Source organism: Lactobacillus corticis, assembly GCF_018327645.1.
Taxonomy (GTDB): Bacteria; Bacillota; Bacilli; order Lactobacillales; family Lactobacillaceae; genus Lactobacillus; species Lactobacillus corticis.
The window spans coordinates 57,672-173,014 of record NZ_BMAY01000004.1; the positions used below are offsets into that span (position 1 = coordinate 57,672).

Below are 115,343 nucleotides of genomic sequence, written 5' to 3' on the forward strand. Positions count from 1 at the left end.
GAACATCGGTCATTCCGATAGTAATACCTGAAGTAGTTGAAGCAGTGTAACCCAATTCCTTCAAGTCATCCAAGAATTCAGAAGTTCTTTGAACCTTGTAGTACTTGTAAATAGTGGCAATTGAGTCAGACAAGAAGCTGCTCTTGAATGGCGTATCAATCAAGTCTTGGCTGACAGCGTCAATCCGATCTTGAATTGATTCGCCTGGTTGCAAGAAGTACTTTTCAGCTAAAGGATTGTTTAAGTTTTCTTCAGTTGGTTCGTTTACATAGAAGTAATCGTCAGGGAAAATTTGGTTGAAGCAAATCTTACCGTAAGTAGTGACGAAAATACCATGTTCATAACCCTTTGGCCATGACTTTTCAGGCATTGAGTCAGCTGACATCCCAATAATGGTGTGGTAGTGAATATCGCCATTAGCGTAGGCTACGGAAGCTTCGGCTGGTGAAGTGAAGATCATGCCTTCGCCTTCACGACCAGTTTCAGCTTGAGTCAACCAGTAGTTACCTAAAACGACGTCCTGTGAAGGAGTAACGATTGGCTTACCATCCTTAGGAGCTAAGATATGGTGGGCAGCTAGCATTAACAGGCGTGCTTCGGCTACGGCTTCATCTGACAATGGCACGTGGATGGCCATCTGGTCACCGTCAAAGTCGGCGTTGTAAGCTTCACAAACTAATGGGTGCAAACGAATTGACTTACCTGATACCAAAACTGGTTCAAAGGCTTGAATACTCAACCGGTGCAAAGTAGGTGCCCGGTTCAACAGAACAGGACGTTCCTTGATGACGTCTTCCAAAACATCCCAGATGTCATCGTCTTGCCGGTCAATCTTGCGCTTAGCGTTCTTAATGTTGGAAGCCAAGCCCCGCTTAACCAATTCATGCATGACGAATGGCTTAAAGAGTTCCAAAGCCATTGGACGAGGAACACCACATTGGTAAAGCTTCAGACTTGAGGAAACGTCGATAACTGAACGACCAGAGTAGTCAACCCGCTTACCAAGCAAGTTTTGACGGAACCGACCTTGCTTACCCTTAAGCATGTGTGACAAAGACTTCAATGGCCGGTTGCCTGGTCCAACAACTGGACGGCCCCGACGACCGTTATCAATCAAAGCGTCAACAGCTTCTTGCAGCATCCGCTTTTCGTTTTGCACGATAATGCTTGGAGCATGCAAATCAAGCAACCGCTTCAACCGGTTGTTCCGGTTGATTACGCGCCGGTACAAATCGTTTAAGTCAGAGGTAGCAAAACGTCCACCTTCCAATTGCACCATTGGCCGCAGGTCTGGCGGAATAACAGGAACAGCATCCATAACCATCCATGCCGGTTCATTGCCTGAATTCTTGAAAGCGTCCAAAATATCCAAACGCCGGATTGCTCTGGTCCGTTTTTGGCCAGTAGCTGATTCCAATTCCTTGCGTAAATCAGCAATTTCTTTGTCTAAGTCAACTTGTTGCAGCAAATCACGAATTGCTTCGGCACCCATCTTGGCAACGAAACGTTTGCCATACTTAGCCTTTTGTTCGCGATATTCAGCTTCAGTCAACAGTTGCTTGTATTCAAGGTCAGTGTCGCCTGGATCAATAATGATGTAGGCTGCAAAGTAGATAACTTCTTCCAATAATCTTGGCGAAATATCCAAAACCAAGCCCATTCTTGAAGGGATACCCTTGAAATACCAAATATGAGTAACTGGTGCTGCCAACTCAATGTGGCCCATCCGTTCTCTTCTTACCTTCGAGGAGGTAACTTCAACACCGCATCGGTCACAAACAATGCCGCGGTATCTTACGCCCTTGTACTTGCCACAGGCACAAGACCAGTCTTTGGTTGGCCCAAAAATCCGTTCGTCGAACAGACCATCTTTTTCAGGCTTTAACGTACGGTAGTTAATAGTTTCAGGCTTCTTAACTTCACCGTATGACCAGCTTCTGATCTTGTTAGGCGATGCAATACCGATTTGCATACTTTCAAACTTGTTTACGTCGATCAAAAGTTTAACCTCCTATTACTTAGAAACGTGGTCGCTGGAATCAGCATCTGCTGGCTTTTCATCACTGGCTGCTTCATCAACTGGAGCATCGGTGGTTTCTGCTGGTTGATCAGCAGTTTCTGCACCTTCGCCTGCAGGTTGTTCGCCATCAGCGTCCTCTGCTTCTTTGGCTAATTTCTTCTTTTCTTGTTCTTCAGCCATCCGTGACAAACTGTCAATGTTGACGCGTTCGCTAGAATCGTCATCCATATCACGGAGGTCAATTTGGTTGTGGTCAATATCCAGAACTTGAATGTCCAAACCTAAGGCTTGCAATTCCTTAACTAAAACGCGGAATGATTCTGGAACGCCTGGCTTAGGAATCCGTTCACCCTTAACGATTGCTTCGTATGCCCGTACACGACCGACAACGTCGTCAGACTTGTAGGTCAAAATTTCTTGCAGCGTGTAAGCAGCACCGTAAGCTTCAAGGGCCCAAACTTCCATTTCACCAAACCGCTGACCACCGAACTGAGCTTTACCACCCAAAGGCTGTTGCGTAACCAATGAGTAAGGCCCAATTGAACGAGCGTGGATCTTGTCGTCAACCATGTGAGTCAACTTCAGGTAGTTCATGATACCAACTGATACCCGGTTATGGAAAGGTTCACCGGTCCGACCATCGTAGATGACGGTCTTACCGTCCTTGTCAACGCCGGCTTTTCGTACCGTATCCCAAACGTCATCTTCGTTAGCACCATCAAATACTGGCGTAGCAACGTGGATACCTAAGTTGTCAGCAGCACGACCTAAGTGCAATTCCAACAGCTGTCCAATGTTCATACGTGATGGCACACCCATTGGGTTCAAGCAAATATCTACCGGACGACCATCTGGCAAGAATGGCATGTCTTCTTCTGGAGCAACAATGGCAACCGTACCCTTGTTTCCGTGACGACCTGACATCTTGTCCCCAACTTGAATCTTCCGCTTTTGGGCAATGTAAACCCGAACCAAGGTGTTTACGCCTGGTGATAACTCATCGCCGGCTTCACGCGTGTAGACCTTAACGTCTTGCACGATACCGCCACCGCCGTGAGATACCCGCAAGGAAGTATCACGCACTTCACGAGCCTTTTCACCAAAGATTGCGTGCAACAGACGTTCTTCAGCTGACAATTCCGTTACACCCTTTGGCGTAACCTTACCAACTAAGATATCGCCGTCGCGAACTTCGGCCCCCACTCTGACGATCCCGTCAGCGTCAAGGTTCTTTAAGGCATCTTCACCAACGTTTGGCAATTCGCGAGTGATTTCTTCAGGCCCAAGCTTAGTGTCACGAGCTTCTGATTCACAGTCTTGAATTGAAATTGAAGTGTAAACGTCATCCTTAACCAATCTTTCTGACAGCATGATGGCGTCTTCGTAGTTGTACATGTTCCAAGTCATAAAGGCAATGACTGGGTTTTGACCTAAGGCCAATTCACCGTCAGCCATGGTTGGACCATTGGCAATAACATCGCCCTTGTCCACCTTGTCGCCTTGCTTAACGTTTGGAGTTTGGTTGTATGACTTAGAGTTGTTTGACCGACGGTATTTTTCAAGCCGGTATGAATCTAAAGTTCCATCTTCCCGGCGAACCCGAATTTGGTCAGCGTCAACATATTCTACCGTCCCAGCTTCTGCAGCCAATACTGCTGCGCCAGAGTCGTGAGCTGCCCGGTATTCCATCCCAGTACCAACCAAGGCACCGTGTGGGTTAATCAAAGGAGCAGCCTGACGTTGCTGGTTGGCACCCATCAAGGCACGGTTGGAGTCGTCGTTTTCCAAGAATGGAATACATGCTGAAGCAACTGACACAACCTGCTTAGGAATAACGTCCATGTAGTCGATCTTGTCTGGCGTAACTTCGACATTGTCTTCCTTGTGACGACAAAGAATAATGTCATCCTTGAATGAACCATCTTCGTTCAACTTGGTGTTGGCACCGGCGATGATGTAGTTATCTTCAACGTCTGCAGTCAAGTAGTCAATCTTGTCAGTAACCTTGTGGGTCTTCCAAGATACCCGACGGTATGGCGTTTCAACAAAACCATACTTGTTGATGATAGCGTAAGAAGCCAAGGAGTTAATCAACCCAATGTTAGGACCTTCAGGCGTTTCAATTGGGCAAAGACGACCATAGTGAGTATAGTGAACGTCACGAACTTCATATCCGGCACGGTCACGCGTCAAACCACCAGGCCCTAAGGCTGACATCCGGCGTTTGTGAGTCAATTCGCCCAATGGGTTGTGTTGGTCCATGAACTGTGAAAGTTGTGATGAACCAAAGAATTCCTTGATGCTGGCAACGATTGGCCGAATGTTGATCAATTGTTGCGGAGTAACCGTTGATGGGTCTTGAATTGACATTCTTTCCCGAACAACCCGTTCCATCCGCGCCAAACCAATTCTGAATTGGTTTTGCAAAAGTTCACCGACCCGGCGAATCCGACGGTTACCTAAGTGGTCGATATCGTCAGTAGTACCGATGTTGTCTTGCAAAGCAAAGAAGTAGTTGACTGAAGCTAAAACATCAGCTGGCGTTAAGTGCTTAACGTTATCAGCAATGTGGCCGTTAGACATCAACTTAACAACTCGTTCTGGGTCGACTTTTGAGTAAACGGCAATTTCTTGAACAGTAATTGGATCTGGCAAAACGCCTTCTTTTGATGGTTCATAAGTTACCATCTTGAAGTCATCACGGTCCAAGTACTTTTCTAGCGTATCCATTACTTCATGGGTGACTACCGTTCCCTTCTTGGCAATGATTTCACCAGTATCTGGGTCAGCCAAGGTTTCAGCCAAAGTTTGGCCGTAAAGCCGGTTCTTCAAAGACAACTTCTTGTTGATCTTGTAACGACCAACAGGTGCTAAATCGTACCGACGTGGGTCAAAGAAACGGGCATATAGCAATGACCGTGAAGAGTCAGTGGTCTTTGGTTCACCTGGACGCAGACGTTCATAAATGTCTTTCAAAGCCTCAGCAACACGTGAATCAGCTGGGTTCTTGTGAACATCCTTTTCCAAAGTGAATTGCAGCGTATCGCTCTTGCCGTACATGTCCAAGATTTCGGAATCTGAGCCAAAGCCCATTGCCCGAACTAAGACGCTGATTGGCAATTTCCGCGTCCGGTCAACCCGAACGTAAGAAATGTTCTTGGCATCAGTTTCAAATTCAAGCCATGCCCCACGGTTAGGAATTACCGTCGTGCCAAAGATCTGCCGACCGTTCTTATCAAACTCGCTGTTGTAGTAAACGCCAGGAGATCTAACTAATTGAGAAACGATAACTCTTTCTGCACCGTTAACAATAAATGAACCTGATGGGGTCATTAACGGCAGGTCGCCAAAGAAAACATCCTGGGTCTTAATTTCGCCAGTTTCTTGGTTAGTCAATTTCAGCGTAACGTGCATTGGTGCTGAGTAAGTAGCATCGTGATCACGCGCCTCATCAACAGTGTACTTCGGCTCACCCAACTTGTAGCCAACGTACTCTAATGACAATTTTCCGGAGAAGTCAGCGATTGGCATAATGTCATCAAAGACTTCCTTGATTCCTTCATCGAGGAACCACTGATATGATTCGGTTTGCACATCAGTCAAGTTAGGCAGTTTCAAAACTTCTTTAATGCGGGAAAAACTGCGTCTTGTCCGGTGTTTACCGTAGTTCACTACGTGTCCTTTAAGCAAAGAAAACATCCTTTCTGTTGAAGAAAGCAAATATTACATTCTTGTTACAATTTATAAAGGCGGGAATTTTAGGCATAAAAAAGACAAAAAACAAGCAACTTGTTTTTTGTCTTCTATCATTTTGCTGGACAATAGATCAGCAAAATCCTGAATTTCAGCCTTTTAAAATCACTAATTATTTTACGCTTAAAGCATTGTCAAGTCAAAGATTTTGTGCTAATAACTCAACTTTTTGCTTTTGCAATCGGTTTCTCCACTTCAAACTTTAATTTTCCGCGAATTGCCCCGACTTTTAGCGTATCTCCAGGCTTAATTTCTTCTTTGATCAGCATTTCAGCAATCTTGTCTTCAAAATCGGTCTGAATGGCCCGTCTTAGTGGCCGTGCCCCATTTTCAGGGTCATAGCCGTCTTTGGCAATCTTGTCTAGGGCTGCTCGAGACAGCTTCAATTTGACATCTTGCTTGGCCAGCCGCTCAGTTAAGCGCCGAGTTAGCAGCGTTACAATTTGGCGTAATTCTTCCTTGCTTAGTTCCTCAAAGATGATCGTTTCGTCAATCCGGTTTAAGAATTCAGGGCGGAAGAATTGCTTCAAGGCTTGGGTAACGCGTTCTTCCCGAGCTTTCTTCTTAGCTTCGTCACTATCAGCGTTAAAGCCAACTTGTTTGTCATCAAAGATTGAGCGAGAGCCCAGGTTTGAAGTCATGATGACAACGGTGTTGCGGAAGTCAACTTTACGACCTTTAGAATCAGTCAAAAAGCCATCATCTAAGACTTGCAAAAGCAGGTTGAAGACATCTGGGTGGGCTTTTTCCACCTCATCCAGCAAAACTACTGAATAAGGATGACGGCGCACTTGTTCTGATAACTGTCCGCCTTCTTCATAGCCTACGTATCCTGGGGCGGAACCAATCAACTTGCTGCTGGCAATTTGGTCCATATATTCTGACATATCTACTCTGATTAAGTTGTCTTCGGAGCCAAAGACGGCAGCAGCTACTGCCTTAGCTAGTTCGGTCTTACCAACACCAGTTGGACCGAGGAAGAGGAATGAGCCGATTGGCCGTTTTTCATCCTTAATTCCGCTCCGACTCCGCCGAATTGCCCGAGCCACTGCTGAAATAGCCTTATCTTGGCCGATTACTCGTTCATGCAGCTCATTTTCCAAACGAACCAGACGTTTAGATTCCTGTTGCTTCATCTGCGTTACCGGTACGCCAGTCCACTCAGACACCACTTTAGCAATATCTTCAGGCGTAACTACCGACCCTTGGCCGGTTTTCGTTTCCAATGCTGTTTGCAATTCTTCGCGCCGAGCTAATAAGGCATTCTGCTTATCTTGCAGCTTGGCCGCTTGGACAAAGTTTTGTTCGGCAGCTGCTTCGTTCTTTTGGTCGACAATCTTGTGCAGTTGGTCGTTAAGCTGCCCAATTCGCTGGTCTCCTAGCGTATTTTGACGAATTTTAACGGCTGCACTAGCTTCATCAATCAGATCGATCGCTTTATCAGGCAAGTAACGGTCCGAAATATAGCGACTAGCCAGGTCTACGGCACTATTAATACTTTCATCAGTTATTTTTACATGATGGAAAGTTTCATATTTGGTTCGCAATCCCTTTAAAACAGCGACTGCCTCTTTAGGAGATGGTTCGTTCAGCCGGACTTGTTGGAATCTGCGAGCTAGGGCCGAATCCTTTTCGATGTATTTTTGGTATTCATCAAAAGTCGTCGCCCCAATCATTTGAATCTCGCCCCGGGCCAGACTAGGCTTCAGAATGTTGGAAGCGTCAATGGCACCTTCAGCACCCCCAGCTCCAATCAAAGTGTGGAGTTCGTCAACAAACAAAATGACATTGCCATCTTTGGCGATTTCGGCCAGGATCTTTTTCACGCGGTCTTCAAATTCGCCGCGGTACTTGGTTCCCGCAACCAAACTGCCCATATCTAGGGCCATGACCCGTTTGGTTTCAAGATCACGGGGAACGGTCTTATGCACAATTTCAGTTGCGATAGCTTGTGCAACCGCCGTCTTACCGACCCCAGGCTCGCCGACCAGCACGGGATTATTCTTGGTACGACGCGACAAAATTTGAATCACGCGCGCGATCTCATCATCCCGCCCAATTACGGGATCGATCTCGCCTTTTAGCGCCCTGGTATTCAAATTAGTGGCTACTTTATCTAAAGTTGGCGTCAAGCTTTCCGTGCTGTTTTGTTGGCGATTGCTGCTTCCGGTGTCCAGCCAGTTGGCAGAATCACCAAATTCGTCATCGTTGTTGCTTGCGCCAGTTTCAAGTTGTTCACGGAGCTGATCAAGGTCGATCTGCAGATTTTTCAAAATCATCGCTGACAATACTTGGCGACTTGCGATCAGTCCCAGCAAAATGTGACTAGTGGTAATTTCACTTGCCCGCGTTTGAGTTGCAGTTCTTTTAGCAAAATCTAAAACCAGACTTAGTCGCGGGGACATTTCCATGTAGCCGCTAGCAGCAGCGGAACCATAGCCGGTATATTGTTCGATTTCTTCTCTAATATCCGTTGGCGTGACCCCCATTGAGCGCAGCAGCTTGCCAGCTTCGCCATCGCTTTCAATTACTAGGGCCAGCAAAACGTGTTCTGAACCAATCAAACGGTGATGAAAAGTTTGCGCTTGTTCACGTGCAATTTCCAAAACCTGGTTGGCACTTTTACTGTATGAAATTCCCATATCTAATACACCGCCTTATCGTTAGTGCTTTTATATTCCTACTCTAATTTAAAATGAAATACTAATAATATTCAACAAACTAGCATGGTAATTTAAAAAATGCAAGCAAATAACTCATTGTATGCCCTATCACACAAAAAAGGCTGTTCTAGGAATCAAATCCGTCGAACAGTCTTTTTAGATCTAGACTACAATTTTTTACCTTTGTAGTTGAATTATTTTACAACAGTTGCCGTTACTCTTTCAGTCAATTCATCTGGCAGTTTAGAGTCAGCAATAATATCACCCAACTCAGCATATGAGCCATCTGAAGTTGTAACTGCTAAGTTAACACCAGCGTTTTGAGTAGAGGTACCATTTTCGTACTTAGCTGACCAAGTTCTAATCCGCGTACCACTTGTAGATGGAGCACTAACCGTTACTGAGCCGGCTTTAAATGACTTAAAGAGTTTTGGATACTTGCTCTTCAACGTACCTAAATACTTACCACCATAAGTATATTGCTTGTCACTCTTACTACTCTTGGTGTAGGCAAAGTACAATGCATTCTTGAAGGTACGACCATTTACAGTTAGTTGTTGCCCATGACTGTTTATACGATCAACAGTCACTGCCTCAACACCTGACAAACCGAGCATTTGGTTCAAAACTAAATCATTTTGGACTTTCAAGCCTGCCTTATGCAAAGCAGTAATAGCACTTGCTAATTGTTTACCAGTACCATATTTGTTCTTAGCGCTATCACCTAAATCGTAACGATCTGAAACAGAATAACCTTCACCATAGCGACTCATGCCGAATGACTTGTATGAAGGAGCCATCCAGAAGTCAGTAATACCCAAACCTGCAAAAGTCTTAGCATTCTTAGCAATCTTAGTGTAGGTATCGTATTCGCCACCGTTTTGGAATAAGCTGAAGCCTTCATAAATCACGTGTGAATCAAGAGCAGCGTTTGAACGGTAAGTTACCTTAGATGACCGCTTAGAACTTGAAGCCTTAGTGGTGGCAACTTGCTTGGACTTAGCACCACGAGGTACCAAGACTGCCAAGTAACCACTAACTTTAGAGTTTGAGTAACCTTTAATAGTAAGCTTCAATATACCTTTCTTGTCAGTCTTTACAGTTGACTTAGACTTAGTGGTAACACCGGTAGAAGTAGTCTTAAGGACATATCTGTAACTTTGCTTTGCGTGAGCCTTACCCATGTTAATCTTATAGGTCTTAGCCTTTTTACTGTTCAATCCTGGGTTATTGCTTACTACTACTGCCATACCACTATGACGGCTAGTTGTAGCCTTCTTCTTAATCTTCGTCTTGGCAGAAGTTACACTCTTACCGTAACGTACGCTAGCAATCAAGTCGCCAGCCTTGTTTAACTTGGTAATGGTTTGACCACCGGCTACATACTTCTTACGTGCATTAAGCAATGCATGAATTGAAGTGTAATAAGGTGTCTTGGTCTTCATGTACGAACCAAAATCATCGTACAAGTCACCGTAGTAAACAGTAGGAATAGTATCCTTGTTACTCAACAGCAAAGCATATTGAGAAGGTACGTTGTACTGTGCATACTTTTTGTCCTTGCTTGCACGATCCTTCTTATATTGGTTCCAAGCCTCAGTTGCGTATTCACTCTTGTAATCATCACTCATAATTTTACGGTCACCAGGGTGATTATCAATGATGATTTGGTTAATTACATTCTTGATTTGGTCATGGTTATTAACAAAGGTCCAGTTTGCTTGTGCCTTGTTGCTTGAAGTATCGCTAGTACGTTTAACAATACTGTTAGTAGCAACAGTATACAGGTTAGTTCGCTTACTTGGTGCCTTAGCTAAAGTGTTTTGGAAGGTGTAGAATAATGAACCATCCATAGCAATTTGCTGAGTACCATACTTCTTCAAAATGCTTGGTTCTTGGCCGACATATGATTCATCGTAAACCAAGTGGCTGTTGGCGTTCTTGTCGCTCTTTGAAGTCTTGTATAGTTGGTTCATTAAGTTACTTACTTGTGCCAAAGAGTTCAAATCAACGTGTGATGCAGCGTCCACACGGAAGCCATCAAAGTTAGCCTTAGAATTCTTGTGAACAATTGACCCGTAATGTAACAGCCAGTATTCCCAATTCAAGTTTTCAGCTTGTACAACAGGGTTAGAGTTATCCATATCGATACCCAACAAGAATTCATGATCCATGTTGTTGGTAATCTTCCGATAACTGCTATTAGCACCAGACGTGTTATCATTGTTTACAAATAATAACTGATTATTATCAATCGAACCACTATTGTCTGGCACATAGCTAGACATGCTTTCTACAGGTAATTCTGAGAAATAATTTTCATTTTGGACGAAAGACTTGATAGTTGAATCTAACTTGTCAGTACCAACCTTGTAGTATTTCATCAAAAGTTTTTTGGCAAAGCTGTCTAAAGTTTCCTTTGAAGTAGACCCATTAAGACCCGAAACCTTTTCAGTAGTCAAACCTAACTCGCTGTCACTATATCCATTAGCAACCATGTACTTGATATAGTCAGCTTCAATTGTCTTGTTTGGCCAAGTATATGCCATCAAAGGGAACCACTTTTGACCAGGATCGTTTTTGCCAACCGGATTCTTTACGTATTCGCCTTTATCATTTAAATAATACTTAGGTTCAAACCAACTTTCATATGAAAAATAATTACTTGCTGCGGTATTCATCCTAAGTGGCAAATTAGGACGAATAGATCTCTTAACAGTACTTGAACTAGATGAGTTGGATGAACTTGCAGAATCTGCCGACACATTTTGTGCTCCTGTCACTATGAGCAAACCAAGCAGAGCTGCAGAACAGCCAGCTACAATTTTCTTCAACTTCATATTTCTTCTCCCATTTCAAAATTTCAAATCATCTTTATTCTATTATTGTATCCAATAATATTCAACGATATTTAAAAAATTTGACATATAAAATAATGTATTTCGCTATCTTCTTCATCAAAAAAAGCATTCAGGGCTACGCCTAAATGCTTTTGCATATATAAATTATATCGGGAAAACAGGATTTGAACCTGCGACCTCTGCGTCCCGAACGCAGCGCTCTACCAAGCTGAGCCATTTCCCGTCAATAAAAAAACTCACCTGGCGGTGAGTTTTTGTCCTGGAGCGGAAGACGGGATTCGAACCCGCGACCCCCACCATGGCAAGGTGATGTTCTACCACTGAACTACTTCCGCAGAACAAATATAATTATAACAAAGTATGACTCTTTGACAAGTACTTTTATTAATTTTATTTGCCCTGACCAAAAATTAACTGGGAGATTTGGTTGAGGTGCTTTTCATCTTCAGCATCAAAGCCATTGAAATCAAGACAGTCAAAATCAAATACGCCCCAAAACTGCCCTTCTGGGTTAAAAATTGGAACTACTAATTCAGAATTAGTGGCGGAATCGCAGGCAATATGACCACTAAATTGATGGACATCAGGGACAATCACGCTCTTTTGTTCGGCTGCGCATTTGCCACAGACGCCTTTTCCCACAGCAATGTGGACACAAGCAACGTTCCCTTGAAACGGCCCTAAGATCAATTCCTGGTTTTCATAGCGATAAACTCCTGCAAAATTAACATTTAAGCTATGGAATAATAAAGCAGCCAAATTTGCGGTATTGCTGATCCAATCAGTTTCACCTGCTACTAAACTTTTAGCTTGCTCGCCTAATAATTCATAATCAACCTTTTGACGCATGCTTCTCACCTGTCTTGCAAGTATGATGGTAACAAAAAAGCTCATCCTTACTGGATGAGCTTGGTAGAGCGGAAGACGGGATTCGAACCCGCGACCCCCACCATGGCAAGGTGATGTTCTACCACTGAACTACTTCCGCGTAACAAAGAAAATTATAGCAGATATAATTTTCTTTGCAATAGTTTTTGGCTAAAAAATTTCAACAATTTAGTTCCAATATGGATCTGTTTCTTCACGCAACTGCTGAATCTTTTTCAGTCCTAATTCTCTTGGACTAATCCCATATTTAAGACACAACCCTGCCGCTGTCCCGACAACAATGCCGTGTTGGCCACCATTGCCAATCAACTTTACAGTCGAACTGGCAATATGGGTAGCACTAATATGTTTGCCGGCACACAAGACATTGGTAAGATCTGCAGAATATAGGCAACGAAATGGTACTGTATAAGGTTTAAAATCACGTTCAACCCATTTCCAATTGCCTAAGCGGAAATCGTATTTAGGATTGCCAGGATAGTGCAAGCAAAATGCACCTGCATTAGTCACAATTGCATCAGGAAAAGCGGTATGCTGGCGAATGTCATTTTCGGTCAAAACATAGTCGCCTAAATAATTACGAAAAGCTCCCGTCGCCAGCACATTAGCTAAATAGGTCAATAGCTTTCGGTATTTTTCTGGTGCTTTTTTCCTTACATTAGAATAAGTACCAATAATCGCACAAAGCAAGTGGTCCCGTATCTCTTCTTTAGATGCATATGGATCTAGCCACTGACCATATTCCCAAAAGTGCGTCTTTGGCAGGCTCATCGGATTCTTCCAACTACCGTCAGTTTGGCGGATCGGTTTGGGCATTTCTGGTCCAACATGGGGACCTGGCTGATTTTCATATGGACCTGGGCCATTTGAGCTGGTAATGGGACCAATCTGCCCGCTCAAGTCAGCATAATCTTTAGCAACCTTTTCAGCCCATGGCACATCTGGAAAAGCTACTGCTTCTTGCTCCATTTCTGTTCGAAACATGACTGTGTCGCCATGATGCATCTGATCCGCAGTTTCTGGAGCCAAACTCTCACCAAAATCTGCTTGGCTTTCTTGTCCAAAAAGAGTAGCTGCTCCTCCTAAAACGCCTAAAATTGCCCGTCCGCTGCAGTCAATAAAAATCTTGCCGGAAAAGGTCGTCTCTTGGCTGTTTTTGACGTTTATAGCAGTAACTGAATTGATTTTTTGCTTGCCATCTGTATGAACATCAAAAACATGCATACCTAGGAAAAGATCACAGTTAGGCAGGTCTTGCAGAATTTGTGTAGCCGCAATATCACCATTTTCCAATCTCCGTGATAGCTTATCCACCAATCCCCCAGTTTGTCCTTCTGGAGTCAGACCAACTTCTTTGCTGGCATTACCTCCTAAATACTCAAGTTCATGCAGCAAAGCAACTCGATATCCCTGTTTAGCGGCAGTATAAGCAGCACAGCAACCAGGAATGCCTCCCCCGACAACGATAATGTCATATTCTTTCGTTTTCACCTGATCCATTGGTAAGTTCAGCAACCGTTTGCGCCAATTTCTAGCTGCAGTTTGGGGATAATCGATTGGAACAATTGTGGTGTTTGTGAGATAAATAGCATCGCATCGGCCATAAAAGCCGGTTAAATCATGCAGAGTCAAGGTTATTTTCCCTGCCGGCAAATGCACATGCTCTGTCAACTCCCAACTCCAACCCATACCACTAGCACCGAAGTTCTTAGGAAGCGGCTTGCCATTTATTAATAGCTGAAACTGGCCTGGATGAGCATCCGGCACCCAATCTTTAGTTCGAATCCAAACTCGATATTCGCCCGCTTCGGGGATTTCAATCTCAGTATTTGCGTCTTTGACAGGCTTTCCGATGCCATTTGCTAAAAGGTAGGCTGAGCCCATTTCATCAACAAATTGTGAATCTAAAGTCCAGCCACCATAATCTTGAAATTGTTCTGCCTCAATTAATAATTCAGTTCTTTCCATATGCTACACTCCAGTGGATACCGTTTCCTTATCGAAGGAAGTTATACTTAGCCCAGCCAAATAAAATTTAAAGACATTATCTATCCCAGAAAAAGTGTTGTCAATGAAAAAAGTCTCTACTGCGTACATACACAGCAGGGACTTTTTCTTTCAGCCTTTTATCACATGAAAATGCTTATTTATCAGCTTTTTTAGCCTTGAAAAAGCTCAATTTAATACTACAAAATTCATGTCGTATATAACTATTATTTTTGGCTTAACGCCTTATTTACTGCCTCTTTTATTGCGCGGCTAGTAGCTGAAGCTCCTGAAACGGCATCTACTTCAGTGCTGTTAGCTTCTACAATCCGCTTAGGCATTTCCTCTAAAGCTTTTCTACCAACATCTTCACTTTCATGATCTTGAACAACTTCAACCTTCTTGATCTTTTGGTCATCATAAGTAACTCGAACGACTAACTTTCCGCCAATTCCAGCATCCGAAGAGCCAAGGTATTGATTTTTGTCTAATTCAACAGCATCCACTTGATCACCATCTACCAGTTCGTTGATGTTGTTATATTGATCTGAAGCCTCATCATCAACTTCATCCTGAATCTGAGCAGCCTGCTCACCAGCAATCTTACCCCAAATCAGACATTCGGCTAAATTGCCGCCACCTTGGTATTGGTTGGCACAAATGCCACCAAGTTCACCTGCACCATAAAGGTGTGGGATTGGCTTGTTATTAACATCTAAAATTTCAGCTTTAACATTTCTTTCTGGACCACCCTGCGTATTCAAAACGTTATACATCATCTTAAGTGCATAGAATGGACCTTCATCACTAAATTCAACCATCGACTCTGGGTCTCGACCAAATTGGATGTCCTCGCCTTGTCTTGAACATGCATTAAAGATATTAATTTGCTCTTGGAGCCCTTTGGAGTCCACCCCTATCTTTTCAGCTAACATTTCTATCGTATCAGCTTTAATAACTTTCTGGTCGAATTGGTCATACGGAATCTTACCATTTTCAATCTTTTCATATTGCTTTTGATCAAAAACAACATATGGCTTTCGATGAATTCAGAGGTGTAGGCCGAAAGTTGCACTTTATCTGTATTGATAGCGAAAAGCACAAGGTAATCAAGATTATTCAAAACCGCTTTAAAAAATCAATTTTAAAATACTTTGGCAAATATTCACCTCAAGCCAGAGAAAGCGTTGAGACTGTCACTATGGATCTTAACTGCTATTATCCAGATGCTGTCCGGGCCTGTTTTCCTAATGCCAAGGTGGTTTAAGGAATACCTATTGAAGCCATGCAAAACTTTTCTCAGGCTATGCAAAAACACGATGTACAGGCTATTAAAGAAATCATTTATTCTAAGCAAGCAAATGCATACAACCCTGCTTACTTTCAAACGTAATTACCGAGGAGTGATTAACGGTATTGATCTTGAATATTCTAACGGTTGTCTTGAAGGACTTAACCGTAAGATAAAACAGATTGAAAGGACTGCCTTCGGCTGCAGAAACTTCGTCAATCTGCTTAAAAGAATTCATCTTGAAGAAAATGTGGTAACAGAAAAAGATCCATATAGTATCTAAACTAATACTATACGGATCTTTAATTTAAGCTCATATCAACCCTTATCAACAGGATTTGACAAAGAGCCCAATTTATTTCTTTTTTTTAAAAATACTTACTAGTATATATTTAACAAGTTCGTAAATTGCAATCCCCACCGCAATAGAAAAAGCATCTTCTAGCCACTTTATCATAATACTCTCCTAAAGCTAAACTATCCTAAAGTGTCAGCTCCATATTCAATTCCATATTTAATTCCCCATTTAATTCCATCGTATATGGCTGAACCAATTACACCGTCTCTAACATCGCCCCAGTTAATACCACCGTGGTAATGACCATGACCGTGACCGTGTCTTCCACCTACAACTTTAGATAATGATGCTTCATCTAACTTTTCTACTTTTTCCATTTTTGTTTTCCCCCCATATATTTTTTGCGAGTGTATCATATATTTCCCAAAAATACCAATATTTTTTACAAATTCAAAAATTATTTAGGATTAATCTTCAATAAATTCTTGAGCATTGTTAAGCAATTATGTTTCCTTCAAAGTATGATTTTGGTTTGATATATTGCGCTAATTATTTAATATTTTATCTTTTTAATATTCAAAATATGTTGATTCTCCAGTAATGATACTAACTTCGCCTGTCATTCCATATCTCACCTATCGACTAGGCACCTTCATCTTACAAATAACTTCATACACACTGGCTCCATGTATATTCACCGGATAAACCCCAACAGTAGCCACTTTCCCAGACAATCTATCAGTCGTTTCACTAGAATTCGGTAAACTCATATGAATTGCTTGCCCTTTTTTAATACTGCCAATTTTATTTACCGGCAGATAAATCACAATTTGCAATTCATCTTTAGCTTTAATTTCTGGCATTAAATGTGCAATATCTTTCTTTTCATCAAGATGAACCTGCCACTTTTGTTTAAACATATAAGGGAATAATGACCACAGATTTCGTTTTTTCTCTTTAACAGGTTCAAATTCATCATCAGGAACCATGAAAAGCACAAATCCTGTCCACTCCTGTGCAAACTTTTCCTTAGTCATCTTTACAACACCAACATCTGGATCAGGATCAGCTATAACTAAATAATTTTTGGTATTCTTTAAAACCACATAATAGTGAAGTAATTCACCCTCTTTAAAAACATGAGCAATAAAGGGATATTGAATATCTGCCGTATTAAATAAAGACATATCAGCTTTAAAAGCTTCCGTCTTTAGGTTAAATTTTTGAGCAGTCTTAACCAAACCAAGTGCAGTTGTTCCTTCGAGATTAGTCCTGGCATCATGACGTAAATGAGCCAATGATACTTGAGAATGATATTTTTTCAGAATCATTGCTAGACAGGCTACACCACAATCAGATTCATCAACTTGCGGAACATAAATTGATTTGTATTTAACTCATAATTGTATCTTTGAAGTAAATTTCTTACTTATAATAATTTTTATGAATATAGATAATTATGTAAAAAAGCCCCTCACTTATGCAATAAAGCATAAATAAGAGACTTTTCTTCGTCAGCTTTTTACCAAAAGGTCTAGAACGTTGATCTAATCCTTTTTATTCTTCTTTTCCATATCAGCTTGAACTTCTGCTTCAATTGATGGAACAGCTTCTGGCCGCATAGTTGGGAAGAGCAAAACATCCCGGATAGCTGGGGCATCAGTCAAAAGCATTACCAAACGGTCAATCCCGATACCCAAACCACCTGTTGGAGGCATACCGTATTCCATAGCCCGCAAGTAGTCTTCATCGATCATGTCAGCTTCATCATTACCAGCTTCACGTTCAGCCATTTGTTCTTCGAAACGGTGACGTTGATCGTCTGGATCGTTCAATTCTGAGAAGGCGTTGCCGTATTCAGCACCCATGATGAAGATTTCAAACCGATCAGTAAAGCGCGGATCATCCGCATTCTTCTTAGCTAATGGTGAAATTTCTACTGGGTGACCGTAAACGAAAGTTGGTTCAACGATCGTCTTTTCGCAGAATTCGTCAAAGAAGGCGTTAATTACATGGCCAACCTTCCAGAATGGTTCTGGGTGGATGCCGTGTTCTTCGGCAATCTTCTTAGCTTCTTCGTCAGTCATTGGCTTCCAGAAGTCAACCCCAGTCTTTTCCTTGATTAAATCACACATGTGAATGCGACGGAAAGGCTTGTTCAAGTCGAGTTCAGTGCCTTGGTAAGTAATCTTGCCATCATCAGAAACGACCTTAGAAGCGGCACGAATAATTCCTTCAGCTTCATCCATGACATCGTGGAAGTCATAGTATGAAGCATAAGTTTCAAGTTCCGTAAATTCAGGGTTGTGCTTGGTGTCCAAGCCTTCGTTTCTGAAGACGCGGCCAATTTCGTATACCCGTTCCATACCACCGACAATTAGCCGCTTCAAAGGCAATTCCAGGGCAATCCGCATGTACAAGTTAATGTCCAAAGCGTTGTGGTGGGTAATAAATGGACGCGCTTCAGCACCACCAGGAATGTTGTGCAAAACTGGAGTTTCAACTTCCAAGAAATCTTGGCTGTTCAAATAGTCACGAATTGCTTGAATAATCTTCGTCCGGTTAACAAAACGTTGGTAGCTTTCCCGGTTGGTAATCAAGTCCAAATAACGTTGCCGGTAGATTGCTTCCACATCTTTTAAGCCGTGGTACTTATCTGGCAAAGGCCGCAATGCCTTAGACAAGAAGGTTACGTGGGTAGCCCGAATCGTCAATTCACCAGTGTCGGTCTTCATGACTTCGCCATCAATGCCTAAGAAGTCACCAATATCTGCCTTCTTAAAAATTTGATAGTTATCTTCACCAACAATATCCTTCCGGACATAAATTTGAATCTTGCCAGTCCGGTCGTACAAGTCAGCAAAACCAACCTTACCCTTGCCACGCTTAGCCAACATTCTGCCGGCAATCCGCGTCTTAGGCATATCGTCGTTTAATTCATCCTTGTCTTCTTGGCTGTATTTTTCATCCAAGGTTTTTGCTAAATCTTGCCGTTCAAATCTTGCGCCATAAGGATCGATGCCCTTTTCACGCAATTCATTCAGCTTTTCACGCCGAACGAGCAATTGGTCATTCATTTCGTTTTTTGCCAATTATTGTTCCTCCATTGCTTGTTTTTGGCGACGCGCTGCTTTGGCCGCTTCGCGTTTTTCGTAGTCATCAACAAAGTTGTCCAAAAGATCAAAGACTTCTTGCTGGGTCCACACTTCATTTATTTTAGCACGTGTACGTGCTGAGTGGGAAACTCCCTTTAAATAGTAGGCAGCTTGTTGGCGAAATTCAGGGACTGCCACCTTTTCGCCCTTCAGGTCAACTAAGCCAGCCAATTGGTGCTTGGCCGTTGCCACCTTTTCGCGGACAGTTTGTGGCTGCAATTTTTCACCAGTGTCGAGATAATGCACAATATTCTTTACCATCCAAGGATTGCCTAGCGCCGCCCGGCCGATCATAATGGCCGTTGCGCCAGTTTCGTCTAAGCACTTCTTAGCTAATTCTGGACTGGTAATATCGCCATTAGCCACAAATGGAATATCCAAAACGCTCGCCACATCATGTAAAACTTCCCAGTCAGCCTGTCCCATGTACATTTGCTTCCGGGTTCGGCCATGCATGGCTAGCATGGAAGCTCCGGCCTCTTGAGCAGCTAGGGCATTTTCAACTGCAAAAACATGTTTTTGATCCCAGCCGATTCGCATTTTAACCGAGACGGGCTTTTCAACATTCTGCACAACTTTATGCACCATTTGAAAAATTTTATTTGAATCAAGCAGCCATTTTGAACCAGCATCGGTTTTGGTTACCTTTGGTACCGGGCAACCCATGTTGATATCGATAATATCAGCAGCCGTATGCTGGTCAATATATTCAGCCGCTTCCAGCAAAGTATCTTCCGTACCGCCAAAAATTTGGATACTCATGGGATGCTCGCGCGGATCAACTTTCATCATTTCCAGGGTCTTTTTATTGCGATAAATAATTCCATGGTCTGAAATCATTTCACAAACGACCAGTCCGGCCCCAAATTCCTTGCAGATCATCCGAAAAGAGGTATTTGATACTCCTGCCATCGGTGCGACAACTACTTGGTTGGGGATGGTAAGGTCGCGAATTTTCCAGCTTTTACTCACCGTTACTCATCCTTTCAAATATCTATATAATATCAAAAAAGCCCTAAAGGGCAAAATTTAGGGCTTGACTTTATATAAAATTAGTATTCTTTCTTAGCTTCTTTTTTCTTCAAGATCGCCGCTAATTCAGCTTCACTATATTGATATTGATTGCCGCAGAAAGAACACCGCAATTCGGCACCGTGATCTTCTTTAATCATGGCGGTTAATTGACTAGTCTCCAGCGTCTCTAAAATGCCAGCATATTTTTCCTTTGAGCAATCACACTTAAAGGCTACCGGATCATTTGACAAGAGCTTGCAATCATCGCCTAAAATCTTTTGGGCTAAGACTTCCGGAGTCATTCCATCCATAAAGGCACTAGACAAGCCAGGCAAATGATTAATCCGCTCAATGGTCTGATCCAACAATTCATCACTGGCTCCTGGCAAGGCTTGCAGCATAAAGCCGCCTGCCACTCTCACCGAATTATTAGGATTAATGAACACGGATAACCCAACAGCTGAAGGGATTTGTTCCGACTTAGTCAAATAGTAGGCAAAGTCTTCAGCAATTTCTCCTGACACTATCGGAACCTGGCCGGTATAAGGCGTCTTCAGTCCCAAATCTTTGGTAACTTCTAACCAGCCCTTGCCCACTCCGGCTTTCACGTCAATGTGGCCATCTTGGCGAGCCGGCAAAGCAACGTGCGGGTTCTTAACATAGCCTTTAACGGTTAAATCACTCTTAGCAGTTACCACTACTGGTCCAACCGGACCGTCCCCCAGCAAACGGACCGTCAATTCTTCTTGATCGGTTAATTCAGCTCCGGCTAAAAGGATGCTGCCGACTAAGGTCCTGCCTAAGGCAGCAGCTGAATTTTTCCAGAGATCATGCCGTTTTTGGGCTTCTGCTACCGTATCAGTGGCAATAATGGTTAATAACCGTAAATTTTTCGTTTTATCAATTGCTTTTACTAGATAATCGCTCATTGTTTTCCTCAAAAAAATAGAGCCTTGCGGCCCTATTTCAACTTAATTAGTCATCAGTCGGCTTTTGATCCTGCTGGTCTTGCTTGTCAGCATCATTTTCTGATTTCTCTGGCAGCTCTGAATCAGCAGTCGCATCTTCGTGATGTAAATCTTTTTCGCTTGGTGCATTCAAAGGATCAAGTTCGTCCGTACCAGCAGCTTCTTCAAGCTTAGCATGACGATCCAATTCCTTCTTTTGCATGGCAGCCTTAGCTTCTTCAAAAGTTGAAGCCTTGCTTTCACTTGGGTAAGCTTCATTTTCGCTTTCTGGCATCTTACCAGTCTTGTAAAGCGACATGATTTGCTTTTCATCAAGCGTTTCGTACTTCAACAAAGCTTCAGCAATAATGCGATGAGTTTCTCGGTTGTTCTTCACAATCTCAATGGCCTTGGCATGACCTTCATCAAGGATCTTCTTAACCGCTTCATCAATCTTAGCCGCAGTTCGATCACTGTAGGTCCGGTTGTATGGCGAGTTGTCGCCTTCTTTTTCTAATTCAACCATCCCTAATTCATCAGTCATCCCGTAGTTAACAACCATGCTGCGGGCTAAAGCAGTTGCTTGTTCAAAGTCGTTAGAAGCACCCGTTGATTGATCGCCAACAACAACTTCTTCACCGGCACGACCACCCATTAAACCAACAATTTGTTCAAACAATTGTTTCTTGGTCAAAATGTATTGGTCATCTTTTGGCAGCATCAAGTTGTAACCGCCTGCACGACCACGAGGGACAATCGTTACCTTGCGCACGGTCCGTGAATCGCTTAAGACCAAACCACAGATTGAGTGACCAGCTTCGTGGAAGGCCACCCGCTTACGCTCATCTTCAGAAATAATCCGGTCTTTCTTAGCTGGACCAGCAATTACCCGGTCTTCAGCTTCGTCAATATCGGCAGCGGTAATTTCATTGCCATTGCGCCGAGCAGCTACCAAAGCAGCTTCATTCAACACATTGGCCAAATCCGCACCAACAAAACCTGGCGTTTGACGAGCAACTTCTTTCAAGTCAACATCCGCAGCCAAAGGCTTGTTGCGTGCGTGAACGCGTAAAATTGCTTCACGTCCGCGAACGTCCGGACGACCTACCAATACCTTTCGGTCAAACCGTCCTGGCCGCATCAAGGCAGCATCCAAAACGTCAGACCGGTTAGTAGCGGCAATTACGATTACGCCTTCGTCGCCTTGGAACCCGTCCATTTCAACCAGCAATTGGTTAAGCGTTTGTTCCCGTTCATCATTGCCACCGCCCATGCCGTTGCCACGACTACGACCAATGGCGTCGATTTCATCGATAAAGATGATACTTGGAGCGTTCTTTTTAGCGTTGTTAAACAGATCACGTACCCGGCTGGCACCAACACCAACGAACATTTCGACAAAGTCAGAACCTGAAATTGAGTAAAATGGCACGTTAGCTTCACCAGCTACGGCACGAGCAAGCAAGGTCTTACCAGTTCCCGGAGGCCCCTCAAGCAGGACCCCAGATGGGATTCTCGCACCTAATCTGCTGTATTTCTTTGGATTCTTTAAGAATTCAACAACTTCTACTAATTCTTGTTTTTCTTCTTCTTCACCAGCTACGTCTGAGAAGCGAACCTTATTCTTCTTAGGGTCCTCTGGCTTAACATGGCTGCGGCCGAAATTCATAATTCCGCCTTGGCCACCACCACGGCCGGCACCGCTTTGACTCATCATCATCCAAAGCATGACGATGAACAACAAAGTTGGTACCAACATGATGATCGTCGAAATCCAGTTGCCAGATTGCGACTCGCCGCTGGTAGTCATCTTAGCATTATATTTGCGCGCAAGATTCTGAACTACCGAAACGCTGGAGTCATTTTGCAGCATGGTCGTTGAGAATCTGGTTGCAGTTGTGCTCTTGCTGCCATTACCAAAAATGCTTAAAGAGTCGTTGTTAGAGCTCTTAGTAGTTTCAGCCGACTTGTAAGTACCATTAACAGTGTATACTCCGTTGGCCGGTTGCACATTGAAGCTCTTAATCTTCCCTTTGCGCAAATCTTTCACAAATTGGGAATAGCTGATATTCTCAGTAGCTCCTGAATTGCTAGAACCACCGAGAGCCCAGTTGATTCCCCATAATAGCAGGAGGAAGACCACGATATAGAACAGGCCGTTTGAAAGTAGCCGATTCCGGTTATTTTTCATAAAAAACCTCCGCGAAAGTGTTTTAGTCGATACGAACTAAATTTTAACACAAAAGCCTTACAGGCTCTAATCTTTTAGATATTCTTTTCATAGTACAGCCAATAGCTGGGACTATTTTCGGAAAAGACCTGATTTTGATAACACTTTTCAACAAATACCGCTTGGTTGGCGCAAAAAATTGCCAAAGCATGACTGCGCATTGGACCAGGTACGCCATGATCAGCGAATTTTTTCTTAGCTTTAGCATGTTGCCCATTTTTTAAGTTCAACTTTAACCCAGCAGGCAAAACTCCCGCTGCAAAGTCGCTGCCATCAGCTTGAAAAGTTCCTAGCAATTGCCAAGCTGTATCTTCATTTTCTATTCTACTCGTTCTCAGGCAAAAATGCCGACCGGCAAAAGCAAAAGGTTGATTTGGCTCGATTTTTTTCCGAGCTTCCGTGACGGCTGGCGGGATCAAGTAATCGTAGCCCGCTTTATGAACCAGCCGCCAGCGCCCAAAATGACCTATTTGTTCATTAAAGCAGGTCTTTATTTGATATTGCCAATACAAAAATTCTGCTGTCGGACTCAAGTTGAGGGACTTCACCCGCAAACTATCCAAATAAGATTCTGGCACAATCTGCTGCATCCCGCGGATCGCCCAAGCCGTCAAGGCCGTCATTTCCCGGCTAAATTCGCCAGCATGAGCAATTAATTGCGGACTTTCGCGCTTTAATTGGGGCATGACATGATGGCGCAGACGATTTCTTAAGGTATCGTCTTCAGTATTAGTCTGATCCAAAATATATGACAAACCGCGCTGCTGATCATAGGCCAATAGCTCAGCCTTGCTAAAATCAAGAAGCGGACGCAATAGCTTCACGCCATGGATTTGGCCGCTGCGCTGCAGACTATTCATCTCTTGCGGTTTGCCTGAGCGAATAAACTTGATTAGTTCATTTTCAGCTAAATCATCACCATGATGGGCAGTTAAGATATAATTTGCCCCTGCTTCTTTGGCCGTTTTCACCAAAAAGGCATAGCGAAAATCACGGGCCGCTGCTTCAATTCCGGTAGCTGGATGCAGGTCTTTGGGCCAGCTAGTCTCAACCAACTTGACCTGGCGAGCAGCACAATAAGCTTTTAAAAGGCGACTCTCATCCGCACTATCGGCGCGCAACTGATGATCGACATGCGCAGCAATCACCCTGGCCCCTGCTTCTACCAGCAAATCCAATAAGGCCATAGAATCAGGCCCGCCGCTAACGGCCGCTACAACCGGCTGGTCCTTGAGCGGTAAATGATAACTTTTAAAAAAAGGAATAAGCGATACATTCTGTGTCATAATTCACCAAATAAAAAATGGCCCTTACTTCAAAGGGTCATTTGTCAACACCGCTTGATTACGGGCAATTTCTTTTCGAGCAGTTTGCAGGGTCGCGGTTAGGACCCGTGCAAAATCCTGGGGCTGGGTGCCGGTAAATTCATTAGTAGGATCAGGCAAGGAAGGATCATTGACCCGCTTAATGCTTAAGCTCAACTTGCCTTGGTGGCGGTGCTCAACCACCACCCGCACAACTTGTCCTACTTCATAACGGTTGCGTTCACGCAGCCAATTCTCACCAAAATCTTGGTGATGTACCAGACCATGCTGCCGTCCTGGCAAGGTTAAAAAGATGCCAAAATCGGTAACATTATTCACGATGCCGTTAACCCGTTGTCCAACTTGATATTTCATTAGTTTCCTGTTTCTGGAATATGGTAAATCTTTTCGCCTGGCTTAGAGTAATAGTACTTATAGCGAATTAACTTAGCCACATAATCAGTATCCTGCAAGTCGCTGCGCTTATCAGTTAAGTTGCTGCGCTTAGTTTTAAGCTCCTTCAGATTGCTCTTGTAAGTTTTAACTTCGCTGTTTAGAGCTTTAACGCTTTGATTTTCACGATACAGGGCTAAAGACAGCAAGGCAATGGGAACCAAAAACACCGTCAATAAACGCCGACGCCGCTTGCGGTGGATATTCTTTGCTCGTTTTTTCTCTTTTTGTTCTAGCCGAGCCTGAATTACATCTGGGCTCTCCGAATTATAAATACGTGGACCTGTCATTTGATTTTCCCCTATTAGCGCAAAAAATAATCTAAGTCTAGTATAGCGTTAAACAGGAAAAAAGTCATTAGTCGACTAACTCATATAGGTCCATTGCTTCGGCTTTTTTGGTCGTTTCGCGAAGGTCCAAAACTCGTGCTTTAACAATTCTTTGACCATAACCAATTTCAATAATATCGTCGATTTTTACATCATAGCTCGACTTTACAACCTTACCATTTACCTGAATGCGGCCCTTGTCAGCCATTTCTTTGGCCACTGTCCGTCGTTTTACTAAACGGGAAACTTTTAAAAATTTATCTAAACGCATTTTTTCACCTCGTTAAAATCTCACTTGCTCCCTGCATAAAGGTAACCATCTCGCTGAAGAATAGCCGGTCATTAAGTTTTTCTGGAAGCAGCAGCAGGACCACTAATTCCTGGGAGCGGTTTTGACTAATGCGCGCTTTCCAAGAAACATGCTCCAAAGCTTTAAAAATATTAGGTCCGCTTAACTCGCTAGAAGCAGCTCGAGTAAACCGCACGCTAACTTTTCCGGCTTGCTTTTTAATTAAGGCCACCTGAGCCAAATCAGCCGCTAGCTTCAAACCAGACGCTTGCAGCAAATGTTCAACCGGCTCCGGATAGTCGCCAAACCGGTCAACTAATTCATCAGCCAATTTATCAAGCTCAGCTTGGTTTTCAGCCTGCTTGATCTTCTTGTAAAATTCGATTTTTTCTTCTTGATCACCAATATAACTCTTGGGAATATAGGCCTCTAAGCCCAAATCTAATTCAGCTGAACTCTTCTTGATCGTCTTTTCGCCTTTGCGGGCCTTAATCGCATCCGCCAGCATTTGGGAGTAGAGGTCGTAGCCGACGCTATCGACAAAGCCATGCTGCTGGGCACCTAGCATGTTGCCCGCACCCCGAATTGACAAATCACTCATGGCAATTTTAAAACCAGACCCCAATTCCGTAAAGTCCCGAATAGCGTCTAGGCGTTTTTCGCCAGTTTCCGTCAAAACCTTGTTGGGTTGGTAGAGGAAATAAGCATAAGCTAAGCGGGCACTACGACCAATCCGGCCCCGAAGCTGGTAGAGCTGACTTAAGCCATAGCGATCAGCATCTTCAATAATCATGGTATTCACATTTGGCATGTCAATGCCCGTTTCAATGATGGTGGTAGTCACCAAGATATCATAATCACCGTTAAGGAAGGCGTATAAAATGTCTTCCAATTGATTCTCGCTCATTCGGCCATGAGCATAGGCGACGCGAGCTTGGGGCACTAATTTTTCAATCTTAGCCACCACTTCTTCTATATCTCCGATCCGATTATGCACGTAAAAGACCTGACCATTTCGCGCCAATTCCCGATTAATGGCCTCACGAATAACACTTGGCAACTCTTCCATGACGTAGGTTTGGATTGGATAACGGTTGCGCGGCGGCGTCTCCATAACCGATAAGTCCCGCACGCCAATCATCGACATATGCAAGGTGCGGGGGATCGGCGTAGCCGTCAACGTCAGGACATCAATATTAGCCTTGAGCTGCTTAAGGCGCTCTTTGTGCTTAACGCCAAAGCGTTGCTCTTCATCGACGATAAGCAGACCCAGGTCTTTAAACTTGACGTCTTTTGAAAGGATGCGGTGGGTCCCCACAACTAGGTCAATTTTGCCGCTTGCTAGACCAGCAGTAATTTCTTTAGCCTCGCTGTTAGTCTGAAAGCGCGACAGCATGGCCGTATTGACCGGCATATCTTTAAACCGTTCTTGAATCGTTTCATAGTGCTGCTGCGCCAAGATGGTGGTAGGCACTAAGAAAGCCACTTGCTTGCCATCTTGAATTGCTTTAAAAGCTGCTCGCAGCGCCACTTCCGTTTTGCCAAAGCCGACGTCGCCAACTAATAGCCGATCCATCGGTTTCGGCCGCTCCATATCATGTTTGATTTCAGCGGTTGAGCGGAGCTGATCAGGCGTTTCAGTATAAGGAAAAGCCGCTTCAAATTGTTCTTGCAGGTCGTTATCAGGAGAAAAAGCAAAGCCTTTTTCGGCTTCCCTTTTAGCATACAGATCAATTAATTCATCGGCGATATCATCAACATTGGCTTGAACCTTGCGTTTGGTTTTGGCCCACTCGCTTCCGCCTAATTTGTTAATATGCGGCGTTTTCCCTTCGGAAGCAACATACTTCTGCACCAATCGCAATTGGTCAGCCGGGACAAACAACTGGTCCCCATGCTGATAGGTAATCGTAATATAATCGCGTTTGACGCCGCCGCTTTCCATGGTCTTAATGCCTTCAAAGCGGCCAATTCCATGGTTGACATGCACAACATAGTCGCCTGGTTTTAAGTCAGTATAGTTTCTTAGTCGCTGGGCATTTTCTAAGTTTTTAATCCGTTTTTGTCGTTGCGGTCGCTTATTAAATAATTCCCGTTCAGTTAAATAAACCAACTGACTGGCCGGCAGGTCAAAACCCTGACTAAAATTACCAACGACTAGTTGGCTCTGGTGCGGCAATAAATCGTTAGTCGCCGTTCGCGGTAAGTGCAGGTCAAAATCAGCTAAAGTTGCCTCAATCTGCCGGGCTCTTTTTTCGCTATCGGCTTGCAGCACTACCGTCTTTTGCTGCTTTTCCCACGAAGCCAGTTCCGTCTGCAATAGCGGCATTTGACTGAAAAATTCCTCTGGCTCGCGCGTCCGCCACTGGAATAATTGTCCCAGCTTGATCCGCCCTAAACTGCGCTGAAATAACGAGTAGTAGACCCGGTGGTGCTGGTCGGCCGCCAATACTTTGGCAAAATCAAAACGCAGCTTTTGTTGGGGCAACAAGCCGCCTGCTTGCAGCTCATCGTCGATAAAGGCTTGGTTGCTTTGATCAACTTCTTTGACCCGTTCTTTGATCAAGGCCCAGTCATCAAACAAAATCAAGCCATCTTTGGCCAAATAAGCCAAGAGACTGGTACTGTCAGTCAATAAATAATCGACTAAAAAAGCATAATTATTAGGCAAGCCCCCATGTTGCAAGGTTTCTAGGGCCAAGTCAAAATGCTGATGAACGCTTTTTTCTGGAGCGGGCGCCTGGGCCATATCGGCCGCTAATTTCTGAGCTGCACTCGTAATTCCTTCAGCGCTGAAAACCCGGTCCAAGGCTGAAGTAACCGTCACGCTGGCAAGCTCGTGCCGACTTAACTGGCTGGCTAAATCAAACTCTTTAACCGTATCAACTTCATCGCCAAAAAACTCCATCCGCACTGGGTTTTCCCGGTCTAAGGGATAGATATCCACGATATCGCCCCGTATGGCAAATTCGCCAGGACGGGCAACAATGGCTTCTTTTTGGTAGCCGGCTCGCAGCAGCCAAGCATTCAATTCGGTCAAATCGTATTCAACCCCTGGTTTGAAAACTCGTTCCAGACCATTAAAAAGTTCAGGCTGCGATAGTTGATACTGCAAGGCTTGCGGCGTAGCGACCACAACTCCGGGCTTAGCCGTCAGCAAAAAATTCAGCGCACTAATGCGGCTAGACAGCATGTCGGGCGAACTGACTGCCCCTTGGGTCGCAATTGTGCTGTCGACTGGGAAATATTCTGCCCCATTGGGCATGATCTCGTTTAATTCCGCAAAGCGGCGTTGAGCTTGGGCTTCATCCGGTGCCAGCAAGAGCAAAGGCGTCTGACAAGTTGCCACCAGCGTCTTTATGAGTAGACTAAAAGCACCGGCGCTAGCGCCAGTGATCATCGAATTTTTAACTTGCTTTATCTTGGTAAAAAAGCCGGCCAATTCTTGGTCGCTTTGTACAAAATCAGTTAGCTGCATTTCTTAATATAGTAGTAAGTATTAATTGTACTTATTCATTAAATACTGGGCATCCCGGCCAGCAATGAAGTCCGCAATGACTTGCTCGGCCGTTTGAAAAGCCGCATCCATTTCTTTTTGTTGGTCACCGGTAAATGGCGTCAGTACCCAGGAGACGACCGAAGTCTTTTCTGGGTGACGAATGCCAATCTTTAGACGGTTAAATTTTTCTGTACCTAAATCGCGAATAATCGACTTAATGCCATTGTGGCCACCACTCTTGCCATTAGCCCGGATTCTAATTTTTCCTAGCGGCATGTCCATATCATCATGAATTACTAAAATATCACTGGGGTCGACTTTGAAAAAGTTAGCTACCGCCGCAATTGAGCGCCCCGATTCATTCATAAAGGTGAGAGGCTCAAGCAGGATTACATCCTCGCCGTTAATCTTTTCTTTAGTATACCGCCCTTCAAACTTTTCTTGACTAAGCTCTAGGTGGTTGGCTTGAAGGTAGGTCTCCAAAGCCATAAAGCCCGTATTGTGCTTGGTGCGATCATATTTTTTGCCAGGATTGCCCAGCCCTGCAATAATTTTCATAAAATCCGCTCCTTCATTTACATCTTTACAATTCTACCACATTCACTAAATATCCGGTGAAAAAGCGCCTTTTACTACTTTTTAAATTGGTTTAGTCCTGTTATAATACATTAGGCCACAAGATGAAATTTAATGCTGATTTCATCTTTTTAATTACTATGATATAATTACTGGAAAATTTACTTTGTTTAGGGGAGGCTATCTATGCTCATCAAATCATTGGTCCTCAAAAAAGACTACCTTACCACTGTTAACGAACATGTTACTTTGGAAGAAGCACTTAAAGTCCTCGAAGATTCTGGATATCGGTGTGTGCCAATTCTTGATGACACTGGCACGATCTTCCGTGGCAATATCTACAAAATGCACATCTATCGCCACAAGTCGCAAGGAGGCGATATGAGTCTGCCGGTAACTTACTTATTGAAGAACGCTACTAAGACCATTAAGGTTAATTCGCCGTTCTTCAAGGTCTTCTTCAACATCAAAGACTTGCCATACATTGCCGTCTTGGACCAAGACAACAAGTTTTATGGGATCTTGACTCACAACCGTTTGTTAGAAATGCTGTCCACTTCTTGGAACATCAAAAATGGTTCATACGTTTTGACGGTTTTATCAGATAACTCCCGCGGCAACCTGGTAAAAATGTCTAAGATCATTTCTAAATACACCAACTTGGCTGGAGCCATGACTTTAGATGCAGCAGCCGGTGAACTTTCAGGCGATTTTGTCCGTCGGACCTTGTTCACGCTGCCAGCAGGCGTTACTGAAGAAACAATGAAGACTGTCGTTGAAAAATTGCAGGCCAAAGGTTATGTCGTTTCAGAAATCGAAGACTTGCAAGCTGGCTACAACATTATGAGTGATGAAAATCCTGGCGTTTGGATTGAACACCCTGAAAAAGGCTAAGCCAATAAAATTAAAAATACCGTATTCACTAAATAATGAATACGATATTTTTTTACTTCTTTAATTACGATAGACCCGTGGCAGGCGGTCACTTAACAAACAAGCGACTTCATAGTGAATCGTACCTAAGTGATCCGCAGCTTTTTTAATACTGTTCGGCGCAGCGGGATCAGCCGAAATTAATTCGACCTTAGTTCCTGCCGGCATCATTTCTGGCAGTTCAACCATAAATTGATCCATGCAGACCCGGCCGACGATTGGACAATATTTATCGCCCACTTTAACCTTAAAGCCTTGGAAACCACGAACCCAGCCATCGGCATAACCTACCGGAACCGTCCCGATAATAGTATCGCGCTCAGCCACAAAAGTAGAACCATAGCCAACGCCATCACCAGCGTGAATCGTTTTTACCATGGTCAACTCGCTTTCCACCGACAAGGCCGGCTTGAGCGGGATGCTGCTTGGCAAATCGGCAGTTGTTGGGGTCGATGACGGGTTTAAGCCATAAATCCCAATGCCAAAGCGAACCAAATCACTTGGCAAGTCCTTGTCAAAAATGCTGGCAGCCGTATTATCGCAATGAATCCATTTAGGACGCGTGTGCAATAAACCTACCATATGCTTAAACTTCGCGGCTTGCTTTTTAAAGTAGCGGTCATCGCTGCTATCGGCTGAAGCAAAGTGGGTAAAGACGCCTTCAAAATCGAAGCAGCTGTTGTCAACCACGAGCTTTTCCATGGCTAAAAATTCTTCATCAGTATTGGCACCTATGCGGCCCATCCCCGAGTCAACGCCTAAATGCACCTTTAATTTAAAGGTTTCAGCCTTTTGAGCTAATTGCTCCTTGGCCGCAGCCAACCACTCAGCACTAGGCGCCGTTAGGGAGATGCCATTGGCGGCAGCGATTGGCGCTTCTTTAGCAGGAACTACTCCTAAAACCAAAATAGGTGCAGCAATATTTGCCCGGCGCAATTCTAGCGCTTCATCCAAAATTGCGACACAAAAACCACTCGCCCCTGCAGCTAGTGCAGTTTTAGCAACCGGTACGCTGCCATGACCATAAGCATTCGCCTTAACCACCGCAAACAACTTCTGCCCTGGTGCCAGATGCTTCATTTCGTTAACAATATTTTGTTTAATTGCCCCTAAGTCTACTTGGACGTAGGCTGGACGATGTAATCCAGGTACCATTAATTTTCATCCTCCAAAACAACCATGGTAATAATTTCATGTTGGTCATGAGAAATGCTAGAGTGGATCTTGCCATTAAAAACCTTTGAGGTCGTGACCGGCTTGCCCAGCTCATCCCAAAGGGTTTCCACATCTTGAAAAGTTACTTGCTTTCCTAAGCCTGTCCCCATTGCTTTTGAAAAGCTTTCCTTGATTGAAAAACGGCCACCTAAATATTCAACCTTGCGATGATCGCTTAAATCTTGGTAAACTTCAAATTCCTTAGGAGTTAGGACCTTTTTGGCAAAACGTTCGCCGCGATTGACAATCTTTTGAACGCGTTCAATCTCAACAATGTCGATTCCAATTCCCTTAATCATCTTTCTGACCTCCGAGCCTAATTATAATTCAAAAAACGGACTGGTTTGCCAGCCCGTTTTCTTTCGCTACTAATTCTTAAGCTTTATGCTTTTTCTTAATGACAAAGTCATGCCTACCTGACTTGCGTGCTTGGTTGCGCTTGCCGCGACCTTTTCGCCGGTTATTGTCAAAATGACCATGACGAGCGCCATGTCCGTGACCCCGACCATGACCGCGATGTGAGCGACCAGACTTAAATGGCAGCGGCTTTTCAGGAGTAATTTCAACTTTGGCTGCATTATCCTTCGATAAGCTCTTTAACAAAGCTGCTGCTAAGTCTAAAGCCGAGTAATTTTCCAAGAGTTCATTGGCATCATCGCCATACTTGGACAAGTCGCTTTGCATCAACTCTTCGATTTGACTCTTAGCTTGCTTCAACTGGCCATGCAAGGCTTCATCATTTGTCGGTGGACGCAGCGGCGACATCTTTTTCTTGGTCAGCCGTTCAATTGTCCGCAAATAACCTAGTTCATTTGGAGTAACAAAAGTGACCGAGATACCATTCTTCCCCGCCCGGCCAGTCCGACCAATCCGGTGCACATAGGAATCAGGGTCTTGCGGAATGTCATAGTTGTAAACGTGCGTTACGCCTGAGATATCCAAACCTCTAGCAGCCACATCCGTTGCCACTAAAATATCAAGCTTGCCAGCCTTAAACCGCTTCAAAACAGTCATCCGCCGAGCTTGGGTCAAATCGCCGTGAATTCCAGCGGCATTATACCCCCGTGCCTGCAGCCCGCGGGTGAGTTCGTCAACCCGTCGCTTGGTTCTGCCAAAGACCACGGCTAAATCCGGTCCCTGCACATCAATCAGGCGACACATTGTATCGAATTTTTCGCTTTCCTTTACCCTGACAAAGTATTGGTCAATCAGGTCAGCGGTTAATTCCTTAGCCTTTATTTGCACAACTTCCGGATCGTTCATGAATTTTTCGCCAATCCGTAAAATTGGTTTAGGCATCGTAGCACTGAACAGCAAGGTTTGTTTGCGGTTAACAGCGTAATTCAAAATGCTTTCAATGTCTTGAATAAAGCCCATGTCCAACATTTCATCGGCTTCATCCAAAACTACTGTCTGGACTTGGCTTAGGTCAATGGTCTTGCGCTTAAGATGATCCAATAAGCGACCTGGCGTACCCACCAACACTTCTGGCGTTTTCTTTAAGCTTCTAATTTGACGTCCAATGTCTGCCCCGCCGTAGACAACTTGAACGTGGGCGTGTTCATCCCGGCCCAAACGGAAAAGTTCTTCCTGGGTTTGAATGGCCAATTCCCGAGTTGGTTCAATAATTACTGCTTGGATCGCCTTATGATGTTTATCCAATTGCTGCAAAATTGGCAAGCCAAAGGCTGCTGTTTTACCAGTCCCAGTTTGGGCTTGACCAATAACATCCTTGCCCGCCATAGCAAGAGGGATAGTTTGGGCTTGGATCGGAGTAGCTTCTTCAAACCCCGACCGCTTAATTGCCTTCATTAAGGCATCGTTTAAATTAAGTTCAGTAAACTTCAAAATTTCTCCTATCTTAGTCGGTCAACGACTTCTTCCAGGTGCATCCCGTGAGACCCCTTCAATACCACGATATCGTCTGGACGGATGTCATTCTTCAAATCGTCAACCATGTGATCCTTGTGGTCGATGTCATAATAATGCAAGTGCTCTGGCTTGTAGACCGACTTCAAGGCTTCATACAAATTCTTCATTTCGTCCCCGTATAGGTAGACTTCATTAATAACAAAGGGATCTAGGGCATCTTTTAACCCCGCATGCAGCTCGCTGCTCTTGTCTCCCAATTCCAACATATCGCCTAAAACTGCAATGCGACGCCCATCTTCCGGAACTTCAATTTGACCAAAGCTGGTTAAAACGGCTCTAACAGCAGTCGGGTTGGAGTTATAAACGTCGCTCATAATATCTTCGCCAACGTCGCCTTTTTCCCATTCCATCCGGTTAGCCGTTGGGGTAAAGTTGGCCAAAGAAGTCGCAATCTCCTCATCGCTTTCGCCAAAGTGACGTCCAACTGAGATCGCCGCCATGGCATTTGAAATATTGTGCTTGCCAATCATCGGAATTGAAAATTGCTGATCGGAATCATTAACTTTAAAGGTGGCATGATGCTTATAGCTTCTAAAGCTGACCGCATAAACGCTGTCGCTCTTGTTAAAACCAAACGTGGATTTAGCTTGATCGAGCTTTTTAGCCCGTTGGGCCAAAAGCGGTTCATCGCCATTATAAATAAACTCGCCATCTTCGCGCAGAAAATCAGTTATTTCCATCTTGGCATCCGCAATCTTATCACGCGTGCCGAAAAATTCGATGTGGGCTTCACCAATCATGGTAATTACTGCCACATCTGGGTGAGTTAATTCTGATAAGTGATGCAATTGACCAGGCCGGTCCATCCCCATTTCCAAAACAATAATTTCGGTCGAAGGTTTCATTTCCAAGATGGTCATTGGAACCCCAATTTCATTATTAAAATTGGCCTGGGTCTTGTAAACGTTGAAGCGTTTAGCCAAAACTGCCGCTACCATATCCTTGGTAGTTGTCTTGCCGTTTGAACCGGTGATGCCAACGACTGTTGGATTGACCTTGCGCAAATAGTAGTGCGCCAGGGTCTGCATGGCAGTGAGCGGGTCAGCTACTTCTAAAACAGCTATGCCTTCAGGTTTGCCTGGGTGGCCAGTCTGCCACAAAGTTGCCTTAGCACCATTATTAATTGCGCTTTGGATAAAATCATGTCCATCCCGTTCACCAGTTAAAGGGACAAATAAGCCCCCATCGGTCATTTTGCGTGAGTCAAAACCTACTGAGGTAATAACAGTTTGATCATCGCCTTCACAAGCGGTTCCTAAAGCTTTGGCAATTTCTGCCAGTTCCATCTTCATGTATTTCGCTCCTAAAAATCGATTTAATACAGCAACAATTATACGTTCTTTTCCGGATTATGCCAAACTCAGTCCTTCATCAAAAAAGCAGCCCCTAATGGGACTGCTTTCCACCAGATCGATGAGATTACTTCTTTGATGACAAGCCGTACTTCTTGTTGAAGCGTTCGATACGACCATCGGCTGCAGCGAACTTTTGCTTACCAGTGTAGAATGGGTGAGAATCTGATGATACTTCAACCCGTACCAATGGGTAAGTTTCGCCTTCGTAATCAACAGTTTCGTCTGACGTTAAAGTTGAGCCTGCCAAGAACTTAGCACCAGTTGCTGAGTCCATGAAGACAACTTTTTGATAGTCTGGGTGAATACCTTGTTTCATTATTTCTTGTCTCCTTTGCCATAACCATTTTTCAGGTCATAGATTAATCGATTAACTCTGCTATTCTACCATCTAAAGCAACTTAATGCAAGACAATTCCGGCAAAGGCTTCATAAGGTCTAAGCACTACTCTACCAGCCTTTTGCGGTGCTGCTTCATAATTTTGAATTAGCATTTGGCCTAAATCATCTGGCATCGTAAAGGCAGCTTCGCTTTCACCCATGTTGGCAACTACTAACCACTTTTCATCGCCTAAAATTCGATAATATGCCAAAACCTGGTCGCTGGCTGGCACTTCTTCAAAGTCGCCATCAACCACAATTGGATTTTCATGGCGGAGTTTGATCAGTTTTTGATAAGTGTAAAAAATCGAATCGGGATCAGCCAAGGCCGCTTCTGCATTGATTTCATGGTAATTAGGGTTAACTGCCAGCCATGGCTTGCCCTCAGTAAAACCGGCATTAGGCGTATTGTTCCATTGCATCGGCCGGCGAGCGTTATCGCGACCCTTAACATTAATCGCATGAATTAAATCTTCAGCCTTGTCGCCTTGGGCTAAACGCTCGTGGTACATATTGATGCTTTCAACATCATTAAGTTCAGCAATTGATTTAACTGGGTAATTCGTCATCCCCAGCTCCTCGCCGTTGAAGATGTAAGGCGTACCGTGCATCAAATGCAAGGCAATCGCAAACATTTTGGCACTTGCTACCCGGTATTTGGTATCGTTGCCCCAACGTGAAATTACTCGCGGAATGTCGTGATTTTCCCAGAAAAGACTGTTCCAAGCATGGTCAAAATCAATCTCGGTCTGCCATTTAATTAAAACCTGCTTTAATTCGCCTAGGTCTAGTGGCTTCAGGTCCCACTTGCTTTTACCAGGCTGCTGGTCCAAACTTTGATTTTCAAACTGGAAGACCATCGATAATTCGTGACGCGCCGGATCAGAATATTCTTCGGCAATTTTCGGCGTAGCGCCCCAAGTTTCGCCGACCGTCATTAAATCTTTATCGCCAAAAGTTGCGCGATTCATTTCCTGCAGGTAAGGGTGCAGCATTGGACCATTAGCAGTAATTTCCTTGTCCGGATCCTTGCCAATCAGTTCGATTACATCCATGCGGAAGCCGCCAATTCCCTTGTCGATCCAGTAGTTCATCATGTCATAGACTTCCTGGCGAACATGGGGATTGGTCCAATTCAAATCCGGCTGTTGCGGCGCAAACAAGTGCAAGTAATATTGGCCGCTTGCTTCATCATACTTCCAAGCCGAACCGGAAAAAGCAGATTTCAAGTCGTTTGGTTGGTCGCGCCAAATGTAGTAGTCCCGATAAGGGTTGTCTTGGCTCTTGCGAGCTTCCACAAACCATTCATGTTGATCAGAGGTGTGATTTACCACTAGATCCATGACGATCTTGATTTTGCGTTTAGCAGCTTCTTTAATCAACTCATCCATATCCGCCATCGTCCCAAATTGCGGGTTGATGGCGCGATAGTCGCTAATATCATAGCCATTGTCCACGCCCGGCGACTGGTAAACCGGAGATAGCCAAATAGCATCAATGCCTAGTTTAGCTAAGTAGTCTAAACGACTGATGATTCCTTGCAAGTCACCAATTCCGTCACCATTAGAATCTTGAAACGACTTAGGATAAATCTGATATACTACGGCTTTTTTCCACCAAGGTGTCATTTGTTGCCTCCATCTAAAATCAAGTCTTGTTTTCTCAATGCTCTTCTTATATTATCAAGATGATGTAACCGTTTTACAAGGGATGGTTAATTTGTTAACGATACCAGAAAGGACTTAAGGATGGCACTACCCTTTAAAGCTGTCGCTGTTGATGTTGACGGCACTTTTGTCAACGATGATAAGAAATACGACCACGAATGGTTCGAGCGCATTTTAGACCGGCTGGATCAAGAAAATATTCATTTCATTATCGCCAGTGGCCGACCCTATGAACGATTGCGGGGAGATTTTCGCGATTTTGCCGATCGCATTGACTTTGTCGCCAATAACGGTGCCATGATTGTAAACCATGGCGAAGCTAGCATTATCAAAGAATTTCCTCGCCCCGTGGTGTTAAACCTAATCTATCAAATCAGTTTAAAGTACCCGAAAGCTAAACGTTCCATTGTAGTCAGCGGCGTCAAGCATTCATATATCTTAAAAGAGATGCCCCCGGCAATGAAAGAAATTATCTACTATTTCTACCCGCGGACGCTGGAACTGGACGATTTTACGCAATTGCCCGATGATACTTACATCAAACTGACATTAAGTTTCAAAAATTCGATTCGTCAGCAGCTTGAAAAAGAGTTTAACGCAACCACTTCATATCAAATTCATGCAACGACCAGTGGTTGGGAAGATATTGACATTACCCGCCAAGGCGTAAATAAAGCGGCGGCCTTAGCACAGCTATTGCAGCAATTCGATGCCGGTTTGCCAGATTTAATCGCTTTTGGCGATGGCAATAATGACCTGGAAATGCTGCGGGCTGCCGGAATTTCTTACGCCATGGAAAATGGGCAGGAAATCGTCAAGCAAACGGCCAAATTTATTGCTCCAAGCAATAACGACAATGGCGTCTTTAAGACGCTAGAAGCTTATTTAGATGGCAAAAAGGACGCTTAAAGCGTCCTTTTTGTTTCAGAGTTTTATTTGTCCGGTCATAATGCCAACTAGATATAAGTAAACGCAAATAATCACTAAGTAGAAAATAAACCACTTCATGACCGCTTTCAGGATTTCTCCCTCTTTGCCTTCTTGCCCAATCGCGGCCGTGGCCACAGCAATTGACTGCGGTGAAATCATTTTACCGGCGGTAGCCCCGACCATGTTGGTGCCAACAATCCAGTTAACGCTATCGCCTAAGCCTTTAGCAGCTGATAGTTGCAGGTTGCCGAATAAGACGTTGGCAGAAGTGTCGGACCCCGTGACAAAAGTTCCAATTGCACCAATTAAAGGTGCAATTAATGGATAAACCGGCCCCATCATTTTTACAAAAGCGACGGCCAAGGCATTGGTCATGCCGGAGTAGCCCATAATTTTAGCTAAGGCCACAATTGAACACACCGTTATCGTGGTCTTCCCTAAACCTTTAATAGTGGTTCCTAGGATGCCAAAAATTTCTCCTAAACGCATCTTTTGAATCAAGCCACCCAAAATCGTAGCCACAATAATCAAGGTTCCTGGCGACGATAAATAGCTGAAGCTAAAGTTGCTGGCTCCTTTACCCGTATAAACCGGGAAGGAAACCTTGAAGCCATCTAAAGCCGTCTTCAACGGCTTAACTAACGGCGAAACTAAAATTACTAAGATAAATACTAAAATAAACGGAGAAGCTGCCCGCAAGACTTCACTAGCCGAGTGGTGCGGAATATCAGTTTGGGATTCCGCAGCATCCTTTTTACGCAGCTTAGCCATAATCACTGTAACTGCAATTGAACAAATCGAACCCACAATCGCCGGCAATTCCGCTCCAATAAAGCGGGCGACCACCACTTGTGGCAGGGCAAAAGCCAAACCTGACATTAAGGTTATCCAGAAAACGCCCTTAAGGGCTTTGAAGCCGCCACCGACAATTCCGACTAAGATGAAAGGAATAATCACAATTAGCGGCAGCAATTCATAAGTCACCACTGTTGACAGCGGGATAACGGCCAATTTGGTAACTTGAGCTAAGGTAATTACCGGCAAGCCGATTGCCCCAAAGGCCGTCGGCGTAGTATTGGCAATTAGACAGATGACTGAAGCAGCAATGGGATTGACGCCAAACGCAATCAAGATCCCCGCCGGAATTGCCACTGCCGTCCCAAAGCCGGCAATTGCTTCCAAAAAGCCGCCAAAGCCCCAGGCGATAATCAGTACTAAAATTCGGCGATCAGTCGTAATTGAACTTAGCAAATCCTGAATAACTTTTAACCCACCAGATTTTGAGGTTAGGTTATAAGTAAACAAGGCTGCCACAATTACGTAAATGATCGGGAACAAACCCATTAAAATTCCTTCGGCTGCCCCGCTGATCGTATCAAGCAGAGTTTGCTTGAAGAAGAGGATGGCAAGAATGCCGGTTAAAACCAGACCAATTACCGTTGCTCTAGTTGCGGGCATTTTAATGACACCCAGCGCAATGATCAGCCAGGCTATTGGTATCAGTGCAATAACAAAGTTGAGCCACATTTTTTCTCACTTCCCTTTCCAAAGTTCTGAACAATTCAACTATACTTGAAAGCGCTTTAAAAAGATAGTGGAAAGTTTTGGAAAACGTTGATCTTACGGCAATAGCTAGTGTTTGTTATTTCACAAGCGTTTAACTTCAATTGCTTTTAGCAGCTTTTAAAAGCTTAAGTTATCACTAATAGACCACTTGCTGAATTTTGCACTATTTTGGCTAAAAAATGGAAAAAATTTTTTATAAAAAAATAAAAGCAGCGGTTTAGTTGTCTAACCGTTGCCTTTTGTAGATAAAGCTTTTAGTTTAATTGCGTTTATTCAAATGGGTACTTCATCCCCCAATTAGTCCGAACGCTATTTAAAATGTGAGCCACATCCCGTGATACTGCCAATTCGCCATGGTCATGGCCTTCATCAATTGCCTTTTGGAAGTCGCTAATTTCATATTGCAAAGCTTCTTCGCTCTTACCAGCTGACAGGTGTTCATGCTTTTCCGTATGCGCATCAAGGGTGTAAGTGACGTCTGCTTCAGTTGCGCGCGGATAGGTATTGATTTCGACATAGCCCTTAGTTCCAGAAACTACGCCCCGCTTTGGCTGCTTAGCACGAAGCGACAGCGCCATCACGGCCATTTGCTCATGCGGCGTCTTCAAAATAATGCCGCTTTGTTCATCAACGCCAGTTTCAAAGAACTTGACACTGGTCAACACCGTGTTTGGCGTTTCAGACAAGAACATGCGCGCAAAAGCGGTAGCATAGCCGCCGATATCCAGCAAGGCACCACCAGCCAAGTCTTTGCTGAAGAAGCGGTTCTTAGGATCAAAATCCTTTAAACTGCCGAAGTTGACTTGCACCATGTGAATGTCGCCCAGCTTGCCTGACTTGATCAAGTCTTGCACCTTTTGATAAATCGGCATGTGGTAAAGGGTAAAGCCTTCCATCAAGATCAAGTTCTTGGCCTTAGCCAAACTTGCCACTTCATCAAATTGGGCCGCATTGACGGTGATGGCTTTTTCACACAATACGTGCTTGCCGGCATTTAGGGCATCCTTGATGTATTGATAGTGGAATGTGTGCGGAGTAGCAATGTAAATAACATCGACCTGGGGGTCATTTATCATTGCTTCAGGATCAGTATAAGTGTGCTTAACCCCCTTTTCTTGCGCAAATTTCGCTAAATCTGCCTCACTAGGGTTGGCGGCAGCATAAATTTCACCGTTCACTGCATTTAAAGCGTCGGCCATTTCATGTGCAATCCAACCAGTACCAATGATTCCCCAATTATATTTAGTCATGATTTACCTCTTTCGCAATTTCACCATTTTCAGTAATAATTCCAGTCACTTGTTGGTCAAAATAACTGGAGCTGACCACGCCGTTTAACTGCAGCAACTCTTTGTTCCAGTCTGCAATTTGATCCCAACTGTCAGCAAATAAATCCAAGAGCGAATTTCCCAGTTTAGTTTTATTGGATCTGATTGAAGTCCTCAAACCCAATTTTTCAGCCTGCTTAACCACATTAGCCACTGCCAAATCAGCTGCTTCCAACACCAGCGGGAAGTCTGGATTTAGTTTCGGCTGAACGCGCTCGGCCTTGGTTAACAAAATATATTGCCGGCTGCAATCAGCATAGCTTTTTTCAAAGAAATGAATGCCGCCCATGCTCTTCAAAGCGTGAAAAGCCAGATCGACACTATCGCAGCCATCAAAGGCCAGATCAATGCTGCTAGTCCCATCCCAGTCGACAAACGGGAGCTGCAACTTATGGCACAAAGTGCGCGTAGCTTCGCTTGGACTGACAATTTTGATCCCAGCGACCATGTTTTCGGCTAAAGCCTGGGCCAAGTTAGCCACATTGGACCCGCCGCCCAGACTGATCGTCATCCCTGGCTTGATTTTGGCCAAGGCCAAACGACTTACTGTGTTCATAATTCACCTGCTTGCTAAAACTTATTTTCAACTTACATCGTTATTATGAAATTTATTTTCTGAATTGTCAATATGGTGAAAAGCATTTTACTTAGCTTGAACCCTTATGGCTCTTAATGTTAGACTGAATTAAAAATAATTTTCAAAAAATATCAGCGATAAAAATAATTTTCAAAAAATGACAGAACAAACAAACATCATTGAACTAATTACCAGTCACTTGCAGGTGATGAGTGACACTGATAAAAAAATTGCCCACACCATCCTTAATGAACCAAGTCAAGCGGTTAATGCCACCATTTCGGAATTGGCAAAAGCCAGTCAAGTTAGCGACGCCTCAGTTTCCCGCTTTTGTAAAAATTTGGGTCTATCGGGCTTTCACCAGTTAAAAATTCTCTTGGCTCAAGCTCACAGCCAGCCCCAACTAAAGATGAGCGACGACATTCAGCAAAATCTGCAAACCATTGCTGCCAACAAACGAGCCGAAGTTGAAAATACCTTGGCTGATTTTGGGAGTGAAAAGGTCAAGCAGATTTTGACCATGATCAAATCTGCCCGAATCGTTATCTTCTGTGCCGAAGGCGATACCTTCCCCGTTGCTCGAGATGCAGCTTACAAGTTTAACCAGGCGGGAATTTTATCCATTGCCGGGGACGGCTGGGACATGTCAACCGGCCAACTGCTCAATATGACGGCTGATGACTTGTTAATCGTGATTTCAAATTCAGGTGAAGCAGTCAGCCTTTTGCAAGAAATAAAAGCAGCCCGCAAAGTTGGCATGCCTGTTATTGCCATCACCAATCGGATCGATTCGCCCATTGCTTTAAAGGCCGACTTGCATTTACAAACTGCTGTCCGCCAACAAATTTTCCAATCAGAATACTACTTTTCACGCGTAGCGGCCATGACTGCAATCGAGGCCCTCTTTTTACTGCTGCTAGCACAAGAGCCGCAACGGCTAGACCATATTAAGCAGCATGAAGACCTAATTTCCGATCAGAAAATTTAAGCATAAAAAAACCTCCCTGGGAAGGAGGTTTAGGGAAGATATAATCAACTACCACTGACTAAAGTCAGTGGCTTGTAGCTCACGAACCTAACGGTTCAGAAGTAGTAACGCACTGATGTGCTTCTTCTTATGTGGCTACATCATCGGGTGGTTGACCACACCCGTTTAACTAACAAGATTTACTCGTTAGTTGTTAATGTCTTAAAGCTAGGCTGACGGTTGCCGCTAATGTATTGGGTGCCAAGTAATTGGATATTCATGGCGCCAATACGATCATCATTGGAAGAATAACCACAACGATCACAAGTGTATAGGTGCTTTTGATGGTTACGATTTTGCTTCCAGATACGACCGCATTTAGGGCAACGTTGGCTAGTATATTTAGGAGAAACTTGTACGACTTCACTACCGTGCAAGTGAGCTTTATAGGTTAAAAATTGACCTAACTGATAAAAAGCCCAAGAGACTTGCTCATAGCGTTTAGTTTTAACAACATGTTCGGTAGCGAAGCGGACATTGACTAAGTTTTCCAGTGTAAAGAGAGTGTTAGAACCATAGCGATTAACGAGTGTCTTAGACAATTGATGATTAATATCAGTCATCCAGCGGTTCTCTCGTTGACCAATCTTCTTAAGACGGCGTTTAGCTGACTTAGTTCCTTTACTCTGTAATTGCTGACGAAGTTTCATAAATTTTCGACGCTTACGAACAATAGCTTGCCCATTAAAAAAATGAGTTTGACCTTGTTCATCATAGGTTGTTGCTAAGAAACGCAACCCTCGGTCAATACCAACTACGTGTTGGGATTGCTCTTTAATATAATCTGGCAATTCTTTGATTGCACTAATGTGCAAATACCACTTACCACCGATATTAAGCACTTTGGCAATTCCTAATTTCCAACTTCCATCAAGATACTGGTTAAACCCATGGCAAACAGGTTTAACCTCAATCCGACCCTTGACCGTGTTGAGCGATAAGTTGCCATTTTTCTTATAAGACCAATCACGATTGCGCTGTAAGTCTAATTGCGGACGCTTAAAGCTGATTGGATGCCAAAGCCAAGTTAAATCACGTTTAGCGGAATGCCAAATATCATTGCCATACTGATCCTTTTCACCAGTATTGTAGCGATAAGGCTTTTGACTAAGTTGAGTTTTGACTGTACGGTAACGGGCAACCACATTGCGAATAGCAGATTGAGCCATCTGAGCTTTCAATCCATATTCAGAGCGTATTGTATGGTAAAGGGCCTTATTTAGTTTAGTTTGGTTCATTTCAAAGCTGTGGTTAAACATATATCTTGAGACTTCATTGCAAGCTTGTCGATACTGTTCCATAGACTTTGCAAGAGCTAACTCAGCGGATTGATTATCCAGTTTAATCTTGCATTTAATTGTAACTGTTTGCTCCATAATATAGGTTCACCTCACTTTCTTCACAACATAAGTATACCGTAATTTAATGTGAAAATATTACACAAAGGAGAATTAGGCAAAAAAGAAAGCGCCTTACGGTGCTTGAGTGGGGCTTTCCTCCCGTCACTAAAGTAACGGGAGGAAAGCCTAACAATTATCAATGAAGACCTAATTTCCGATCAGAAAATTTAAGCATAAAAAAACCTCCCTGGGAAGGAGGTTTAGGGAAGATATTAATGAAGAAGAAAAAATTTTGCTCATCCGAAGGAATTAATTGATAACCAAGTGTGTTTGTGTGTTTGTGTGTGTATTGGAGGTCTTGGCTTTCCGGGGTGAACCTGATGGCTGTTCTTTGATCGCTAAGCTATTAACTTTGCGCTCAGTCAACTTTGGTGTGTGGCTAGTTGACTTGTTGCCAGCAAAACCGATTTTATTGTTTAGTGTGATTGCCCCTGCAGCTAGTAGGAGAATGCCAGCTAAGCAGAGGACAATATAACCAATTTTGCGCTTCATCAGGTCTATGCCCTTTCTATCAAGAAGTTCATTCCTTCGAGTGATTGATTATATAGTACTCAGAGAGTGTGATGATTTTGTGACGATAACTAAGTAAAAATGTGAAGCTTCTTCAAAGAAAAAATGATTTTTAAAAAGCAGCTTGGACAACTTATTGTTAATGGAAAATCGTGAACAGTTTTAACCACCCAGAACAAAAGGAGGGATCCTCATCAATCGGATTCCTCCTTTAACATTTTTACTTTAGCGCTTTGCAATGACCGGCTGCCATCTCAAAAGTCTCATCTGCAATTTTTTCAATTAATGCTCGTTCATGGCTGGATATTAGAATGGTTTTCCCCTGGTCACGCAAGTCCTTCATCAGCTTAATAAACCGGTCAACTGATTTATCATCCAAACCATTAGTCGGTTCATCCAAAATCAAGAGCTCTTGACCCTCCATGAAAGATTGGATAATCGCTAGCTGCTGTCGCATCCCTAATGAATATTGTTTGACCTTCAGATTTCTTTTTTGGTCCAATCCAAAAACTTTCATTGCTGCAAGTATATCTTCATCACTAGCCAAGTGATTCAGCGAAGCCAAATATTTTAAATTCTCCCAACCTGTCGATGATGCCATAAAGTGCGGAGTTTCGATTATGGTTCCAGTATTAACTGGTAATTTTTGATTCAGCTTTACTTTTTGTCCTGCAATCGAAATTGTACCGCTGGTTTTGATAAATCCAAGAATGGCTCGAAAAAGCATGGTTTTACCAGAACCGTTTTCACCAACAAAGCCATAGATTTTTCCTTGTACTAAACTAAGGTTCACATCCTCTAAAACTGGTATTTGTTTAATAGTTTTAGATACGTGTTGTAATTCAAGGTAACTCATTTTCCTCGCCCCGTTTCTTCTACAAATTCATTCAGCCAAATAAATACCACACTTAGGATTTTCAGGCCAGTAACTTGACGCCAAATTACCATTTCACTAAGTCGAGTAATGATGAAAAGGTTTGTTTTTAGAAAAAGACAAGACAAACCTAAAATAATTCCTAAAACGTAACTTGTCGCTTCATTACTGCAAATGCTAATAATTATTAGCAAAATGGTCAGACTTGACAAGCTCAGCAATATACGTAACCAAGCAGTGACAATAAAACTGAGATCTGTTTGCTGGCTAACGATCACCATAATAGCAATATAGATTGCTGAATAAATGGAGCTGGCAATTACAACTGTAAATAGAGTTAGCCGGCTGACTAATTTTCGATTAGGTAAGCGCACCAAAAAAATTGGTTGTGTTTGAAGATTTAGCTCCTGTAAACTTGGAAGCCACCAGCACATAGCCAGCACATAAAATAATATCCAACTTAAATTTTGAAAAATAATATTGGTATCCAAACTGTAAAATGTTTCAAAGGTATTGTTTGCTGGTGAAAAAATTGGATTAATTGCAAAACTAATAATTAGTAAAAGGAACAATCCTCCACTCCACCAATTTAGTTTGAAACTACTTTTTATCAGTTGGCTAATCATAGTATCTCTTCCCTCTCATGAACCTGGAGCTGGATTAGCCAACTCAAGATAATACTGCCGCAGGCTATTAAAACATATGAAGCCAATGCTGGATAGTTTTTGGTCAAAAAATACGCAGTACCGGTTAGTTTTAATATTGTAGGTCGAAGAAACAAGCTTTGGGACCCGATCCAGAAACCAATGCCACACACTCCGGATAAGGGTAAAAAACTCCGCTTACCTAAAAACAACTGAATCATTTCTATCACTACTACAAAAATCAGAGCATTTAACCATAACATTAGCCAGACAAGCACAAATAAGATTAAACTTGACCCGATTTTATGCATCAATAAGAATATTGCCCCTATCAATACAGCAATGAACGACATGGAACCAGCAATGGTAAAATCCCAAAGTGCCCTTGCTAATACCCAGTTCTGTCTTTGGTGCAGCCTGACATATTCTAATTCGGTTGGATGAATCGGAAAAAAATTGACTGCAATCGCTGTAAAGAGCTGTATTTCAAATAAACAAAAATTGGGTTCGGCCAATTGAGCTAAGCTCCCACTCTTCAAATCGTCTAAAACAAATAAAATCAACACGAAACTGCTTAGCAAGGTAATTGACATTAACAGCTTTCGCCACTTTAGCTTTAATTCAGCTTTAATTAAGTAAGTCATGCTGACCCCATCTCCTGAAAAAGAAAAATAATCCTAAGACGAAAATCAGAGCGTACCCAATGATCCATCCAAGTAAATTAGGATAATCATTACTGAAAGTTGGAGTTAAAATACTTACTACAGAAATTCCTTCATTTCCAGTAATATCTCGCAAAAGCAACAAAACAAAACAAAAGATAAATGGGACCAGGGCTTCCAAACCATATTTCAAGTTAAAAGCTGATGCAGCTAATGCAATTAGGCCAAAAAAGCCAGCAAACACAAACAAGATTCCTAAGCATAGCAACCAAAACAGAATTGGATTGCTCAGAAAAAGATGATAGCCCCAACCTACTTTACTAATTGGGGTCAATTCATAGTTTGCGGGTAAGGGGTTAGTAGAATACTTAGTAAAAAAGTATATTCCCTCTATGATCAGCGGAATAACAGCTACCATCCCCGCCACCAAAAAAGAACTTATAACAACAGATCTTAAATAACGGGAAAAAGAAGACTTACTGGCAATGATCTCCAGCATATTATCTTGCTTGTCTTCCTTATACGTGCTGCCTGCTACCAAACCACACATTAGGGGCACAATCAAGTAATATAACCGGCTGCCGAGTCCTGAATAATCAAATCCAGTTAAATGAACATAAGCGGAATTAATAAAATTTGCATTACTATTAGAAATTGTTTTCGCTTGAATGACAACCACACCAATCCCAATTGCTTCAGCAAGCCAAAATTGCCATCTTTTCAGCAAACGAAAAATTTGCGTTGATATCATTTTTCTTCTCCTCTTTTTTTAAAAAATACGGTGCACCTTTTGGTGCACCTTATTCATTAGTTATACTGAATCTGGACTCCACACCCCGCTCGTATGAACATGAACAATGTACCCTTTGGCCCCAATTTATACGTTGGATTGGAAACTTCTACACCGTCATGTTTTTGAGCCCCAACATTTACGTGGCCTTTACCAACCTAAGAAACTCTCACATAAGTTCTACTTTTATCGGTCTTCTTTCGGAAAGACGTGTAATAATTTCCACCTCATTTTTAAGAAATGTGGTGTTTTTATTTCCGCTTTTATTATATTATGGGGGGATTTTACCGTCAAACAAAAAAGCCTTGCACAATGTTTACAAAAAAAGCAGCTTGGACAACTTTGCCCAAACTGCCTTTTTATTGTAGATAATAATGATTTATAAATAGTGATAAACTAGTTAATCAGCTTAGAAGCTGGTCTTAGTACCATAGTACTTATCAAAAGCCGTCCGGCTGATCTTTGAACTTTGTACTTTATTGGCACTGCTGGTTGAGAACTTAGTAGAGTAGCTGCCCTTAACTGTAATCTTGTACTTGCTGCTGCCCTTAACTAAAGTCTTGCCGCTAGCATTGACAATCGTGACTTTCTTACCAGACTTGTCAACAATCTTGCCGCCCTTGGCTACGTTCAAGTTGGTAACCGTTGAGTTGCCAGTGACAACCCATTTAGAAGTCTTAGATACATTTACCGTTAATGGCGACTTAGTCTTGGCACTGGATTTTGCCTTTGAATTGCTGGTAATGCTGGTCTTGCCAGTGTACGTTGTATGGTTCAGCAATGCCAGTTTTACGCTGGAAATATTGTCGACTTTAACATTACCCTTCAAAGTCTGCTTAATCCCGGTAAAGTTGACTTTAGCACCGTTAGCACCGTATGTTCCCCAGTTATTAGAGGTATTGCCGACAGCCGTCAACAGGTTAGCCTTGCTGGAGTTGAAGTTTAATTTGGTATTTTGCAAAACTACGTTGGCCGTTGTGTTGGTCAAATAGAACATGGTGCCGCTGGTAATCTTTGAAGTCAAAGTGGAGTTGACTGCTTGGAAGCGAGCTGCTGAACCAGTTGTAGTATCAGCATCCCCAGAAGTTGATTGGTAAATAATAATGCCGTTCTTAATCGGGTCGCTGCCAGAAATCTTGTTGCTGGTTGACGTTAACTTGGAATTATTAATCAGGATGGTATTAAGTCCCTCCATCCCGGCAATTTGTGAACCGCTGGCAGTCCCAGTTACCTTGTTGTATTCAATCCGGCCAGTTGAATAAGCAAGCGGTGAACCGGTGCCGGCTGTCTTCAAAGTTGAATTAGTCAAAGATACATAACCACCGCCACGGTCAGTAGCAACGGCAGCTGAGTGTGCCCCCTTGGTGGAGATGGCGAGTTTGTTAGCTACAATCTTACCGCCGTAGGTTGCATCCAAACCACGAGAATTGCCGCTGCCCTTGGTAGTAATCGTATCGTTGTTGGCATAAACCGTACCCTTGTTTGAAGCAAAAATACCGTTAGCACCAGTTGCCTTTGAGTACAGCTTGCTGTTCTTGACATAAGTCTTGGCATTTGAACCCGTAGTTAAAAGAATTGAGTTAACGCCATAAAAGTTAGACTTGTCGCTGTCGCTGGAAGAACCATACTTCTTCAAAGTTACCTTGTTCAATTTCAGCTTAGCTTTAGATTCTGCTAAAACCACATTATGGTTCTTCGTCTTGGAAGTATAGGTTTTACCAGTAACGGATTTCGCCGATTTAACTTTCAAGGTTGCACTAAGTTTGCCAGTATAATCATAGCTTTGGGTGTTGGCACCGCCTTTGCCAGATGGCTTTTGGGGAGGAGCGGCAGCCGAAACACTGTAAACATTATTGCTGCCGGCAATTCCTACTCCGACTCCCATCAATGCCAAAGCGGCAATTGAAATCGTAATTACTTTCGTTCTAGTTAAACGATTTTTCTTTTGCATAATTTTCTCCTATCTTGCTTTTGGTCATTTACCTAAGCTTCTTCCAGAATAGAGTTTGTTTGTGACAGAAGCGTGATCAGTTGCTTGCAATCTGGTAAAACCTGGTTAAGAAAAAACAAAGGCTTGCAGTTTAGCCTTTGTCTTATCTTAATTATTCAGATTTTAATTCATTAAAGAAGTCAGCCACTTGTTGATCCCACTTGGCTTCATCTTCTGGCTTCAGGAGCCGTAAAACTTTGGCCGGATTGCCAACTGCAATGGCATTATCAGGAATATCGCGAACCACTACAGAACCTGAGCCAATAACGCAATTTTTACCTATTTTGACGCCAGGGTTGATAATTGCCCCGCCGCCAATCCAAGAGCCATCGCCAATTTCCACGGGAGTTCCTAATTCTGCTCCGCTTAGTCGTGCTTTCTTGGTAAGGGGATGGTGGGCGGTATAAACGCTGACCCGCGGACCAAACATAACGTCGTCGCCGATCTTGATCTCACAAGTATCAAGCAGCATGCAATCCATATTGAAATAGACGCCCTTGCCTAACTTGACTTGACTGCCATAGTCCACATAAAATGGCGGTTCAATATAACAGCCCTCGCCCATTTCGCCTAACAAGCTCTGCAGCAATTTTTGTCTTTGCGCTGGTTCATCGCTGCTAGTCCGATTATAGGCTTGAATTTTCTTTTTGCATTCCTGCCGCATAGCAACTAATTCTGGATCGCCTGCCAGATACAATTCTCCGGCAAGCATTCGGTCTTTTTGGCTTTTAGTCATCTTCTTACCTATCTCTCAAAAATCATTAGCTGTGACGCAAGCGGTGCAGCAAGGTCTGAAAAACAGTTGGATGTGGCTGCTTAATTTTCTTGGCTTCTTGTTCAGCGAACTTCATCCAGGCTTCTTGTGAATCATATGGAGCAGCTTCACTCTTAACCTTGGTATAGGTTCCATCCGGCTGCAGAATTCGCGCCTTTACATTGTCTTTAAGTTGGGAATCGTAATATTCCAAAATTTGTTTTTTGGCTGTGTCATCGTAAATTGGGCATCCCACTTCAACGCGTCGCTCAGTATTCCGCGTCATAAAGTCTGCACTGGCAATATAAACCTTGATATCCTTGCCCGTACCGAAGCAATAAATTCGCGAGTGTTCCAAAAAGCGACCAACGATTGACCGGATATGGATATTCTCCGTATAGCCGGGCACTCCAGGCAAAATACAGCAGATCCCCCGAACGATTAGTGAGATATAAACTCCTGCCTGACTAGCTTCCTGTAACTTCTTGATCAGGTCAACATCCGTTACCGAGTTCATCTTGAGCAAGATTTGGGCGGGCTGCCCCGTCTTAGCAGCCTCGATCTGCTCATCAATCATGGCAATGACATGCTCTTTGAGCTGAAATGGCGAAACGAGCAGACAATCATAATTTCCGTTCATATTGCCAATTTGCAAATTGCGGAAAAATTCGGCAGCATCACGGCCAATATTGTCACGCGCCGTAATGTAAGACAAATCAGTATAAAAATGCGAGGTTTTTTCATTGTAATTGCCCGTGCCAATTTGGGTAATATACTTAAGTCCTTTCCGCCTCTTTAAGGTTATTTGGGTAACCTTGGAGTGGACTTTAAAATCGTCAAAGCCGTAAATAATAGTGCATCCGGCTTCTTCTAAAACTTTCGCTTCTTCAATATTATGCGATTCGTCAAAGCGGGCCCGCAATTCCATTAACACAATGACCTCTTTGCCATTTTCAGCAGCATCGCATAATGCCCGGACCACCTTGCTGTGTTTAGCTAAGCGATAAATGGTAATCTTGATCGCTACTACATTGCGATCATGAGCAGCTTCTTCCAACAGTTTCAAATAGGCGCTGATATCTTGATATGGATAAAATAGCAAGGCATCATGATTCAAAACCTGGGGAATCAAAGGCCGCGTTTGATCAAGCTCCGGCGTTGGCTGTGCCTGATAAGGAGGATAGAGCAAAGTCTTGGTTTCCGTATCTTTATGCTGATCAATCATGTCATTGACATAGCCCATATCCATTGAAGTATTGGCACAAAAAACCTGGTCCTTCGACAGGCGCAAGTGATCTAACAGATATTTCTCTGTTCGCTCATCCATTTCTTTATAGTATTCTAAGCGGATGGGCGCCAAACGATTACGCTTATGCAAAATGCTCTTCATGAAATCACGATAATCAGTATCCTTCTTGATTTCACTTTCATCCAAGTTAATGTCGGCATTGCGCGTTACCCGAATAATCGTTTTGGCACGAATCTTCATTCCTGGGAAGAGCTGGCCTGCTTCGTTATAGATCAAATATTCCAGCAAAGTGTAGTTGCCGCCTTCATCAGGCAAAGGAACCACCCGATCCAAAAAGTCAGGCACAGGTACAATCCCATACTTTTCATCATGATCCACTTCTAAGTGAACCAAAACATATAAAGCTTTATTGGCCAAGTGCGGGAATGGATGGTGAACATCAATAATCTGGGGCGAAAGCATCGGGTAGACCCGGTCAGCAAAGAAGTTAGTCAAATACTTGCGGTCTTTTTTAGAAAATTGCTGATGTGGCAAACGGGCCATGTGCAAGGGAGTCAGATTGCGGTTAAGCTGCTGCAATACTTCGTCTTTTCGCGGATAAAGCTTGCGAACTTCCCGGTAGATAGCTGCCAATTCTTCTCCCGGCGTCATGCCGCTGCGCTTATCTTTCTTTCCCGGCTTCACCAAAGACAAGTCATAAATGCTGCCACATCGCACCATAAAGAATTCATCCAAATTGCTCGTAAAGATTGCCACAAATTTGAGGCGTTCTAACAGCGGTACCCGAGGGTCTGCAGCCTCTTCTAATACTCGTTCGTTAAACTTCAGCCACGATAACTCTCTATTTTGGGTAAAAGGATAAGGTGATGCCATAAAAATACTCCGTCAAAAACTACTCTCCAATGACTTTTTCCATGAGGTAGCCTTCCCGTACACCATTCTTTGAAACTTGAATATGTTGTGCCTTAGTATACTTAGCAATTCCAGCAATGATCAACAAGCCAGGGAATAATGTATGGACTCGGTCCGCCTTGCATTTTAAAAAGAGCCGGATGACCTGCTTAGCTGGCATAGCCGATAACTCTGTCAGCAAGGTCTGCACATCTTGTGGATCAAAGTCATACCGGTCGCGGTCAATTTTGCCCATTTGAACCAAAAGCTTGCGAATTGCTCGCATGCTGCCACCAGTCACAACTAAGTTTTCAACCCGGAAGAGATTTTTCTTGTCTTCAGCAGCTTTTAATTCCTGCTTTACTTTATCGCTAATCGCAGCAATCTCGCTGCTGGTTGGAATAACCTCTTCTACAAAATCTTCGAACAAATTGAGCGAACCAATCGGCAAACTTTTCAAAATAGCCGGCGTCTTTTGGTCATACAGCACAATCTCAGTACTGCCACCACCAGAATCGATGTACATTCCGTCATCATAATCCAAGCCACCAACTGCCCCATGAAATGACAGTCGTGCTTCGGCCACACCACTGAGTAAATCAATATCAACGTGACAACGCTTTTTTATTTCTGCAATAACCTCGCTGCTATTTTTCGTATTGCGTAAAGAGGCTGTCGCAAATGCCCGATAATGGTCCACATGCAGCAGGTCTAAATTTGCCGTAAAGGAAGTTAAAACATCAGCCAAAACATCCACTCCAGCTGCCGTCAGCTTGCCTTTTTTAATGTAGGCAGCCAGCCCCGCAGCTTCTTTCTTAGACATCAGCAAGTCAAAGTGTTTGCCTTCAACATGGTAGATATTCATCCGAATGGTGTTCGAACCGATATCGATAATTCCATACGTCATATTTTCCACCTCTTTCGCTGGTCATAGACCAGCTTCTACTATAAGTATATCATTATGTAGAAAAGTTAACTTTTCAAATTAAATTTCTTCTGAAGCACCAGTTAACTATTACTACAAAATTACAATTACGACACCATCCCGTCAAAGTAGTAAAGATAATGCTAAAATGCTTGTATCTTACTACAATTCTTTGGGATAATTTTCATGTTAATTAAACGGTTAACAACAAATCAATAGAAGGAGTCAACCATTGTACCTACAAACGAGCGATCAACTCTTAGCCAAAGACCAAAAACAACGTACTTGGTGGCAAACCATGATCTGGTCCGCCGTTATTCTGCTCCTCGTTGGTGGCGGCAGCCAGGCCTTATTCGTCCAGCTATTCAAACATTTTCACATAAGCAATCGCGCCTTTTGGTGTTTGATGCTGCAGTTTCCCGTCATGCTCCTAGCGATTTTTATTATCGGCTTAGCTCGCGATAACCGCAGCTTAGGAACTTATGGCTTTAAAAAACGCGATCTGCCTGGGCAATTTTTTACCGGCCTGCTTAGTGGCCTGCTAGCTTTTGCCCTGGTTTGGACAGTCGCTTTTTTAACTGGCAGCATCAGTTTTGGTTTTGCTGATAAGGTCAATTGGGGCCAATGGTTGATCATCTTCGTTTGCTTTATTGTACAAGGAACTTGCGAAGAAGTCTTGTTTCAAGGCTTTTTGATGAACAAAATTCGCGTGATCAATGGCTCTTTTTGGGCGGTTGTGATTAGCTCCGGCTTATTTGCCCTAGCTCACGGCCTTAATCCTGGCCTCACGCAGCTTGCGATTATCAACCTCGTTTTGTTCGGGATCGTATTTGCCCTGCTCTTCATCTACACCGATAATATCTACCTCACTGGAGCAGCTCACGGAATGTGGAATTTTGCTCAAGGTGCGATCTTTGGCGTCAAAGTCAGCGGAATCAAGGTACCAACCACCACCTTGGTTTCAACGGTCGAGCAAAAGAGCCCCGCTTGGCTTAACGGCAAGCCTTTTGGTTTAGCGGGCAGCATCATTACTACGGGTTTAGGCAGCTTTTTAGTCCTGCTTTTGCTATTGCTGCTTTGGCATCAAAAACGAGTTTTAGCAAAAACTGTTGCTTGATCGAAATGATCAAGCTTTTTTTGTTGCCAAATGTGCTATTCTTTAAAATATAACTATTTTTTAAGGAAGTGGGAATTTGAGTAAACAACAGCTAAAAACTGCTTTTTCAGCATCTTTGCCAGTTTTATTTGGCTATCTAACTCTAGGCATTGGTTATGGGCTTTATATGCAGAATCTTGGATTTGCCTGGTGGTATTCCACGTTAATGGCTGCCACAATTTATGGCGGAAGCGTTGAATTCATCATTGCCAATATGCTGACCGAGCACTTTCAGCCTTTGACAGTCTTACTGATTACGTTCGTGGTCAGCTTTCGGCAAATTTTTTATAGTATTGCCTTCCTAGATAAGTATCAAGCTAAAGGCATCAAGAAATTTATTCAAATCTTCAGCCTCTCCGATGAAACCTTCGCAGTTAATTATTTCCTTAACCCCGCACCAGCGGATGCGCAAAATATCTATACCATGGTCTCCTTGTTAGACTGGTGTTACTGGGTGGTTGGGGCCACGTGCGGCAGCGTCTTTGGCACAGCCCTGCACCTGCAGATCAAAGGTTTGGACTTCATCATGACTGCCTTATTCATCGTTCTAGCAATTGACCAATTTAAAAAGAGCAAACGCAAACTGAGCTCAGTCAGCGGACTGGTCATTACCATCATCTGCCTGCTGCTCTTTGGGACTACCTACTTTTTAATTGCCGCCTTACTGTTATTGGCACTAGAATACATTTTTATTTATAAAAAGGAGGCACAAGCATGAATTTGTGGCAAAAACTGGTTACTATTGCGATTGCTGCGGCCACCAACTTTGGCTTACGCTATTTGCCCTTTGGCTTTTTTAAAGGCAATCGAGTTACTCCTTTCATAAAAGGGCTAGGGAACTTTCTTCCTCCTGCAATCATGTCTATGTTGGTCGTTTATTGTTTTCGCAACGTTAACTGGCTCGGTGCTAGCCACGGCCTTCCTGAAATAATTGCCGGATTAGTCACTGCAGGTCTGCATTTATGGCGAGGGCAAATCTTTTTGTCGTTGCTTGGTGGAACTGCTTGTTATATCTTATTGATAAATTTTATCTTTTAATCAAAAACAGCCAAAGCTGCAATCAGCTTTGACTGTTTTTTTAGATATGATCCAATAATTTTTATAGGCCAATAACTTTCATCCAAAGTCCACCAACAAGGCCATATAGCACTAAGTAGAATAGACCTAAGACAAAGTTCATCTTCCACCAGTCGCTTTGCTTGACGTATCCCGTACCAAACAAAGCCGTTGCTGGCCCACATGAATAGTGCGTAGTTGATTGGAAGATTGCCCCGGTCATCCCGAGCATGATGGCTGCAAACATTACAGGTACACCGGCACTCTTAGCAATCAATAAGAGTGGAGCGTACATAGCCACCACGTGGGCGGTACCTGAAGCAAAGAAGTAGTGGCTGTAGAAGTAAACCAGAACCAAAATTGCCATTACAAGCATCGGTGACATACCGCCAATTGACGACTTGATCGCACCTTGAAGCCAAGGAATCACGCCACCAGCAGCTGATAACTGACTTGCCATAAAGATCAAAATCGAGAACCAAACAACAACGTTCCAAGCACCATTTTCATTCAAGATGTCCTTAGTGCTCAAAATACCCGTTACCAGCAATAAGGCAGTTGCTAAGAAGGCAACCCAAGTAGCATTAATTGCCGGAATGAAACTGGAAAGCATCCATAGAACTAAAGCTAAGATGAAGATCCCCATCATAACTTTTTCTGAGTTCTTCATTTTGCCCATTTCGTCCAGTTGGCCTTGTGCCCAGTCACGGGCATTTGGCGTTTCCTTGATTTCTGGTGGGTACATCTTGTAGATAATAAATGGTACCACCAAAAGGGCAATCAAGCCTGGAACAATAGCAGCAGCCAACCAACCAAACCACGAAATATGAACGCCATTAGCAGCAGCCAAACCAACTGCAGCTACGTTAGGAGCGGAAGCGGTCATAAAGAGTGATGAAGTAATCGTGTTAGCTTGAAATTCATTGTAAACCAGATATGAGCCAATCTTTCTTTCAGTTCCATCTTTCGGATCTGAACCAAAAGTATGAGCTAAAGACTCAATGATTGGGTAAACCACACCACCTGAACGAGCAGTGTTACTTGGAGTAGCTGGAGAAATAATCAGATCGATAAATGTCATCGAATAGCCTAACCCCAAGGTCTTTTTACCAAAGGCTCTAACAAACAACAAAGCAATTCTTCTACCTAAACCGGTTTTTACGAAACCACGAGCAATCATGTAGGCCATGGCAATTGTCCATGGAGTTGAATCAGCAAAAGCTGATAAAGCACCCTTTTTAACAATTGTATTGCCGTTCATAACACTGCCCATAGGTACAATTTGCGTTCCGACCATTATTACATAAGCAATGATGGCAACTCCCGCAATTGGCAAGGGCTTAGTAATACATGCAATGATGGCAACTCCCGCAATTGGCAAGGGCTTAGTAATACATGCAATGATTGTCGCTAAAAACAGAGCAAACATATGCCAACCAGCAACCGTAATCGTAGCTGGCTTAAAGGGGGTTAACAGCCACAAGGCTATCCCCACTATCAAAGGCACGATAAAGCCTTTATAGTTAACTTTCGATAACATCTTTCTTCTCCAGAATCTCTCTTTAATTACTGGTTATTTCTTACAAACTCGGTCATCATAATCCCGGCTTGACGGCCAAAGATAACCGTTTCAGCAATTGAGTTACCACCAATCCGGTTGTTTCCGTGAAGTCCACCAGAAACTTCGCCAGCAGCGTAAAGACCTTTGATAACACTACCGTTAGTATCCAAGACTTGGGTTTCAGGATTAATGTGAATACCGCCCATTGTGTAGTGGATAGCTGGGTTAACGTGAATTGCAAAGAATGGTCCCTTTTCAATTCCACGATCCATACCGGTTGTTCTGCCAAAGTCAGCATCATCACCGGCACTTACTTCTTCATTCCAGCGAGCTACCGTTGCTTCAAGGTTAGCAGCGTCAACGCCAATCACCTTGGCTAAGTCGGCAAGCGTATCGCCATGTTCCACTAAACCAACGGAGTCGTAAAATTCAATTGCCTTAACGTGGTCTCTAATGCCTTGGTCTAAGATTAAGTAGGCACCGTCTTCGTTCAAGCCAGTGATTGCATCAGAAACAATCTTTCTGGTGTTCAATTCGTTGACAAAACGCTTACCAGCCTTGTTTACCAAGATTGCCCCTTCACCACGAACGGCTTCACCAATCAAGAAGACCCGTGGGTTATCAGTTTGAGCAGTTGGGTGAACTTGAATCAAGTTCATCTGAACTAATTGAGCATTTACGGCTTCAGCCAACTTCAAACCGTCACCGGTAGCACCTGGTTGGTTGGTAGTCTTGTAAGACTTCAAGTCTGGCCGATACTTGCCAATAATTTCTTGTGAAGCACCAAAGCCACCAGTTGCTAGCAAAACTGCCTTAGCAGCAATTTGCTTCTTGCCTGCTTCAGTTTCAACTTCAACGCCAGTAATGGATTTGTCTTCAGCTTGCAGCAAGCCAACAACTTTTACATTGTTAAAGACTGGAATATTTTCATCTTGAGCTGTCTTTAACAGACCAGTTTCCAAGAAAGCGCCAATTGGTGCTAAGCTCGATGGCCGGTGACAACGTTTGCGGCTCATCCCACCAGTGATAGTTAGTTCATCAACCACAATGTTGTGGTCCTTTAACCAACTAATGGCACTAGCTGAATGTTCAACAAAGAACTTCAACATTGCTGGGTCACTCATTTGGCCTCCGCCTTTCATCGTTTCCCGATAAAAGTCAGAATTGTGGTCAATGATCCCTTTTTCATATTGAACGTTGGATTCCGAAGCGTTCATCCCTGAAGAAGCCTTATTGGTGTTACCACCTAAATTTTCATTCTTCTCCAGCACTGCAACCTTCAATCCCAATTCATGAGCTTGAATAGCTGCACTTAAGCCAGTACCACCTGAGCCAACAATTACGGCATCGTAGCTAGCCGCCAAGTCAGCAGCGGGACTTGTTTTAAAAACGAATTTTGCCATTTTTGACCTCTAATCTTCTTGCTTGCAGTTGTCAATGTTTGTCATCTTGACTAAGTCCATCCACTCGTCATATTGAGCTTCAGTAACCTTGCCGCTCTTCAAAGCAGCTTCCTTCAAAGTAGAACCTGCCTTGTCAGCAGCTTGAGCAATCTTAGCAGCATCGTGGTAACCAATGTGTGGTGACAATGCAGTAACCGTCATTAAGCTGTTTTCAAGCAATTCATCCATCCGTGCTTCGTTAACCGTTAAGCCGTGGATCATCTTGTCAGCAAAGCCAGTAATCGTACCAGTCAAAATCTTGCAGCTGTCTAAGAAGGTAGCGATAATGATCGTCTTGTAAACGTTAAATTCAAATTGACCTTGTGAACATGCAAAGGTAATCGTGGTGTCGTTACCAAAGACACGAGCTGCTGCCATCGTTACGGCTTCAGCTTGAGTTGGGTTTACCTTACCTGGCATGATTGAAGAACCTGGTTCATTTGCAGGAATGTTTAATTCGTTGTAACCAGCACGAGGACCTGAAGCAAGGTATCTAATATCTTGAGCAATCTTAAAGACATCAGCAGCCAAAGTCTTCAAGGCGCCGTGAACTACATCCAAACCGGTGTGGTGAGCCATGCCCCAGAACTTGTTGTTGTCAACCTTGAATTCATGACCGTAAACGGCACTCAATTTCTTACCGATCTTTTCTGTCATACCAGGAGCGGCGTTCAAACCAGTACCAGTTGCCGTACCACCAATTGCCAAGTCGTATAAAGTTGGCTTCAAAACTTGAATGTAGTGCAAGTCATGCTTTAAAGCTGACATGTAACCAGAAACTTCTTGACCAAAAGTTACTGGAACGGCATCTTGCAAGTGGGTCCGACCAACCTTAACAGTCTTCCAGTACTTCTTTTCCTTAACCTTTAATTCATCGATTAAGTGTTGTACAGCTGGTTCCAACTTGTCCAAAGCTTCAACAGCAACAATGTTCATAGCTGTTGGGAAAGTATCGTTTGATGACTGTCCGCGGTTAACGTCGTCGTTTGGTAAAATGTTCAAGCCTGGGTGCAGCTTGTTAGCCAAGTTGGCAACAACTTCGTTAACGTTCATGTTGCTTTGAGTACCTGAACCAGTTTGCAAAACGTGCAATGGGAATGACTTGCGTAAAGTTTCGTCATCCATAGCTAACAATTGGTCGATTGCTTCTTCAATTGCTTCGCCCTTTTCCTTTGGTTCATCGCCAACTTCAACGTTGGATTCAGCAGCTGCTTTCTTCAAGTGCAAGAAAGCACGAATGATTGCCAAAGGCATCAAATCTCCGGTTGGGAAATTGTTGCGACTTCTTTCAGTTTGGGGACCCCAAAGAGCATCCTTAGGAATCTTAACTGGTCCAAGCGTATCACTTTCAACACGGTATTCTTCACTAGCCATCTTCAAAACCTCTTTCTTAATTTAATATGCTTCATTCATCTTATGAAGCGCTTACATACTAGAATATACTCGTCCTTGTGCAGCAATGTACAAGTTTTTTAAAAAAAATCTACTTTTTTAAATTTTTCAATTTTTATATTTGTAAATTACCATCTGATAATTATGATAAATTATATAGGTGGAGGTATATGCTATGATCCAGCTGTCCGATGAACAATTGGCTAACATTGCCAATGACTACTATTTAAATGACCTAAATCTAGAAGAGATAACCCATAAATATTCGCTATCCCGCTACCTAGTCAGCAAAGCCCTAAAAGACGCCAAAGATCGTGGCGTAATCCAAATTTCGATTCAAACCGACGGTTTTAGAAGAAACCGTGAGTTGGAATATATCTTCAAAAAGAATTTCAACTTAAAAGAAGTTTTCATTTTACGAAAAACCGACACCAAGATGGAAGATCAAGAAAATCTAGTCCGTTTTGCGGCCATGCAGCTGCAAAAACATATTAAAAAATCTAAAAATGTCGGACTGACTTGGGGTACTACCCTGCTTGATGTAATCAATAACTTTCAAGTAAACAACTATCCTGATTTGAAATTTATCCAATTATTGGGCATAACTGTTGAACTGGGACACCGAAAGGACACCTTAGTCAAAACAGCCGCTAAGAAATTCAACGCTAAATATGAGCAATTGCCTGCTCCCTTGTATTGTCTGAATTCCACAATTATTCAAGCGTCCAAAAAGGAACCGATTTTTTCGCATATTTTCAAAAGTTACCCCAATTTAGATTTGATCATTTCGGCTATTGGGACGATTGAATCGATTGATGAAAATGAATTTATGGCTGAATACTATAAGCCTACCCTGTTCAAAGATATTCCGACTGACCAGATTGCGGGCTTTATTTTTGGGCGGCCATACACCATTGATGGCAAGGTCTTCAATGCAATTGACGATCATATTTGGGGAATCAGCCAAAAAGATATCCTAAAAACTCCCGATCGCTTCATTATTGAGAAAAATCGTTTTAAAGCTGAGGCTTTGCTAGGAGCCTTAAGAACGGGATTTGTAACTGGTCTGATAATTAATGAAGGCATTGCCAAACGCATTTTACAGAAAATGCGCACCGAGTAGAACAAAAACAGCCAAGGCTAAATTAGCTTTGACTGTTTTTTCATGCATTTTTTCAGTTTAAATTCCAATTGCGGTCATCCATAAGCCACCAATTACGCCGTACAAAACCAGGTAGAATAAGCCTAACACAAAGCTCATCTTCCACCATTCGCCTTGTTTGACATAACCTGGAGCAAATAAAGCAGTGGCTGGACCAGATGAATAGTGCGTAGTTGATTGGAAGATTGCCCCGGTCATCCCGAGCATAATAGCAGCAAACATTACAGGTACGCCCGCACTCTTAGCAATTAATAAAAGCGGAGCATACATAGCCACAACATGGGCAGTACTTGAGGCAAAGAAGTAGTGGCTGTAGAAGTAGACCAATACCAAAATAGCCATTACCACCATTGGCGACATCCCGCCGATTGACGACTTGATGGTAGCTTGCAGCCAAGGAATGACACCGCCAGTGGCTGACAATTGCCCAGCCATAAAGATTAAGATTGAGAACCAAACAACAACGTTCCAAGCACCGGTTTCATTTAAAATGTCTTTTGTGCTTAAAATACCGGTCACTAACAACAAGGCCGTTGCTAAAAAGGCAACCCAGGTAGCATTAATTGCTGGCATAAAGCTTGAGAGCATCCAAAGAACCAAGGCTAAGATAAAGATTCCCATCATTACCTTTTCTGAGTTCTTCATTTTGCCCATTTCATCCAGTTGGCCTTGAGCCCAATTACGGGCATTTGGCGTTTCTTTGATTTCCGGCGGGTACATCTTATAAATAATGAATGGTACCACCAGCAAAGCAATCAAGCCTGGTACAATAGCTGCTGCTAGCCAGCCAAACCACGAAATATGAACGCCATTAGCTTCAGCCAAGCCGACCGCTGCCACGTTCGGGGCAGACGCCGTCATGAACAATGAAGAAGTAATCGTGTTAGCTTGAAATTCATTGTAAACCAGGTATGAACCAATCTTTCTTTCAGTTCCATCTTTAGGATCAGAGCCAAAAGTGTGCGCCAATGACTCAATAATTGGATATACCACACCACCAGAACGTGCGGTATTGCTTGGCGTAGCAGGAGAAATAATCAGGTCAATGAATGACATTGAGTATCCCAAGCCCAATGTCTTCTTCCCAAATGCTCTAACAAACAGTAGAGCAATTCTTCTGCCCAAACCAGTTTTTACGAAACCACGAGCAATCATGTAGGCCATGGCAATTGTCCAAGGAGTCGAGTCAGCAAAGGCTGATAAAGCACCCTTTTGCACAATTGTATTGCCTTTCATCACGCTTGCCATTGGTACAATTTGAGCACCAATCATGATTACATACGAAATGATAGCAACCCCTGCAATAGGCATGGGTTTAGTAATGCAGGCAATGATTGTTGCCAAAAACAGGGCAAACATATGCCATCCTGCAACAGTTATCGTAGCCGGTTTTAAAGGAGTTAATAGCCAGAGTACGATACCCACTACTAAAGGCAAGATAAAACCCTTATAGTTAACTTTCGATAACATTTTCCATCTCCAAAAGTATCCTTTTGCTTTTTGAAGTTTTTAAAATTATTTCGATACTTTTTTAAACTTTTTCAAAAACTCCGTGAATATTATACCAGTCTGATTTCAAAAATTAAGTCTTTCGGCAATTTAATTGCTTATTCAAGCTGGTGAATCCAATTGGCTAAGACCAAATTACGCTTTTAAGCAAAATCCCCCTAATTCTCTAAAAAAAGCATTAACTAATTTGCAATTAGGTAAAATCATAATTTTTTTGAACATTTTTTGTGTCATCAGCCCCAAAACGTGGTATCTTACTAAACATACAAGCAAGTTATGTTACAATTAAATACTTGTAGAAAGGGATGAATTTCTGATCATGAAGAATTACACAATTACGCATAACATGTATTTGATGAATCACAGCAATGGTGATGTCTTGGAAGTGACTGTTAATGACCAAGATCATTCAATTAAGAAGCTAACGCTCTATCGGCAAGATGGACTCGGAAACTACTATTTTGATCCAAATGCACAATTAGACGATCAGAATAGTTTATCCACTAAAGACGATGTGGTCCGTGCAAGTAAGCAAATTGGCGGGCACAACACTCATCATATTGATAAGTGGCACCACACTGATCCTATTTTCAACGCACACCACCAAGTTACCGGTTTCTGTGAGAAGTTGGAATTAAGACACCATACTAGGATTCAAAACGCTAAGAGATACTTGCGTCACTCGGACCACCATCACGCAGATTTCTTATTCCGTAACAATCATGGGATTTTCATGACCCCATTTAACTATCTTAGAAATGCTATCTATCAAGACCGAAACTTTGAAATGGTTTTGGCCCACAAGGTACATAAGTTGGCTAAATAGCTTTTTACCAAGAGTCCTCGACTGAGGGCTCTTTTTTTGCATCAAAAAACTCCCAGCCTTGGCTAGGAGTTTTAGTTTTATTCCCATTCAATCGTTGCCGGTGGCTTACTGGTGATGTCGTAAACTACCCGGTTAACGTGGTCAACTTCATCAACGATTCTGGTTGAAATCTTGCTTAAGACCGGCCACGGAATTTGGGCAAAATCAGCCGTCATCCCGTCAATTGAAGTGACTGCTCGTACCCCAACAGTGTAGTCGTAAGTCCGGCCGTCGCCCATCACCCCAACTGATCTGATACCAGTCAAAACGGTGAAGTATTGCCAGATATCTTCTTGCAAACCGGCATTCTTGATTTCTTCACGCAAAATTGCGTCACTTTCACGCACAATTTGCAGCTTGTCTTCGGTAATTTCGCCTAAGACCCGAATACCCAAACCTGGGCCTGGGAATGGCTGACGCCATACCAAGTCGTGCGGAATCCCCAGCTTTTCGCCAAGTTCACGCACTTCATCTTTGAACAGCTTGCGCAGCGGTTCGATCAGCTTAAAGTGCATGTCCTTTGGCAAGCCACCAACATTGTGGTGTGACTTGATCGTTTGGGCGGTATTTGTCCCACTTTCGATAACGTCCGTGTAAAGCGTACCCTGAGCTAAGAAATCAACATCCTTAAGCTTTTGCGCTTCTTCATTGAAGACCTCAACAAATTCGCGGCCGATGATCTTCCGCTTCTTTTCTGGATCAGTTACGCCAGCTAGCTTAGACAAGAACCGTTCTTGGGCGTTAACTCTGATGATGTTAACCCCTAAATCGCGATTTAAGGCTGCCATAACTTGGTCGCCTTCGTCTTTGCGGAGCATTCCGTGGTCAACAAAAATCGCCGTCAGCTGGTTGCCGATTGCCTTATGCAAAAGCGTTGCTGTTACACTTGAATCAACCCCGCCGGAAAGACCTAAAATAACTTTCTTGTCGCCAACTTCTTTTTGGATTTCTGCAACCTGCATTTCAATAAAGTCATCCATGGTCCAGTTGGCTTCAGCATGACAAACATTGAAAGCAAAGTTCTTCAAGATGTCCAAACCGTATTGTGAGTTGCGGACTTCAGCGTGGAATTGAATTCCATATAAGCCGCGTTCACGGTTTTCCATAATCGAAATTGGGCAGTTGGCACTCTTGGCTGCCAGCTTAAAGCCTGCAGGCAGTTCGGTTACCAAGTCTCCGTGACTCATCCAAACATATTGATCCTTAGGCAAGCCCTTAACCAGCGGTGAATCTTCAGCCGTCACTTCAATGTCAGCCCGACCGTATTCTGAATTATCGGCTGGTTCTACCTTGCCGTCTAAGTCATGAGCCATCAGCTGCATCCCGTAGCAGATACCCAAAATCGGAATTCCTAAATCGTAAATTGCTGGATCAACCCGCAACGCACCTTCACCGTACACGCTATTAGGACCGCCTGAGAAAATAATTCCCTTAGGAGCTATTTCCTTAATCTTGTCCATGCTTAAATCGTGCGGCAACAGTTCAGAGTAAATGCCAAAATCGCGCAGACGCCGGGTAATCAATTGGTTGTATTGACTGCCGAAGTCCAGCACGATGATTTTATCAAAATCATTCAGATTCTTAGCCACAAGTAGTCTCCTTTTTCTGTAAACATTGTTAATGTAACTTTACTAGGAATTATCTGTCGGGTCAACTAACATATGCTTAAAAAAGAAGGCGAACGTTTTCATAAATTATATGGCTTGTGTTCGCACTTTTATTCTGCTAGAATCAAACTGAATCAAATACCAAGTAGCAAATACTTTATATATCATCGTAATAAGGTCGATCGTCTCTACCCGGCGCCGTAAATGCCGGACTATAAGGTAACATGCACAGCCAACTGGCTGAGTCTGTCCTTAAGAGAGGATTGACTCAGTCATTTTTTATTTTGGAGGACGTATGAAACTCTTAGAAGATCGGATTAGACAAGATGGCGTCGTACTTCCAGGCAACGTCTTAAAGATCAATTCTTTTTTAAACCATCAAATTGATCCCCAACTAATGATGGACCTAGGAAAAGAATTTGCCCGCCTGTTCAAGGACAGCGGCGTAACCAAAATCTTAACCTGTGAAGCTTCCGGCATCGCCCCGGCTGTCATGGCTGGTTATGTACTGGGAGTACCAGTTGTCTTTGCCCGCAAAAAGAAGCCGTCAACGATTAACGATGCCGTATACACGGCAGAAGCTGCTTCTTACACCAAGGGAGTCATGAATACCTTGTGCGTTGAAAGTCAATTTTTACCAGCTGGCGAAAACTTGCTGATCATTGATGACTTCTTGGCACGCGGCGAAGCTGTTAAGGCGATGGTGGCAATTGCCAAACAAGCTGACTGCCAAATTGCTGGTGTCGGCGTAGTAGTAGCTAAGACCTTCCAAGGCGGCAGCCAATGGATCAAGGATCAAGGCTTGCGTTTAGAATCTTTAGCCAATATCACCAGTTTTAGCGGCAACCAAGTTCACTTTGAAGGAGAAGCATAATGGCACAACAAGAAGTAAGCAACAAAAAAAGCAGCCGTATTAGGCCTGCAGCACCTTTTGGCCATGTACTCTGGGGCAGTTTCCGTCCCTCTGTTAATTGGGACTTCCTTAGGTTTTGACTCTGAAAAGATGACCTACTTGGTTTCAATCGATATTTTCATGTGTGGTCTGGCAACGCTTTTGCAGCTTTTGAAAAATCGCTACTTTGGGATTGGCCTGCCGGTCGTTTTAGGCTGTGCCTTCCAGGCTGTTTCGCCGTTAATCATGATCGGCAAGAAGTTTGGCTACACCACCATGTACGGTTCTTTGATTGTAGCGGGGCTGTTTGTAATCCTGATTGCCGGGCTCTTTTCCAAAATTAAAGTGCTCTTTCCGCCGGTAGTTACCGGTACCTTGATTACCACGATCGGCTTAACCCTGATTCCGGTAGCCATTACCGATATTGGCGGCGGTGACGCAACTGCGAAAACTTTTGGCAGCGGGCAAAACCTCTTCTTAGGATTTTTGACTATGGCTATTATCATCATTATCCAAGTTTGGGCTAAGGGCTTCTTCCAATCGATTGCGACGCTAGTCGGACTTTTGCTTGGCTCAATCGTTGCTGGAGCTATGGGGCTGGTCTCGCTTAAGCCGGTTGCCCAAGCTGCTTGGTTCCACTTGCCGCAGCTATTTTACTTCGGGGTACCCAAGTTTGAACTGTCATCAAGTTTGACCATGATTATCATTGCCTTGGTATCAATGGTTGAATCAACCGGGGTCTTCTTTGCGATCGGTGACTTGATCGGCCAAGACATTTCCGAAGATGATTTAAAGCGGGGCTATCGGGCAGAAGGTTTGGCCCAAATTTTAGGCGGCGGCTTCAACACTTTCCCCTACACCACCTTCTCTCAAAATGTTGGCTTATTGCAGCTATCAGGTATCCATACTACGCGGCCAATCTTCTGGGCAGCCGGTTTATTGATGGCGATGGGGCTCTTGCCAAAGGTCGGTGCGCTCGTCACGGTCATCCCAACACCAGTTCTTGGAGGTGCGATGTTGGTGATGTTTACGATGATCACCGTCCAAGGCATCAAGATGTTGAATAAAGTGAATTTCGACAGCAACCGTAACGTCTTGATTGTCGCTATTTCCATCGGGCTAGGCTTGGGAGTTACGATTTATCCGCAACTCTTCCAAAACCTGCCACAAACTGTGCAATTATTCTTGAGCAATGGGATCGTAATTGCCAGTTTAAGTGCCACTATCTTAAACTTGATCTTCAATGGTAAGAAGGCTCTCGCAAAAGATAGGAAGGCTTAAACACACATAAACATTCTCTATTCATTTTACTTTATAACCTCTATCCATTATTTATTTCCATATTATTGTTACCATGCAAAAAGCAGCTAACTGTCGTTCACAGTTAACTGCTTTTTTTGTTTGCTCTTTAATCAAACACGCCTTGGCGATCAGGGATGTCGACAATTTCTACATCTGCTCCTAGCTGATGCAGCTTTTGAACTACCCGATCATAGCCACGTAAAATGTTGCCGGCATTATTAATCTTGGTTTCTCCCGGCGCCATTAGGCCAGCTACCATTAAACAAGCACCGGCTCTAATTTCATCAGCCGTCACTTCTGCTCCATGCAGAACTGACCCTGGGTGAACCAAAATAATATTGTCTTCAACCTTGATCTTGGCACCCATTTTTTGTAATTCAGGAATATGGCGGGTTCGCCGTGGGTAAATAGAATCTAAAATTACCCCTTCCCCACTCTTAGCGGTTAGCAAGAGCGGCGTGATTGGTTGCTGCAAATCAGTGGCAAAGCCAGGGTACGGATCAGTTCTAACTTGAACCATGTTCAAGTCGCCTGCTGGGTAAACAAAGAGTGAATCTTCATCCGTATCAATCACGACACCCATTTCCTCAACTTTGGCTAAATATGAATCCAAGTGTTCGGCAATAATATTATGGATGCGAATACCATTACCAATGCACGCTGCCATTGAAACGTAAGTGCCTGCTTCAATTCGATCCGGAATAATGGTATGCGGTACTGATGCCCGCAACTCCGGTACTCCTTCAATCCGAATTTGATCAGTCCCGGCACCCCGAATGGTTGCTCCCATGTTATTTAGGAAGGTTGCGAGATCAATAATTTCTGGTTCCTTAGCCACATTATTGATCACAGTCGAACCCTTAGCAGTCACACTCGCCATAATAATGTTCATCGTCGCACCAACTGATGGCATCTTTAGCTGAATCTCAGCACCATGGAGGCCTTCTTCGGGAGCAGTGATGATGATCTGGTCATTTTCATTTTTGACAGTCGCGCCTAGAGCTTCAAAACCCTTAATATGCTGGTCGATGGGACGAGGGCCAATATCGTCACCACCAGGAAAGCCCACAGTAGCTTGTCCAAAGCGGCCTAAAAGTGCGCCCATGAAATAATAGGACGCACGAAGACTCTTCACCTTGCCAGCTGGCAGGGGACTCAGCTTAATATTTACAGGGTTGATCATGAGCGTCGTATTCGTAAAGTTGCACTGCACGTCCATCTCTCGCAGCAAATCCATCAAATTGTCGACGTCTGCTATCCTTGGAACGCCTTCCAAAGTAACCGGTGTCCGCGACAAAATAGAAGCTGGAATTAACGCAACTGTAGAATTCTTAGCTCCACCAATCCAAACATCACCCTGCAGGGGCTTTCCACCATGAATTATCATCTGCTTCATTGGCGAAAAAAATCCTTTTCTAACTTCAATAATCATAATAATGTTAATTGAAATTAGAGAAAAAAACAAGGGTAGAGCCTTGTCTCTGCCCTTGTTACGGTAATCTTAATAATTGTCACGATGATTTAAAATTCATCAGCTGGTAAATCACTGGCTGCACCAATGAAAGCCTTGAACAATCCTTCTGGACGGTTTGGCCGGCTAAGGAATTCTGGGTGGTATTGGGCCGCTACAAAGAATTTCTTGTCAGTCAACTCAACAATTTCCACCAAATGATTGTCTGGTGACACGCCGGAGAAGGTCATGCCGGCCTTTTCAAAGGCTTCCCGGTATTCATTATTAAATTCGTAACGGTGACGGTGCCGTTCTTGGATGACTTCTTGATCGTCATAAGCAGCCCGCGTCTTGGTGCCTTTCTTCAAAGTAGCTGGGTACAAACCTAACCGTAAGGTACCGCCAAGATTTTCTTCATCCCGCTTGTCAGCCATAATATCAATTACATTGTACTTGGTGTCTGGATCAGCTTCAGTTGAGTTTGCGCCCTTTAGGTTAAGGACATCACGGGCAAATTCAACAGTTGCCATTTGCATCCCTAAGCAAATACCCAAGAATGGAATATCATGTTCACGCGCATATTTAATTGCTTGAATCATGCCTTCAAGTCCCCGAACGCCAAAACCGCCAGGTACGATCAAACCATCAGTATCCTGCAGATAGTCAGCCACATTATCGGCAGTAATATCTTCAGCTTGAACCTTCTTGACTTCAATCTTAGTGTTGTATAAGTAGCCAGCGTGTTGCAAAGCGTCAGTCACGGAAATGTAGGCATCTTCTAATTCCACATATTTACCTACCAAGATAATCTTGGTGGTATGCTTCAAAGTCTTGGCCCGTTCATCCATCCGGCGCCATGCATCCATATCGGCCTTTGGCAGTGGACTTTCAAGGTGCAAGAAGTCACAAACAATTTGGTCCATGCCTTGTTCTTGGAAGGACAGCGGCAAGTCAAAGAGTGATGGTGCATCGATTGATTCCATAATCCGTTCTACTGGCACATCAGTAAAGGTTGAAATCTTGTTCTTCAATTCTTGTGGAACTGGCTTTTCTGCCCGCAAAACCAGCATGTTTGGCTGAATCCCAATTGACCGCAAGGTAGCAACTGAGTGTTGCGTTGGCTTGGTCTTCATTTCGTGAGCAGCATGCAAGTAAGGCACTAAAGTACAGTGAATGTACATTACATTATCTTCACCAACTTCGCGCCGCATTTGTCGAATAGCTTCCATGAATGGCGTTGATTCGATGTCACCTACAGTCCCACCGATTTCAGAAATAATCACATCTGAATCAGTTGTCAAAGCAGCCCGCATGACCTTTTGCTTGATCATATCAGTTACATGTGGAATTACTTGAACAGTACCGCCGTGGTAATCGCCACGCCGCTCTTTTTCCAAAACTTCCTTATAAATCTTACCAGTAGTAACATTTGAGTACTTGCTAGTCCGGACATCCACCAAACGTTCGTAGTGGCCCAAGTCAAGGTCTGCTTCAGTACCATCATCAGTTACATAAACTTCACCGTGCTGGTAAGGGTTCATCGTACCAGGGTCAATGTTTAAGTATGGGTCAAACTTTTGCATGGTAACTTTTAAGCCGCGGTTCTTTAACAACCGGCCCAAGCTTGAAGCGGTGATCCCTTTGCCCAATGAGGATACCACGCCGCCAGTAACGAAGATGTATTTAGTCATTAATGCTGCTCCTTATCATCAAAACTATAAAAATAAAAAAGCTCCCTATACTCGGGAGCTAAACGCACTAAGGGTGCCCAATGAAAATACTAGCGACTTTTTAAGTTTAAGTCAAGAACTTTACTCATCGTCTTCGTCATCTTCATCGTCTTGCTGCATTTGTGATAATTGACCTTCAATTCCGTCTGGCAAAACGTTGCTATCGTCTTCGTCATCCTCATTGTCGTCGTAATCATCATAATCATCATCAGCAGCATTATCGTCGTCATCATCGGTGTCATCCAGATCATCATCTTCTGGATCATCGTTGTCGTAATCGATAATATCGTCATCGCCAGTAGCGGTAGCGAGGAAGGCGTTAACCTTCTTGTGGTGCTTCTTAGCGGATTCTTCATCTTCATCTTCTGGGTGGTTGACTTCTTCGTCAATTGATTCATATGGGAACCATGCACGCAAGGCCCACACATTGTCACCCATTGAGATAAAGCGACCGTCAGTGTTCATATCGGTATAGAATTGCGGTAAGCGCAGACGGATTTCTTCGTCACTCTTGTTCAAGTACTTTTGCACTTCATTAACAATATCAGCAAAGGCCATCCGCTTGCCATGATCTTCCAAAATTGCGCGTGCAACTTCGATCATTGACAATTCATCGCGATTCTTGCCTTCAAAATCGTTTAATCCCACAGTAGTACGTCCTCTCTTTCACAATCTATACTATTTTACTCGGGCTTTAAGTAAAAATCAACGTGATTGCATAGTTACCTACTAAGTATAGTCCACTGAATAGGTCATATTCAACCTGAAGTTTACGGGAACCATCGTCTGCTTCCGTCAATTCTAGCCGATTAGTGACGCTCAGCAGGTCCATTTGTCTGCCATCAACCAAATATCGACAAGCCGCTTTTTCCCCTGGCACCAGTCGCATAAATGAATAATTATTATGGTCAACTCCGCGCCGCAAAAGCAATTCATGGTCTTTGATCAACAGTTTAACTGGTATTTGATTATCTTCCAAATAGGAAATGCGTAAAATATCTTCTGCCTCTTCCAAGGTTCCGCTGCTGCTTTTATGAAAAGTCTCCGTATCGTTATCTTGGGTAATCTGGCTGGTTAGGTCAATTGAGATCTCGCTCACTTTATTCTTCACCTCGAATCCAGCAATAATTCAACTGGTTTGTTATAATTCTATGTAGTTATATTCTAAATGATTTTGAAGTAAAACTTAAATAAGAAGACTCAGGTAATAATATGGTACGTTTTCAAAGCAAAAAATTAGCTGAAGAGGTGGTCGTCCGTGACCCCGTTCATGGCGATATCCACATTACCGACCAGGTGGTATTGGATGTACTTAAATCAAAAGAATTTCAACGCATGCGCCGCATCAAACAGCTTGGGCCGGTCAGCTATGTTTTCCCTGGAGCTACTCATACCAGATTTGAACATAATCTTGGCGTCTATGAATTGACTAGGAAAATCTGCGATATTTTTGAACAAAAGTATCCGTCTAAAACGCCAGGAGACGGCTTGTGGGACACGGATAACCGTCTGCTGGTAGAATGTGCCGGCCTGTTGCATGATATCGGCCATGGTCCTTATTCTCACACTTTCGAGCACTTATTTGGCACCAACCATGAAAAAATTGGGCAACGCATCATCACTGATCCCAGCACCGAGATCAATCGCGCTCTCAAGCAAGTTGCTCCTAACTTTCCAGAGGCCGTTGCCAGCGTCATTGCCAAAACTTACCCGAACATGCAAGTCGTCAAAATGATCTCCAGCCAAGCTGATGCCGATCGGATGGACTATTTGCAGCGTGATGCCTACTTTACCGGCGTTAATTATGGGATGTTTGACCTGGAGCGGATGCTACGGGTAATCCGCCCCTACCAAGGCGGAATTTGCTTTACCAATAATGGGATGCATGCCGTTGAAGACTATATTGTTTCCCGTTATCAAATGTACCAACAGGTCTACTTCCACCGGGTAGGACGCTCCTTTGAAGTTATTCTGCACCACCTCTTGGAACGGGCAAAATATGTTTATAGTCAAGGCCAGTTGCAGGTAACGCCAAGCCTAGCGGCCTTTTTAGGTGATTCTTGGACGCTCGATGACTATCTTAAGCTGGACGACGGCGTGATGGAAACCAACTTTTCGATGTGGCGGGATGCTAGTGATCCGATTTTGGCGGATTTAGCCAGCAGATATCTTGACCGCCGGCCACTTGCCAGCGTCAAGATTGACGATCAGACCAAAAACCTGCTGCCAAAACTGCGCGGGCTCATCAAAGAAGCTGGTTTTGATCCTAACTACTACACTGCTACCAACTCGATGTATGATGAACCTTACGATGCATATAAGCCTAGCGGAAAAAATGCCAACAGCCAGATTGAATTGATGCAGGATGACGGCAGCTTGATTGAACTGTCCCAGCTGTCGCCGTTAGTGAAGGCTTTGAATGGAACTTTCCAAGGGGATGAACGCTTCTTCTTCCCCAAAACCATGATCAGCCAAAGCGATGAACCGCAGATCTTTGATCCTTTATATCAGGATTTCCAAAAATACGTCAAAAATGGCGAATTGCGCTATTTGCGCCGGCCAAAACGTAAAGAAGAATAAACAGAAAGAGACGATCACCTAGATCGTCTCTTTTGATTTAGCTATGATTCTTTCGTAATCTTACCATCGTTTACATGGTAAATTGTGTCCGCTAAAGTTCGAATTGTTTTTCCTTCGCTTGCTAAAGCTTTCATTTGTTTCTGGAACAGGGTAACAGCAGCATCATCCAGCCCATTAGTAGGTTCATCTAATACCAGCAGTTCCTGATCTTCCATGAAGGCTTGGATAATCGCCAATTTTTGTCTCATACCGAGCGAATATTTTTTCACTTTTAAATTGGCCTTTTGCTCTAAGCCAAACACCTTCATGGCCGAAATAATCTGCGCTTTAGTAGTAGTATTCTTAATTGATATATTTCCATCATTCATCCTCAACTATCCTCGTAATTATTAACATCCGTTTGTAAAAATTATATAAAAAGAGTCTAGAAAATACTAGCTTTTTCTAGACTCTTATACTTGTCAAACTATTAAATTGGGTTTACTTGTCAGCTTGATATCTGGTGTTAAACAGCGGACTTAATGGTTCGTGGTTTTGAATGCACTTGATTGCATCCCCCATCAAAGGTCCAACTGAAACTAGCTGCATCTTATCCAAACGCTTTTCAGCAGGTTGATTGATTGAATCAGTCAAAACGAGATTCTTAATGCATGAGTTGTTCAAACGATCAATTGCTGGACCGGACAAAACGGCGTGCGTTGCTGAAGCATAAACTTCTGTAGCACCAGCATCCATCAAGGCTTGCGCTGCCAAGGTAATCGTACCAGCAGTATCGATCATATCGTCGATGATGATTGCGCGTTTGCCTTTTACATCACCAATGATATTCATTACTTCGGCAACGTTAGCCTTTGGCCGCCGCTTATCAACAATCGCAATTGAAGTGCCCAAAAATTCTGCTAATTTCCGTGCACGAGTAACACCACCATGGTCAGGTGAAACAACTACTGCATCTTTTTGCAAATCGTGTCTCAAGAAGTAATCGGCCAAAAGCGGGGCACCCATCAGGTTGTCAACTGGGATATCAAAGAAACCTTGAATTTGCGGTGCGTGCAAGTCCAAAGACAATACCCGATTGGCTCCTGCAGTTTGCAGCATATCGGCTACCAGCTTAGCAGTGATCGGCTCACGTGCTCTAGTCTTACGGTCTTGTCGAGCATAACCGTAGTAAGGCATGACAATGTTAACAGTCCGAGCACTAGCACGACGAACAGCATCAATCATAATCAACAATTCCATCAAATTGTCGTTAACTGGGTCGCTGGTTGATTGCACCAAGTACACATCCTTACCACGAACAGATTCATCAATGTTGATTTGAATTTCACCATCACTAAATCGTTCAACATCACATTTGCTGAGCGGAACACCAATACGTTCAGCAATTTGTTTAGCAAGGGGCACGTTGGAATTAAGGGCAAAAATCATTAAATCGTCTTTGTAAGACATAATTTCCTCCGTTGAAATAACCTATCGCTTTTATTTTAGCAAAAAATAACGATAAATGGGCACTTTAGACACTAAAAAAGCATTCTGTACGAACAGAATGCCTTTTTTTACTCGCTAGTCACGAAATCACTCAGTGGCAAGGTAATTGTGGAACTGCTTGTTCCTGTAATATTAACCTCACCAGTAGTCGATAAGTTTACTTGACTTTCGCTGACGCCATACGCTGCTGCCACTTTTTGAATCACTGCAGATTTTTCGGCCGCAGTTAGGTTATCTGGGTCAACTACCTTAACCTTGCTGCCATCCAAGGCGTTAATCGCAGTTTGCAGCTTCTTCTCCGCTGTCTTGACCTCAGCTACGGTTGCTTTTGCATTAGCTAAGACATGGCCGGCTTCAACAAAAGCAGCATCATATTGCGTTTGCTTATCCTTAGCAGCCAGTTGGTACTTCGTCGTCCCTGCGATTTCAGTATTATACAGAGTTTGGAGACTCTCCTTATCACTGCTGGTGGCTGCTAATTGATCTGAAACTGACTTATCCGTGTTTTCTGGCTTTAAGGCTTTACCATAAGAAGCAACCACATCGCTAGCCCGAATATATTGATCCTGGCCAATAATCTTATACATCAAATGGACAGTCTTATCATCATCGGACAAAACCATGTAGATTGCTTTATCTACTCGCTTAGCATTATCCTCGCCACCAGAAAATTGTTCATGCAATAACTTTCCAGCTTCATTGTAGATATTTGATGGCCGATCGCTTCTTAAGACTATCAAAGTCTCATTATCGCTCAAATAGCGCAATACGGTGTTTTTACCATTAGCCAATTGCATTCTTTTGCCCTTGCCATCAATTTTTGAGACATTGCTTGCCTTGATAAAACTACCGGCGTAATCGCCGCTAGCAACGCGATAAACCTTGGTAACACCGATATAGCCATATAAATCAACATAAATCGTTGAACCCTTCAACAATTTATCAGTTTTATCAGTGGTTAAATCATTGTCGTAAAAGTAGGAGTTATGCTTAATCGTTGCTCGATATTGGTCGGCATTTTTAGGAACGCTAACCTTAGTGCCAAATTGCTCGGTCTTTTTGACAGCCTTCCCGTTTACTTTGGCAACATTAGCTGCCTTAATGTAGGCATTAGTGGCCAAGCGATAATACTTCACATGTTTAAGCGTAACCGTTTTGGCACTAAGAGCAGCATAGCGTTTGCCCTTGCGTAAAGTTTTAGCTTTTTGGTATTTGGTTCGTTTGCCAGACTTGGTGTAAACGTAGGAGTTTCTAGCTAAAGTAAGAATTGTTTTCTTAGACTTTTTGTCTGCTTTAGTTTTCTTAACTGCTTTAGACTTTTTAGTTTTCTTGACGGTTTTGGTCTTCTTTGCCTTTTTGGCCTTCTTGCTAGCAGCAAAAACTTGATCATTATTTGATGATAAAGAAACAGCCGGTGCTGCTAAAAACAGCGCGGCTGCCGAAACCGTCATTATCTTATGACTTAATTTCATAATTGATCCTTGTTAATGTTAAGCGTTCTTAACGTCGCTAACCTTGATGTAGTACTTATTTGGAGTTAAAGCCATGTACTTAACGCCCTTAATCGTCTTAACGCCAAGGTTCTTAAGCTTTACGTTCTTGCCAATGTATGCCAAGCCTTCGTAGCTCTTTACGCGCTTGCCCTTGGCATCGTAAACATAAACTTTCTTGCTGGTAGTAACTACAGTCTTGCTAAGCTTAGTTGATTTCTTGGTTGACTTCTTAGCAGTCTTCTTGGTTGACTTCTTAGCAGTCTTCTTGCTAGTAGTCTTCTTGGTTGACTTCTTAGCAGTCTTCTTGCTAGTGGTTTTCTTGGTTGACTTCTTAGTAGTCTTCTTGCTAGTAGTCTTCTTGGTTGACTTCTTAGTTGACTTCTTAGTTGAAGACTTAACAGCCTTACCATTAACCTTTGAGACGTTAACTGCCTTAACAAAAACGTTGCTTGCTAATTGGTAGTACTTAGTGCCCTTGATCGTAACTGTCTTGGTGCTTACAACATAAGCCCATTGACCTTTTTTCAAGTAAGTTACATCTAAGAATTTATTTACTCGCTTACCTTTCTTGTCATAGAAGTAAGCATTCTTGCCTAAAGTAATAGTATTCTTCTTTGCAGTAGTCTTTGAAGAACTAGTCTTTGAGCTAGATGATTTTGAAGTTGCGCTAGTTGAAGAACTCGTCTTTGAGCTAGATGAATCTGAAGCTGCACTAGTTGAAGAACTCGTCTTTGAGCTAGATGAATCTGAAGCTGCACTAGTTGATGAACTAGTCTTTGAGCTAGATGACTTTGAAGTTGCACTAGTTGATGAAGAGCTGGTCTTTGAACTAGTCTTTGAGCTTACCTTAGAACTCTTCTTAACAGCCTTGCCGTTTACCTTTGAAACATTAGCTGCCTTAACGTAAACGCCCTTAGCTAATTGGTAGTACTCAGTACCCTTGATCGTTACCGTCTTGGTGCTTACAACATAAGCCCATTGACCCTTAGCAAGATAAGTTACGCCGATAAATTTCTTTACGCGTTTGCCCTTCTTGTCATAAAAGTATGAGTTCTTCTTTACTGTAATTGTAGGTTTCTTGCTTGATTTTTTGCTAGCAGCTGCTACTGGAAAAACACCATTGGTGATAACTGGAACAACTGGAGCAACAGCCATCAAAGCTGCAGCTGAAACCATCACAAACTTGCGACTTAACTTCATAATTCTTTCTCCTTATATCAAAAATAAATCTTCCCACATATGTCTTATTAATTACTTAACGGCTTTGCCATTTACCTTTGAGACATTGGCTGCCTTAATGTAAACATTATTAGCCAATTGGTAGTATTTGCTACCATTAATCTTTACGGTCTTAGTGCTTACAACGTAAACCCAAGTTCCCTTGGAAAGGTAGGTAACGCCTAAGAACTTCTTAACCCGCTTGCCTTTCTTGTCATAGAAGTAAGTATTCTTGCCTACAGTTACCTTATTCTTCTTAGTACTTGCAGTCTTCTTACTGCTTGAAGATGATGAAGTCTTCTTACTGCTTGAAGAACTTGAAACTGTGGTAGTAGTGGTCTTAGTAATTGTTAACTTACCCTTTGAGCTAGTCTTAAGAGTATAGGTTGTCTTGCCGCTCTTGTAATAAACCTTACCAGTAGTTGCTGATGCTGGCAGCCAGTAAGCTAAATCTGATTGGGTTGCATAGTAGTACTTGCCATTGATTTCAGTAACATCATAAATTGTGTAAGAACCACCCTTAGCAGCCTTTTTATTTAACTTTTTCCCAGATTGAGAGTAAAAGTAAGTACTCTTGATCGTCTTAACCTTACTCTTAGTGTAGCTAGCCTTGTGAATAGTAGCAGCTTGAACGCTGGCTACACTAGTTAAGGCTGGTACGATTGGTGCAGCAGCTAAAGCTGCACTAGCTGAGATCAACATCAGTTTCTTAGTAAATTTCATAAAACATATCCCTTTCGATCTTATCTAACAGTGACATTATACGCTGTTTTTCAGGATTGAGGTAATTTTGTAATATTAACTTTTCTAATCCTTAAAATATTAATCCCAGTCTTTTGACTTAGATAATGGCAGCTTATGCCAGTAGTCTTCTTTGTTGACTTGGCGACCGCGGGCAATGGCCATTTCATAGCGTTTTACGTCCTTGGTAATCGTTGAATCGGCAGCAATAAAGGCATGGTCCGCAACCTTAATTGGGGCAATCAAAGTTGAACCGGCGCCGATAAATGAGTGATCGCCAACAGTAGTGTGGAACTTCTTAACGCCATCATAATTAGAGAAGATCGTGCCGCAGCCGACATTAATATCCTTGCCTAAAGTGGCATCGCCAACATAGGTCAAGTGACCTAGCTTGGTATTTTCACCGATTTCCGCATTTTTGACTTCAACATAGTTACCAATGTGCGCACCCTTACGGATTACGGCATTTGGCCGCAAGTGTGAGTTCGGACCGATGTCAGTATTGTCATCCATTTGTGCTTGGACTAAGACGGATGAAGTAATAGTTACGCCATTGCCAACTTTGGAGTCAACAATCCGCGAGCCATTAGTGATGTAACAATCGCTGCCGATTTCACTGTTGCCCTTGATGGTCACGCCGCCTTCAATTACGGTGTCATTGCCAATCTTAACGCCAGCATCAATATAAGTAGTAGCTGGATCAATCAGGGTCACGCCATTCTTCATATGTTCAGTATTAATGCGCTGTTGCATCAATTTAGTAGCTTGGGCTAAAGCAATGCGGTCGTTTACGCCTAAACTTTCACTAAAGTCCGGCATCTTGTAGGCCCCAACATGATCGCCTTGTGTCCGGAGAATTTCCAACACATCAGTTAAATAATATTCACCTTGAGCATTGTCATTGGTAACTTGGGCTAAGGCCGCAAATAGTTTTTGATTATCAAAGACAAAAACTCCCGTGTTAATTTCTTTAACTGCTAATTCTTCGGGATTGCCGTCTTTTTGTTCAACAATTCGTAAAACGTTGCCCTTTTCATCCCGAATAATGCGTCCATAACCAAATGGGTTAGGTGCTTCAGCCGTTAAAACCGTAGCAGCATTGCCAGACTTTTCATGGTAGGCATATAGTTCATTGAAGGTAGCTGCCGTAAACAAAGGCGTGTCGCCGGTAGTTACTAAAGTCATGCCAGTTTTATCGCCTAACAAACCAGCGGCTGCTTTAACTGCATCCCCAGTACCTAATTGCTTTTCTTGCAAGGCAAATTCACTCTTGCCCTGCAAAAATTCCTTAACTTGGTCAGCCCCAGCCCCCACAATAGTGACAACTTCTTCTGGGTGAGCTGCTCGAACGGCATCAACGACGTGTTCTACCATTGGCTTGCCGCACACTTGGTGAAGCACTTTGTATAACTTAGACTTCATTCTGGTCCCATTGCCAGCGGCAAGGACGGCTGCATATTTTTTCATTACTAATAACCTCGATTAAACATAAAACTAAGGTCTAGTATAACATTTAGAAGCGACTGAAATCAGTTCTAGTTAAAAAGTTACCCGGTTCAGCCACAATCAGGCTCTTGCCTGCATCGATTTGATTAATTTTTACTAAAGAAATGTAGTCATCAACTAGTTTTTCTTTATCAAAATCAGCTTCACACAAAACGGTGATGCCAGCGACTGTACCTTCAAATTCCCGAACTAATTGTTCCATCCCGGTAATGGTACCGCCGCCCTTCATAAAGTCATCAATAATCAGAACGTTCGAGCCTTTAGCCAAAGCGCGAGTTGGCAGTTCCATTTTGGATACTCGTTCAAGCGAAGATGAGATGTAGTTAACCGAAACCGTGGCCCCTTCAGTTACCTTGGAACGCTTCCGGGCAGTAACAAAAGGTACGTTTAAATAGCGTGCGACTGCTTCAGCCAAAGGAATCCCCTTGGTTTCAACCGTCATTACCGCATCAATGTGACTATAAGCGTAGCGCGTAGCAATTAACGAGCCAATTAATCGCAAATCTTGAGTCGAGCTTAAGACATCTGACAGGTAAACAAAATTGCCAGGCAAAATCCGACTAGGGTCTTCAATGCGCGAAGCTAAGTCTGTTAAATATTTTTCAGCATGTCCTTGACCCAAGTAAGGAATATAGCGTACTCCACCGGCTGCCCCCGCAATAGTTTCTAAAATCCCATCTTGGTTTGCAGCAAGGGTGTGTTTTAAAATAGCTAAATCTTCGGAAATTGATGATTTGGCAGCGTCATAACGCTTAGCAAAAAATGGTAATGAAATCAAAGTGTGCGGACGTTCCATTAAATATTTGGTCATGTCCACTAATCTTTCTGAACGTTTCAAAGAATTCTCCTTTCTAATGTTTGCATTTGCTTGTATCATTTTACTCTATCGGGCAAAAAAAAGCACTAACATTTTTTGCAAATGTTAGTGCTGCTGTTAATCTTTATGCTTTTTTATGCTTCAGCCTCTTCGGCATCGTCATCTTCGGCTTCAAATTCTGATTCAGCCAGTTCAGTTTGACTTTCTTCGCCTTCAAATTCCAAAGCAATATTCTTGGTTAATAGGTCAGTGTAACTATAAGAAACGTGTTCAAAGTTATTTTGTTCTTGATCTAAATCAACCACAAAGACAGCCGGAAAAGTATTCTTTAATACGCCGCGGCGCTTGGTAATTTTCTTGCGACCGGCTTGAGCAACAACCGTAATTTGTTCACCCAAGTGGGAATCCAGTTTGTTCTTGATTGACATAATTGATGTAGGCAATGTATCACAACTCCTTTGCAGTATGACACATTTTACCACAAAATACTTGACATTTCAACAATCTACACCCTGTAGATTTATTTATGCGATAATTTTTGAGCTAATTCGATGTATTGGGGAATCGTCACTGCCTCTGGCCGAATTTGGGGATCTAATCCTAAATCAGCCAGCAGCTGTGCCCGTTGTTCTTTATCTTTTTCAAAAACTTTCAAATTATTATTCAAGGTCTTCCTTCTTTGGGCAAAGCAAGTTTTTACCACGCGATTAAAATGCTTTCGGTCACCCACATCAGGCTTTTGGGCAAGCGGCTTTAAGACAACCACGCTGGAGTCAACCTTGGGTGCCGGCATAAAACTACGATGATTAACTTCCAAAGCAGTTTCCACCTGCATTTGCGTTTGGACTGCAATCGTTAGCGGACCATAAGCTTTAGAGCCGGGATGGGCAGCTAGACGTTCAGCAACTTCTTTTTGCATCATCAAGGTCAAGCTGGTGAAATTCAAATCGCTCTCGGCCAAGGCAAAAATGATGGGCGTCGTGATGTAATATGGCAGATTAGCTACTACCTTGACGGGCTGCTTTAAGTCAAAAAAGTCTGCTAAATCTGTTCCAAAGTCAGCTTTCAAGACATCCTTCATAATCAGCTTAAAGACCTGATCAAGCTTTTGCCCCTTAATTTCTTGGGGCAATTCAGTTTGTAAAATTGGTGGCAGATCTTGGTCAACTTCATAAGCAGCCACCTTAGCTCCCGCTAAGAGCAGCTGTTCGGTTAAAGAGCCAATCCCCGGTCCGATTTCTATTACCTGATCACCCGGCACAACTTTTGCTGCCTGCACGATGCCCTGAATTGCACCTTGATCGACCAAAAAGTTTTGTCCAAGATTTTTCTTAGCTTTCACAAAATAACGATTAATAATTGCTTGGGTCCGAACTGGCGACCCAATCGGAATTAGTTTACTCATGCGCTTTTACTTCCTTAACTGCTTGTGCCAGCTGGCTTTCGCTTATGCCGAAGGTCTTGAGACGATTGAAAAACTGCCGTGAATTGCCATAACCAACCCGCAGCTTCTGCCCGACCAACTCGCGCAAATGCCGTGAATCGCTGCGCCCTTCAAGTCCCAGCTGCCGGTAAGCAAAACGGGTTAGGTCACTAGTATCTTTTACCTCATGCAAATCTTGCAAGGCCAGCTCCAAAGCTGCTTTAGGCGCATGTTCAACCCCCAAGCTTTGGCCAGCTTTGTGTGGTTCGCCTTCTTTACGGGTGATGAAGGCCTGTTTGGCATCAGGGACTGCTTCAGTCACTAGGCGCCGAATTCTTTCACCATTTAGGTCAGGATCGGTCAAAATAATGATTTCGCGTGTTTTGGCTAATTCTTTAACCTGGGCCAGCATTTCATCAGAAACAGCTGAGCCATTTGTTTCAATTGTTTCAATTCCAGGGAAAAACTGTTTCAATCGAATCGTGTCATCTTTCCCCTCAACAACTATTACTGCGTTGTATTGCTTTTTCTTCAAGATGATAAACCTTCATTGTATTGTGATAAGTCTTTTCCGCAACTTCAGCCAAACTGCAGTCCTTTAGGTCCGCAATTGCTTTTGCGGTGTAATAAACGTAACTTGGCTCGTTTTGCTTGCCCCGATACGGCTTCGGCGTCAAATAAGGAGCATCAGTTTCAACCAACAGGCGCTCAAGCGGCACCATTTTTACTGATTCGTGCACTTCGCTAGCCTTGGTAAAGGAAGCCACGCCTGAAAAAGAGAATTGGACATTTAAGTCGAGAAATTTCTCGGTCATTTCTGGACCGCCGTTATAGCTATGCAGCACGGCGCCATATTGCAGATCGTGCCGTTTTAAAATTTCATAGCAATCGGCAAAGGCATCCCGCGTATGAATATCCACCGGCATCGCCAAATCATGCGCAATTTCCAGCTGGCGCTCAAAGACCTGTTGCTGCACGGGACGCGGTGATTCATCCCAATAATAGTCCAAACCGATTTCACCTAACGCAACCACCTTAGGCAGCTGCAGCTGTTCAATCAAATGATGTTCAGCCTTTTTATCAAAATTCTTCGCCACGTCAGGACAATAGCCCACCATGGCAAAAACCTCATCAAACCGCTGAGCCAGGTCAATCGCCCGTTGATTAAAATCCGGATCTTGCCCGACGCAAATCATTTTATTAACGCCAAGAGCGTGAGCCCGCTCAATGTAGTAGCGCTCACGCCCTCTAAAAGGTTCATCATTTAAATGAGTATGATTATCGATTAATTCCATTAGCCTAAAACCGATCCTACTGGGTGTTCATCACCGACAAGCGCCAATTTAACTTCGCCATCTTTTTCGGAAGAAAGCAACATGCCTTGGCTTTCATGGCCGAGCATCTTGCGTGGTTTCAAGTTGGTAACTGCTAAAACCTTCTTATCTAATAATTGACTAGCGTCGGGATAAAACTTGCGAATTCCGCTTAAAATTTGCCGTTCTTCTCCATTGCCAAAGTCAAGCTTGAAGAGCAGCAGCTTGCTAGAGCCCTTAACTGGTTCAACAGATAAGATTTTGCCAACTTTGATTTCAACTTTATCAAAATCATCGATGGTAATTTCTTTAGTGTCAGACTTTTGTTGGCTACGACTTTGTTTCTTCGGTTTAGCCTTCTTCATTTCGTCTTTAATGTACTTAACTTCTTCATCTGCCTTTAAGCGTGGGAAAATTGGAGCTGGCTTTTCGGTAACTTTTACGTTCCAAGCAAAGGCAGCAAACTCTAGTTTCTTAGCTGCTTCACCAGCTTCTGCCAAGCCCAGTTGGGCAAACATCTTGGTTGGCGTTTCCGTCATAATTGGCGCAACCATCAACGCAATTAAGCGCAAGCTTTCAGCCAAGTTAGCAATTACTCGGCTAAGTTCCGCTTTTTTGCCTTCCTTATTTAAGACCCATGGAGTTGTTTCGTCGATATACTTGTTAGCTCGGCGAACCAACTTCCAAATCGCATCTAAAGCTTGGCTAAAGTACAGCTTATCCATGTTTTCTTGATATTCAGCGATTACCGCCTCAGCAGTCTTTTGCAAGTCTTGCCCAAACTCGTCTTGTTCAGCCGCTACTGGCGCCACTTGTCCAGCTTGGTATTGGTTAATCATGGAAACGGTCCGATTTAACAAGTTGCCTAAGTCATTTGCCAAATCAAAGTTCATGCGTTCAACAAAGTCTTCCGGCGTGAAACTGCCGTCTTGTCCAAATGGCAAAGCATGCAGCAAGTAGTAGCGAACTGGATCGACGCCGTAGCGCGAAATCAATGATTCAGGATAAACCGCATTTCCCTTAGACTTGCTCATCTTATCCTTGTAAATCAATAACCAGCCGTGACCAATCACATGTTTAGGCAGCGGCAAATCCAAAGCCATCAACATGATTGGCCAATAAATCGTGTGGAAGCGGACAATTTCCTTACCTACCAGGTGGACGTCTGCTGGCCAGTAACGTTTGAACAGTTCATCATGATCAGAGCCGTAACCCAAGGCAGTAATATAGTTGGATAAGGCATCAATCCAAACATAAACCACATGCTTAGGATCGCTTGGAACTGGGATGCCCCAATCAATCGTAGTCCGGGTTACTGATAAATCTTCCAAACCCGGTTTGATGAAATTGTTCACCATTTCTTTTTCACGGGAGTTTGGCAAGATAAATTCTGGATGTTCTTCGTAATATTTGACCAAGCGATCGGCATACTTGCTCATCTTAAAGAAGTAAGATGGTTCCTTTACCAATTGCACTTCATGGCCTGAGGGAGCAATCCCGCCAATCACATTGCCGGCATCATCTTTGAACACTTCTTTTAATTGGCTTTCAGTAAAGTATTCTTCATCTTCGACTGAATACCAGCCAGTATATTCGCCTAAGTAAATATCGCCTTGTTTCAACAAGCGCTCAAAAATCGCTTGCACCGCCTTAACGTGTTCTTCATCGGTCGTCCGAATGAACTTATCATAATCAATGTTCAGTTTCTTCCATAATTCTTTATAGGAAGCTGCCATTTGATCGACATAGTCCTGCGGTTTAATTCCAAGTTGTTCAGCTTTTTGTTCAATCTTTAAGCCGTGTTCATCAGTTCCAGTTAAGAAAAAAGTGTCATAGCCGCGGCTTTTTTTGTAGCGCGCGATTGCATCAGCGGCTACTGTCGTATACGCATTTCCAATGGTCAAACGGCCAGATGGATAATAAATTGGAGTGGTAACATAAAAAGTTTTTTTGTCAGACATGCATTCTGCTCCTTATTGCTAATCTAATTAGTCTTTTAAATTATACACCACAACGACCAGTAAAAAAGGAATTCCCCTAGGGAATTCCTTTGATCTTTACCTTAATTAAATCAAATATTGCTCATGTTGCAGATACCAATGCTTGACCAAACTAGTTAGCAGCAAGTAGCAAATCAATAGGCCGAAAACCAGGAAAGTATATTCCAGCGGCATTGGGCCAAACTTCAATGCTTTAGTCAACCATGAAAATGGCAGCAGCGTACCGATGATGCCGGCACCAAAGGTAGCAGCGATCACCGACCAAGCTGCGCGCTGACGCAAGAATGGCATCTTAGGATCACGCAAAGCATGGATCACCATTTCTTGGGTCCACAATGATTCAATAAACCAACCAGTGTGGAAAATTGCGATAAATAAAGCCTGATTGCCATGAGCTAAACTTGGACAAACGATAAAGTACAAGAGCGCAAAAGTAATGACATCAAATACTGACGAGGTTGGTCCAAAATAGAACATGAACTTAGGCAGCTTCTTGGTTGACCATGACCGTGGCTGACGCAAGTATTCTTCATCCACATTATCAAATGGAATCGCCAAGCAACTAGTACCATAAAGCAAATCTAGAATCAGCAATTGCAATGGCAGCATCGGCAGGAAAGGCAAGAAAGTTGAAGCGATCAAAATTGATAAAATGTTGCCGAAATTAGAAGACAAGGTAATCTTGATATACTTCATTGTGTTGGCAAAAACCTTGCGACCAATCCGCACGCCTTTTTCCAAAACGCCTAAGTCCTTGTGCAGCAAAATAATGTCCGCCGACTCCTTGGCGATATCCACGGCGGTATCAACTGAAATTGACACGTCAGCCGTCTTCATGGCAGGAGCATCGTTAATGCCATCCCCCATATAACCAACTGTATGGCCATTTTCTTGCAGCAGTTTGATGATGCGCGTCTTCCACTCTGGCGTCAATTTAACGAAGATATCGCATTCTTCCACCATTTGCTTTAACTCATCTGTGGTTTTGCCTTCTAAATCATTGCTGCTGTAAGCCCGATCAACGTTCAAACCAACTTGCAGCCCCACTGCTCGCGTAACCGCTTCGTTATCACCCGTCAAAATCTTAACTTTGATGCCGTCAGCTGCTAAATTAGTCAGTGCCTTTTTAGCACTTTCCTTTGGCGGATCAAGAAAAGCCAAGTAGCCGCTCAGAGTCAGATCGGTTTCATCGTCAACCGAGAATTCGCCAACTGGTGCCGGGTGTTTTTTGTAAGCTAAAAGCAAAACCCGCATGCCATCGTTATTCATCTCATCAATGCGCTGCAAGATCTTGGCCTTGCGATCTTCCGTCAGCGGCAAAATCATGCCCTTGGTTTCCAACTTGGTGCAGACTTGCAGCATTTCTTCGGCGGCGCCTTTAGTTACTAGCAAGTGTTCACCATGCTTTTGGTCGGAGTTGGCAACCACCACGCTCATTCGGCGCCGTTTAAAGTCAAACGGAATTTCATCGATCTTGTTATAATCCCGTTGAATTTCATTGACATCCAGTTCATCGCCTGCGGCCTCAATGACGGCCTTGTCGATTAAGTCCTTCATCCCCGTTTGGTAGTAAGCATTCAAATATGAAAGTTCCAGCACTTGCTTGGTTTCATGCAGGTCTAAATCGTAGTGGCGTTCAAGCACGACCCGATCTTGGGTCAAAGTCCCGGTCTTATCAGTACACAGAATGTCAGCCGCACCAAAGTTTTGGATTGAATTCATTTTCTTGACAATCGTACCATGCTTGGACATTTCAACTGAGCCTTTGACTAAGTTGGATGTCACAATTACCGGCAGCATTTCTGGCGTCAAGCCAACTGCGGTTGCAATCGCAAAGATCAAAGCTTCCAGCCAATTGCCCTTGGTCATGCCGTTGATAATGAATACTAATGGGGCAATAATTGCCGTCATCGTCAACAGCAGTTTGGAAATTTCTTTAATTCCAACGTCGAATGAAGTTTCCTTAACTTTGTTTTTGGATAAATCAGCGGCCAATTTTCCAAAGACCGTGTCGCTGCCCGTAGCAAACACCACGCCCTTGCCCGCTCCTGAAACAATCGTGGTTCCTTCGTATAGGACGTTAGGATAGTCCAGGTATTCATCCTCATGACCAATCCGTGGACCCTGGGTGGCAATTTTTTCAACAGGATTTGATTCACCATTTAGCGAACTGCTAGAGCAAAATAAGTCCTTGCTTTGCAATAAGCGCATATCAGCAGGCACCATATCGCCAGCAGCCAGATTGATAATATCGCCGACCACCACATCCTTGGTTGGCAATTCTTGATCCTTGCCATCTCGCCGAATATTAGTGGTAACAGAGACCATGCCTAAAAGCGAATTAACAGCATCGCTGGTTCGCACGTTTTGGATGAATGACGTAATGCCAGAAATCAAGACCATTACCACCATGATAATGACCGTACTCAAGTCCTTAGAGCTAGCCGGTTCAAACACATAATTGGTAAAAAATGATAAGACGGCCAAAATCAGCAAAACAATAGTAAAAGGCGTAATGAAAGCCTCTGCCAAAAAGCGCAGCTTAGAATCATTGCTGGTCTTAGCAATTTCATTGGGACCAAATTCTTCTTTGCGCCGATCAGCTTCAACACTGGTCAAGCCTTCTTCACTGGCATGCAATTTTGCCAAAACCTCGGTTCGTTTGCCTCTGGCTATCTCCTTAACCAGCTTGACATTTACCTTGGCGGTTGTTGCTTTCTTAAAAAGCATGGGTATCCCCTCCTAATCCAATGCTTCTGCAAACGAACAAAACCGCCCGTAGACCCATGGTCTGCAGGCGGCTCCTTGCCAAATAAGGCTTATGGCTATCAACTAGTCGTTCAGTTTTAACACTACGTGACGTAAGCACATGCTAGCTATCTGGATCTCGCCTTAACTCGACGACACCTATTTAACCCGTTGGCATCTCTGGATGTTTCTGGGCGATAGCGTGTGTTCACGTAGGAGTCTCACCTAACAGTTCATTTGCTAAAATCTATTTTCTTTTCTTCCGCAAGTTAGTTTAGTCGCTTCTAGTTTGCGGGTCAAGCCTTTTTTATTTTATTTTTGATTTTCGTTTTTGCGACTCTGCCGCAAACGAGTTTGTTTAAACAGATAAGATAAGGCCGCAATGATGACCACAATTCCCAAGGCCAGCGGCAGGGCTACCGAGTGGGGATGACTAATTTTGTTCATCTCGCTGTCGTTTAAATCGTATTTATCCAATGAGTAGTTGTAACGCTGGTCAATTTTGGTAGCAACTGCCCGAAAGACAAACCGTATGCCCTCGTTGAACTTATCTTTCTTAGTTGAGCGCAAATCATCGACCGCAGCCCGAATAATATTGCTGCGAACTGTGGCAGTAAAGGAACTATGCAGGTCCTTAGTTGAAAAAATCTGGACATTCTTTTTATTTTTTTCATTTACGCCGACCACAATATAAACGGTCCGCTTTTTCTTGTCCAAGTTTTTGGGCGTTAGTTTTTTGGTGCGCTTAACCGTCTTGACGATAATCTGCGGCTCTTCCTTGGTTTGCAGATAGCGGCTATTTTTTTCAGAAATCAATTGTCGCGTAGTCTGGTCGAGCACATTAGCCTTATCAGAAAAACTATAATCGGAAAATCCCGTCGCAGTTAAAAACACCACCACTAAAGCTAAGAGCGCACTAAGCTTCTTCATGACCATCTTCCAGTTTATGATATAGGCTGTCCACGTACTTGAGATCGAGCTTGATTTGTTCATATGGTACCCCACTATCTTTCAAGAGTTGAATTGCCAATGGATTATCACGGTAATCATAATAATAATTGATCTTTTTGACCCCGGCCTGAATTAACGCCTTGGTGCAGTTGAAGCAAGGAAAGTGCGTGACATAAATTTCGGTATCGCTGGTTGAAACCCCATTTTTTGCACACTGGATGAGCGAATTCATTTCTGAGTGAATTGTCCGCACGCAGTGCCCGTCGACCATTAAATGGCCAACATCATCGCAATGCGGCTGGCCTGATACCGAACCATTATAACCGGTGCCGATAATCCGATTATTTTTTACCAAAACATTGCCGACCAAGGCCCGATTGCAAGTTGACCGCTGGGCAATCACTAGCGCCTGCATCATAAAATATTGTTTCCATGGAATACGATCACGCATAATTTCCCAGTCCTTTAACGATTAAAGTAATTCAAGCCGATTGCATCCCGCACTTCAGTCAAAGTTTGGTTTGCAACCTCATTTGCTGCCTTAGAACCAGCTAACAGCATGTCATAAACTGCGTCAGGATCTTTAGCAAATTCTTCCCGGCGTTCTCTGATTGGAGCCAGTTCGTTTTCTAATACCTTGTTCAAGTAGCGCTTAATCTTGACATCGCCCAAACCACCCTTTTGGTAGTCTTCCTTTAATTGCGCTACCTTGGCCTTATCAGGGTCAAAGACGTCCAAGTAAGTAAAGACGGTATTGCCTTCAACTTGGCCCGGATCCTCAACGTGAATGTGGTTCGGATCCGTGTACATTGACATTACCTTTCTCTTAACTTCCTCGCTGCTGTCTGAAAGGTAAATGGCATTGCCTAAGGACTTGCTCATCTTGGCATTGCCGTCAATTCCTGGCAACCGGCCCGAACCCTTTGGCGGGAAGTAGCCTTCAGGTTCAACTAAGACATGACAGTTGTAGACCCGGTTGAACGTCCGCACAATTTCTCTCGTCTGTTCCAGCATTGGTTCCTGGTCATCGCCAACCGGCACCACCGTTGCCTTAAAGGCGGTAATATCCGCTGCTTGCGAAACTGGATAATTTAAAAAGCCGACAGGGATTGAGTCTTTGAAGCCCTTTTGCTTGATTTCAGTCTTAACCGTTGGATTGCGTTCCAAGCGGGCAACGGTTACTAAATCCATGTAATAAGCCGTCAATTCAAACAAAGCTGGAATTTGTGATTGCACAAAAATAGTCGACTTTTGCGGGTCAAGGCCGACTGCTAAGTAATCCAAAGCCACTTGAATCAAGCTATTGCGAATTTTTTCAGGGTTACGAGCATTGTCAGTTAAAGCTTGCGTATCAGCAATCATGATATAAGGCTGATATTTTCCTTCATCTTGCAATTTAACCCGATTCTTTAAAGAACCAATATAATGGCCGATGTGAAGTTTGCCGGTCGGTCGATCCCCGGTTAATAAAATTTCTTTAGTCATTGTGCACTCTCTTTCTGTTTTTTTATAAAAAACATTACAGTTACCATTAATTTTAACAAAAAAACGCTAAACTGTAACTAAGACAAGCGAAAGAAGGGGTTCTATGTGCAATCAATTTCGAACGCCAAGTTTGGCAAAAATTAAACAATACCTAGTTAATGATTTATCCTTGCCTTATGTTGAACAGACTGAACTGGACTTTCCCAGCCAGGATATTTTTCCCAATCAGCCTGCTCCCGTTCTGTTATATGATGGCCAGCTGCATTTGGCGGTTAAAAGTTGGGGCTATGCTAGTCCGATTGATCAAAAGCCGCTTTTCAATGCCCGGGTTGAACGTTTTTTTGACGCTAAACCAAGCATGTGGGATGAAAGCTTTGCTAAACGCCGCTGCCTCATTTTAGCGGACCAATTTTACGAAAGCAGCCCTCAGACCTATACCGGAAAAAACGGGCGGCGGTATCACGAACGCTACCTTTTCCAAAATCCCGCTCAGCCAATTACCTTAATTGCTGGCATTTACGAACGCGACCGGTTCAGCATGGTCACTACGGCTCCTAATTCAACCATGGCACCAATTCATAATCGCATGCCGCTGGTAATTGCTCCAGATGAACTTAGACAGTGGCTATTTCAAAATTTCACCAGTTTAATTGATCGTTCCGACATTCAATTAACCTATCAAAAACAAGCCCACAAATAAAATTTTTCCTTGATCCCGCCCCGTTTTCCATGCTAAACTTAACTAGTACTTGCGGGTATAGTTTAATGGTAAAACACCAGCTTCCCAAGCTGGGGATGGGGGTTCGATTCACCCTATCCGCTTAAGTAAAAAAGAACCGGCCTTGAAGGTCGGTTCTTTTTGTTTGTAGTTTTTGTTAATTTCACTTTTTATGATAGCAAATTTGTTTTTAGACGCAAGTTCTAATTTTTATGAAAAAATCCATTTTTTTGCGTATTAACTAGTAGGAGGCAATTTCGCTCCTGCTATTAAACTACCAGAAAGGATTTTTTATGCATCTTCAAGTTAAATTTATCGAAGTTAGAATTCCCACCCCTATGGATCGGAGCGGGCGACCAGTAAACTTGGCGCCCTTCCCGGGGATGAAAGAACTCTTGGCTTCAGGGCACATTCACACCTACATGACCCCATATAAAAAAGAACACGGTCCCGGTTACGAGGGAGGCTGCCAGCATCTATTCATCAATATTGACATGCCCCCAGCCAAAATGCCGATCCCTTACTTGCGTCAATTGCTAACCGACCTGAGTTCTGACCCCGCCAAATTGCAGGATGAATTCATTGCCCACTCTGAGACCATTACTACCCTCTTAAACTGCTTCATTTTGGATCCGCGAAAACCATTCGATAGGGATTCCACGATCAAGTTTGCGGTAAAAATTTGGCAGGAGGAATTGCACGACCCAGATGCGCTGCCAGATGATCGTTTGCTGCATGATTTACGGATGGTGGATTCCACCATTACTTATGGAGAAGCTTGCGACTTAGTATCACGGCATCGGCAATTTGAATTTTAAAATAAAAAAGCCCCCGAGGGGGCTTTTTCTACATCATTACGATCATCATAATTCCACTAACGGCTGCCAGATAAATGGGCGTCCAAATACTGTGGGTGAACAGATAGGACCAAGCAAAAAAGGCGCCGAAAATGAAGTTAACGATGAATAAAGGAATTTGAAATTCAAAACTTAAGCAGGCAAAGATCAAACCAGAAGCAATCATCCCTACAAAGCCAGTCATGGGATTAGATCCACGGAATAAGTAATTAAACAAAAAGCCTGAGGTTAAAAATTCAAGCATCACCGGCAGGATCACCCCATTGGCGACCACCAAGAACCAGAACATATTGACCGATTCGTGTTTGAGATACAAGGATTGAAAACCGTAGCTTGGCAGCTTTCCATATGCTTGTAAATAAGACACGCCGATTCTGCCAATTGCTACCACAATAGTCATGGCAACTACGGCCCCAAAATTATCTAAGAAGCTGAGTTCTGTATCCTTTTTAAAAAAGCGATTTTCGCGATTATACCGATAAATATAGAAGAGCAGTACCGCAGCTGTCATCAAAGCAAAAAGAATCACATCCCAGATTCTAACTTTGGCATTACTGCGTACTAATTTGTTAATTCCGATAACGATTAAATATCCTGCTAAATACACTGAGTAGCGTATTAGATTTCCCTCACGGGATACTGGTGTATTCATTTATTTATACCTCTGGAGTTTAGACTGCCGTTTTATTATAGCAAACAATGCCCCTTAATAGCTATTCAAACATTATCAGAAGGAAGATTTACGTATATATCAATCAAACTATTTGATCTGTTCAATTGTAACCTGATAACTACCTGCTGGGGCCTCAACAGTGACGCTGGCACCAGTCGGTTGATGCATAATAGCTGCTCCCAACGGTGAGTCATAAGATACCTTGCCGTTTTCTAAATCAGCTTCCATCCGCCCCACTACCTGGTAAGTCTCAACTTCATCGTCATCATCAAAGCGTAATTCGACCGTTTTGCCGACATCAACTTTGCCATCATCCTTAGTTTGGATAACTTCGGCATATTTCAATTGTTTTTCCAGAAACCGCAACCGGCTCTGCAAGTGACCCAAATCACGCTTGGCCTCAGTATATTCGGTATTCTCTGACAAATCGCCCAAGGCCCGGGCTGCCTGCAAGATTTTAATGCGCCGCGGACGGTCTTTTTTCAAATCTGCAATTTCTTGTTCAATCTGCCGATACCCTTCAGGGGTCATTTTTTGATAGTAAACCATGTTTTTTGTTCGCTTTCATCAAAATTCTGTTACTATCATGGGACAATGCCCTTCCCTAGTCAAGCATAATTGCAGTCAGCTGGCTGTTGCCGTAAAATATAAAGTAACTTTAATAATTTTGATAATAAAAGGAGAAAATTGCATGACTCACCAATTAACTTTACAAGAATTAGCGGAATTTTCTAAAGCTTTTAACCAAAATCCGCAAAATTCTGTCTTGGCACGCGCCGCTCAAAGAAGCGGGGTGCTAGAAGCTTCATATAATGAACGAGTTGCGGGCAAACTAACCCGGGTCTTTTCAACTGAATTGGACACCGACCAAGTTTCCAACCAAAAGCACTCCGGACGCTGCTGGCTATTTTCGACTTTAACTGTTTTGCGACACGCTTTTGGCAAGAAATACAAGGCTAAGAACTTTGAATTTTCTCAAGCTTACAACTTCTTCTGGGACAAAATTGAACGGGCCAACATGTTCTACGACAAGATGATCGAACTTGCTGACAAACCATTGAATGACCGTGAAGTTCGGACTTATTTAGACTTTGCAGGTCAAGACGGCGGTCAATTCCACATGGCAGCTTCCCTAGTTGCAAAATATGGCGTTGTTCCAACTTATGCGATGCCAGAAAGCTTCAACACTAACGACACGACCGGCTTTGCGCAAGCTTTGGCTGACAAGGAACGCAAAGACGCTTTAACGCTGCGCAAACTAGCTAAGGACGGCGACAAGGATGCTTTGGAAAAAGCACGCAAGCAATTTTTAAATGAAGTCTACCGCATGACTGCAATTGCCGTTGGCGAACCGCCAAAGACCTTTGACTTGGAATATCGTGATGACGACAAGAATTACCACTTGGACAAGAACTTAACTCCAGTTGAATTCTTCAACAAGTACTTGGGCGATGTTGACTTTGAAGATTATGTCGTCTTGACCAACGCTCCAGACCACGAATATAACAAGCTCTACTCATTGCCTTCACAAGACAATGTCCGCGGCAAATACGAAATCAAGTTCCTTAACGTGCCAATGGAATATTTGAAGGATGCGGCCATTGCTCAAATGAAAGACGGCGAAGCTGTTTGGTTCGGTAACGATGTTTTGCGGCAAATGGATCGCAAGACCGGTTACTTGGACACCAACTTGTATAAGCTGAACGACCTCTTTGGGGTTGACTTGAGCATGAGCAAGGCTGATCGTTTGCGCACTGGTGCCGGCGAAGTTTCCCACGCTATGGCCTTAGTCGGGGTTGACGAAGACCAAGGCGAAGTTCGGCAATGGAAAGTGGAAAACTCTTGGGGCGACAAGTCCGGCAAGAAGGGCTACTTCGTGATGAACAACGAATGGTTCAATGAATACGTTTATGAAGTTGTTGTGCACAAGAAGTACTTAACTAGTGAACAAGTTAAGCTGGCTGAAGGCGCAGCTGAAGAACTTGCTCCTTGGGATTCATTAATGTAAGAGGATCAATCATGCATGAATTAACACTTAACGAAATTGCAGCTTTCCAAAAAGAATTTGCTGAAAATGCGACCAATCCCGTAAAAACCCGTGCGGTGGTTCGTTCAGGCGTAAAAGCTGCCAGCTATGATAGCCAAGCTGCCAGCAAGCTGAACCGTACTTTTTCTATTGAATTGCCAACTGACAACGTTACTAATCAAAAACAATCCGGTCGCTGCTGGCTGTTTGCTGCGTTAAACGTGCTGCGTCACCGTTTTGCCAGCGAAAACAAGTGCAAGAACTTCACCTTCTCACAAGATTATCTTTTCTTCTGGGATCGAATTGAACGGGCCAACATGTTCTTTGACCATGTCTTGGAAACCAGTGATAAGCCGCTGGATGATCGTGAGGTCAGTTTCTATTTCCACGCTCCAGACACTGATGGTGGGCAATGGGCAATGGCAGTTTCATTAATCCGTAAATACGGCCTGGTACCTTCATATGCTATGCCAGAAAGTTTTACTGCTAATGCTACTGCCGACTTCAATCATGTTTTAAACAAGAAACTGCGGGAAGATGGCCTTGCCTTGCGCAAACTCGCTCAAGCAGGTAAAACCGACGAAGTTGAAGCTGCCAGAAAGGAATTTCTCAGCGAAGTCTACCGCATGAGCGTGATGGCTTTTGGTCAGCCGGTAACAAAGTTTGACTTAGAATTCCGTGATGACGACAAAAACTACCACTTGGACAAGGACTTGACCCCAGTCAGCTTCTTTAACAAGTACTTCACTGATGATTTGGACGACTATGTTGTATTATTCAACGCGCCAGACCATGAATTCAACAAGCTGTACGCAATTCCATTTGAGGATAATGTCCAAGGCGGCAGCCCAATTCAGTTCCTGAATGTTCCAATCGAAGTGCTGAAAGATGCTGCGATCAAGCAAATGCAAGATGGCGAAGGCGTTTGGTTCGGCTGTGACGTCGGCCAAGAAAGCGATCGGCAAAGCGGCGTTTTGGCTACTGGTTTGTTCAAAACCGATGAGCTCTTTGGCATCAAGTCAGGTTTAACTAAGGCTGAACGTTTAGCTACCGGTGATTCTGGTTCAACCCATGCCATGACCTTAGTTGGGGTTGATGTTGACCAAGGCGAAATCCGGCAGTGGAAGATTGAAAACTCATGGGGTGAAAAGGTCGGCAAGAAGGGCTACTTCGTAATGAGCGATGACTGGTTCAACGAATACTTGTTCAAAGTCGTGGTCAGAAAGAAGTACCTCTCAAAGGACTTGGTAAAAATTGCCGAAGGTCCTGCTACTCCAGTTCCATGCTGGGACCCAATGGGATAAGGACAAGAAAAATAAGCGAGCAAGCGCCCGCTTATTTTTTATGCCAAAACAAAAAAGCCCCCAAAATGAACTTTAAAGTCATCATAGTCGGAGGGGGCTTTTTGAAATGTCTTAAATTTAGACGCTTTATACATGTACAGCCATTAACTGGATAATTACGTCCGTAATTGTTTTCTATTATGCGTTATTTATGTGGAGCGATGGGCATAAAAAGAAACAGCGATAACACTATTAACAGAACATACAGTATCTGTATTATCAAACATATTTTTCCCCATCTTTTGCTTTCTACTATATATCCATCTTTTCTTAATCCATATGATAAACAAAAAGTAGAAGCAAGGCCAAGTATTGGAACTAAACAGCTTATAATCATAAGCAAAAAATACCAAATTGACTTGATCATAGTATGGTATGTTGTCATAAGTTATTACCTCTTTCTGTTGCATTTTCCATTAAATGTACGCCTTGCGGTGTCTCATTTGTCCAATGTAACTTACTAATAATCTTATTAAAAATTGTACTACCAGTTATAATATTTGCAACAGATTTCCACTTGTAATTAGATTTTTTGGCAACGTATGCTGCCTGACTCTTTTGTACTGTGATCGCTAAAGGCAATCCAGTTAATATCACAAAAACAAAAACAGCCCAGTCATGCGACTGGACCGTTTTGTGTATAAATAAAGAGTAAATAAATAAGAAGTAAAAGAAGTGTATAAGTTAGAAAAAATTGTGTCAGCAGCTACTTCTCATAACTGGCTGCCACTTCGCGGTAATGCTCGACTTCCGCATCCGTACATCTGACGAAATGTCCTGGTCTGATCTCATGCATTGATTGACCTGGTTCATTTTCACCACTAGGATCGTAGCCGATCCGCTTCCGTGCCCGTTCGATTTCTGGGTCTGGAACGGGCACGGCTGAAATCAAACTCTTTGTGTAATCATGCAGTGGTCGGTCGTACACTTCATCGGCCGGTCCCACCTCAAGTAACTTGCCATAGTGCATAACCCCAATCCGGTCAGAAATAAACTTAACCATCGATAAGTCATGCGCAATGAACAAATAAGTTAAACCGCGGTTCTTTTGCAGATCCATCATTAAATTAACAACTTGGGCTTGAATAGATACATCCAAGGCCGAGATCGGTTCATCGGCGACAATGAACTTCGGTTCCACCGCCAATGCGCGGGCAATCCCGATACGTTGACGCTGACCGCCGGAGAACTCGTGAGGGAAACGACTGGCGTGAGATTCATTCAAGCCAACCGTTTCTAGAAGTTCAATCACCCGGTCATGCCGAGCTTGCTTGTCTTTGACCAAATGGTGGATATCCAAGCCCTCAGCAATGATATCCTCAACCGTCATTCTCGGGTTCAATGAAGCATAAGGGTCCTGGAAAATCATCTGTGCATCCCGGCGGAAATGCAGCTTGTCATCATGACCTTTGAGTTTCAGGACATCTTCGCCTTCAAAGATTACTTCCCCGCCTGTTGGCTTATACAACTGTAAGATTGACCGGCCGGTTGTGGTCTTGCCTGAACCTGATTCTCCTACTAAGCCAAAGGTTTCGCCTTGATAAATATCAAAACTGACATCATCGACAGCCTTGGTTACCGTACGGCCATTTTTAAAATATTGCTTGAGGTGTTTTACTTCCAAAAGCTTCTTTTTTTCTGGCATCCTTACTTCCTCCTTAGCTGTTTGATGCAGTTTGCTTCATCTTGGCATATTTCGCCCACCGGCGTTGAATTTCTGCCGGTGGCTCAACCTTAGGCGCCCGCGGGTCAAGCAGCCAAGTTGAAGCATAGTGCGTATCGCTGACTTTGAAAAATGGCGCCTTCTTCTCTAAATCAATCTTTAAAGCATACTTGTTTCTAGCTGCAAAGGGATCGCCCTTTGGCGGGTCCAGCAAGTCTGGCGGCGTACCTGGAATTGATTCCAAGGTTTGGCTTTCCAGAGTCGGCATGGAATTGATCAAGCCCCAAGTGTATGGGTGCTGTGGATTGTAGAAAATGTCATCCACCGTGCCGTATTCCAAAAATTCACCAGCATACATAACGGCAACTCGGTCAGCCATGCCGGCAACAACGCCTAAGTCGTGGGTAATGAAGATGATCGAAGTTTTTACCCGCTTTTGCAAATCCTTCATCAAGTCCAAGATTTCAGCTTGCACCGTTACGTCCAAGGCAGTTGTTGGTTCATCGGCCAAAAGAATTTCGGGTTCACAAATCAAGGCAATCGCAATCACGATCCGTTGCCGCATACCACCTGAAAATTGGTGCGGATATTCGTTAATCCGTTCTTCAGCATTGGGAATGCCTACAGCCTTCATCATTTCCAAAGCCTTGGCCCAGGCTTCCTTCTTGCTGGCACCCTTGTGCTTGATTAACGGCTCAGCAATTTGTTGCCCAATTTTCATCGTTGGGTCCAAAGAAGTCATTGGATCCTGGAAAATCATCGCAATTTCGTTGCCCCGAATGTCCTGCCATTCTTTTTCTTTAATGTCTAATAAGTTTTTACCGTGAAAATCGATCTCACCGCCGACAATTTTGGCATTTTTGGCTAGGAGTCCGATAATGCTCCGAGTAGTAACTGACTTACCAGAGCCAGATTCACCCACAATTGCCAAGGTTTCACCCTTGTCCAAGTGGAAGGAGACATCACGAATGGCCTTTACCTCACCAGCATAGGTGTGGAAGTCGATTTTTAAATTTTTAACATCTAAAACACGTTCAGCCATGCTGTCCTCCTATCTTTCGCCTCTAGGGTCAAATGCATCCCGTAAACCATCGCCTAACAAGTTAAAGGCAATCATTAAGATACACAATACAATAGCTGGGTACCACATTTGGTATGGCAGGAATTGGAAGTTCTTTTGACCCTCATTCAGCAATACCCCAAGTGAAGTTTCCGGAGCACTGATCCCGATTCCGATGAAGCTCAGGAAGGCTTCGAAGAAGATGGCTGTTGGGATCGTGTACATCGTCTGAATGATAATGATACTTGAAAGGTTAGGAATCAAGTGTTTCCAAGCGATCTTAAACGGCGATTCGCCTAAAGCCCGAGACGCCAAAACATATTCTTCATTTTTCAGGCTCAAAACCTCGGCTCTGACCTGCCGCGCCATCGTCGTCCAAGATGAAACGGCGATAGCTAAAATGATTGAAGTAATCCCTGGCTTTAAAACCACCAGCATTAAAACAACGATAACTAAGTTAGGGACTGACGAGATAATTTCAATTATCCGCTGCATGACGTTATCGACCATGCCGCCCTTCCAGCCCGATACGATTCCGTAAACTACTCCGATCGTTAAGTCAAAGAAGGCAGCAACCAAAGCAACAATCAAGGAGATCTTAGTCCCATAGATAATTCTTTGACCAAGCGACCGACCTAAATAGTCTGTCCCAGCCCAGAAATACTTGTTGCTTGGAACATTGTTTTGTTTGTAGACATCAACCCATTTTCCATCTTGCTTTAACTTGCCGTTTAAGCCATTAATTGCATCCATTCCAGGGATTTTGGCTGGCAGGTTGGCATATTGGGGATGGGATTTTACTAACGTTGAGTTATTGATGATCGGGGTTGAACCAAAAGCAACTACGATCATCAAGATAATAATAATTGCGGAAATAACCGCAGCCTTGCGTTTCTTAAAGCGAAGCCAGACGCTTTGACCAAATGAAAGCGATGGCCCAGAAATCTTTTCACGGTCTCGTGATTCATCCTCTTCCACCATTTGGAAAAGTGATGGATCAATCTTTGCGTTGTCTTCCATATTAGTCCTCGCTTCCTGCTAATCTGATCCGCGGGTCAATCAAGCTGTAAACAATATCAGTTATCAGCAAGATGATAACCAAGCCGATTGAGTAAACCATTGTGACCCCCATAATCGTTGGATAGTCGTTAGTCAAAATTGACTTAACAAACTGTTCACCAATCCCAGGGATATTGAAGATGTTTTCAATAACCATTGATCCAGTCATTAATGCTACGGCATATGGCCCGATCAAAGTTACCAATGGAATCATTGAGTTCCGCAGAGCGTGCTTTCTAATTACTTCTGTCCGGCTCAAACCTTTAGCACGGCCAAGTTCGATATAGTCGCTGGATAAGGTATCCACCATGCTCGTCCGAATAAACCGAGCCGTTTCAGCTAGTGGCCCCACACATAGCGCCAAGGTTGGCAAAATGGTTTGGGAGAATGAACCCCAGCCGGCAATTGGGAACCAGCCTAATTTCAAGCCGATGTAGTATTGCAGCAGGACTGCTAAGACAAAGTTAGGAACTGATTTACCGATAATTGAAATTACCGTTGCGGTTGAGTCAACCCAAGTCCCTTGCTTCATAGCGGCAATCGCACCAATGATGACGCCTAAGATAACACCCAGGATCAAGGCTTGCAGACCTAATTGCACTGAAGCACCCAACCGGCTGCCAATCAAAGTTGAAACTGGTTGGTTGCTGTATTGGAACGATACCCCAAAGTCACCATGGAAAACACCTGCGATATAAATCAGGTATTGGACCCATATCGGCTTATTTAAGCCGTATTGCTCGTTCATGATTCTAATTTGCTGAGCTGTCATCTTTTCTTCGTTGGCATATGGCGACCCCGGCATCATCTTCATTAGGAAGAAAGTTACCGTGGCTACGATCAGCAAAGTTAGGATCATATAAAAAATCCGTTTTAGAAGGTATCTAGCCATATATAGCACTCCTCTTTAATTTTGTTCGACACAATTTAATCTTTTTATTATTATAGCAGAATTAGAGATATTTTCTAGTATTTAATGAGAAAACACTACGTTTTTTCATCAATTTATCTTAATTGGTCAACACCATTTTTCTTTTTATCACTACAGAGCGAGGTACTTTTAATTTGATCAATGCATAAAAAAAGCTGAGATTTCTCCCAGCCTTTTGCTTAAACCTCTACAGGTTTATTTGTAATTAGGTGCTTCCTTAGTGATTTGAACTTCATGTGGGTGTGACTCACGCAAACCAGCATTAGTAATTTGCACAAACTGCGCATTTTGGATCAAGCTTGGAATATCTGGTGCACCGCAATATCCCATCCCTGAACGTAAACCACCATCAATTTGGAAAATAACGTCACTAACATCACCCTTATAAGGTACGCGAGCTTCGACACCTTCTGGAACCAACTTGTTAGCTTCGTTGACGCCGCCTTGGAAGTAACGGTCGCTGGAACCATGTGACTGGGCCATTGCGCCAACTGAGCCCATGCCCCGGTAACTCTTATATTTAGTACCATTATCTTCAAAAATATCTCCGGGTGCTTCAGTAGTACCTGACAGCATTGAGCCCAGCATCACGGCATTGCCGCCGGCTGCTAAGGCTTTAACAACGTCGCCAGAATACTTAATCCCACCATCGGCAATAATTGGCTTGCCATATTCACGAGCTGCACTAGCAGCATCATAAATAGCAGTAATTTGCGGAACACCAACGCCCGCAACAATTCTGGTCGTACAAATTGAACCAGGCCCAATTCCAACCTTAACAACGTCGACCCCGGCATCAAACAAGGCTCTAGTAGCATCACCAGTAGCAACGTTACCAGCAATTAAGGTTGCCTTAGGGAAGTGGGAGCGAATTTCCTTAATCTTGCGCAAAACCCCTGCTGAATGACCATGAGCAGTATCAATAACAATCGCATCAGCCCCAGCTTGCAACAAAGCTTCAGCTCTTTCAAAAGTATCGCTGGTAACACCAACTGCCGCTGCCGTCAGCAACCGATTTTGATCATCAACTGCTGCCATGGCAGCGCTGCGAGGAACAATTACGCTCTTAACATTGCTTACTTCGCCGGCTTGGGCTTGGATTGACATGTTCTTATGAATTACGCCCAAACCACCTTGCAAAGCCATTGCAATTGCCATAGCTCCTTCAGTGACCGTGTCCATGCCCGCACTGATTAACGGAATGTGTAATTGCAAGTTATCTGCAAGCTTAGTACTTAAATCAACTTCGTTCGGCAATACATGACTTTCTGCCGGAATTAACAACACATCATCAAAAGTTAAGCCTTTTTTGGCGAACTTTGTTTCCCAGTTTGACATGGAATAGTCTCCTTTTCCTAAAAAATCTGTTTAATTGTAGAATTATTTATACTTTACTAGCCTTTCAGACAATCGTCAAGCCAAAAGAAACAGGACCGCAAACCCAATTAGGCTTACGATCCTGCTAATGCAAAAATTATGGTTACTTTGCAAAGATGTGTTGTATGTTGTGTGTTGTGTTTAGGATTAGATTTTATGAAATTTAGGATATGTGTTAGCTATTTAATATATGCGTCTTTGAAGCTGTAGTTAGAACCAGCACCGTTGAAGACTACGCCCTTAACGTCGCTTCTAACCAGCCAGGCTTCATCAGCGTGGTAAAGCGGAATTACGCCTTCTTGCTCTACCAAGATGTCTTCAGCTTGTTTCAACAAAGCATAACGCTTAGCAGTATTAGCTTCTGTCTTGGTTTGGGCAATTAACTTGTCATAACTGGTGTTGCTCCAATGACCAAAGTTATATGAATTGTTTGTTGTAAAGAGGTCGAGGAAGGAGATTGGGTCAGAGAAGTCAGCAAACCAGCCAGTTAGGGCCAAATCGAAGTTGCCGCTTTGCATCCGCGATAAGGCTGATTTCTTTGGAATGCTTTGAACAGTGACAGTCACGCCCTTAAGGTTTGACTCTAGTTGACTTTGAACAAATTCAGCAGCCTTCTTTGACACATCATCGTCATAGCTGACTAAAGTAAGGCTTAACTTGGACTTGCCCAGTTCTTTCATTGCTTCTTTGAAAAGCTTCTTAGCCTTGGTTGGATTGTAGGCAGTGACCGCCTTAGTAGCACTTGTAGCTGCATAAGTGGTGTAATCTTCACCGTTTACCTTAGAAATACCTTCTGGTGAAACCGTGCGAGCTGCTAAGTTGGCCCCACCTAAAGTAGTTGACAAAGCAGAACGATTAATTGCCATTGAAAAGGCTTGGCGCAATTTAGCGTTCTTAAAGAAGGCATCCTTTTTCAAGTTAGGTTCTAGATATTGAGTAGCATCCTTCTTACGAATTACGTAGCCGCTCTTGCCCTTATAGTTCTTAGAGCCTTGTGCATCAAGCAAAGTTACATCCAACTTGTTAGATTGGTAAAGGTTCAAACTAGTTGACGGAGTCTTTTGCACGCTGTAATTGATGGTATCCAGCTTAACATGTTTCTTGTCCCAGTAGTTCTTATTCTTAACTAATTTCCATGATAAGTTGGAGCCCGTCCAGCCCTTTTGCACGAATGGTCCGTTGTAAACCATGTACTTTGAGGCTGTCCCGTACTTAGAGCCATACTTCTTAACAGCATTTTCATTTTCTGGGAAGAAGATGGCAAAGCCCATCAACAACTTAAAGTATGGAATTCGTTTATCTAACGTTACCGTCAGCTTATATTTGCCGTCAGCTTTGATCCCTAAACTAGAAACAGGCTTTTTCCCAGCAGTGATTTGCGCAGCGTTCTTAATTCCCTCAAATAGGTACGCATACTCTGAAGCAGTCTTAGGGTTAACGGTCCGCCGCCAAGAATAAACGAAGTCTTTAGCAGTTACGGGATCGCCATTTGACCACTTGGCATTTTTTCTTAAAGTAAAGACCCAAGTCTTCCCATCCTTAGAAACCTTTGTGGAAGTGGCCAAGGCATTTTCAACTTTGGCATTATTGCCCAAGCGATACAAGCCTTCCAAGGAGTTGTTCAATTGGTCAACACTAGTGGCGTCAGTTACTTTAGAAACATCCAAAGTCTGTACTTCCGTGCTTGCCATCCAGTTTAAAGTCTGCTTTTTGCTTGAGGTAGAACTTGAACTATTCCCACAGGCAGCTAGGAGCAGCCCGGCAGCAGCTGCTGGAATAACCGCGAGCCATCGTTTATTTAATTTCTTCATCATCTTTCCTCCTTTTTTAGAGTAAAGAAAAGGACCACTGGCAGTGGCCCTTTCCTAGTCAGTTAATTACTTAGAAATATATGCAGTCTTGAAACCGTAGTTAGCACCAGCAGCGTTGTAAACGATGCCCTTAACTGATGGACGTACTAACCATGCTTCGGTCTTGTGGTACAAAGGAGTTATCCCTTGATCCTTCAAAAGGATTGATTCAGCTTGTGCCAAGTACTTGTAGCGAGCAGCGTCGCTGCTGGTTGACTTAGACTTAGCAATCAATGCGTCATATTGTGAGTTCTTCCACTTACCATCGTTTTCAGCGTTTGAGCTAGTGAAGAGGTCGAGGAAGGAAATTGGGTCGGCAAAGTCAGCTGACCAACCTGATACGACGATATCAAAGTTACCAGAAGATGATCTGCTTAACCGCGTCTTGAATGGCACATTAGTTACTGAAACCTTCAGGCCTGGAAGCGCTGATTCAAGTTGAGATTGTAAAGTTTCGGTAGTCTTTTGGCCAGCGTCGGTATCATCAGATAAGATTGAAACGCTTAAGCTGGACTTGCCTAATTCCTTCAATGCCTTCTTGAATAAGGTCTTAGCTTCCTTAACATTCTTTTCTGAGTATTGTTTGTTAGTGACTAGTGACGTGTAGTCCTTGCCATTGCTTAAGTAGGTCAAACCAGTTGCAGTTACTGTATCAGCTGCTTTGTTTGAACCGCCTAAGGCATTGCCTAAAGCTGTCCGGTCAATTGCCAAGGAGATAGCTTTACGCAAGTTAGCATTCTTGAACTCTGACTTCCGTTCGTTGTATTGCAGGTAGAAAGTACTTGCAGTATTACGAGTAGTAAAGCCGGAGTTGTTCTTTAAGTTTTTAGTTTGGTTGGCATCCAAAACTACTGCATCCAACTTGTTAGATTGGTACAAGTTGTAAGCTGTTGATGGCGTCTTTTGCACGCTGTAGTTAATCGTGGTCAGCTTAACGTGCTTCTTATCCCAGTAGTTCTTGTTCTTAACCAACTTCCAGGACAAGTTTGAACCGGTCCAGCCCTTTTGGACGAATGGTCCGTTGTAAAGCATGTACTTGGATGCGGTACCGTACTTAGAACCGTATTTTTCAACTGCCTTTTGTGATTGAGGGAAGAACAATGGGAAGCCCATTAAAAGTTTAAAGTATGGAATCCGCTTATCCAAAGTTACTACCAGCTTGTACTTGCCGACAGCCTTAATACCAAGCGAGCTAACCTTAGCCTTGCCAGCCGAAATCTTAGTAGCGTTGTGAATTCCTTCAAACAAATAGGCATATTGCGAAGCTGTCTTAGGATCAACGGTCCGCCGCCATGAATAGACAAAATCCTTGGCAGTCAAGGCAGATCCATCGGACCATTTAGACTTTCTTAATGTAAATGTCCAGGTCTTGCCGCCATTTGTAACCTTAGTAGACTTTGCAATAGCATTTTCAACCTTGCTGTTTTTGCCTAAACGATAAAGACCTTCGCCAACATTGTTCAATTGGTTGAAAGCAACTACGTCCGTAGCCTTGGACAAGTCCATGGTTGGAATTTCAGCACTTTCTTCCCAATTTAATACTTGTTTGGTACTGCTAGAGCTAGAGCTGGAGCTGTTGCCACAGGCTGAAAGAGCTGCGCCTGCAACCAACAAAGTTCCTCCTAAAGCCAAAATTTTCTTAAATTTCATCTATTTCCTTCCTCTCATTTATGAGAAGTTCTCCAACTTCTTAAGTTGTTTATAATTATATTAACAATACTGAGAAAGGTCAAGTGCTATCCATTAATTTTTTCATTTTATCCGGTTACAAGGCAGTAAAAAAGTGACGTAAAGCCCTGACATAAAGGCGTTTACGTCACTTTTAATTTTTTTAAAATTTTTTTCCCTGCCATTCGGCCATGAATCTGGCAACAAACTCTTTCATATAGTCCGTTCGCTCCTCAGCTTCTGCTTTGGCAGCTGGCGTGTTCATTAGGGCCGCTAAATGAAAAAGCTTTTCATAAAAATGATTAATTGTAGTTTCTTCGTGTTGGCGATATTGGTCATGATCAGTTAACTTAACCGGTTTTATCTTGGGATCATAGATTAAATTCCCATGTTTGCCACCATAAGTAAATGCCCGGGCAATCCCAATCGCTCCTAAAGACTCTAAACGATCGGCATCTTGAACATATTGCCCTGCCAAGGGGAGCTGATAGTGATGACCAAGATTCTTCGAAAATGACATATGAGTAATCGTAAACTCTACTTCTTCTCGTCCTTCCGCAGCAAGCTCGGCATCTTCCAACATCTTTTTAACCTTTTCAAGTTCTCCCGCTGGATCCGCACAAACTTTTTCGTCAATCGTGTCGTGCACTAGCCCCGCAGCAAAAACTATGTCTTGCGTAAGTTGACTAGCATCAGGGTGATCATGCAGCAATAGCTTTAAGCCCAAATTTGCAACGCGTTCGCCATGGTAAAAATCATGCCCTGTCCGTTCATTAGCCAATTCTTTTTGCACAAAAGCAATAATTAGTTCCCGTTTCATGTATAAACCTGCACCTTCTTACAAACTATTAAATCCATTGTACAAGATTCAGGTCATGAAAAACGGAAAAAATATTATTGACTAATTTTATTTTCACGGTTACAATTCGTTAGTGAATTATCAAGCGACGAAGGGAGAAAAAAGATGATCAACTGGTTAGCTCAAAACCAAGCTTGTTGTGCATGTTGTCAATTATGCAACATGCTATTTGAGCTGCCAGCAAAACCATCCCTTGGACGCTATTAACTATATAGTCAGGTGTGGGACCAGTTGCCGTGCGGCAGCTGGTCCTTTTTTGTGTTTTTGGAGGAAAAATTATGAAGCATCGAAAAATAGCACTCGGCCTAATACCGCTTATTGGTCTGGCTTTATCTGCTTGCTCTAATTCATCAAGCAGCCAAGAAGTTAATAAAACGACTCTGAACTTAAGCAGTCAGACTGCTTTAGATACCATCGATATTTCTAAAGCAACCGGCTTTGGCCAAACTGGGAATATTTACGAAAGCTTCTACCGACTGGGCAAAAATGGTTCACCAACCGCAGGCCTAGCCAAAAGCGGTTCCGTCTCTAAAGACGGAAAAACTTGGACTTTTATTTTACGAAAAAATTTAAAGTGGTCAAATGGTGACCCACTGACTGCTAAAGATTTTGTCTATTCTTGGCGGAGATCACTGACGCCAAAAACTATGTCCCCGTACTCATATCTCTTTAGTGGCGTAAAAAATGCCAATGCTATTTCAGAGGGGAAAATGAACCCTAATAAACTTGGAATTAAAGCTGTCACCAATAGAAAAATCGTCATTACTTTAAACAAGCCTATTAGTTACTTTAAAGTGCTGATGGCCTACCCACTTTTTGGGCCTCAAAACGAACGGATCGCTAAAAAGTATGGCAAAAAATATGCTACAAAATCAAAATATACAGTTTATTCTGGACCTTTTAAAGCTACAAATTGGAATGGAACCGGAGACACTTGGTCTTTCGTAAAAAATAATTACTATTGGGATAAAAAAGTTGTAAAACTAAAGCGTATCAATTATCAAGTAGTTAAAACTTACTCAACTGGACTCAATTTGTACTACCAAAAGAAATTGGATCTAGTTAATTTGGACAGTTCTCAAGTAAAGAATTTAAAAACACGCAGTGACTTCAAAGTATACCCATATTCTTTAGTCAATTATCTGGTAGTCAATTTCCGTGATAAAAATCCATTGAAAAGAAAAGCTTTTAATAACCGCAATATTCGCCTAGCTCTTTCACTGGCGATCGACCGAGAAACAATTGCCAAGAAAATCCTTAGTGATGGCTCTAAACCTGCTACTGGTTTCGTCGCAACTGACCTTGCATACGACCCAAGAAACGGCAAGGATTTTGGCAAGGAGCAGTATGGTAAAGCTGTATTAAACTATAATGCAAAAATGGCCCGAAAATATTGGACTAAAGGATTAAAAGAAATTGGTACCAGTTCGCTAACCTTTAACCTTATGTCAGATAACTCAAATGAACAAAACAACGCTGTAACACAATACTTGCAATCTCAGTGGATGAAAGTATTACCGAATTTGAAGATAAATATCAACAACATACCTAGCTCAGTTCAATCTGATCGAACAACTAAAGGTAACTTTGACCTCTATATTGCCGGATGGGGAGCTGATTTTAATGATCCAATTTCTTTCCTACAAACCAAAATCAGCAATAGCCCTTCCTTTAACCGAGGACACTGGTCAAACAAAAAATATGATCAGTTAATCCAGCAAGCTGAAAACGGCGATGCTAATAACCCTGTCAAACGGTGGAAAGACATGCTACAAGCCGAAAAAATATATCTTCACGACTTAGGTGGTATTCCACTTTATCAGCTTTCTTATTCCTACCTTCAAAATAAGAATTTGCATGGCATTATTCACAACACAGCTGGAACACAATGGAATTATAAATATGCTTATTTTAAATAGTTTACAAAAAGTAAGTCAAAACTGTTGACGGATGTAACCCACTTAGATAGAATGCTATTTGTAAGTGAGAAGAAAGGAGATCAGATCATGGCAGAAGTTCAAGTTAAAACTCAATGTTGTCAATGCAACATCTTATTTGAGCTACCTGCTAGTCTGATTTTCTAATTTTAGCAATTATCGCCAAAAGAAAGGGTCTAGTACTATGCGGGTACTGGGCCTTTTTGTTTGATTGTGTATTCTCGGAGGATTTATTTTATGAAACATCGAAAGTTCTTGCTGACCGCAGTTGTCTCAGTTGTCGCACTGACCTTAGCAGCTTGCGGAAGCAATAACAGCAGTTCAGCAGAAGGAACTTCAAAATCAACTCTAAATTTGTCGGCACAGGCAACTTTAGATACGATTGATATTTCCAAAGCAACTGGCTTTGGTCAAACTGGGAACGTCTTTGAAAGCTTTTATCGTCTTGGTAAAAACGGTAAGCCTGCTCCTGGTTTAGCCCAAAGTAGTCAAGTATCAAAAGACGGCAAAACGTGGACATTTACCCTACGCAAAAATCTGAAGTGGTCAAACGGTGATCCAATTACTGCTGCCGATTTTGTATACTCCTGGCGTCGTTCATTGACTCCTAAAACTCTTTCACCATACTCATACCTTTTTGATGGCGTAAAGAATGCGTCCAAGATTTCAGCAGGAAAAATGAGTCCTAGCAAGTTAGGAATTAAGGCTGAAGGGAAACGCAAAGTAGTCATTACCCTTAACAAGCCAATCAGTTACTTTAAAGTGCTGATGGCCTACCCACTTTTTGGGCCACAGAACGAAAAAGTAGTCAAAAAGTATGGTAAAAAATACGCTACTAACTCTAAGTACATGGTCTACTCTGGTCCATTTAAGATTACCGGTTGGAACGGCACTGGCGATACTTGGTCGTTTGTAAAGAACAATAATTATTGGGACAAGAAAGTTGTCAAATTAAAGCGGATTAACTACCAAGTAGTTAAAACCTACTCGACTGGTCTTAACATGTACTACCAAAAGAAACTTGACTTAGTTAACCTTGATAGTGAACAAGTTAAGAACTTAAAGTCACGCAGCGACTACAAGGTTTACCCATACTCCTTGGTAAACTACCTGGCTTTTAACTACAATGACACTAATGCCACTAACAAAAAAGCCTTTAATAACCGCAATATCCGCCTAGCTCTGTCACTGGCCTTAGACCGCAAGACTGTTGCCAATAAGATCTTAGGCGATGGATCTTCAGTTCCTAAGGGATTTGTAGCTTCAGACTTAGCAAGCAGTCCAATTAATGGTAAAGATTTTGCCGATGAAGAATACGGCAGCGAAGTAATGGCCTACAATGAAAAGAAGGCTAAACAGCTTTGGAAGAAAGGCCTCAAAGAAATCGGCGCTAATAAATTAACCTTTACTGTCCTTGCTGATAACTCTCAAGGTCACAGCGATCCATTAACGCAATACTACCAATCACAATGGACCAAGGTATTGCCAGGAATCTCAATTAAGATTGCCAATGTGCCTAGTACCGTCGCAACCTCAAGAGCTAAGAATGGCGACTTTGATATTTACTTAGGACACTGGGGAGCCGACTTTAACGACCCAATTTCGTTCTTGCAAACTAAAGTGAGCGGAACTTCTTACAACTACGGCGGTTGGTCCAACAAGGAATATGATGCCTTGGTTAAGAAGGCCGAAAACCAAGATGCGAACAACCCTAAAGCACGCTGGAAGGATATGCTGGCTGCTGAAAAGATCTACATGCAAGACGTAGGTGGTTTGCCGATTTACCAACAATCATTTGCTTACCTGCAAAATAGCAAACTGCGGGGAGTCATCCATAACACTGCGGGAACGCAATGGAGCTACAAGTACGCATACTTCAAATAACCAAAAACTGCAGCATGGCTGCAGTTTTTTCATGTTCAGAAATCCCTTATAATTATTAGGTATAAAGGAGCAAGACATGGATTTTCAACAATTAAAACAGCAATTTGAAGCACACCGCTCTCCTGATGCCCTGCCTATGGCTAAATATATGAAAAACCGCTTTTCATTCTTGGGAATTAAGACGCCGCAGCGAAGAAAAATTACTAATCCCTTATTTAAGGGCCAAAAGGAATTGGATTGGGACTTTGTCAAGCAATGCTGGCAGGCAGATGAACGAGAATATCAGTACGCTGCCTGTGATTATCTATTGCGCCTAAAGAAACGGCTTACGTTAGCCGATTTAAGTAAAATCAAAAAATTAGTTTTAAACAAATCATGGTGGGATACCGTAGATAATCTTGCCAAGCTAATAACTACCCTTTATTTGCAGTATCCTCCAGAAATTTCCCAGGAAATGTTAGCTTGGAGCCAGGCTGATAACTTTTGGTTACGCCGGTGCGCAATTGATTTTCAGCTCTTATTGAAAGAAAAAACTGATACCCAGCTTTTAAAAACTATTCTTGAAAACAATCTTCCGGATGATGAATTCTTTATCAATAAGGCAATCGGCTGGGCTCTCAGAGACTATTCCAAAACCAACCCCCAATGGGTTAAGAACTTTATCCAAACTCATTCACAATTATCACCATTATCAGTTCGTGAAGGTTCAAAATACTTGTAATGCCTTTCATTATCTGGCTATAATTACTTCATAGAGAATGAGGTGATCATCATGATTGCAAACATCATTGTCAACAGTCGGAATGGTGAAGACCAGACAACCGGCTACAGTTTAGAAACCAAGGCTAATCGAGATGCCTTGTTAAGTGCAGTCGTGACTGGAAAATCTGGTAAACATATCAAGATTAACCTACCGATTCTTAAATAACAAAACGCAAGAGCTTCGGCTCTTGCGTTTTTAGTTAAGCCGTTTCCCAGATTTGAACTGGGGACCTCCTCCTTACCACGGCGGTGCTCTACCTCCTGAGCTAAAACGGCATGAAAGCCCCCTTCGGGGCTTATTTTTATTTAATTCGTACTAAGGTGTACTTCTTCTTACCTTTCCTGATGATCACAAACTTGCCATCGAAGTCAGCTGCTGGATCAATTTCAAAGTCAACATCCTGTTGGCGGTCGCCATTAACGTAGATCGCACCATTATGCACATCCTCACGAGCTTGTCGTTTAGATGATTCGATGCCAGTATTTACCAAGAAATCAATGATATTTTGTTTTTCATTGCTTGCCTCAGCACTTGGAGCATTCTTCAGGCCGACTTCAATTTGATCAACGGTCAATTCTTTGACATTGCCTTTAAACAAAGCATCAGTAACCATCTGTGCCTCTTTCAAACCGGCTTCACCATGAACGAATTTAGTTACTTCTTCGGCCAAGGTCTTTTGTGCTAGGCGCTTCCATGGTTCCTTTTTAACTGATTCTGCTAAGGCATCAATTTCTTCATGACTCAAGAAAGTGAAGTACTTCAAATACTTAACAACGTCGCGGTCATCTTGGTTAATCCAGAATTGGTAAAATTCGTAAGGACTGGTCTTCTTAGGATCAAGCCAAACAGCACCACCAGCGGATTTACCAAACTTAGTACCATCGGACTTCAACATTAACGGAATCGTTAAGCCAAAGGCTTGCCGATCAGGACCTTGCAGTTTATGAATCAAATCAATCCCGGCAGTAATGTTGCCCCATTGATCAGCGCCACCAATTTGCATTTGCACGCCATAATCACGGTTCAAAATGTAAAAGTCGATTGACTGTAAAATTTGGTATGAAAATTCCGTAAAGGAAATTCCGTTTTCCAGTCGGCTGGCAACGACTTCCTTGTTGAGCATGTTGTTAACTTGGAACAATTTGCCGTAATCACGCAAGAAATCTAATAAGCTTAACTTGCCTAACCACTCAGCATTGTTAACAATTTGGAAGTTTTCAGTACCAAATAGCTTCTTCATTTGTGCAGTTAAGGCTGCTTCATTCTTGTGTAATTGTTCTTCGGTTTGCAAAACCCGTTCGGTAGAACGACCAGATGGGTCACCGATTGCCCCAGTTCCACCACCGATGACAATGACTGGCTTGTAGCCAGCTAATTGGAATCTCTTTAGGATCATAAATGGAATCAAGTGGCCAATATGCAATGAGTCACCTGTTGGGTCAGTCCCACAGTATAAAGCCAAATCATCATGTTCAGCTAAGTACTTGCGCAAACCTTCTTCATCAGTTTCCTGATTAATCGCGCCACGCCATTTTAAGTCTTCGATAATATCAAAATTTGCCATAAAATGCCTCCAATAAAAAACGTCCCTGGATTAAAATCCAGGGACGACTAATTTACTTCCTTAGCCGTGGTACCACCCACGTTCACGCCTATTGGCGCCTCTTAATAGTTGTTATGGGAACAACCCCGTCGTTGTACTTCGCTAAGGTAAACCTGTCTAGCTCACACCAACCGCTAGTTCTCTGAACGCTGAATTTACCCGCTACTATATGTGTTAATAGTAGCGGGTAAACGCAGTTTAGTCAACTATTAATTGACGATTATTTAGTTGTACTATCAGTGCTTCCTACTTTGTAGAAGTTCTTGAAGGTCATGCCATATCCCTTTCCGGCAGTCATGTCGTATTGGATAGTTTCGTAATCCTTCAAAATAGCTTGTTGTTCATTGGTCAAAGTCTTAGGGTCAACTACTTTACCCTTTTGATTGATCAATTCAAAGCCGGATTCACCTGAGTAGTTAATCGTAATTGCCGGCAATTTTTCATGCAATTCGGTCAAAAGTGCTTGGTAAGCCGTTACCTTACTGTTGGTTTGTTCAAGCATCATCGCAATAAAGTCGCTGCTGCTTACGTAACTAGTCTTGTTAGTCAGCTTAGCCTTAGCCCCATGCTCTCTAGCGTACTTGTTCGAGTAAATGAAGTAACGAGTTGAGTGCATTTGGACTGGGTATTCAGAAGTATAACTTTGACTAATAATTGATGGGTAGTGGTCACCGTAGAAGACTAAAGTAATTGGCTTCTTGATCTTATCAATCTTCTTAATGAAGGCTTTAACTGCCTTATCAGTGTACTGCGTACCCTTAATGTAAGTAGCCATCTGCAGTTTTTCAGCTGACGAATTGAGCAGGTCGCCACTAACTTTGCCGACATATTCATTATCCTTATACCAGTTGTTGTATGGCATATGGTTTTGAATCGAAATCAAGTTAATGAACTGGCCACCAGAACGACTATTAATCTGTTTCAATCCGTTTGCGTAGGCCGTGTAATCAGAATTATATGGCGACTTGCCTAACTTCTTCTGATCAATAATCTTATACTTCGAACCCAAGTATTCAAACTTATTAAACTTAAAGCGGTTATAGTTTTCAATTCTTGAGTAGTAAGTCCCAATATATGGGTGGACAGCTGACTTGTAGCTAAAGTTCATCCCAATAGTTGGGTAGTACTTGTACTTAGGAACAACTTGTACATATGGCGTCAGCGTCGACTTAAACAAGCCCATGTTGAAGCCGGTTAAAGTTTCCCATTCCATGTTGGCCGTACCACCGCCGTAGCCGGCTGACAACATTGACCCATAAGTTGTCTTACCCTTCAATGAGTGAATGTATGGAATTGGATCCTTGCCAGTAATCTTAATGGTTGGGAATGTCGCTGGATCAACAAAACTTTCACTCAAATTAAAGACGATTGTTTGATCTGAAATATTATTCTTCCGCGTCTTGTTAATTTGAGCAGCTATCTTTTGATACTTCTTAACAATTGCTGCAACAGAATTCTTGGAGTAATTCGACGGAGCCTGCATGATCTGCAAGTCAATGTAGTTCAAGAAGTTTAACACTGGCCCGTTAATTTGAATATCACGCTCAGGGTTTCTAAAACTTTGCTTGTTGTCAAAACCACGGTTGAGGTAGTAAATAAATTCACCTTCATGGTTAAACCGTAATGGCGTCATGAACAAAAGCAAGCTCAATAAAGCCCAAATTCCGCGTCGCTTCCAAGAGCCCTTCTTCTTGATTGGAACTTTGATTTCTAAGAAAAGCAGCAAGGCAATGATCACTACTAAGGCAATGGTGACGTAAATTACCACCGAGTTGCCGACCATTGACAGCAAACTTCTCCAGTTGACAATTTCACTCAATTCCGTTGGATAAATTGGTTCACCACGCAAATTAAGCTTGATCTTATTGGCAATGGCCCAACCGATGATCGTAACCGAAACTAAGATGTTGCTTGTCCAGTAACGCGTTGTAACAAAGTAAATAATTGAAAACGCCGCATCCAAGAAGATCGTAGTCAGGATGATCGCGAAGAATCTGGTTCCCAGTAAGAAGACAACCGCATTAATAGTTTCTGCAGTGTTAACTTGGATCCGCATATTGTCTGCTTCAATGACAAATGAAGCAAAACTAAGAATGTAGAACCATACCCAGGTAAGCAGGTTAACTCGATTGGCAATAACCCACTGAACCAGATTATTCCAAATACCTTCCAGCGCTTTAAGCGGACTTTCCTGCCGTTCAAGGAACTGCAAGCTTCTCCGAACTGGCTTCAAACGATACAGATAACGTTCATATACCCAATCAAGCAGAGCACACACAACCATCATAATGATGATTTGAATAAGCTTGTTCAAAGGAGCACTGCCAGTCCAGCGGAAACTCTTTTGGAAACCGCTAGAAATTGGTGCCTGCATCAAAATGATAACTGGGATAAAGTGGCGCATTTGGCGACCACGCAAGCTCAAGATTACCTTTTGAAACAGCATAAAGGCCGGAGCGGCGATTAAAAACATCACAGGAGAGGAAATATTGGACAAGAAAGTCCGGTTCCATTCTCCGACTGACCGGCCACTAAGCAATTGTGACCAATAAACGGCATTAAAGGCAGGAACACCTAGCGAAGCCCCAGCTAATGCAATTAGCCCAATGATGGTCGCAATAATTAATTGCTTTTTGGTAAAGCGCAGCCGCGCCAAAAACATTCCCCAGGCAAAGAATAGAATAAGGTACACACCCGTGATGGAGTAGCGTACATTCATCATCCCTGCCGATAAAGCAAACCCCGCAATTGTTGCTAAAGATAAACCGAGCAACGCTTGTTTATTAGAAATCTTCTCCAGCCAATCATATAAAATCGGCTGAGCAATCATACTAAAAACTAAGCCAGCCAAAACTGCTGATGTACTGGTAGTAATTGGGAAAAGCATCCCAAAGACTTTCCACATCACAATCTTGCTTGGTGACTTAATAAAGTAAGCTAGATAAAGCAGAATCAACGTTGCTTCTGCCAATACCCAGAATTTGAACGGCTCGGTCAATTTCACCTTGCGTCGACTGTAAACTGCCCCAAAG

Annotated in this window: 93 protein-coding genes, 5 tRNA genes, 3 pseudogenes and 2 riboswitches (2 of these 103 cut by a window edge); of the genes and pseudogenes, 21 read left to right on the top strand and 80 right to left on the bottom strand. The window is 43.1% G+C overall.

The window, feature by feature from the left end; all coding sequences use genetic code 11:
• The 10 genes from rpoC to KI210_RS03530 all read right to left on the bottom strand — a co-directional run.
• A protein-coding gene (gene rpoC, locus KI210_RS03485; RefSeq protein ID WP_212780509.1) for a DNA-directed RNA polymerase subunit beta' crosses the window boundary here: on the bottom strand, positions 1-1,999 show its 5' portion. It extends 1,658 nt beyond the left edge of the window; 1,999 of the gene's 3,657 nt are visible here — the first part of the coding sequence; it begins with the start codon at positions 1,997-1,999; the stop codon falls past the left edge of the window.
• 15 nt (positions 2,000-2,014) lie between these two features.
• Entirely contained in the window at positions 2,015-5,719 is a 3,705-nt protein-coding gene (gene rpoB / locus KI210_RS03490) for a DNA-directed RNA polymerase subunit beta (protein ID WP_281412859.1), read from the bottom strand.
• 215 nt (positions 5,720-5,934) lie between these two features.
• Positions 5,935-8,415 (bottom strand): ATP-dependent Clp protease ATP-binding subunit, encoded by a 2,481-nt coding sequence (locus KI210_RS03495; RefSeq protein WP_212780511.1) that lies wholly within the window; start codon positions 8,413-8,415, stop codon positions 5,935-5,937.
• 215 nt (positions 8,416-8,630) lie between these two features.
• Positions 8,631-11,276, bottom strand: coding sequence for a glycoside hydrolase family 70 protein (locus tag KI210_RS03500; protein WP_212780512.1), 2,646 nt, complete (start codon positions 11,274-11,276; stop codon positions 8,631-8,633).
• A gap of 170 nt (positions 11,277-11,446) precedes the next feature.
• A tRNA-Pro gene (locus KI210_RS03505) sits at positions 11,447-11,520 on the bottom strand.
• A 37-nt stretch (positions 11,521-11,557) separates the two neighbouring features.
• Positions 11,558-11,632, bottom strand: a tRNA-Gly gene (locus tag KI210_RS03510).
• A gap of 55 nt (positions 11,633-11,687) precedes the next feature.
• Positions 11,688-12,146 carry a free L-methionine (R)-S-oxide reductase MsrC gene (msrC, locus tag KI210_RS03515; RefSeq protein ID WP_212780513.1) on the bottom strand — a complete coding sequence of 153 codons (459 nt, stop codon included), beginning with the start codon at positions 12,144-12,146 and terminating at the stop codon, positions 11,688-11,690.
• A 67-nt stretch (positions 12,147-12,213) separates the two neighbouring features.
• Positions 12,214-12,285, bottom strand: a tRNA-Gly gene (locus tag KI210_RS03520).
• Between the two features lie 68 nt (positions 12,286-12,353).
• Positions 12,354-14,153 (bottom strand): FAD-dependent oxidoreductase, encoded by a 1,800-nt coding sequence (locus KI210_RS03525; RefSeq protein ID WP_212780514.1) that lies wholly within the window; start codon positions 14,151-14,153, stop codon positions 12,354-12,356.
• A gap of 245 nt (positions 14,154-14,398) precedes the next feature.
• On the bottom strand, positions 14,399-15,220 hold the full coding sequence (locus KI210_RS03530) for an FMN-binding protein (protein WP_212780616.1): 822 nt from the start codon (positions 15,218-15,220) through the stop codon (positions 14,399-14,401).
• On the opposite strand from KI210_RS03530, the pseudogene KI210_RS09055 reads away from it, so the two are divergent.
• A pseudogene (locus KI210_RS09055) lies at positions 15,202-15,745 on the top strand (transposase); the annotation flags it as partial. The gene KI210_RS03530 and the pseudogene KI210_RS09055 overlap by 19 nt on opposite strands.
• Before the next feature lie 194 nt (positions 15,746-15,939).
• Here the strand turns inward: KI210_RS09055 and KI210_RS03545 are convergent.
• From KI210_RS03545 to pth, 13 genes and pseudogenes are all read right to left on the bottom strand, one after another.
• Complete coding sequence (locus KI210_RS03545; RefSeq protein WP_212780517.1) at positions 15,940-16,137, bottom strand: hypothetical protein; 198 nt, start codon at positions 16,135-16,137, stop codon at positions 15,940-15,942.
• Between the two features lie 258 nt (positions 16,138-16,395).
• Positions 16,396-16,680: a biotin/lipoyl attachment domain-containing protein gene (locus tag KI210_RS09180; RefSeq protein ID WP_503826623.1), complete on the bottom strand. Its 285-nt coding sequence runs from the start codon at positions 16,678-16,680 to the stop codon at positions 16,396-16,398.
• Positions 16,666-17,142: pseudogene (locus KI210_RS03550) on the bottom strand (cysteine peptidase family C39 domain-containing protein); the annotation flags it as partial. The pseudogene KI210_RS03550 and the gene KI210_RS09180, both read right to left, overlap by 15 nt.
• Before the next feature lie 165 nt (positions 17,143-17,307).
• A complete protein-coding gene (gene lysS / locus KI210_RS03555) occupies positions 17,308-18,852 on the bottom strand; it encodes a lysine--tRNA ligase (protein WP_212780518.1) in 1,545 nt (514 codons plus the stop codon).
• The gene (gene dusB / locus KI210_RS03560) at positions 18,853-19,887 is read right to left on the bottom strand and encodes a tRNA dihydrouridine synthase DusB (RefSeq protein ID WP_212780519.1); all 1,035 of its coding nucleotides are present in this window, start codon (positions 19,885-19,887) and stop codon (positions 18,853-18,855) included.
• 80 nt (positions 19,888-19,967) lie between these two features.
• Positions 19,968-20,858, bottom strand: a complete 891-nt coding sequence (gene hslO / locus KI210_RS03565; RefSeq protein ID WP_212780520.1) for an Hsp33 family molecular chaperone HslO — start codon at positions 20,856-20,858, stop codon at positions 19,968-19,970.
• 46 nt (positions 20,859-20,904) lie between these two features.
• Entirely contained in the window at positions 20,905-23,067 is a 2,163-nt protein-coding gene (gene ftsH, locus KI210_RS03570; protein ID WP_212780521.1) for an ATP-dependent zinc metalloprotease FtsH, read from the bottom strand.
• Between the two features lie 74 nt (positions 23,068-23,141).
• Positions 23,142-24,392, bottom strand: coding sequence for a tRNA lysidine(34) synthetase TilS (gene tilS, locus KI210_RS03575; RefSeq protein WP_212780522.1), 1,251 nt, complete (start codon positions 24,390-24,392; stop codon positions 23,142-23,144).
• 24 nt (positions 24,393-24,416) lie between these two features.
• Positions 24,417-24,785 carry a S1 RNA-binding domain-containing protein gene (locus KI210_RS03580; protein ID WP_212780523.1) on the bottom strand — a complete coding sequence of 123 codons (369 nt, stop codon included), beginning with the start codon at positions 24,783-24,785 and terminating at the stop codon, positions 24,417-24,419.
• A complete protein-coding gene (locus KI210_RS03585) occupies positions 24,785-25,153 on the bottom strand; it encodes an FtsB family cell division protein (protein WP_212780524.1) in 369 nt (122 codons plus the stop codon). The genes KI210_RS03580 and KI210_RS03585 overlap by 1 nt, the downstream gene beginning before the upstream one ends.
• 67 nt (positions 25,154-25,220) lie before the next feature.
• Complete coding sequence (locus tag KI210_RS03590; RefSeq protein ID WP_212780525.1) at positions 25,221-25,463, bottom strand: RNA-binding S4 domain-containing protein; 243 nt, start codon at positions 25,461-25,463, stop codon at positions 25,221-25,223.
• Between the two features lie 4 nt (positions 25,464-25,467).
• Entirely contained in the window at positions 25,468-28,959 is a 3,492-nt protein-coding gene (gene mfd / locus KI210_RS03595; protein WP_212780526.1) for a transcription-repair coupling factor, read from the bottom strand.
• A gap of 21 nt (positions 28,960-28,980) precedes the next feature.
• The gene (pth, locus tag KI210_RS03600; RefSeq protein ID WP_212780527.1) at positions 28,981-29,538 is read right to left on the bottom strand and encodes an aminoacyl-tRNA hydrolase; all 558 of its coding nucleotides are present in this window, start codon (positions 29,536-29,538) and stop codon (positions 28,981-28,983) included.
• Positions 29,539-29,742: 204 nt separating this feature from the next.
• On the opposite strand from pth, the gene cbpA reads away from it, so the two are divergent.
• Positions 29,743-30,450, top strand: coding sequence for a cyclic di-AMP binding protein CbpA (gene cbpA / locus KI210_RS03605; protein ID WP_212780528.1), 708 nt, complete (start codon positions 29,743-29,745; stop codon positions 30,448-30,450).
• A 60-nt stretch (positions 30,451-30,510) separates the two neighbouring features.
• Here cbpA and alr read toward each other — a convergent pair whose 3' ends face one another.
• From alr to KI210_RS03635, 6 genes are all read right to left on the bottom strand, one after another.
• Positions 30,511-31,644, bottom strand: coding sequence for an alanine racemase (gene alr, locus KI210_RS03610; protein WP_212780529.1), 1,134 nt, complete (start codon positions 31,642-31,644; stop codon positions 30,511-30,513).
• On the bottom strand, positions 31,644-32,003 hold the full coding sequence (gene acpS, locus KI210_RS03615; RefSeq protein ID WP_212780530.1) for a holo-ACP synthase: 360 nt from the start codon (positions 32,001-32,003) through the stop codon (positions 31,644-31,646). The genes alr and acpS overlap by 1 nt, the downstream gene beginning before the upstream one ends.
• Before the next feature lie 76 nt (positions 32,004-32,079).
• Complete coding sequence (gene cshA, locus KI210_RS03620; protein ID WP_212780531.1) at positions 32,080-33,552, bottom strand: degradosome RNA helicase CshA; 1,473 nt, start codon at positions 33,550-33,552, stop codon at positions 32,080-32,082.
• 8 nt (positions 33,553-33,560) lie between these two features.
• The gene (locus KI210_RS03625) at positions 33,561-34,928 is read right to left on the bottom strand and encodes a UDP-N-acetylmuramoyl-tripeptide--D-alanyl-D-alanine ligase (protein ID WP_212780532.1); all 1,368 of its coding nucleotides are present in this window, start codon (positions 34,926-34,928) and stop codon (positions 33,561-33,563) included.
• A 127-nt stretch (positions 34,929-35,055) separates the two neighbouring features.
• Entirely contained in the window at positions 35,056-35,307 is a 252-nt protein-coding gene (locus KI210_RS03630; protein ID WP_212780533.1) for a type B 50S ribosomal protein L31, read from the bottom strand.
• An 82-nt stretch (positions 35,308-35,389) separates the two neighbouring features.
• On the bottom strand, positions 35,390-36,997 hold the full coding sequence (locus tag KI210_RS03635) for a glycoside hydrolase family 13 protein (protein ID WP_212780534.1): 1,608 nt from the start codon (positions 36,995-36,997) through the stop codon (positions 35,390-35,392).
• A gap of 120 nt (positions 36,998-37,117) precedes the next feature.
• Here KI210_RS03635 and KI210_RS03640 point away from each other — a divergent pair, with 120 nt between their 5' ends.
• The gene (locus KI210_RS03640) at positions 37,118-37,945 is read left to right on the top strand and encodes a Cof-type HAD-IIB family hydrolase (RefSeq protein ID WP_212780535.1); all 828 of its coding nucleotides are present in this window, start codon (positions 37,118-37,120) and stop codon (positions 37,943-37,945) included.
• A gap of 15 nt (positions 37,946-37,960) precedes the next feature.
• Here KI210_RS03640 and KI210_RS03645 read toward each other — a convergent pair whose 3' ends face one another.
• The 3 genes from KI210_RS03645 to KI210_RS03655 form a co-directional block, all read right to left on the bottom strand.
• Positions 37,961-39,493 (bottom strand): L-lactate permease, encoded by a 1,533-nt coding sequence (locus KI210_RS03645; RefSeq protein ID WP_212780536.1) that lies wholly within the window; start codon positions 39,491-39,493, stop codon positions 37,961-37,963.
• A 308-nt stretch (positions 39,494-39,801) separates the two neighbouring features.
• The gene (locus tag KI210_RS03650; RefSeq protein WP_212780537.1) at positions 39,802-40,782 is read right to left on the bottom strand and encodes a Gfo/Idh/MocA family protein; all 981 of its coding nucleotides are present in this window, start codon (positions 40,780-40,782) and stop codon (positions 39,802-39,804) included.
• On the bottom strand, positions 40,775-41,416 hold the full coding sequence (locus KI210_RS03655; protein ID WP_212780538.1) for a ribose-5-phosphate isomerase A: 642 nt from the start codon (positions 41,414-41,416) through the stop codon (positions 40,775-40,777). Before KI210_RS03655 ends, KI210_RS03650 begins: the two co-directional genes overlap by 8 nt.
• 178 nt (positions 41,417-41,594) lie before the next feature.
• Between KI210_RS03655 and KI210_RS03660 the strand changes: the two genes are divergently transcribed.
• Positions 41,595-42,425, top strand: coding sequence for a MurR/RpiR family transcriptional regulator (locus tag KI210_RS03660; RefSeq protein ID WP_212780539.1), 831 nt, complete (start codon positions 41,595-41,597; stop codon positions 42,423-42,425).
• Positions 42,426-42,604: 179 nt separating this feature from the next.
• On the opposite strand, the gene KI210_RS03665 is transcribed toward KI210_RS03660, so the two are convergent.
• The 10 genes from KI210_RS03665 to KI210_RS03710 form a co-directional block, all read right to left on the bottom strand.
• On the bottom strand, positions 42,605-43,840 hold the full coding sequence (locus KI210_RS03665) for an RNA-guided endonuclease TnpB family protein (RefSeq protein ID WP_212780540.1): 1,236 nt from the start codon (positions 43,838-43,840) through the stop codon (positions 42,605-42,607).
• Positions 43,841-44,113: 273 nt separating this feature from the next.
• Complete coding sequence (locus KI210_RS03670) at positions 44,114-44,356, bottom strand: hypothetical protein (protein ID WP_212780541.1); 243 nt, start codon at positions 44,354-44,356, stop codon at positions 44,114-44,116.
• 238 nt (positions 44,357-44,594) lie between these two features.
• The gene (locus tag KI210_RS03675; RefSeq protein ID WP_212780542.1) at positions 44,595-45,230 is read right to left on the bottom strand and encodes an ABC transporter ATP-binding protein; all 636 of its coding nucleotides are present in this window, start codon (positions 45,228-45,230) and stop codon (positions 44,595-44,597) included.
• Positions 45,227-45,874, bottom strand: coding sequence for a hypothetical protein (locus KI210_RS03680; protein ID WP_212780543.1), 648 nt, complete (start codon positions 45,872-45,874; stop codon positions 45,227-45,229). Before KI210_RS03680 ends, KI210_RS03675 begins: the two co-directional genes overlap by 4 nt.
• Entirely contained in the window at positions 45,871-46,536 is a 666-nt protein-coding gene (locus KI210_RS03685) for a hypothetical protein (protein WP_212780544.1), read from the bottom strand. The genes KI210_RS03680 and KI210_RS03685 overlap by 4 nt, the downstream gene beginning before the upstream one ends.
• Positions 46,520-47,305 carry a hypothetical protein gene (locus KI210_RS03690; RefSeq protein WP_212780545.1) on the bottom strand — a complete coding sequence of 262 codons (786 nt, stop codon included), beginning with the start codon at positions 47,303-47,305 and terminating at the stop codon, positions 46,520-46,522. The genes KI210_RS03685 and KI210_RS03690 overlap by 17 nt, the downstream gene beginning before the upstream one ends.
• A 448-nt stretch (positions 47,306-47,753) precedes the next feature.
• Complete coding sequence (locus tag KI210_RS03695) at positions 47,754-49,295, bottom strand: autotransporter outer membrane beta-barrel domain-containing protein (protein WP_212780546.1); 1,542 nt, start codon at positions 49,293-49,295, stop codon at positions 47,754-47,756.
• 151 nt (positions 49,296-49,446) lie between these two features.
• On the bottom strand, positions 49,447-50,070 hold the full coding sequence (locus KI210_RS09095; protein ID WP_212780547.1) for a sugar O-acetyltransferase: 624 nt from the start codon (positions 50,068-50,070) through the stop codon (positions 49,447-49,449).
• Positions 50,071-50,095: 25 nt separating this feature from the next.
• A complete protein-coding gene (ppk1, locus tag KI210_RS03705) occupies positions 50,096-52,210 on the bottom strand; it encodes a polyphosphate kinase 1 (protein WP_212780548.1) in 2,115 nt (704 codons plus the stop codon).
• Positions 52,211-52,229: 19 nt separating this feature from the next.
• Positions 52,230-53,135: a Ppx/GppA phosphatase family protein gene (locus KI210_RS03710; protein ID WP_212780549.1), complete on the bottom strand. Its 906-nt coding sequence runs from the start codon at positions 53,133-53,135 to the stop codon at positions 52,230-52,232.
• Positions 53,136-53,385: 250 nt separating this feature from the next.
• On the opposite strand from KI210_RS03710, the gene KI210_RS03715 reads away from it, so the two are divergent.
• The 3 genes from KI210_RS03715 to KI210_RS03725 all read left to right on the top strand — a co-directional run bounded on the left by KI210_RS03715 (position 53,386) and on the right by KI210_RS03725 (position 55,347).
• Positions 53,386-54,270 (top strand): CPBP family intramembrane glutamic endopeptidase, encoded by an 885-nt coding sequence (locus KI210_RS03715; RefSeq protein ID WP_212780550.1) that lies wholly within the window; start codon positions 53,386-53,388, stop codon positions 54,268-54,270.
• Positions 54,271-54,346: 76 nt separating this feature from the next.
• Positions 54,347-55,027: an AzlC family ABC transporter permease gene (locus tag KI210_RS03720; protein WP_212780551.1), complete on the top strand. Its 681-nt coding sequence runs from the start codon at positions 54,347-54,349 to the stop codon at positions 55,025-55,027.
• Positions 55,024-55,347, top strand: coding sequence for a branched-chain amino acid transporter permease (locus KI210_RS03725; RefSeq protein WP_212780552.1), 324 nt, complete (start codon positions 55,024-55,026; stop codon positions 55,345-55,347). The genes KI210_RS03720 and KI210_RS03725 overlap by 4 nt, the downstream gene beginning before the upstream one ends.
• A 61-nt stretch (positions 55,348-55,408) precedes the next feature.
• On the opposite strand, the gene KI210_RS03730 is transcribed toward KI210_RS03725, so the two are convergent.
• Genes KI210_RS03730 through KI210_RS03740 form a run of 3 tightly spaced genes read right to left on the bottom strand, consistent with a single transcriptional unit; the run spans position 55,409 to position 59,742 of the window.
• Entirely contained in the window at positions 55,409-56,905 is a 1,497-nt protein-coding gene (locus tag KI210_RS03730; RefSeq protein WP_212780553.1) for a DASS family sodium-coupled anion symporter, read from the bottom strand.
• A gap of 26 nt (positions 56,906-56,931) precedes the next feature.
• Complete coding sequence (locus KI210_RS03735) at positions 56,932-58,329, bottom strand: flavocytochrome c (protein ID WP_212780554.1); 1,398 nt, start codon at positions 58,327-58,329, stop codon at positions 56,932-56,934.
• Positions 58,330-58,338: 9 nt separating this feature from the next.
• Positions 58,339-59,742, bottom strand: a complete 1,404-nt coding sequence (locus KI210_RS03740) for a class II fumarate hydratase (protein WP_212780555.1) — start codon at positions 59,740-59,742, stop codon at positions 58,339-58,341.
• A 193-nt stretch (positions 59,743-59,935) separates the two neighbouring features.
• Between KI210_RS03740 and KI210_RS03745 the strand changes: the two genes are divergently transcribed.
• Entirely contained in the window at positions 59,936-60,883 is a 948-nt protein-coding gene (locus KI210_RS03745; RefSeq protein WP_212780556.1) for a sugar-binding transcriptional regulator, read from the top strand.
• A gap of 57 nt (positions 60,884-60,940) precedes the next feature.
• On the opposite strand, the gene KI210_RS03750 is transcribed toward KI210_RS03745, so the two are convergent.
• On the bottom strand, positions 60,941-62,392 hold the full coding sequence (locus KI210_RS03750) for a DASS family sodium-coupled anion symporter (protein WP_212780557.1): 1,452 nt from the start codon (positions 62,390-62,392) through the stop codon (positions 60,941-60,943).
• Between the two features lie 358 nt (positions 62,393-62,750).
• Between KI210_RS03750 and KI210_RS03755 the strand changes: the two genes are divergently transcribed.
• On the top strand, positions 62,751-63,257 hold the full coding sequence (locus tag KI210_RS03755) for a hypothetical protein (RefSeq protein ID WP_212780558.1): 507 nt from the start codon (positions 62,751-62,753) through the stop codon (positions 63,255-63,257).
• Between the two features lie 77 nt (positions 63,258-63,334).
• Here KI210_RS03755 and guaA read toward each other — a convergent pair whose 3' ends face one another.
• A complete protein-coding gene (guaA, locus tag KI210_RS03760; RefSeq protein ID WP_212780559.1) occupies positions 63,335-64,885 on the bottom strand; it encodes a glutamine-hydrolyzing GMP synthase in 1,551 nt (516 codons plus the stop codon).
• Positions 64,886-65,040: 155 nt separating this feature from the next.
• Positions 65,041-65,138: riboswitch (purine riboswitch) on the top strand.
• A 60-nt stretch (positions 65,139-65,198) separates the two neighbouring features.
• Between guaA and KI210_RS03765 the strand changes: the two genes are divergently transcribed.
• The gene (locus KI210_RS03765) at positions 65,199-65,777 is read left to right on the top strand and encodes a xanthine phosphoribosyltransferase (protein WP_212780560.1); all 579 of its coding nucleotides are present in this window, start codon (positions 65,199-65,201) and stop codon (positions 65,775-65,777) included.
• Positions 65,777-67,076: pseudogene (locus tag KI210_RS03770) on the top strand (nucleobase:cation symporter-2 family protein). The gene KI210_RS03765 and the pseudogene KI210_RS03770 overlap by 1 nt, the downstream one beginning before the upstream one ends.
• A gap of 127 nt (positions 67,077-67,203) precedes the next feature.
• Here the strand turns inward: KI210_RS03770 and murA are convergent.
• The 4 genes from murA to KI210_RS03790 all read right to left on the bottom strand — a co-directional run bounded on the left by murA (position 67,204) and on the right by KI210_RS03790 (position 71,376).
• Positions 67,204-68,493: a UDP-N-acetylglucosamine 1-carboxyvinyltransferase gene (gene murA, locus KI210_RS03775; RefSeq protein WP_212780562.1), complete on the bottom strand. Its 1,290-nt coding sequence runs from the start codon at positions 68,491-68,493 to the stop codon at positions 67,204-67,206.
• A 125-nt stretch (positions 68,494-68,618) separates the two neighbouring features.
• Entirely contained in the window at positions 68,619-70,238 is a 1,620-nt protein-coding gene (gene pyrG, locus KI210_RS03780) for a CTP synthase (protein ID WP_212780563.1), read from the bottom strand.
• Between the two features lie 120 nt (positions 70,239-70,358).
• Positions 70,359-70,925, bottom strand: coding sequence for a DNA-directed RNA polymerase subunit delta (gene rpoE / locus KI210_RS03785; protein ID WP_212780564.1), 567 nt, complete (start codon positions 70,923-70,925; stop codon positions 70,359-70,361).
• A gap of 46 nt (positions 70,926-70,971) precedes the next feature.
• Complete coding sequence (locus KI210_RS03790; protein WP_212780565.1) at positions 70,972-71,376, bottom strand: YwiB family protein; 405 nt, start codon at positions 71,374-71,376, stop codon at positions 70,972-70,974.
• Between the two features lie 113 nt (positions 71,377-71,489).
• On the opposite strand from KI210_RS03790, the gene KI210_RS03795 reads away from it, so the two are divergent.
• Positions 71,490-72,857, top strand: coding sequence for an HD domain-containing protein (locus tag KI210_RS03795; RefSeq protein ID WP_212780566.1), 1,368 nt, complete (start codon positions 71,490-71,492; stop codon positions 72,855-72,857).
• A gap of 41 nt (positions 72,858-72,898) precedes the next feature.
• Here the strand turns inward: KI210_RS03795 and KI210_RS03800 are convergent, their stop codons facing one another.
• The 16 genes from KI210_RS03800 to trpS all read right to left on the bottom strand — a co-directional run bounded on the left by KI210_RS03800 (position 72,899) and on the right by trpS (position 90,040).
• Positions 72,899-73,225, bottom strand: coding sequence for an ATP-binding cassette domain-containing protein (locus KI210_RS03800; RefSeq protein ID WP_212780567.1), 327 nt, complete (start codon positions 73,223-73,225; stop codon positions 72,899-72,901).
• Between the two features lie 112 nt (positions 73,226-73,337).
• Positions 73,338-74,306 carry a ribose-phosphate diphosphokinase gene (locus tag KI210_RS03805; RefSeq protein ID WP_212780568.1) on the bottom strand — a complete coding sequence of 323 codons (969 nt, stop codon included), beginning with the start codon at positions 74,304-74,306 and terminating at the stop codon, positions 73,338-73,340.
• Positions 74,307-74,413: 107 nt separating this feature from the next.
• The gene (locus tag KI210_RS03810) at positions 74,414-75,817 is read right to left on the bottom strand and encodes an SLAP domain-containing protein (RefSeq protein WP_212780569.1); all 1,404 of its coding nucleotides are present in this window, start codon (positions 75,815-75,817) and stop codon (positions 74,414-74,416) included.
• A gap of 18 nt (positions 75,818-75,835) precedes the next feature.
• Positions 75,836-77,038, bottom strand: coding sequence for an SLAP domain-containing protein (locus KI210_RS03815; protein WP_212780570.1), 1,203 nt, complete (start codon positions 77,036-77,038; stop codon positions 75,836-75,838).
• 51 nt (positions 77,039-77,089) lie between these two features.
• A complete protein-coding gene (locus tag KI210_RS03820; protein WP_212780571.1) occupies positions 77,090-77,779 on the bottom strand; it encodes an SLAP domain-containing protein in 690 nt (229 codons plus the stop codon).
• Positions 77,780-77,878: 99 nt separating this feature from the next.
• Positions 77,879-79,264 (bottom strand): bifunctional UDP-N-acetylglucosamine diphosphorylase/glucosamine-1-phosphate N-acetyltransferase GlmU, encoded by a 1,386-nt coding sequence (gene glmU, locus KI210_RS03825; protein WP_212780572.1) that lies wholly within the window; start codon positions 79,262-79,264, stop codon positions 77,879-77,881.
• A 46-nt stretch (positions 79,265-79,310) separates the two neighbouring features.
• Positions 79,311-80,141 (bottom strand): pur operon repressor, encoded by an 831-nt coding sequence (gene purR, locus KI210_RS03830; protein WP_212780573.1) that lies wholly within the window; start codon positions 80,139-80,141, stop codon positions 79,311-79,313.
• Between the two features lie 113 nt (positions 80,142-80,254).
• Positions 80,255-80,563, bottom strand: a complete 309-nt coding sequence (locus KI210_RS03835) for a Veg family protein (protein ID WP_212780574.1) — start codon at positions 80,561-80,563, stop codon at positions 80,255-80,257.
• A 77-nt stretch (positions 80,564-80,640) separates the two neighbouring features.
• Positions 80,641-81,525: a 16S rRNA (adenine(1518)-N(6)/adenine(1519)-N(6))-dimethyltransferase RsmA gene (gene rsmA / locus KI210_RS03840; protein ID WP_212780575.1), complete on the bottom strand. Its 885-nt coding sequence runs from the start codon at positions 81,523-81,525 to the stop codon at positions 80,641-80,643.
• Positions 81,518-82,084: a ribonuclease M5 gene (gene rnmV, locus KI210_RS03845; protein ID WP_212780617.1), complete on the bottom strand. Its 567-nt coding sequence runs from the start codon at positions 82,082-82,084 to the stop codon at positions 81,518-81,520. The genes rsmA and rnmV overlap by 8 nt, the downstream gene beginning before the upstream one ends.
• Entirely contained in the window at positions 82,041-82,838 is a 798-nt protein-coding gene (locus KI210_RS03850) for a TatD family hydrolase (protein WP_212780576.1), read from the bottom strand. Before KI210_RS03850 ends, rnmV begins: the two co-directional genes overlap by 44 nt.
• The gene (gene metG, locus KI210_RS03855) at positions 82,838-84,817 is read right to left on the bottom strand and encodes a methionine--tRNA ligase (protein WP_212780577.1); all 1,980 of its coding nucleotides are present in this window, start codon (positions 84,815-84,817) and stop codon (positions 82,838-82,840) included. The genes KI210_RS03850 and metG overlap by 1 nt, the downstream gene beginning before the upstream one ends.
• Positions 84,818-84,922: 105 nt before the next feature.
• Positions 84,923-87,586, bottom strand: a complete 2,664-nt coding sequence (gene mgtA / locus KI210_RS03860) for a magnesium-translocating P-type ATPase (RefSeq protein ID WP_212780578.1) — start codon at positions 87,584-87,586, stop codon at positions 84,923-84,925.
• Positions 87,587-87,680: 94 nt separating this feature from the next.
• Positions 87,681-87,844, bottom strand: a riboswitch (M-box (ykoK) riboswitch).
• A 72-nt stretch (positions 87,845-87,916) separates the two neighbouring features.
• Positions 87,917-88,534: a TPM domain-containing protein gene (locus KI210_RS03865; RefSeq protein WP_371870180.1), complete on the bottom strand. Its 618-nt coding sequence runs from the start codon at positions 88,532-88,534 to the stop codon at positions 87,917-87,919.
• Positions 88,521-89,006: a deoxycytidylate deaminase gene (locus tag KI210_RS03870; protein WP_212780579.1), complete on the bottom strand. Its 486-nt coding sequence runs from the start codon at positions 89,004-89,006 to the stop codon at positions 88,521-88,523. Before KI210_RS03870 ends, KI210_RS03865 begins: the two co-directional genes overlap by 14 nt.
• A 14-nt stretch (positions 89,007-89,020) precedes the next feature.
• A complete protein-coding gene (gene trpS, locus KI210_RS03875; protein WP_212780580.1) occupies positions 89,021-90,040 on the bottom strand; it encodes a tryptophan--tRNA ligase in 1,020 nt (339 codons plus the stop codon).
• 103 nt (positions 90,041-90,143) lie between these two features.
• Between trpS and KI210_RS03880 the strand changes: the two genes are divergently transcribed.
• From KI210_RS03880 to KI210_RS03890, 3 genes are all read left to right on the top strand, one after another.
• The gene (locus KI210_RS03880; protein WP_212780581.1) at positions 90,144-90,740 is read left to right on the top strand and encodes an SOS response-associated peptidase; all 597 of its coding nucleotides are present in this window, start codon (positions 90,144-90,146) and stop codon (positions 90,738-90,740) included.
• A gap of 51 nt (positions 90,741-90,791) precedes the next feature.
• A tRNA-Gly gene (locus tag KI210_RS03885) sits at positions 90,792-90,862 on the top strand.
• A 189-nt stretch (positions 90,863-91,051) separates the two neighbouring features.
• Positions 91,052-91,576, top strand: a complete 525-nt coding sequence (locus KI210_RS03890) for a hypothetical protein (protein WP_212780582.1) — start codon at positions 91,052-91,054, stop codon at positions 91,574-91,576.
• Positions 91,577-91,604: 28 nt separating this feature from the next.
• Here the strand turns inward: KI210_RS03890 and KI210_RS03895 are convergent, their stop codons facing one another.
• Positions 91,605-92,267 (bottom strand): CPBP family intramembrane glutamic endopeptidase, encoded by a 663-nt coding sequence (locus KI210_RS03895; protein ID WP_212780583.1) that lies wholly within the window; start codon positions 92,265-92,267, stop codon positions 91,605-91,607.
• Positions 92,268-92,375: 108 nt separating this feature from the next.
• Entirely contained in the window at positions 92,376-92,837 is a 462-nt protein-coding gene (gene greA, locus KI210_RS03900) for a transcription elongation factor GreA (protein ID WP_212780584.1), read from the bottom strand.
• A gap of 142 nt (positions 92,838-92,979) precedes the next feature.
• Here greA and KI210_RS03905 point away from each other — a divergent pair, with 142 nt between their 5' ends.
• Positions 92,980-94,296, top strand: coding sequence for a C1 family peptidase (locus KI210_RS03905; RefSeq protein WP_212780585.1), 1,317 nt, complete (start codon positions 92,980-92,982; stop codon positions 94,294-94,296).
• Positions 94,297-94,304: 8 nt separating this feature from the next.
• Positions 94,305-95,618 carry a C1 family peptidase gene (locus KI210_RS03910; RefSeq protein WP_212780619.1) on the top strand — a complete coding sequence of 438 codons (1,314 nt, stop codon included), beginning with the start codon at positions 94,305-94,307 and terminating at the stop codon, positions 95,616-95,618.
• 745 nt (positions 95,619-96,363) lie between these two features.
• Here KI210_RS03910 and KI210_RS03915 read toward each other — a convergent pair.
• From KI210_RS03915 to KI210_RS03950, 8 genes are all read right to left on the bottom strand, one after another.
• On the bottom strand, positions 96,364-97,302 hold the full coding sequence (locus KI210_RS03915) for an ABC transporter ATP-binding protein (protein ID WP_212780586.1): 939 nt from the start codon (positions 97,300-97,302) through the stop codon (positions 96,364-96,366).
• A 13-nt stretch (positions 97,303-97,315) separates the two neighbouring features.
• Complete coding sequence (locus tag KI210_RS03920) at positions 97,316-98,362, bottom strand: ABC transporter ATP-binding protein (RefSeq protein ID WP_212780587.1); 1,047 nt, start codon at positions 98,360-98,362, stop codon at positions 97,316-97,318.
• A gap of 9 nt (positions 98,363-98,371) precedes the next feature.
• The gene (locus KI210_RS03925) at positions 98,372-99,400 is read right to left on the bottom strand and encodes an ABC transporter permease (RefSeq protein ID WP_212780588.1); all 1,029 of its coding nucleotides are present in this window, start codon (positions 99,398-99,400) and stop codon (positions 98,372-98,374) included.
• Position 99,401: 1 nt separating this feature from the next.
• Positions 99,402-100,331: an oligopeptide ABC transporter permease gene (gene opp3b / locus KI210_RS03930; RefSeq protein ID WP_212780589.1), complete on the bottom strand. Its 930-nt coding sequence runs from the start codon at positions 100,329-100,331 to the stop codon at positions 99,402-99,404.
• Positions 100,332-100,565: 234 nt separating this feature from the next.
• Positions 100,566-101,708 (bottom strand): IMP dehydrogenase, encoded by a 1,143-nt coding sequence (guaB, locus tag KI210_RS03935; protein WP_212780590.1) that lies wholly within the window; start codon positions 101,706-101,708, stop codon positions 100,566-100,568.
• Between the two features lie 218 nt (positions 101,709-101,926).
• Entirely contained in the window at positions 101,927-103,558 is a 1,632-nt protein-coding gene (locus KI210_RS03940) for a peptide ABC transporter substrate-binding protein (RefSeq protein WP_212780591.1), read from the bottom strand.
• 66 nt (positions 103,559-103,624) lie between these two features.
• Positions 103,625-105,247 carry a peptide ABC transporter substrate-binding protein gene (locus KI210_RS03945; RefSeq protein ID WP_212780592.1) on the bottom strand — a complete coding sequence of 541 codons (1,623 nt, stop codon included), beginning with the start codon at positions 105,245-105,247 and terminating at the stop codon, positions 103,625-103,627.
• 181 nt (positions 105,248-105,428) lie between these two features.
• Positions 105,429-106,085 carry an HD domain-containing protein gene (locus tag KI210_RS03950; RefSeq protein ID WP_212780593.1) on the bottom strand — a complete coding sequence of 219 codons (657 nt, stop codon included), beginning with the start codon at positions 106,083-106,085 and terminating at the stop codon, positions 105,429-105,431.
• A 317-nt stretch (positions 106,086-106,402) separates the two neighbouring features.
• On the opposite strand from KI210_RS03950, the gene KI210_RS03955 reads away from it, so the two are divergent.
• The 4 genes from KI210_RS03955 to KI210_RS03970 all read left to right on the top strand — a co-directional run bounded on the left by KI210_RS03955 (position 106,403) and on the right by KI210_RS03970 (position 110,873).
• The gene (locus KI210_RS03955; protein WP_212780594.1) at positions 106,403-108,043 is read left to right on the top strand and encodes a peptide ABC transporter substrate-binding protein; all 1,641 of its coding nucleotides are present in this window, start codon (positions 106,403-106,405) and stop codon (positions 108,041-108,043) included.
• 255 nt (positions 108,044-108,298) lie between these two features.
• On the top strand, positions 108,299-109,945 hold the full coding sequence (locus KI210_RS03960; RefSeq protein WP_212780595.1) for a peptide ABC transporter substrate-binding protein: 1,647 nt from the start codon (positions 108,299-108,301) through the stop codon (positions 109,943-109,945).
• A gap of 76 nt (positions 109,946-110,021) precedes the next feature.
• On the top strand, positions 110,022-110,666 hold the full coding sequence (locus tag KI210_RS03965) for a DNA alkylation repair protein (RefSeq protein WP_212780596.1): 645 nt from the start codon (positions 110,022-110,024) through the stop codon (positions 110,664-110,666).
• A 51-nt stretch (positions 110,667-110,717) separates the two neighbouring features.
• Complete coding sequence (locus KI210_RS03970) at positions 110,718-110,873, top strand: hypothetical protein (protein ID WP_212780597.1); 156 nt, start codon at positions 110,718-110,720, stop codon at positions 110,871-110,873.
• 37 nt (positions 110,874-110,910) lie between these two features.
• Here the strand turns inward: KI210_RS03970 and KI210_RS03975 are convergent.
• The 3 genes from KI210_RS03975 to KI210_RS03985 form a co-directional block, all read right to left on the bottom strand.
• A tRNA-Thr gene (locus KI210_RS03975) sits at positions 110,911-110,983 on the bottom strand.
• A gap of 26 nt (positions 110,984-111,009) precedes the next feature.
• A complete protein-coding gene (gene tyrS, locus KI210_RS03980; RefSeq protein ID WP_212780598.1) occupies positions 111,010-112,272 on the bottom strand; it encodes a tyrosine--tRNA ligase in 1,263 nt (420 codons plus the stop codon).
• 259 nt (positions 112,273-112,531) lie between these two features.
• Positions 112,532-115,343, bottom strand: partial view of an alkaline phosphatase family protein gene (locus KI210_RS03985; RefSeq protein WP_212780599.1) — the 3' portion only. 182 nt of this gene lie beyond the right edge of the window; the window shows 2,812 of its 2,994 coding nt (coding positions 183-2,994); its start codon lies beyond the right edge, outside the window; it ends in the stop codon at positions 112,532-112,534.

Excerpts from the sequence above, each read along its gene's own strand:
- rpoB (WP_281412859.1), bottom strand. The coding sequence starts at position 5,719 with ATGTTTTCTTTGCTTAAAGGACACGTAGTGAACTACGGTAAACACCGG.
- KI210_RS03495 (WP_212780511.1), bottom strand. The coding sequence starts at position 8,415 with ATGGGAATTTCATACAGTAAAAGTGCCAACCAGGTTTTGGAAATTGCA.
- KI210_RS03500 (WP_212780512.1), bottom strand. The coding sequence starts at position 11,276 with ATGAAGTTGAAGAAAATTGTAGCTGGCTGTTCTGCAGCTCTGCTTGGT.
- msrC (WP_212780513.1), bottom strand. The coding sequence starts at position 12,146 with ATGCGTCAAAAGGTTGATTATGAATTATTAGGCGAGCAAGCTAAAAGT.
- KI210_RS03525 (WP_212780514.1), bottom strand. The coding sequence starts at position 14,153 with ATGGAAAGAACTGAATTATTAATTGAGGCAGAACAATTTCAAGATTAT.
- KI210_RS03545 (WP_212780517.1), bottom strand. The coding sequence starts at position 16,137 with ATGGAAAAAGTAGAAAAGTTAGATGAAGCATCATTATCTAAAGTTGTA.
- KI210_RS09180 (WP_503826623.1), bottom strand. The coding sequence starts at position 16,680 with ATGTTTAAACAAAAGTGGCAGGTTCATCTTGATGAAAAGAAAGATATT.
- hslO (WP_212780520.1), bottom strand. The coding sequence starts at position 20,858 with ATGAGCGATTATCTAGTAAAAGCAATTGATAAAACGAAAAATTTACGG.
- ftsH (WP_212780521.1), bottom strand. The coding sequence starts at position 23,067 with ATGAAAAATAACCGGAATCGGCTACTTTCAAACGGCCTGTTCTATATC.
- tilS (WP_212780522.1), bottom strand. The coding sequence starts at position 24,392 with ATGACACAGAATGTATCGCTTATTCCTTTTTTTAAAAGTTATCATTTA.
- KI210_RS03580 (WP_212780523.1), bottom strand. The coding sequence starts at position 24,785 with ATGAAATATCAAGTTGGACAACGGGTTAACGGCATCGTGAATAATGTT.
- KI210_RS03585 (WP_212780524.1), bottom strand. The coding sequence starts at position 25,153 with ATGACAGGTCCACGTATTTATAATTCGGAGAGCCCAGATGTAATTCAG.
- KI210_RS03590 (WP_212780525.1), bottom strand. The coding sequence starts at position 25,463 with ATGCGTTTAGATAAATTTTTAAAAGTTTCCCGTTTAGTAAAACGACGG.
- mfd (WP_212780526.1), bottom strand. The coding sequence starts at position 28,959 with ATGCAGCTAACTGATTTTGTACAAAGCGACCAAGAATTGGCCGGCTTT.
- pth (WP_212780527.1), bottom strand. The coding sequence starts at position 29,538 with ATGAAAATTATTGCAGGGCTGGGCAATCCTGGCAAAAAATATGATCGC.
- cbpA (WP_212780528.1), top strand. The coding sequence starts at position 29,743 with ATGCTCATCAAATCATTGGTCCTCAAAAAAGACTACCTTACCACTGTT.
- alr (WP_212780529.1), bottom strand. The coding sequence starts at position 31,644 with ATGGTACCTGGATTACATCGTCCAGCCTACGTCCAAGTAGACTTAGGG.
- acpS (WP_212780530.1), bottom strand. The coding sequence starts at position 32,003 with ATGATTAAGGGAATTGGAATCGACATTGTTGAGATTGAACGCGTTCAA.
- KI210_RS03625 (WP_212780532.1), bottom strand. The coding sequence starts at position 34,928 with ATGAAGATGGAACTGGCAGAAATTGCCAAAGCTTTAGGAACCGCTTGT.
- KI210_RS03630 (WP_212780533.1), bottom strand. The coding sequence starts at position 35,307 with ATGAAACAAGGTATTCACCCAGACTATCAAAAAGTTGTCTTCATGGAC.
- KI210_RS03635 (WP_212780534.1), bottom strand. The coding sequence starts at position 36,997 with ATGACACCTTGGTGGAAAAAAGCCGTAGTATATCAGATTTATCCTAAG.
- KI210_RS03640 (WP_212780535.1), top strand. The coding sequence starts at position 37,118 with ATGGCACTACCCTTTAAAGCTGTCGCTGTTGATGTTGACGGCACTTTT.
- KI210_RS03645 (WP_212780536.1), bottom strand. The coding sequence starts at position 39,493 with ATGTGGCTCAACTTTGTTATTGCACTGATACCAATAGCCTGGCTGATC.
- KI210_RS03650 (WP_212780537.1), bottom strand. The coding sequence starts at position 40,782 with ATGACTAAATATAATTGGGGAATCATTGGTACTGGTTGGATTGCACAT.
- KI210_RS03655 (WP_212780538.1), bottom strand. The coding sequence starts at position 41,416 with ATGAACACAGTAAGTCGTTTGGCCTTGGCCAAAATCAAGCCAGGGATG.
- KI210_RS03660 (WP_212780539.1), top strand. The coding sequence starts at position 41,595 with ATGACAGAACAAACAAACATCATTGAACTAATTACCAGTCACTTGCAG.
- KI210_RS03665 (WP_212780540.1), bottom strand. The coding sequence starts at position 43,840 with ATGGAGCAAACAGTTACAATTAAATGCAAGATTAAACTGGATAATCAA.
- KI210_RS03670 (WP_212780541.1), bottom strand. The coding sequence starts at position 44,356 with ATGAAGCGCAAAATTGGTTATATTGTCCTCTGCTTAGCTGGCATTCTC.
- KI210_RS03675 (WP_212780542.1), bottom strand. The coding sequence starts at position 45,230 with ATGAGTTACCTTGAATTACAACACGTATCTAAAACTATTAAACAAATA.
- KI210_RS03680 (WP_212780543.1), bottom strand. The coding sequence starts at position 45,874 with ATGATTAGCCAACTGATAAAAAGTAGTTTCAAACTAAATTGGTGGAGT.
- KI210_RS03685 (WP_212780544.1), bottom strand. The coding sequence starts at position 46,536 with ATGACTTACTTAATTAAAGCTGAATTAAAGCTAAAGTGGCGAAAGCTG.
- KI210_RS03690 (WP_212780545.1), bottom strand. The coding sequence starts at position 47,305 with ATGATATCAACGCAAATTTTTCGTTTGCTGAAAAGATGGCAATTTTGG.
- KI210_RS03695 (WP_212780546.1), bottom strand. The coding sequence starts at position 49,295 with ATGCAAAAGAAAAATCGTTTAACTAGAACGAAAGTAATTACGATTTCA.
- KI210_RS09095 (WP_212780547.1), bottom strand. The coding sequence starts at position 50,070 with ATGACTAAAAGCCAAAAAGACCGAATGCTTGCCGGAGAATTGTATCTG.
- ppk1 (WP_212780548.1), bottom strand. The coding sequence starts at position 52,210 with ATGGCATCACCTTATCCTTTTACCCAAAATAGAGAGTTATCGTGGCTG.
- KI210_RS03710 (WP_212780549.1), bottom strand. The coding sequence starts at position 53,135 with ATGACGTATGGAATTATCGATATCGGTTCGAACACCATTCGGATGAAT.
- KI210_RS03725 (WP_212780552.1), top strand. The coding sequence starts at position 55,024 with ATGAATTTGTGGCAAAAACTGGTTACTATTGCGATTGCTGCGGCCACC.
- KI210_RS03730 (WP_212780553.1), bottom strand. The coding sequence starts at position 56,905 with ATGTTATCGAAAGTTAACTATAAAGGCTTTATCGTGCCTTTGATAGTG.
- KI210_RS03735 (WP_212780554.1), bottom strand. The coding sequence starts at position 58,329 with ATGGCAAAATTCGTTTTTAAAACAAGTCCCGCTGCTGACTTGGCGGCT.
- KI210_RS03740 (WP_212780555.1), bottom strand. The coding sequence starts at position 59,742 with ATGGCTAGTGAAGAATACCGTGTTGAAAGTGATACGCTTGGACCAGTT.
- KI210_RS03745 (WP_212780556.1), top strand. The coding sequence starts at position 59,936 with ATGATCCAGCTGTCCGATGAACAATTGGCTAACATTGCCAATGACTAC.
- KI210_RS03750 (WP_212780557.1), bottom strand. The coding sequence starts at position 62,392 with ATGTTATCGAAAGTTAACTATAAGGGTTTTATCTTGCCTTTAGTAGTG.
- KI210_RS03755 (WP_212780558.1), top strand. The coding sequence starts at position 62,751 with ATGAAGAATTACACAATTACGCATAACATGTATTTGATGAATCACAGC.
- KI210_RS03765 (WP_212780560.1), top strand. The coding sequence starts at position 65,199 with ATGAAACTCTTAGAAGATCGGATTAGACAAGATGGCGTCGTACTTCCA.
- murA (WP_212780562.1), bottom strand. The coding sequence starts at position 68,493 with ATGAAGCAGATGATAATTCATGGTGGAAAGCCCCTGCAGGGTGATGTT.
- pyrG (WP_212780563.1), bottom strand. The coding sequence starts at position 70,238 with ATGACTAAATACATCTTCGTTACTGGCGGCGTGGTATCCTCATTGGGC.
- KI210_RS03795 (WP_212780566.1), top strand. The coding sequence starts at position 71,490 with ATGGTACGTTTTCAAAGCAAAAAATTAGCTGAAGAGGTGGTCGTCCGT.
- KI210_RS03800 (WP_212780567.1), bottom strand. The coding sequence starts at position 73,225 with ATGAATGATGGAAATATATCAATTAAGAATACTACTACTAAAGCGCAG.
- KI210_RS03805 (WP_212780568.1), bottom strand. The coding sequence starts at position 74,306 with ATGTCTTACAAAGACGATTTAATGATTTTTGCCCTTAATTCCAACGTG.
- KI210_RS03810 (WP_212780569.1), bottom strand. The coding sequence starts at position 75,817 with ATGAAATTAAGTCATAAGATAATGACGGTTTCGGCAGCCGCGCTGTTT.
- KI210_RS03815 (WP_212780570.1), bottom strand. The coding sequence starts at position 77,038 with ATGAAGTTAAGTCGCAAGTTTGTGATGGTTTCAGCTGCAGCTTTGATG.
- KI210_RS03820 (WP_212780571.1), bottom strand. The coding sequence starts at position 77,779 with ATGAAATTTACTAAGAAACTGATGTTGATCTCAGCTAGTGCAGCTTTA.
- glmU (WP_212780572.1), bottom strand. The coding sequence starts at position 79,264 with ATGAAAAAATATGCAGCCGTCCTTGCCGCTGGCAATGGGACCAGAATG.
- rsmA (WP_212780575.1), bottom strand. The coding sequence starts at position 81,525 with ATGAGTAAACTAATTCCGATTGGGTCGCCAGTTCGGACCCAAGCAATT.
- KI210_RS03850 (WP_212780576.1), bottom strand. The coding sequence starts at position 82,838 with ATGGAATTAATCGATAATCATACTCATTTAAATGATGAACCTTTTAGA.
- metG (WP_212780577.1), bottom strand. The coding sequence starts at position 84,817 with ATGTCTGACAAAAAAACTTTTTATGTTACCACTCCAATTTATTATCCA.
- mgtA (WP_212780578.1), bottom strand. The coding sequence starts at position 87,586 with ATGCTTTTTAAGAAAGCAACAACCGCCAAGGTAAATGTCAAGCTGGTT.
- KI210_RS03865 (WP_371870180.1), bottom strand. The coding sequence starts at position 88,534 with ATGAAGAAGCTTAGTGCGCTCTTAGCTTTAGTGGTGGTGTTTTTAACT.
- KI210_RS03870 (WP_212780579.1), bottom strand. The coding sequence starts at position 89,006 with ATGCGTGATCGTATTCCATGGAAACAATATTTTATGATGCAGGCGCTA.
- trpS (WP_212780580.1), bottom strand. The coding sequence starts at position 90,040 with ATGACTAAAGAAATTTTATTAACCGGGGATCGACCGACCGGCAAACTT.
- KI210_RS03880 (WP_212780581.1), top strand. The coding sequence starts at position 90,144 with ATGTGCAATCAATTTCGAACGCCAAGTTTGGCAAAAATTAAACAATAC.
- KI210_RS03890 (WP_212780582.1), top strand. The coding sequence starts at position 91,052 with ATGCATCTTCAAGTTAAATTTATCGAAGTTAGAATTCCCACCCCTATG.
- KI210_RS03895 (WP_212780583.1), bottom strand. The coding sequence starts at position 92,267 with ATGAATACACCAGTATCCCGTGAGGGAAATCTAATACGCTACTCAGTG.
- greA (WP_212780584.1), bottom strand. The coding sequence starts at position 92,837 with ATGGTTTACTATCAAAAAATGACCCCTGAAGGGTATCGGCAGATTGAA.
- KI210_RS03905 (WP_212780585.1), top strand. The coding sequence starts at position 92,980 with ATGACTCACCAATTAACTTTACAAGAATTAGCGGAATTTTCTAAAGCT.
- KI210_RS03915 (WP_212780586.1), bottom strand. The coding sequence starts at position 97,302 with ATGCCAGAAAAAAAGAAGCTTTTGGAAGTAAAACACCTCAAGCAATAT.
- KI210_RS03920 (WP_212780587.1), bottom strand. The coding sequence starts at position 98,362 with ATGGCTGAACGTGTTTTAGATGTTAAAAATTTAAAAATCGACTTCCAC.
- KI210_RS03925 (WP_212780588.1), bottom strand. The coding sequence starts at position 99,400 with ATGGAAGACAACGCAAAGATTGATCCATCACTTTTCCAAATGGTGGAA.
- opp3b (WP_212780589.1), bottom strand. The coding sequence starts at position 100,331 with ATGGCTAGATACCTTCTAAAACGGATTTTTTATATGATCCTAACTTTG.
- guaB (WP_212780590.1), bottom strand. The coding sequence starts at position 101,708 with ATGTCAAACTGGGAAACAAAGTTCGCCAAAAAAGGCTTAACTTTTGAT.
- KI210_RS03940 (WP_212780591.1), bottom strand. The coding sequence starts at position 103,558 with ATGAAGAAATTAAATAAACGATGGCTCGCGGTTATTCCAGCAGCTGCT.
- KI210_RS03945 (WP_212780592.1), bottom strand. The coding sequence starts at position 105,247 with ATGAAATTTAAGAAAATTTTGGCTTTAGGAGGAACTTTGTTGGTTGCA.
- KI210_RS03950 (WP_212780593.1), bottom strand. The coding sequence starts at position 106,085 with ATGAAACGGGAACTAATTATTGCTTTTGTGCAAAAAGAATTGGCTAAT.
- KI210_RS03955 (WP_212780594.1), top strand. The coding sequence starts at position 106,403 with ATGAAGCATCGAAAAATAGCACTCGGCCTAATACCGCTTATTGGTCTG.
- KI210_RS03960 (WP_212780595.1), top strand. The coding sequence starts at position 108,299 with ATGAAACATCGAAAGTTCTTGCTGACCGCAGTTGTCTCAGTTGTCGCA.
- KI210_RS03965 (WP_212780596.1), top strand. The coding sequence starts at position 110,022 with ATGGATTTTCAACAATTAAAACAGCAATTTGAAGCACACCGCTCTCCT.
- KI210_RS03970 (WP_212780597.1), top strand. The coding sequence starts at position 110,718 with ATGATTGCAAACATCATTGTCAACAGTCGGAATGGTGAAGACCAGACA.
- tyrS (WP_212780598.1), bottom strand. The coding sequence starts at position 112,272 with ATGGCAAATTTTGATATTATCGAAGACTTAAAATGGCGTGGCGCGATT.